The following is a 115,343-nucleotide window of genomic DNA, read 5'->3' as shown; positions in this document are numbered from 1 at the left end:
TCTCGAGCATCCCGTTCGAGGCGTTCCCCGGCGTCGAGTCGGCCACTCCCATCGTCAAGCCATACAAACTCGCCGGCCGTGAGTTGCATCCAAAGACCTCGGCATTCGAATTGGCTCCGGGGGTACAGATTGGCGGCGATGAACTCGTCTTGATGGCCGGCCCGTGCAGCGTCGAGCCCGGCGACGTGATGTTGAAGTCCGCCATCGGGGTCAAGGCCGCCGGCGCAAAGGTCCTCCGCGGAGGTGCGTTCAAGCCTCGCACCTCGCCCTACGATTTCCAAGGGCTCGGCGAGGAGGGACTGAAGCTGCTGGCGGAAGCACGCAAGGAAACCGGCCTCGCCATCATCACGGAAGTGATGGACACCCGCGACGTCGAACTCGTGTATCGATACGCCGACATCTTCCAGATCGGTGCGCGTAACATGCAGAACTTCAACCTGCTCAAGGAAGTCGGGAAGACGGACAAGCCCGTCGTGCTGAAACGCGGTATCGCCGCCACGATCAAAGAGTGGTTTATGTGCGCGGAGTACATCCTTGCCCAGGGCAACGAGCGCGTGATTCTGTGCGAGCGCGGTATTCGCAGCTACGATCCCTCGACGCGCAATCTATTCGACGCGACCGCCGTGGCGATTGCAAAGGCAGAGACCCACCTGCCGGTGATCGTCGATCCCAGCCACGCCGCCGGCACATGGCAGTGGGTTGAGCCCATCTCTCGGGCCGCGGTTGCGATCGGCGCCGATGGATTGATCATCGAATCGCATCCCAACCCCGAGCGCGCTCTTTCCGATGGCGCCCAGAGCCTGCGGCTGGAGAAACTGGCGGACGTGGCCAAGAACCTGAAGCCCCTCGCGCAAGCTATCGGACGAAGCTTCTGATCCTCCAAGTCGGCAGGCAAATGCTCGAGCCGCTCCGACCATCGAAGAACCCGATCCTGCGACGCGAAGCGCGCCTGCTGTGGCACGACTTGCTGCGCCAGCCGATGTTCTGGGTCGTGGTACTTGCGGCTTTCGGACATCTCGGGTTCAGCGTGCTGCTGCTGCTCGGCTTCTCCGAGAGGTTTGATGCGTACTCTCAGTACTATCTGCAGTTCACATTCTTCCATTCCATCGTTTATTTCGCTCCACCCTTCTTCATCTTCTTTGCGTGGAGGCGCTGGCGTCGATCGACTCGATTCGAGGAGATGTACCTGACCGGGGCCTCGGCTGCAGATCTGTTTTGGGCGTTTGTTTTGACCCGCTGCGGTTTGTTGTTTGGACTGATCGCGCTGTTCTACATCCCGATGCTACCCTGGGAAAACTGGTGGCTGCTGCGTTTCGAAGAAGGCGACGTAGTCTCATTGACGGACGACTCCTGGACCCGCCTGCACTTCCTCATCACCTGGCTGTACTTCATTTCCGCGATCTTCTTTGGCGTCATTGGTGGAATCTGGATCCAGGAACGTCGCCACGGCCGAGCGGGGCACAATTCGCTCCGGGACTCTTTCGCCAGCAACCTGTTCCTGGATCTGATCGCCTATTTTGTGGTCCTGAAAGCGCTGCCAAACGCGAGCTTCAGCGATCTCATTTCTTGGCCCGACTTCCTTGCCGTTCTTCTGGAACTCCACGCAACGCCGTGGTTTGGACCGCCCTACGCGGCACTCAAGATCATCCTTACGCTTCTGATGGCCCGAACCGTGATCAAGGGCCTTGGTCCTCGGGAACCGTGACGAGTAGAGGGGGGCAACAAGAGGCCAGGCTTTCTCCGCTTGCTTACAGGGTGCCGTTCCGCGTTTCAATGCAGGGACGCCGCCAATCGCCCGAGAGGTCAACCGCATGACTGCACCGAAGCTGCCACCATTCGCTCCCGTCGGGGCTCTGCTGATCTCCGGACTCGGATTGATCGGCGGATCGGTCGCGTTGGCGGCGCGACGCGTTGGGTTTGCGGATCGCATCATTGCAGTCGGTCGAAATGAAGAACGGCTGCGCGCCGCCAAGGACGCCGGCGTCATCGATGAATGGTCGACCGACGAAGCGACCGCCTTACCACAGGCACACTGGATCGTACTCTGCAAACCCGTCGAGCTCATTGTTGACGAAGTCGAACACGTCCTGTCCGTCGCGCGTCCCGGAGCAATCGTCACCGACGCCGGCAGCACAAAAGAATCGATCGTCTCTCGCGCCGAAACGCATCATCACCACCACGACGCGCAATTTGTCGGCAGTCATCCGATGGCTGGTTCCGACAAGAGCGGTTGGGAGAATGCGCGCGCCGATCTGTTCGACGGCGCGACGTCCTTTGTGACGCTGACAAAGAAGACGCATCGTCGCGCCGCGGTCCGCACGGGGCTATTCTGGGAAGCGCTCGGTTCGCGCGTTGTCTATGCCTCGCCCCAACGCCACGACCAGATTGTCGCGCTGATCAGTCACGTTCCACACCTCGTGGCCGTTGCGCTTATCGATCAACTGCACCGCAGCGGAGAGGACCCGAATCTCCTGCGCCTGTTGGCCGGAACGGGACTGCGCGACACCACTCGAATAGCGCAAGGCAACCCCGAGATGTGGGAGCAGATCTGCACACAGAATGCACTCTCGATCGCCGAGATGCTCGATCGCGTCGGCGGCCGATTGCACGACCTTGCACGGCTCCTGCGCGAGCACGACACCATCGGCCTCCGCAATTGCCTGCATCGCACGCGCGACCTGCGCAAACAAATTGGCGACACCCCACCGAAGGGCTAGACCACGTCTTCCTGAATCCGCTCCACTTCTTCTCGAAGTGCGTAGACCCAATCCTCGTTCCACCTGTGTTGCGTCAGTTCGTCCAGATTCACATCGGCCCCTTCGCCCCACCACAAGGGTGCGAGGTTTTCAATCTCACCGATCATGTATTCCATTTCTGGTCGGAACTTGGAAAGCGTACGAAGCAGGAGGCCAAGTAAAGCAATGGTCAATGCAAACAAGATGGCAGGATGGGGAACTGCGATTGAGAACGGAATCGTCACAAGCGCAATGAGCACCAACGGCCATGCCAATCGGAGGAAGTCGCGAACTGCGCGGCGATGAGCCAACTCGGGGGCATTTGTCAAGGCATGAGCCCGAAATGCCAACGCGGATGACATGAGCGCAACAGAACCGCTTATGAAGGCGACGAACATGCCGAAAGCATACACGATAAGGGGGAAGTTCGGTATGGTCCTGACAGTCGGGGGGAGGCGCAGTAAGTACTTGATGATCCAATTCACCATCGGAATCAGCATCAGCGCGATCCAAACGGCGTTTGCCACAAACCCGGTCAAGGCAGTCGGCACGGTGACTTGTGCTTCCAGATACTGTCGCGGGCTAATCGACGATGCAGACAGATTGGCGGGAGCAAACAGCGAGGCGCGCTCGTGCAAGATCTTGCCTAAGCACCGCTGAACCAGAATGCTATTGATGAAGACCGCAATGATGCCGCCGGAGAACCCTATTGTCAGAAGACTCAGTATCCCCTTTGGGCTGAGACCCACAGCCATGAATGCAAGAGGGAGAAGCACACAGAGAAATCCGAAGGTCGAGAGGATGCGGTAAGTTTTCTGGTTGAAGAGTGCTTTGCTTAGGGAGCGATCCATCAAGAGTGGGTTCTTGAGCGAGATCAAATTCCCCAACACGATGGCCACGTAATTGAAACCAACCCGATATGTCCACGGCCAGTGGGCGAGACCCTGACGTAGTTCGTTGTACTCTTCTGGTTTCATAGACCTTTCCCACTTTCAACTCGCGCTTCGGCATTCAGGCGCAGCATTTTACCATGCAGCGGCCGTGTCCAATCGCCGAGCCATTTCCTCTTCGTCAGGTCATCCAGATTTACGTCTGCGCCTTCGCTCCACCACAACGGGGCGAGGTTATCGAGTTCCCGAAACAGCTCCTTTATCATGCGTCGCAGACGCAGAAAGACGAGAACCCCTGTAGTGCAGAGGGGGACAATGAAAAAGAGATCCAGCAAGTCGCTTTGAAAGAGGAGTCCGAGAACGACAGCAAGCATGGCCAGGATGACCAGAGGGAGGCAGATGCTCATCATGTCCGCAACAGCTCTGCGATTCGCCAACTCGATATCATCCGTCAAAGCGTGTGCTCGGAAGGCAATTGCGCCAGCGACAAGAGAGAAGTGACCGGCAAGGAGAACAGGAGCGCACAGTAGTCCAAGACTTGCGCTCAGGGCATCGGAACTGAGCATGCCGGAAGATGTAGTTCCGGAGATGATTTCGTAGGGCGCAGAAATGACGTACCCGATCAAATACAGAGCTTGGAGTGAGAAGGCGACAAAGAGGCTCAGCGAAGCAGGGATCAGGACATGTACAACCACGAACTCGCTCGCAGAAATCGCTGACCCCGACAGGCTTGCGCGAGAAAGGAATGCCGAGCGAGATCGAAGAGCTCTTCCCTGAACCCATATTACTACCAGAGCATTCAGCATCACGATCAAGACACCCATCGCCATTGGAACGACGGAGTCAATTCCCCGGGCCCCGCGGAATAGCCCTGCCTGAATGGGCAGGGCCGAAGCCAACAGCATGAGTGAATAGACAATCGTGAGAATGAGATACTCCCTACGGGAGGCCAACTGCCTGCTGATAGCAGGTTCCGTCAGCAGCGCATTGTCGAGCGGCAGGGGCATCCCCTCGAACTGGATGATGAAGGATATGCCCCATCGATACCGAAGTGGCCAATGCCGGAGCTTTGCCTTCAGCTCTTTCAGCTCCGAGGGCAAGATCATGATTCGCCCTCCCAGGCTCCCTGCCGTTCGACAAGCCGCGCCGCTTCGGCTCGCAGCGGCCGCGCCCAATCGCCGAGCCACTTCCCCTTCGTCAACTCATCCATATTCACGTCAGCCCCCTCGCCCCACCACAAAGGGGCGAGGCTTTCGAGTTCGCGAATCGCCCGCAGAATCCGCCGCTCCTGGACGTAGACACTGAACATGATGCAGGCGAAAGCCACGAAGAATAAGAATGCGAATCGCAGTTCTCCATTTGCCAAGAGAGCAAATGCGGAGGCGAGAAACGCGGGAATCCACAGCAAGTGCCCTTTGAGATAGTCGGCGGTCATCCGTTTCTCGGCCAGATCTCGATCTGCCGTCAGAACTCGCGCTTTCATTGCAGTGGCAGTGGCGATCATTGTTGTGTGGCCAATCAGGGCCATCACACCTGCGAGGAAAACATAGAGGAAGTAAACGAGATCTGAAGAGATTCCGCCACGCCAAGTTCCGGTGAGGAAGAAATCGACCAGGAGTTTTCCGAGCATCGCGACGAATAGCGGTGTTGCCAGTGCGAGGACCAGGACACGCGCGACCGCCGCAGAAACAAGGACGTGGGCCTCGACGTAATCCTTAGCGGCGATCCCGGTCTGGGCAATGGCGGCAGGGGATGTTAGCGGTTGTGTCGTTGCAAGAAGCCGACACTCAATGCGTTGCACGATAATCGCGAAGAGCAGGTTCGCAAGGAAGAGCCCCGATGTAGCCGTGATCGCCACGAAGTTGAACCCGCCGGGCAGACCGCAGATCTCCAGAACTGCAATTCCAATGAGCAGAACCAGAAGACAAGCAAACCAGAGTTGGCGATAGTACACAACTCGTACAAACACACGAGACAGCGCGGGATCAATGAAGAGAGGATTGCACCACGGACTGAGCGTCCCCGGAATCAGGCCTTTGTTTCCCCCGCTCAGGTGCTTCAAGCCATACCGCACAATGAAGGGGCAGTGATCGATACTGCCTGATTGGATTTCGGATTCTCGCCGCATGTTCATGTTTCCCCAATCTGGGAACTGGCGTTCTCGCGTAGAATCTTCTCCCGCAGCGGCCCAGTCCAATCACTCACCCATTTCTTACCGGTTATTTCTCTCCAGTCTTCCTCCGCGTCTCTCTCCCACCAGAATGGGGCGAGGTCGATGAGGTCCTGAAACCAATCTCCACATGTGATGGGATAAAGAACGATGAGAAGAACGAGTGGAATTGGGAACAGGAGCCCAATCAGAGGCGTTGGCAGTTGAAGCGCGTAGACAAATACGCACAATATACCAAATACTGGAAGAGGCGGAATCACTAGTAGCAGGGAATCCCAACCCATTCGCAGCAGGGCGAGAGACGTTGATCGCGTCAGGACCCGTGCGCGGAATGCAATCATGCCACCCTGCAGGGTAAACGGTACGATCAGAACAAGGGCGATCAGGCTACCGAGCAGGGCGCTGCTCCCCCAGATTGTAAGCCACCCGAGGATCATGATGAGAATGATTGCCCCAGGGAGCAGGATTGCCGCGATCAGATTGATAGCCGTGGGCAACAGGATCGTTGCTACGACATTGTCTTGAGCATCGAGTGTGCAATCGATTGGGATGTGTGGCGGCCACAAGTCAGAACTCCGGTTCGCGATCCGGAATACAGCAGCCTGAACAGCAATGACGGAGGTGCCAACGATCAGAAGGCCAAGCAGGAGACTCGCCGGAAGAAAGTGTTCTTTGGCTAGGCCCCCATGGAACGATGAAGCGAGCGAGGCGCAGGCAAGAGACCCCATAAGGATGCCGAACCACACAAGCCAGATGAAGCCGGGAGCGCGCCTCTTGATCTGGAAGAGGAGGCGTCGATCTGTCAGGAGCTTGCTCGCTGAAGGCTCCATTGTTCTTTGGACAATTAGTTGCCCCGCCCCATCCAGCAGTCGCAAACCCACCCTAATCGGAAGGGAACAATGCGCGAATGCCGTGGCTCGGCGTCGGCTCGTCAGCCCATCCTCGTCCCAGCCATAGGGCTCCACTGTGCGGGGATGCGCGAATTCAATCCCCCGCATCCAATCCCACAGCCGCGCGCGGTTTGCTTCCGGTTCCATCTCCATGCCAGCCAGGAACCACCAGTTCGAAGAATGATGGACAGTCTGTCTGAACGTGGCGAGTGCTCGATTTCGACATGCAGTTGACCCGGCAATGAGGAGCCGAATGGCTGTCACGACGACGATGCCGAAGGCGAACACATACGCCAGGAAAATGGCATCAAAGACCCCGACAAGGGATGAGAGCGCAATGGGGAGAATCGCCCATCTCCCCATATCTGCCATCATCCGAATGCGCGCCCACCAGTAACCGCGCGTGAGCAGTCGCGCACGGATGGCGTACGTTGCCCCGGCGAACATCATGGAGAAACCGATCGGAATCTTGAGGAAGAGAGTCAGGGGGATTGTCAGGAGAGCAAGTATGAACTCCGATCTCCCTCCGGAATGGAGTAGATAGAATACGAGCGCTCCGCATAGCCCAAGCGAGTAGAGGAGATAGGTCACGAATTGCAGCGCCATCGGGCGGGCGATCATGCCGAGGACCATTTCGCGCGGAGTCATGCGTGTGACGGCGATCTCATCGACGGGCACCGACCAGCGCAGTCGGAACCACTGTCGCATAACCATGATCTGCATCAGAACGGCAGCACCAAACGGCGCCAAGACCGCGTCGGCCAAGACGAATCGCATACACTCGCTGAAGATACCAAGCCTGGCCAACAACGTAAAAAGAATGACTTCCGCAACCAGAAAGGCAATCCATGGCAGCCACGCCGCTCCATGATCCGCAATGCGATCATGGCGCGGCCCATAGTTATGAATGACGAGCGGATTCTCTTGGATCGCGGCGAATTCATCACTCCAACCCTTCCGGCGGAGCGAGAGCAGCCACAGGCCAAAGCGAATATCGGGCGGGATGCGGTACTCTCGGCTGTCGCTGTCGGTCCGCATCCCATCCCTCTCAGTATTCGGCGTACAACCCGCCCGTTTCTTCCATCCAGTCGGCGATCTTGTCGCATGCACGGGGCACATCGTTGTCGGACATGTCGACGACGAACGTGCGGAGCTTAGACTCCGAAACCATCTTGCGCATCAACTCCTGCTCCTCAACGAAAAGGTCGAGGTCGTCGTACTGCGAAGGGTTTCCGCTGACCTTCAGGCGCTCCTCACGTGCCGCCGCGAAGGACTCAGGCGTGCGCGTGCAATATACCAATCGGAAATCGAGAGCCGCGAGCCTGTCTTCGAGCCAGCCGAAGTCGTAGTCTTTCCCGCGCGTCTTGAACTGGAACATCCGCGTGGACAGATGGAAGCGATCGACGATCCAGGAGTAGTAGCACTGGAGTTCAAACAACCGCATCCACGTGCGGTATGTCTCCATCGCGCGCTCTTCCTCTTCCGGATTGAAATTGATCAACCCCCGCCCCCACGGGAAGTTGGTAAACGCGCACCACTCGCCACTGATGACAGGCGAGTGATAGCGGTATTTGCGAGGACCGACGATTCGCGGATGCTCGTTCAGCGTGAACGCGATTTCGGTCTTGAATGTCAGGCGTGTGCCTTCGAGGATGATCTTCGGACAGAGCTTTCCTGCCATGATTACTTCCCCCGTTCGTGTGAGATTGCTACCGCCGGCGAATGTGCAGAAGACCCGATACGAGCAGTGTGAAGGGCTCCCACCAGCGAGGAGGTCGATACGGAACCCAATCCGGATCTTCAGGGTTGCGGATCCACCATTTGTCGGACTCCCTCAGCGTCCACATTCCGACCTCCACCGCATGATTCACAATCATGCGTGGCAGCAGTATTAGTATCACGATCGCCACTGCCGTAGGAGGCACAATCAAGATCGGGAGCAAGAAGAAGAATATCAGATAAAGCGTTGAAAGCGATATCAGGAGCAGTGCCGGCACAAATGCCCATGTGAGAAGCCAATCCGTGATCAACCGTAGTGTTCGTTGTGGCCTGCGAATCATCAGAGACGCACGCATCCCCGCGGCAGCGCCGCCCGCGATGGAGGCCTGAAGAAGAAAGAATCGCAACAATCCACCGATGATGCAGCAGAATGAGAAGATCGTTAACCGCATCCCGATCAGGCTGTTTGGAAACCCGATCGCGAGAAGGATGCAGATCATCGCGCCGCCGATCATCCAGGCGATGGTTGCGACGAAGTTCCCGAGCGAATGCAGCGAACTTGCGCGGAACAAGATCCCGTGAGCGTACTCGTCGGGCTTCATTGTTGTCAGCGCCATGTTGTCGATACCGATACGGCGGCGAAAGGTCTCGAACTGGCTGTCGGTGGCGGCGGCCGCGAGCAGACCCATCAATCCCGGAAAGATCAAAACCTGAGCAGCGAGAAGAGCGAAATACAGGTTCGGCCGCAATGCCATGCCGGCGCGATATGCCACGTAGAGGTCTCCCATGGTGATGATCACCCAGGGTGCGATGCGGAGCAGATCTCCATGCCAGCGAGATGCACGAATGGACTCCTGCACCAGGGCCGATTGCTCCGGCTGATCGGGCCAGAGAAACGAAAACCGGAGTGGCTTTGAAACGTAAGTGCTGCCCCAGCGGAGGTGCTTCGGGAGGGGACTCATGGCCTGTCTGACGTGATCACCGGGCCGGCGCTCGGATCTTGCAGGCTGTCGCGGATCGGACGCGCCTCGGTCGGCATCAGTTCCTCGGCCTCTCCCCAGTAGTTGCCGCGCGCCATGACAGTCTGCGGCGTCTCGTTGATGATCCCGTAACTACCGGACTGCGGCCACAGAAGATTCGCACCACGGCTCTGAAACGGACCGCCACCGAGATCGGCCGTGCCTCCGCGTACGATGATGCCGGCCGTGTTTTGGAGGATACGCTCGTTTTCAAGTTTCAGATTTCCCGCCTCGACCAGAACGCCCACGCCGCTGCCGGAGATCAGCGCGCGATTACGATCTTCCTTCACGACCAACGCACCGCTGGCGGAGGAGAGGCGGATCCCAACGCTGTTCTGCCGGAAGCGACTCGCGCCCGTGCCGAGGAAATTCCCCAGCGTCACCGACGTCGGATTGTCGTGGTCCGGCGCCAGGTGAATCCCCGAGTCGTAGCCTTCGATGTTCGCCGCTGTGACTAAGAATGTCTCCGGCGAATGGCCACGGGAATCGAACAGAATGCCATCTTCCTGACGGTCGATGGCATTGTATGCGCTGCCGAGGCGCAGGCGAATCTCCTTCGCGGAACCGCTCGTCCACGTTCCTCGAACTGCCAGCCCGGGGCGGACGTTCTCGGCTGACAGATCGCTGATTTCGATCGCACCCAAGGCAGTGGAACTGAAATCGATTCCCTCGGCATGAATCGAAGGATTGAGCTTCGGCCGAAGTTCGACATTGGAGAGAGCTGCGCTCTCGAAGGTCCCAGCAATACGGACTCCAGCCTCAGAGAAGCCATGAATCTCTAACCCCGCTGCGTCGAAGTTTGTGGCTGGGGAGGGCGACTCCACGAGCAGGCCAGTGCCGGCGAGTTGATGCACCGTGGTGTCCCGCAATGTGGCACTGCCGACGATATGCAAAGCGGCGCCATCGGTACTGCCGGTCTCGATGGAGAGCCCCTCTGCCGAAAGCGCAATGCCCTCATCGCCACTCCACTCGATTGCAGTCTGGCTGGTCTGCGAGCCAATGGATACGTTATGCAGGAACATCGCACGATTCTTCGCGACAAGCGGTTGGGCATTCAGGTCAAGCAGGCGCATTCGCACATTGCGCATCTCGATCGAGCCTCTCCCCGGAGCCGCAACAACGCCGGCCGCGGGGAAGCCATCGATGTCCACATCCTGCAACTTCAGTTCGCCTCCACGCCAACTGATCGCCGTCTCCGGCCCGTCAGGTGCGAAGGAAATGGCGACGCCTTCCAATGAGAGTTGTGCCGCGTTGGAATCGATTGTGGCGTCTGCGCCTTCACGGGCTACGAGGCGGGTCTGATCCGCGCCTTTGCCCCGAATCGTCAGCCTCGACGGCATGCGCTCCAGCGGCGGATACTCACCAGGGCCGAGCAGGACCGTGCGAACGCGGGCGGCGCGGGCTTCAACTTCTTCGCGCGAACGATACACGGAACTTCCGTACCCCAACGTCCGGCGATCGGCCGTTGAGTCCCAATGAATCGTTGAGCCTTTGAAGTCTCTGCGAATCTCAAAATAAACCTCGCCGTTGCCCGCTTCTCCGATCGGATTGTCCACGTCCCCGTCATCGATCAGATCATCGATGGCAACATGTCCGAGATACTCGAGTCGATTCTGGAACCAGCGATTCCCAAACGCCGTAACGGAGTTCGAACCCTCGTTGCGAATGGCGAACGCCGTCGGCGCCGGAACGCGCAGCACGTTCGCCCCGTTCTCCACCTGTGTTCCCAGGTCGACGCCATCCGCTTCCTTGGCGATCAGGATGCCGAGCGCATTATCCAGCACCTTGCTGGTGCGCAGAACCAATTCGGCCCTGCTTCCAACACTGATGCCGACTTCACGATTTGAAGCAACTGTGGCGCTGACTCTCGCAGTGGCGCCGTCTGTCACGGAAACGCCGGTGCGGTTATCGGAAATGCTGCCACCGTTCAGAATCACCTTCGATTCTTCGGCGAGCAGGCCTGTGTCGCACTGCTCGATATGGAGATTGGACGACGCCAGCGAAGGCCCCCGAAGTTCCACTCCTACATTCCACTTCTCGATGGAGGCATTTGCGAGTTTTACCACCGAATCGTCACCAAGCAGACGCATACCCGCGCCGTTTCCGCGGCCTGAAATCTGGATACGATTTGCATTTAATGTACCGAAGTCCACCGTCTCGACGAATGCACTCTCACCCTCAGGGAGGAAGATATCGTCAGCGGAAACATCTGCGATCTTGATCGTTGATTGTCCGACCAGTTGAACTGCACTTGCGCGGAACGATCCGCCGATTACCGTACGATGCAACTCCACCGGAGCGTAATCTGATTGGACAGACAGAGCGGATTCGAATGAATCGGTGATGAAGCAATCTTCAATCGCTAGCGGTGCCGTCAGATCGTCGGCCGTGATGGCGCTTCCGCCGCCGACGAATTGTGCTTCGATGCGCCCAATCGTGTTGCCATTCAGGTGCAGGAACGAAACTCCATCCTGCGGCAGGGCGATGAACTCGGAATCGGTAACGAGGAGTTCTGCGCCGTCCGTTCCACTCACGGTCACTCCCTGCGGAGTGTGGAAGAACGTGCATCCCTCCAGGCGAACGATCGAATCTTTGGCAGCGATTGCTGGTGATCCCGCCAAGCCGGCGAAGCGGCAGCCGTCAAATTCGGCCTCACTGCCGGCAGCAAACTGGAACGCCGAAGCCTGTCGATCTTCTTCGCTGCTCCAGAAGACGATTCCGATGAACTGCGCATCTCCCGAGATCTTCCACCCGGCGGGAGGCACCTGCCAGGTCGTCTCGCCACCTGTGGACTTGTACCTGGCGGCCGGGAGTTGCCCTGTCGGAGGCGTGTATTCGCCCGGGGCGAGCAGGACGTTGTCGCCGGACTGAATCTGAGCCAGAAGGTCTGGGAGGGTTTCGGGGGAGGCCTGCAAGTCTTTTGCAGAGGCCCCGGCAGTGCTGAGAAGAAGGGGGAGAAGTAGTATCGACAGCCGACGCGCCGACCGCATCACCATGCCGTCTCCGTCGAGTCGTCGATATCGGGGGGCGTCTGGTGCCCCAGGCCGAGCAATTCCGTCACGCCGGCATGCACCAGCGAGCGGCGGGGGATTGATGCCACGTTGACCGTTCGGAGTTGAATTCCTTGGCGTTTGCATTCCAGGTATAGCCGCACCAGATGGCCGATGGCCATGGAGTCGATGAAATCCACACGCCGGAAGTCGAGCAGCACCTGGCGGCGTTGGGATTCCTTCCAGGTTCCCACCTGAAACATCAATTCCGCCAGAAACGACTCCAGCGGTTCACGAACATCGATCAAGTCTTCCACGACGGGGCCTCCGATTTCAACAGGCGACTCCTATGGCGGGGGCATGACAGCATCAAGGAAAAACAGAAGCCCACCCAACGACTTCGCTTTGACAAGCCAACTGCCTCCGGCCAACCTATCAGCATCATGCGAAAGAAGAAAATCGTCAAGCGCCTGATCATCCTTGTCGTCCTGGCCTCAGTTGGGGCGTTCGTCTACTTTTTCTACCTGCAGGGCGCCAGCGAGCAAGATCTGCGCAATCTGGAGTCCAATATCCGCGCCGGGGCGGCCAACCTCCAGTACCAGGTCGGCGCGTCCCTGGATACGCCGAGTGGCCCCAGCGGCTCCGCCGTCCAGCAGGCAAAGGCCTGCCGGGCGAACCTGCGCCGGATCGAATCGGCAAAGCGGGCTCTGGCTTCCCAAGGGATGTTCGCCACGGGCGAGGTGTCGATCGATGCGGTGCGAAAAGAACTTGGAGGGCGGATGCCGTCATGCCCCTCAGGCGGCCAGTATCGGCTCGGATCGCTGGAGCAACTCCCGACCTGCTCCATCGGCGGCGGACCGACGGCCGACACGGCCGACGATCATATTCTGAGAAACTACTGAGACAACACTATCACATCGCGTAGGGCGAGCGCTGGCCCATAACGAGGCCTTTCGGGATGATCATCCCGCGCAGGGCTTCGAAGAACGCCAGCGACTCCTTCTTCTGTGTTCCTTCGACGTCCAGTAGAATCTCCTCCCAGTACATCCAGTCCGGCCAGAGCGATTCGTTGCTGAACTCACCTTCCCCCATCCAGCGAAACAGCGTCACTTCGTCTCGATTGTGGAATTCCAGAATCACCGTGTAGCAGTCAATCGAGTCCGCCGCCGTGAAGCTGGCGAACGGGTGCATATTCTCGTAGCGATAGTGGACTTCTTTCACTTGATCGAAGGGGATCTCGCGTGTCTTCGCGAACACCCAGAAAAAGACGCGGCGAAACGTAACGACGCGGCGTTGGGGATCGGCGCGCAGCGACTTCAAGCACAGGCCGAGGGAGATTATCGAGAAAATCGTCGAGGTCCGGGCGACCAGCACGTTATTCTCGACCGTGACCTTCGGTCCGGTCGACAGGAAGGGGATCTGCAGAGCCATCATTGGCCTCCGGTGGGGGAGCTTGACGCCACCTTCGCTCACAACGGCATGGACGTAAAGGGCGAATAAGGGCGATGGCTCCCAGCCCGAGGCAAAGAGAACCCCCGGGACCTTGCGGCCCCGGGGGAGGATGACTTGTCGATTGTTGCAGCCGGGAATCAGCTCCAGGACTGCAGCGTCTTCATGTAATTGGCGCGTTCATAGGCGGTTGGGTCCGGGCACGAATGCTGGCTCAGAGCGCCCTTCATCTGCTCGACCGATTCGTACTCGTTCTCTTCCATCCATTCCTCCATGCCCGCGATGAGCTTGCCGAGCACTGCCGGGCCGTTCCTCAGGACGGCGGAGACGACCTGTGCGCAATCTGCGCCGGCCATCATCGCCTTGATGACGTCTTCCGATTGATGAATGCCGGTCGTCAGCGCCATGCTGACCTTGATGCGCGTGTACAGAATGGCAATCCAGCGAAGCGGCAGGCGCAACTCGTGCGAGTTGCTCAGAACGAGGTTCGGAATCACCGACATCGTTTCCAGATCGAAGTCCGGCTGGTAGAAGCGGTTGAACAACACCAGGCCGTCCACGCCTTCGTCTTCAAGGCGCTTGGCAAAGTTCGCGAAGGAACTGAACTGCGGTCCCAGCTTCATTGCCACCGGGATCTTCACGTTCCGCTTCACTTCATCGAGGACATCGAGGTAACGCTTCTCGACCGTCTGTGGTGTCAAATCCGTCTCAGTCGGAAGGTGGTAGATGTTCAGTTCCAGACCATCGACTCCGGTCTCTTCGATCTTCTTTGCGTACTCGATCCATCCGCCGACGGACACGCCGTTCAGGCTGCCGAAAACGGGGATGTCGAGTGCATCCTTCGCGCGGCGCAGGTTCTCGAGGTAATCGTCCGGGGTCACCAGGTAGTCGTCGGCTTCCGGGAAGAACGTGATTGCCTCGGCGAAGCTGTCTGCTCCGCGTTCCATGTGCTTGATCATCTCCAGCTCTTCGTGGCGAATCTGCTCCTCGAAGATGGAGTGTGCGACGACGGCCGCGGCTCCGTTGTCCTCAACAGCGCGCAGCACGTCGATCTGATCGGAAAGGGGCGAGGCTCCCAGAACCACCGGGTTCTTCAGCTCGATCCCCATGTATTTCGTACTCAGGTCCATTTCATTTCCCTTTCATTGACGTCATGACTGTGAGGCTTAGTTGTCGCTTCCATTGCCGCCGTTGTCGGACGATCCCGGGGCAGAATAGGTCAGGCCGGCCATCTGCTCGTAGAGCTCCCAACGGCTGCGGGCGTCTTCTTGTGCCAGCTTCATCAGCTTGTCCGCCTGCTCCGGAGCAGCGTTCATCAGCATCTTGAAGCGGGTCTGCTTATCGGCGAAGTCGCGATAGGAGATCTTCGGCGCCTTCGACTCCAACTTCAGAGGGTTCTGCCCCTGCAGCACGTTGTCCGGGTTGTAGCGCATCAGCGGCCAGTGGCCGGCGTTCACGGCGTCCTTGTGCAGGTCCGTTGCCGTCCGCATGTTGATACCGTGTGCGATACAGTGCGAGTAGGCCAGGATCAGCGACGGGCCCTCATAGGCCTCCGCCTCCAGGATCGCACGAACCGTCTGGACATCGCTGGCGCCGTAAGCGACGCGAGCCACGTAGACGTTGCCGTAGGACATCGCGATCAGGCCGAGGTCCTTCTTGGCCTGCGGCTTGCCGCTCATCGCGAACTTAGCGACGGCGCCTCGCGGCGTGGCCTTCGAGGCCTGGCCACCGGTGTTCGAGTACACTTCGGTATCGAGCACGAGCACGTTGACGTTCCGGCCGCTGGCCAGGACGTGATCCAGGCCGCCGAAGCCGATGTCGTATGCCCAGCCGTCGCCGCCCATGATCCAGATGCTCTTGCGCACCAGGTAATCGGCGATGGTAAGCAGGCGCTGTGCGTCGGGCGACTTGTCGCCTTCCAACTGCTTCTTCAGGATTTCAACGCGGGCACGCTGCTCGCGGATACCCTTCTCGTCCTTCATGTCTGCGCCGACGAGTTCCTTCGCCAGCTCATCGCCGACCGTGGTCGAGAGTTTCAGAACCAGCTCGCGGGCGTACTCGGCCAGCTTCTCAACAGTCAGCGAGAAGCCGAAGCCGAACTCGGCGTTGTCTTCGAACAGTGAGTTCGACCAGGCGGGGCCGCGTCCGTCCTTGTTCGCTCCCCACGGCGTCGTGGGCAGATTGCCGCCGTAGATCGACGAGCAGCCGGTCGCATTCGCGACGAGCATGCGATCGCCGAACAACTGTGACACGAGCTTGACGTACGGCGTCTCGCCGCAGCCCGGGCAGGCGCCGGAGAATTCGAACAGCGGATCCAGCATCTGGGCGCCCTTGACCGTATCGAGACGAAGCTCGGTGCGATCCGGCTCGGGCAGGTTTGTGAAGAACTCCCAGTTGGCTGCTTCCTGCTCGCGCAGCGGTTCCTGCGCGGCCATGTTGATCGCCTTGTGCTTCGGGTTGCTGCGATCGAAGGCGGGGCAGACGTAAACGCACGCGGCGCAACCGGTACAATCTTCCGGAGCCACCTGAATCGTGAAGGCCATGTCCTTGAACTCTTTGCCCTTACCCGAGGTCGACTTGAAGCTCTCGGGGGCGCCTTCGAGCGCCTTCGGGTCGCACGCCTTCGTCTGGATCGCAGCATGCGGGCAGACCATTGCGCACTTGCCGCACTGGATGCAGACGTCCGGATCCCAGACGGGAATCTCGAGGGCGATGTTGCGCTTCTCCCAACGTGCCGAGCCAATCGGCCACGTGCCATCGTTCGGCAGGTCGCCGGTCTTCAGATCGTCGCCGCGGCCGGCCATGATCTCAGCGGTCACTTCGCGCAGGAACTTCGGTGCCTTCTCCGAGATCATCGGCGGGCGGCCAAAGCTGCTGCTGACTTCGCTCGGGACCTTCACCTCGTGCAGGTTGGCGAGGGTCATATCCACGGCCTTCCAGTTCAGCTCAACGATCTGCTTGCTCTTGCGGCCGTAGGTCTTGTCGATCGCCTGCTTGATCTTGGCGATGGCCTCTTCGCGGGGCAGAATGCCCGAAATTGCGAAGAAGCACGTCTGCATGATCGTGTTGATGCGCTGGCCCATGCCCGCATCGCGAGCAACCGAGTAGGCATCGATCACGTAGAACTTCAGTTGCTTGTCGATGATCTGCTTTTGCAGTTCGCGGGGCAGGTGATTCCAAACGTCATCCGCACTGTGGATGCTGTTCAGCAGGAACGTCGCGCCCTTTGCAGCGCCCTTCAGCATGTCGATCTTCTCGACGAAAGGCCACTGGTGGCAGGCGACGAAGCTGGCGGAATTGATCAGGTACGTCGACTTGATCTTCCGCGGGCCGAAACGAAGGTGCGACACCGTCATCGAACCGGACTTCTTCGAGTCGTACACGAAGTAGCCCTGGATGTTGTTGTCGGTTTCTTCGCCGATAATCTTGATCGAGTTCTTGTTGGCGCCCACCGTGCCGTCGGCACCCAGGCCGTAGAACAGCGCGCGAACCACGTCCGGACGTTCGGTATGGAATTCCGGATCCCAAGGAAGCGAAGTGTTCGTCAGGTCGTCGATGATGCCGACCGTGAAGTGGTTCTTCGGCTTCTTGGCGGTCAGCGTGTCGAAGACGCCCGCGACCATAGCCGGCGTGAATTCCTTCGAACCCAGACCGTATCGCCCGCCGACGATGGCCGGCACACTTGCGAAGATCGGGCTGTCGCTCGCGGCGTCCTCTGCGAACGCCGTCACCATATCCTGGTACAGCGGCTCGCCTGTGGCGCCGGGCTCCTTCGTGCGATCGAGGGCGGCGATGGCCTTCACCGTCTTCGGGAGCGCGCCGAGGAAGTGCTTGATCGAGAATGGACGGTACAGGCGAACCTTCAGCACGCCGACCTTCTCGCCCTTCTCCACCATGTAATCGACGGCCTCGTCGGCGGTTTCCGCGCCGGAGCCCATCAAAACAATAACGCGCTCCGCATCGGGAGCGCCGTGATAATCAAAAAGCTTGTACTGGCGGCCTGTCAGTTTCGCGAACTCGTCCATTGTTTCCTGTACGAGATCCGGGCAGGCATCGTAGAACGCGTTTACTGTTTCGCGGCCCTGGAAGAACACATCGGGGTTCTGGGCCGTGCCGCGCAACACCGGATGATCCGGGCACAGAGCGCGCTCGCGATGAGCCTTGATCAGCTCATCGTCCATCATTGACAGGCAATCCTCATTGGTCAGCGCTTCGACTTTCTGAAGCTCATGGCTGGTCCGGAAACCGTCGAACGCATGAATGAAGGGGAGGCGGCACTTCAGCGTGGCTGAGTGCGCGATCAGCGCCTGATCCATCACTTCCTGGATGCTGTTGGAGAACAGCATGGCCCATCCCGTCGAGCGGGTCGCCATCACGTCGGTGTGATCCCCGAAGATGGACAGAGAGTTGGTTGCGACCGCGCGGGCGGCGATGTGGAAGACCCCGGGCGTCAATTCGCCGGCGATCTTGTACATGTTCGGAATCATCAGCAGAAGACCCTGGCTGGCCGTAAACGTCGTGGCCAGGGCCCCGGCCTGAAGCGCGCCGTGGATCGCACCGGATGCGCCGCCTTCGCTCTGCAGTTCGCTGACGATCGGCACCGTACCCCATGCGTTGGGGGTGCCGTCCGCCATCCATTGGTCGGCCCATTCTCCCATCGGCGACGAGGGTGTGATCGGATAGATCGCAATCACGTCGCTCACCTTGTAGGCTACGTGTGCCGCAGCCTGATTCCCATCGAGAATTGCTGTTTCACGTTTCATTTAGCTTGAGACCTCTCAGAAAAAAGACAAGAGTTATCCTCTTTGTCGCAACGCTAGGGAACAGCCCCCCGCGGTGCAAGTGGGAAAACCAACTATTTAGCCCCCTTCGGTCCAAGTCTCAAAGCGGGTCAAAACGAAACGACACGGCCCATTGGACCGTGCCTATTCCGTCATGTTTATGTATGAGAATAAAGGAGTTGGGGCGCGATTAGGTCGACTCTTCTTCGTCTCGCTCCATCCGATCCGGAGCTGAGATCGCCAGCAGCATCAGGCCGTTACGCAGAACCTGTCGAACCGCTTCCGCAAGGGCCAGACGCGCACGGGTTCTCTCCGGCTCTTCGGCCACAATGATCCGGAATCGGTCGTCCTGGCGCGCTGCCGACCAGTAGCGATTCCACTTCTCGGCCATTTCCAGCAGGTACGCCGGGATGTGATGGGGTTCCCGATCCCGGGCGGAGCGGCCGACGACTTCGGGGAATTGCAGCAGGTGCAGCAGGATCGCCCGCTCATAATCCGAATCCAGGCAGGCAGAGAGATTCTCGTCCGCCTCGGCCGGGGCGAAGCCCGCCTCTGCGGCCTTGCCCAGCAACGTGCAGATGCGCGCGTGGGCATACTGGACCTTGAAGACCGGATTGCGATCGCTGTGTTCCTTGGCCAGATCGAGGTCGAAGTTGATCTCCGAGCCCGCCGAGCGCTCCAGCAGGAAGTAGCGCGCCACGTCCGCGCCCACGTCATTGACGAGATCGATCGCGTTGATGACGTTTCCGCTGCGCTTGCCCATATCGAGGCGCTCGCCCGCGCGGACCAGGAACACCAGTCGCAGAAGGATGATCTCCAGCTTCTCAGGATCGTGCCCGAGGCACTGGATGCCGGCCTTCAGGCGCGGGCCGTAGCCGACGTGATCGCTGCCGAACACGTTAATGTAGTGATCGAAGGAGCGTTTGAACTTCTCGTGATGGTAGGCGAGGTCGGGAACCAGATAGGTCAGGGTCTCGTCCGACTTCACCAGAACGCGGTCCTTATCGTCGCCGTGGTGCTCCGTGCGCAGCCAAAGCGCCCCGTCCTCCTCGTACGTCTCACCCTGCTCCTTCAGCGTCTCCAGCGCCTCGGCGACCTTGCCGGCCTCGTACAGCGCCTTCTCGCTGACATACTCGTCAAAGAACACCTCCAGGATGGCCAGGTGGTTCTTGATCATGTCCAGACAGCGATTCTTGGCGTAATCGGCGCGATCCGCGGGCTCCATCTCCCACACACCCTCGGCGCCCTTTTCCTCGATCAGGTCGTGCGCGAACTCCAGCAGATACTCGCCCGGATACATGTTCTCGCCCAACTCGGCCTCTTCGCCGAGCGCCTCGCGCAGACGCACATCGAACGTCGCGGCGAGCGTCGCGATCTGGTTCCCGCCGTCGTTGATGTAGTATTCCTTCGTCACATCGTAGCCGCCCGAGCGCAGGATGCGCGAGATCGCCTCGCCCAGCACCGCGTGGCGCAAGTGACCAATGTGCATGGGGCCGGTCGGGTTGGCGCTGACGAACTCGATCAGGATGCGCTCTCCGCCGCCCACGTTTTTGTCGCCGTAGTTCTCCGCATCGGTCCGGACCTGATTCAGCAGCTCGTTGTAGGCCGCATCCGATAGGCGCAGATTGATGAAGCCAGGCTTTGCCACCTCGGCGGACGCCACGAGCACGTGCTCGACCACGTCGTGAGCGATTTCCTCGGCGATCTGCATCGGGTTTCGCCGCATCGGCTTGCTGAGCATCAGCGCCACATTGGTCGCCAGGTCGCCGTGCTCGGGCTGGCGGGGGAGCGACAGGCCGTAGCTCTCTCGCGCCGGAGCGTCCACGCCGGCGCCCTTGCAGCGCCCGTCTACGATCTCAAACAGAAACTCATTGATGCGGTCCAGAACAGTCATCGCCATCGGCGGCAAACTCCTTTCGATCAAAACGCGGCGGAAGTGGACCAGCCCAGCCCCCAAGCGTCAAGGGCGGCGAGTCCCGGGGCTTCTTGAATATATCCATTCGAGTCCCGTATTGACTATGCAGAGTTCTGAGTTGCCCACGAGTCTGTCCTGAACTCAGGCTGTCCTTATCCAGCCCGGATACCGGAAAATCACCTGTGACGTTCGATCCTCAATCCGATCCCATCTTTCAACGCCTGATTAGGCGCGAGCGTTGGAGGCGGAAACTCCTCCGACTCGGGATTCCGGTAGGTACATTCATCGTTGTGTTTGTAATCGTCTCATCGAGTCGGATGAATCGGCGGCTGATCGATTGGGCTCTTGACATCCTGATCCCAATAGTCATTTGGGGAATCTTGTGTCTACCGTTCGCTTTGCGGGGAAGGAGGATGCATAGGGAGGCAGCCGAGGCCACGACGCAACTTCGGGGAATTCTGGCAAGGGCACCGACAGCCGAAGGGACTGTCCCAGGATTGGGAGACGCACTTCTCGGCATGCGATTGTGGTGGCATGAGCCGTACGTGACTCCATTCGAGCGGTGGTTCAAGCGCCCGAAGTACTTCCAGGCCCCTAGCGACTCGAATCTAAACGGCTTGGCAGTGACTTGGTTTATGAGGCAGACTGGTCGCGCTGTGGAGTTCCGAGAATTTCTGGAGTGCCTTCTCTACGCGTACGATACATTCCATCCACTTGATCATCAGGAGCCGGAACCTGAATCTCCTCAGCCAGCGACAATGAGCGAGTTTGCCCTGAAGACGCATCGTCTTGCACTTGTGTGGAGGAGCGTGATCCTATCCGCCTCCACAGTTAGCCCTGGAAACGCCCACCTGTATTTGGAGTTGTCGAATGTGGACGAAGGGCAAACTCGCGGGAAGTGGGAGGAATGTGAAATGGGGAAAACGAAGATCAGAATGAAGACCGGATCCCGAATCTTCCTCAATACAGAGTCCAAGAGGCGTGCCGAGCTTCGTGCGGAGGAAGAGGCCGGACTCAATATCGAGTGGCCAAGAGTGGCACCACTTCGTGCCGTCGCGGGCGGCGAGCAACCAATTGAAGACATGCTGACTGCCCCTGAAGCGATTTCTCTTCGCGATGATCTGCTGCTGGCCTTCGATCTCTACCCATGGCTGACCAGAGAACGCCACGCACAGGCATACCTCGAGGAGGACAGCAAGCGCGCGCTCCTAGCGCTTGAGTATCAGCCTGGATCCCATTTGAAGGTCAGTCTCGTCAGTCGATAGAAGCGCATCCCCGTCCGCAAAATCATTTGCCAAGCGTCCAGTCTTCGACTTACAAAGAGAGGTTCTGGAGGAATGCACAATGGCATCCCGCGAGACATTGCTGAAAACAGCCCGTTTGAAGGTCGATGTCCCGATGCCGGCGGATCTTCGGGCCTGGTTCGGCGACGTCGATATCTACCTGTTCGATCAGTTCATGAAGGGCCGTTTCACCCCGGACATGCGCGTTCTGGATGCCGGATGTGGGCCCGGACGGAATCTTGTCTATCTGATGCGCGCAGGGTTCGACTGCTATGGGGTGGATGGATCCCCCGGGGCCATCGACGAGGCCCGACTGCTCGCCGCGGACCTGGCACCAAGTCTCCCGCCGGAGAATTTCCGGAACGAACCGATCGAGGAAATGTCCTTCGACAGCGGCACCTTCGACGCCGTGATCTGCAATGCGGTTCTTCATTTTTCGCGGGACGAAGAGCACTTCCGCAAGAAGCTCGACCAGATCGATCGCGTTACAAAGATCGGTGGGATCATCTTTGCCCGTCTGATGTCGACGATCGGCATCGAGCACAGTCTCCGCCACATCGATGGGTTGCGATACCAGTTGCCCAACCGCAGCGAGGCCTTCCTGGTCGATGAGGAGTGTTTGTTGGCTGAGACGGGACGTTTAAACGGCCAGTTGATCGAGCCCCTCAAGACGGTCAACGTTCAGAATCAGCGATGCATGACAACGTGGGTCTTCCGCAAGGGGCCGATGCCTTAAGGCCCCCCTTTCATTCACCGCCCTCTTTGAAGTCCAACGAAATGGAATTCACGCAATAGCGCAGCCCTGTTGGTTGCGGGCCGTCGTTGAACACGTGACCGAGGTGCGACTTGCATCGGCTGCAGACGATCTCGGTACGGTGCATGCCGAGCGTATTGTCCACCCGCTCCTCGACGTTTTCCTCACCGATCGGTTCGTAGAACGACGGCCATCCGCTGCCGGAATCGTACTTGGCGTTTGTCGTGAACAGCGGCTGGCCACACGCGGCACAACTGAACGCTCCGTCGCCATCGACATGGACGTACTTGCCCTGGAAGGCGCGCTCGGTGCCCTTCTCGCGCAGCACCCGGTACTCCTCCGGCGTCAGGCGTTCTCGCCATTCCGCTTCCGTCTGGGGTAGATTCTGGTCTTCGTTCATCACAGCCTCCTTCGCGATGGTTGTCTCTGATTCAATCTGGCGGGATGCAGAACTGCTTCGGCTCTCGCAAGCCAGCAGGATGATGGAAATGCAGATCAAAACGGGTATTCGCCACATGGTTCTTCTCCTCTGGGGGGAAGAATAGCGGCTTCCATGCCTTCAACTGGGAAGCGTGCGGACCGCGGCTGCCACGGCGGCGCGTTCCGTTACGCCGGCCATCACATCCGCGTGCGGAGATCGCAGCGTCAGGCGAATCAGTTGCGGAGGCGCCATCGTTCGTCCTCCTCCATTCGCGTCGGAGACGCCGATTCCGCGAGAGACATTCAACACGCAATCGTCGCCAATGTCGTAGACGCCACAGGTGTACTTCAGCCCATAGCGACTCGGCACGACGATCGGCCCGATCAGTGGAAACGCCAATTGCCCGCCATGGTTGTGACCGCTCAGGACGAGGTTTGCGCCATTGCGGGCGGCCCCAGGTGCGTTGTCCGGCGTGTGGCTGAGCAGAATGACCGCCTCGCCTGTTCCGCGGCGGACCAGCTCACGCCAGTCGCTTCGCGTCTTTCCCCACGGCGCATCCGTGCCTGCAAAGATCAGTCGGCGGCCATTGCGTTCCAGTGTCCATCGCCGATTGTGCATCCACCGAATGGCGTGGCGCGCGCAATGCTCTCTAACGCGGTCCGGTCGCGTCCAGTAATCGTGGTTTCCCATCACGCAGAGCGTCGCCAACTGCCCACGAATTCGCGCGTGGAATTCCACAGCGGCAGGGATGAAGCGCTGCATCGAGATGAAGTCGCCTGTGAAGACCACCACATCGCCGTGCAGGAGATTCGCCTGCTGCGCGACCGCATCGAAGTAGGCATCCCGACCGAAGCGCGGTTCGTAGTGTACGTCGCTGACTTGCACGATCGTCAGCCCATCGAAGGCCGGTGCGAGGCAAGGCACCTCAATCTCGCGATCGATGACTTCCAGATCGAACGTCGTCTCGATCGGACGTAGATAGAAGGGGAGCTTGGTAGGTGCGTGTGGGATGGAAGGCATCGTCGTGCGATCTTCGATGTGATGACGGGAAGCTGGCGGCGCGATTCGATCCGTCGTCCATCGCCCCAATCGCCACAAGCCGTACAACCAGACGATTCCAAACCCGCCAAACAGCCAATGAGAGGCCGGCACCGTCGGGTGCCAGGATAATGCACTCTGGACGGTCTCGGTCCTCCAGAACGCGATCAGCAGCGCTGTCGGGATCCCCACAATCGCGACGCCCCAGACCTTGAACCAGAGTGTTTTGCGCGGGGTGTCGCGGATCGTGATCAGATAGCGATTGAACCCCTGGAGCCAGACGTGACCCAGAGCGGCAACGACAAGGAGAAATGTGAACAGTTGAAGCATTCTTACGACCGTATATTCCGCTCAAGATCGGCAATCTACACCGACATACTCACCCTGCACACAGCATGCCGAGCGGGGCCAGAAAAAAGCCCGGCCGCCCCGTCGGTCTTGCTTGCTCCCTGGCGCGATGACTTCGATAATCGCAGCACTATGAAGATCTGGCCACTTGTAATCGTCCACGTCCCAAGCACCGCCACTCGCGAGCAGTGGGAACTCTTCTGCGCCGATGCCCTTGAAGCCGGTTGTACCGGTTTCGAGGAACGCGACAGCGACGGCGATGGTTTGCCGGAATCGATGGTGCTATTCTTCCCCTGCCGCAAGACCAAGATGCCGTTCGAGGGCGAAGAGCCCGGCGAGGCGGAGATCGAAGGCGCGCAATTGGCCGAGAAGGTTCTCTGTGCCGAAGCGCAGGTCTCTCCGCATTGGCGCCGGATCGTCAGTGAGATCGCGCGCAAGTGGCTGCCGGAGGAAGGGCTATCCGTGCATGCCGAAGCCCTGCCGGATCAGAAGTGGGGCCAGTCCTGGGTCGAGTTCTATAAAACCACGCGCGCCAGCGACCGGATCTTCGTCGGGCCGCCACGCAACGAGAAGCTTCCCGAGGACGCGCCGAGCAACGCCATTCGCGTGCAGATCGAGTACGACCAGGTCTTTGGGACCGGTACGCATGAAACCACACGTCTGTGCCTGCGTCTCATCGAGGCGAAGGCCGATCGATTCCAGACTCTTTTGGATATCGGGACCGGAACCGGCGTCTTGTGCTTCGCCGCCATTAAGCTCGGATACGAATACGCCATCGGCCTGGATTCCGATTCGCTGGCGAAAGAGAACTTCCAGCGCAACGCGAAGCTGAACGACTGCGAAGAAGAGACACACTTCATCCTGGGCGATTCCGTCCAGGCTGCCGTCGGCGGCGCACTGCTTGCCGGCCGCTCGATCCCGGAACTCGTCGTCTGCAACATGCTCAGCGACGCGTTCGATCCGCTGCTGCTCTCCCTGCGCAAGCTGCGCCGCCCCATGATCCTCTCGGGCTACCTGCTCTCCGAACTGGAGATCCTCCACGAGCGGTTCGCCCAGACCGGATGGCGCCTGATCGAAGAGCACAACATCGAAGAGTGGGGCGCCTGTTTCCTGGAGCCGGACGCCGGCTTCCAGATCTGACCAGCGACGCAAAACGTACACTCGCGAGCAATCTTCCGTACCGGAACGCATCCGGACGGTTTGTCTGTACTCGAGCTCGAGCTACTCAAGTCCCGCAAGTTCAGTTTTCTTCGTAGACTCTGAAATGTCGGCAAGCCCTTTGCCTACGATATTCCCATCAAGCAAAGCTCAACCAAGGAGCCCGGACGTGTGCGCCTATCTTGATCCGTTGCCCCCTTCCCAATGGGATCGCCGCAAAGCCCGTCATTTGCTCAATCGCGCCGGATTCGGCATTCCACCTCGCGTCGTGGATTCACTGGCCGACCAATCGATTGACGAGGCAATCGATGCATTCATCAGTTTCGAGCAATTCGAGGACGAGTTCGAAGAGCCGACCGATCTGCCCGACCCAGTGACGCGCGATGAATTTCGAATGTACCGCGGCATGTCGGAAGACGAACGCCGCAATGCGCGCCGCGAACGTATGCGCGACGAGCGCCAGGCGATGGAGCGCCTGAAGATCTGGTGGCTCGAGCGCATGCGGCACTCGAAGCGGCCGCTCGTCGAGAAGATGGCGCTCTTCTGGCACGGGCACTTCGCCACGAGCGCGGAGAAGGTCAAGTCGTCACGATTCAACTATGAATTGAACCAGGTCTTTCGCCAACGCGGTCTCGGCAATTTCCGCCACCTGGTCAGCGCCGTGGGGCAAACGCCGGCAATGCTTGAGTTTCTCGACAACCGCCAGAACCGAAAGGGACATGCGAACGAGAATTGGGCGCGTGAGTTGATGGAGCTCTTCACGCTCGGCGAAGGACACTACACCGAGGAAGACATCAAGGAAGCCGCCCGAGCGTTCACCGGCTACACGCATCTGCAGGGCGAGTTCGTCTACAACGAACGCCAGCACGACGATGGCGTAAAGACGGTGCTGGGTCAGACCGGAAAACTGAACGCCGACGACGTGCTCGACATCCTGTTCGAGCAGCCTGCGCTTGCGCCGTTCATCTGCAGAAAGATTTGGGAGTACTTCGTTTACGAGAATCCTGATGAGAAACTGATTGAAGAGCTCTCGATTGCATTCCGCGCATCAAAATACGAACTGCGGCCACTGATGCGAACGATCTTCCGTTCGCAGGAATTCTACTCCGCCAAGGCAATCGGCAGCCAGATCAAGAGCCCCGCGCAGTTCGTCGTGATGCTTGTCGAGCAACTCAACATCCAGCCACGCCGTGGCCGATTGCTGACCCTTGCGATGGCCGCGATGGAGCAGAATCTCTTCTATCCACCGAATGTGAAGGGATGGCCGGGCGGGCGCCATTGGATCAATGCGAACACGATCCTCGTGCGCTACAACGCAGCGGGATATGCCGTGACGGGCCAGGCCCCGGATGCCGCGCCGCGCCAATTACTTGATGAGACCAACGAGCAATTCGAACGTCGCCGCCGCTTCTTCGAGCGTGCTGCACGACGAGCGCCTTTCGACGTCGCGGACTTCTTCGCATCCTGGAAGAGCGCACCGATCGGTGTCGTCCTGGACGACCTGGGAGACTACTTCCTCGGTAGGTCGCTCGACGCGAAGCAGCGAGCGGAATTGCTCCAGGTCATTTCATCCGGCGGCAACGAAACGACGCTGCTGTCCACGAAATACACCGACGAAGACCACCTGCGCGCTGCCGTGCACCTTCTGTTGTCCATGGCCGAATACCAACTCTGCTGATCACGAGGAGTCCGAGAATGTCCAATTTCGTATTCACCCGCCGCGAATTCCTTCGTTCCAGCGCTATCGCTGCCATGGGCATGGCGATTCCTTCGTTTCTCGCACGTTCCGCTCTCTCCGCCCAGACGGCATCGCCCGCATTTGCCCCGGCAAAGGACGACACCATCCTTGTGGTGCTTCAACTCGGCGGTGGAAACGATGGCCTGAACACCGTCGTTCCGTTTGGCGACGATGCCTATCGCAAGGCGCGCCGCCGAATTGGTGTGGAGACGAGCAAGATCCTGCAGCTGAACGATGAGTTGGGTCTTCATCCGTCGCTCGCGCCTTTGAAGGAACTCTACGATGGCGGCGAACTCGCCGTCGTGAATGGCGTTGGCTATCCGAATCCGAACCGATCGCACTTCCGCTCCATGGAGATCTGGCAGACGGCTTCAGATTCGGATCGCTTCTTGAACTCGGGTTGGATCGGGCGCTACTTCGACAATTGCTGCAACGGCACGGCTCGCCCCGAATCGGCGATTCACGTTGGTCCGGAACGTCCCCAGGCGTTCGGCGGAAAGATGGGTGTGGGCGTCTCATTCACCGATCCCGAGCGCTTCGAGTGGCAGGAAAGCCTGCACGCTGACGACCAGACGTTCCGTCATCTCAACAAGGTGGGGGAGAGTAATGATGGCGATTCAACGCTCGATTTCCTGCGCCACACGACCGCGAACGCCGTGCTCGGATCGGACAGCATTCAGCGTGCGCTTGGCCGATCCGAGAGTCGCGCGACCTACCCGCAGAGCCGCATTGGGAACGCACTTCGCACTGTGTCGAGCCTGATCCATGGTGGTCTTGGCACGCGAATCTACTGCGTTTCGCACACCGGGTTTGATACGCACGCGAATCAGGCCGGGCAACATGAGCGCCTTCTGGGTCAGTTCGCCGAAGCGCTGAACGCCTTCCAGGCCGATCTGCGCGCAGGTGGCCTGGATGAGCGGGTTGTCACGATGTGCTTCTCTGAATTCGGGCGCCGAGTTGAGGAAAACGCCAGCGGGGGCACGGACCACGGCACGGCCGGGCCGATGTTCATCGCGGGTTCGCGCATTCAACCCGGTCTGCACGGAATATACCCAAGCCTGACCGATCTCGATGAAGGCGATCTGAAGCACACCGTCGATTTCCGAGATGTCTACGCCACCATCCTCGAAGGCTGGCTCCGCACGGATTCGAAGCTAGTGCTTGGCAGAGAATTCAATCAGCTTGGCGTTTTGCAGAAGGTTGCGACGTGATTCACGCTAGCTTCAGGAAGAGCAGCCTGGTCACACCGTACGTGCGATCGTCATCAATTGCCCATCCGTCGGGAAGGGTGAATTCCTCGCTGCGCTCGACTTCGTGAACAACGAGCGCATCGGGCGCGAGTAGATTGCTTTGCCCCAGAGCCTCAAGTGCTCTCCATCCAGCCCCGGAATGATAAGGTGGCATGATGAAGACGAGCGAAAATCCCTCTGCAACGCCTGGAACAGCCTGGATCGCACCGGGCAGGCGACGTGCGATTACCGTTGTGCAGTCCTCATAGCGCAGCTTCTGGATGTTGCGGCGGACAATATCAGCGGCCTTTGGGGAGGCCTCAACGAATGAGACGGAAGAGGCCCCGCGGCTCAGGGCCTCGAGCCCCATCGCGCCCGAGCCTGCAAACAGATCGAGCACTCGCGCGCCCCGCAAATCCCACTGGATGATGCTGAAGAGCGACTCTCGGACGCGGCCACGCAGAGGGCGCGTCGCATCGCCCTCCAGCGTGAACAGCTTCGTGCCGCGGCGTTCGCCGCCGATGATTCTCAGCACGACTCCTTCTCCAACCGCTTGATATCCTGTGTCTCTTCCCCGGACTTCTCGAGTTCCTCGAGAATCTGATTCTGCAACGCCCACAGAGCATTCGGCGGTTCTTCGCCAGCGGAGTAGTCGTGAAAGAGCTTCGCCCGCGCGCGCACCTTGGCGAAAGGCATTGGAAGTTCCGTTCGGTCCCAGCTCTTGAAGCGAACGGCCGGCGCGCTAAGCATCACGACAGTGTAGAGGCGCGCCTCTGACTGCTTGGCAAGCGTCAGGATGCCGGGCCGAGGAACGGCGCGCGGGCCGCGCGGGCCATCCACGGCGATCAGCCCGACCAGGCCTTCGCGAACGACTTTGATTAGTTCAATCAAACCCGCAGCACCGCGAGATTTCGAGCTTCCCGAGACCGTCGTGGCGCCAAAACGCGAGATGACATCTCCGAGCAACTGGCCATCGCGGCTTGGACTGACCATCGTCGCTGATGGAATGCGCCGCTTCCCCATCTTCAGGTGCGTGCCGAGGAACTGCAGTTGATGACCATGCAGGACCGCGATCACGCGGCTGGGATGCTTGGGCCGAATTTCCTCGATGAAGTCGGGCGTCTCCCATTCGATCCGCCACGTCCACATCCATGCTTTGACCGGCAGTACGGCGATCGGCAGGACTACATGCTGCAGGAGCCAGAACTTGGTAGCCCGCCAGCGTCTGTTCTTCTTCTTACCCATCGATCGAATGCTCCCAAACGAACGGCGCCGCCCAGATAACTGGGCGGCGGCCGGTAGGTGCAAGGGGTTGTTCTCGCGTTCCGGTTACTTCGGGAAGTTGTAGGAGTGCACAGCCTCGTGCGGGCGCGGGATGACGTTGACGGAAACCAGATCGCCCACGCGGCGCGCCTCGGCGGCGCCGGCGTCCACAGAGGCCTTCACCGCAGCGACATCGCCCTGGAAGATCGTCGTGACCAGAGCTGCGCCGACCTTCTGCCATCCGAGCGGAGTCACGCGAGCGGCTTTCACGCCGGCATCGCTGGCGGCGACCATCGCGGCAAAACCCTTCGTTTCGACGAAGCCAAGCGCATCGCCATCGCCGGAGCCCGCAGGGCCCTGCTTCGGAGCATTCTTCTCGGCCGGGCCGATCGGCAGAACGTTGTTCAGCATCATGTGGGGCGACGGAATGACGTGAGCGGCAACGAGCTTCGACAGACGGCTGGCAGCTGCCGCACCAGCGTCAACGGAGGCACGGACCGCAGCCACATCGCCGCGCAGTAGAACGATCGCGTAGCCGCTGCCGATCCAGAGGCGATCGGAGATCACCGAGTTGGCAGCCTTGACCGCCGCGTCGGCCGCTTCGGTCAGCGCCGTGTAGCCGATCATTTCGATCATGCCAAGTGCGCGCATTCCGGGGTCGAGTTCTTTCAACTTGTCCGCGCCGATGATAAACTTGGTGGCGAACTCGTGCAGGTTCGGAATCACGTTGCTGGTCAACAGCTCGCCGACGCGACGGGCGGCAGCGGTCCCGGCATCGACCGAGGCCTTCACGGCACCGACATCGCCGGTTACCAGCGTTGTCACGAAGCCGCCTCCGATGTCGACGCGGCGGACATAATCCACCGACGCGGCCTTGTTCATGGCGTCGGTTGCTTCGACGCAGCCGGTAAATCCTTTTGTTTCAACGAATCCATAGGCGCGGGGCATGGGTCACTATTCCTTGTGGGGCGTTCTTCCGGTTTCCTGACGGGTCATCCACCTGCCGGGGTACGCCACCCCAGAATAGGAAGATAACCTTGTCGAATAACCTGATCGGCGGCGGTGGCATCAACCATTTTGTGAGTTCCACGCCGCGCTCCGACAGGCCGTCGGCCGTCGGAATCTGCATGTATAGCACGACCGGTTGCTGGGATGCCAAGACGTTTCCGCCCCGAGACGACAAGAAGTTCTTCACAGATCTGCTGCGGAACAGGAAATGAAGTGAAACAGGAGGAAGAGCCGATTTCCATGGGATGGTCGGAAGTCAGGAGAACAATTCGAAGACTCAACGCGTTTCACTGCTCGAAACGGCGCGGATTAAACTTGCCTCTGTTGACCTTCGCGTCTGAACCAATGGGTTGATCGGCCTGCGCCCGCAGACATTACCCGTTCCCAGCACCTTTCAGGAGTTCCACGTTCATGGCGCCTTCCACCACGACGCGCGAGAAGAAGAAAGCCACCACGACGGCTCCCACTGTCGTCTCACTTCCGATCGAACCGCTCGCGACCGACGCAACCACATCCGGCCAGTTTGCTTTTCGTCCTCCGACCAAGACCCGCACGTTCATGGGTCTTGATATCGGCACCACAAAAATCTGCGCGATCATCGGCGAGATCGATCCGAAGGGGAAGACCACGATCCGCGGCCTTGCAAGTACACCGAGCCAAGGTCTTCGCCGCGGCGTGGTCGTTGATCTCGACGAAACCGTCAATTCGATCCGAACCGCGATCCGCAAGGCCGAAGAAATCGCCCAGGTTGCGGTGCGCGACGTCCTCGTCGGTATCGCCGGCGGACACATCCAGTCACATCAGACGAGCGCCGTCGTGACTGTTGCGAATCCGGAGCGTGGCGTGAATCGCGCCGACATCCGTCGAGCCGTCGACAAGGCAATTGCCAACATCGTTCCCCTCGAGCGCGAAATCATCCACATTATCCCGCAACGCTTCATCATGGACGACGGCCCCGTCGCGAACCCCGAAGGATTCGCCTCGCGCAAGCTGAAGGCCGAAGTGCTGACTGTGACGGCCGCCGTGACCAGCGCGCAGAACATCGTGCGCGCCGTAAAGCAGGCTCGCTATCGCGTCGGCGGCATCTACCTCGAGCCACTCGCCTCCTCTCTGGCCGTTCTCACCCCCGAGGAGCGCGATCTGGGCGTCGTGCTTGTCGATATCGGCGGTGGCACGGCCGACATTGCGATCTGGGCAAACGGAGCCGTGCGCTACACGAGCGTGGTCTCTTACGGCGGCGACGCGGTGACGGAAGACATCCGGCGCGGGCTGAAGGTCAGTTGCTACGACGCAGAGAATCTGAAGAAGCGCTACGGCACCTGCCTGCGCCACACCGTGAACCCCGAGGAGAAAATCGAGGTCCCCGTCGCACTGACCGGCAAGAAACAGGAGATCAACCGCCAGTTCCTCGCAGAGATCATCGAGAGCCGCGTGCAGGAGATCCTCATGCAGGTGCGCGAGGAGTGCGAGAAGTCGCCTTACTACGAGAAGGCCTTCGGCGGAATCGTTCTGACCGGTGGCGCGTCGCTCCAGGAGGGCACCGATGTCCTTGCAGAGAAGATCTTCGAGCGCCCCTGCAAGATCGGACGCCCGTGTGGTCTCTCCGGGCTGTCGAGTCTGGCGAACTCGCCCATCTATTCGACCGGCGTCGGCCTGATCTTCTATGGCCTCCAGCACGAGCACGACACGTCCTTCGTCTCGGAGGACAACATGTTCCACCGATTGATCCGATTCTTCAAGAAGGCGATCGACTGGTACTGAGGACACCGCCGTCGCGCGGCTGAACATCGTGAAAAGAAAAAGGCGCGGAGATCAGATCTCCGCGCTTCCTTTTTCTACTGCACTTGCAAGCTTACAGCCAGCTTCCCGGTCCTGCTTACTTCTTGGCTGTACGTTTTCTGGCGGTCTTCTTGGCTGCTCTCTTCGGTGCAGCCTTCTTGACGCGCTTCGTGGCCTTCTTAGCGGTCTTCTTTGCTGCGGCCTTCTTGACTCGCTTTGTGGCCTTCTTCGCGGTCTTCTTTGCGGCCTTCTTCACGCGCTTGGTGGCCTTCTTTGCGGCCTTCTTCACGCGCTTGGCGGCTTTCTTGGCGGTTTTCTTTGGGGCTGCCTTCTTGACGCGCTTTGTAGCCTTCTTTGCGGTCTTCTTGGCGGCCTTCTTCACGCGCTTGGCAGCTTTTTTCGCAGTCTTCTTAGCGGCCTTCTTAGCGGTGGCCTTCTTGGCGGCCGGCTTCTTCGCCGACTTCTTGATGGTGCGCTTCTTCGCGGTCTTCTTGGCAGCCTTCTTCACGCGCTTCTTCGCTGTCTTCTTGGCGGCGGCCTTCTTCACGCGCTTGGCAGCTTTCTTCGCAGTTTTCTTAGCGGCCTTTTTTGCGGTCTTCTTGGCAGCCTTCTTCGCGGTCTTCTTGGCGGCGGCCTTCTTGACGCGCTTGGCGCCCTTCTTAGCGGCGACCTTCTTCACGCGTTTTGTTGCCTTCTTGGCGGTGGGTTTCTTTGCCGCCTTTTTCGCGACTGTTTTTTTGGCGGCTTTCTTCGCGGATGCCTTCTTAGCCATTGGAACTTTCACCTCACTACTGGAATTTGGGTTTTTGTGCGGAGCAGGCTATGCTGTTTTTCTCCACACCCGCGGGAAGCTCTCCGATTAATGCTTCTATTGAATGCCATGGTCTTGATGACGGCTGAAACGTGTCAACAACAAACGACCGAACCTGTGGAAAAAACGACAAGTTTTCCACAGGATCGCAGGCTTTGAGAACAATGTGTGCGCTTGCGATTCAATTCGCGGCAACAACACGTTCCCAAACAAGCAGGTAAGGTGAGTTTGGATACTCGCTGCGAAGGCTTTCGATCGCATCGTTCGATTCGTTTGTTTGTCCCAAGACACGATGTGCGACTGCACGGAAGAAGTACAAGTCATCCCACGCCGCGGCCTTTACGCTCGCTGGCAGATGGCCATCGATTTGATCGATTTTCTCCAGTGCATCGCGCGCCGTTGCTTCATCGATCGTACCTGCTTCGAACTGATCCGCGTGCTTCATCAATTCGTAGTACGCCGACAAAGCGAATCGTCGCTCTACCTCTCCCATACGTTCCTCAAGAGCAGCTTGAGACGCTTCATCCAGGCCTTCCAAATCGATGCTTTGTGCCAATTTCATGGCCTCCGAGTAATCCTCGGAGTCGATCGCGGCCCAGAGGCGCTCGATCCGCTGTTTCCGCACCTGCTCCTTCAGTTGTGCCTTCAATTGCAGGGCTTTCCTGGCAATTTCCTCTGTCGCGGCACCCGCATCAAACTGCGAGAGCATGGCCAGGGCCTGCTCATCCCGCCCCGCTTCTGCTTCTTCCACTGCGGACTCGTAGGAGAGGCGCTGCTCCAGTCGCGAGATCAATTGCTGGCGGGTCTGAAGCTCTCCCTCCTGATCCAAGAGCATCGCGAGAGCGCGTGTGTCTTCCAGAAGCAATTGGATCACTGACGGGGCGCTTTGGGCGGCCAACTCTTCATCGATCTTCTCCAGCATTGCCCTGAATCGCCGCCGACCCTTTTCTGTGAAACTCCGCAGAGCCTTTTCACCAACCTCAGACGCCGGGAACATCACCTTCAACTCGTCCGCATACTGTTCGAGCTGATCCAGGTTTTCGGCGCTGAAATCCGCTTCTGCAGCGCTTGCGACCTGCTCCTCGAGGGCAGCGCGAATCAGACTTCGGTAGTTCGAAATTGTGTGCATGACGCTTGGCGGGGGAGAGAGACTCTCGATCTCCGCAATCACATCCATCGCCCCATCGTAATGCCCTTGCGCCAGGTTGTGCGTCACCAGTTGCAAGCGTTCGTCGATCGCCTGCTGAATCGACGACTCCAGTAGCAGTGCCGAACTCTCCAGATCGTCATTCGACAGCGGACGGGCCATGATCGAAATCAATCGATCGCTTTCGACGAAGTTGCGGTCGGCAAACTGGCGCCAGGCTTCATCCAGGAGTCGTTCTTCGCGCGACGGCCAGAGCGAGATCGCTACGATCGCGACCGCAAACGCCATGATCATCCCCGCCGCGACTAGTGCTGCGCGTACCCGGCGCGCCAGGGGCAAGGTGCGCTTCAGGGCACCAATCGCGCCGAGGTACTCGTGCGCTCGACGTAATGAAATGTCAGACGCCAGGACCTCATCCCACTGTGTGCGCGCTTCCTCGGGGCGCTCGAGCCGGGCATACAGCGTTCCCAGCAGCAGACGGGCCTCGGTGAAGGTGTTGTCCAATTGCAGGGCGCTGTCCAACTCCGAGATCGCCTCGATCAAACGACCGCGCTCGGCGTGCTCCAGGGCCTGATTGTAGTGATTCTTGGCGCGATTGACGATCAGCCGCAGCATGGACAAGTCCTTGCTGCAGTGATAGCATTTCTCGCGATCGTCGCGATTGATCGTGTCGCAGTACGGACAACGCATAAGCGCAAAAATCTCCCGGGCCGGCCGATCAGAACTGCCTGGCCGTGTTTCCCTCCAGCGAGGTTGGGGACATCCCCGCAAGGCGGTCAAGTCCAACAGTGCAAACGATCAGCACTCAGGTTACTGATTATCGCGAGTTGCCAGCCAACTGATGGGCGACTCTTCATCCGATGTATCGCCATGCTCCTTGACCCCAGTACACATGTGGATGATCCTCTTAATTCGCAATGCGAAGATTCGGGGAAGGGGAAATCTACCGTGTCGGAGCGCGTCCAGCAATCGATCGATTTGCTCACGGTTCCTGAGTATCGCGCTCTCTATCTGCGCGATGATAATCCATATCCTCAACGGCTCAATATCGGCCTGACGGCGCGGTGCCCGCTCAAGTGCATCCAGTGCCACCAGTCCATGCCGGGCTATTCGCCGACGATTGAGCTGGACGATCGATCCTGGCAACAGCTCAAGGATATGATTCCCCATGCAACCGAGATCACAGTCGCGGGCGCAGGCGAGCCTCTGCTCTACAAGGACTTCGAAGAGGTCATTCAATACATCTGCGACTGCGGCTGCAAGATCGAGCTCTACTCGTCGCTCAGCGCCTGGCGTCCTTCGTACGCTGAAACAATCGCCCGATGCGTGAATGTGTTGTATTGCAGCATCGATGCGGCAACTAGCCAGACCTACGACAATATCCGCCAGGGCGGGAATTTCGACCACGTGAAGGACCGCGTCCGGGCCATCGCAGGCGAGCGCGACCGCCAGCATCCGGAGGGCGGCTGGCTAAAGATTCATCTCGCGTTCATGCCGATGCTGCCGAACGCGGAGGAACTGCCCATGCTGCCCGAACTCGCGGCGGAACTCGGGGCCGACGCGATCTTCTTCCAGCCGATGTTCGATCTCGATGAACTGCACATCTGTATGATGGAGGCCGATCGCATTGATCGCCTTCGCCGCCTCATGGATGAATGCCGGGCGAATTGCGACCGATTCGGAATCGAGTTCGTCAATTCGGTTCCGTTTATGGATGAGTGTGAGGTTGCGACAACGAAACCCGATTTTACCCCGAGGAAAGACGATACGGCCGGCGAATCGATGGAAGCCTTCAGTTGGAAGTCCGCCGATGAGGGCATGATCCTCGATTGTACGGCCTCCCACTACCAGATCATGATCACCTCCGATGGCGAGGTTCGCCCCTGCTGGCAGCGCTATAACGTCATGGGGAACATTCGGGAGGAGGATTTTGCCGTTATCTGGAATGGCGGCAAGTTCCTGGATTTTCGGAGAGGAATGCACACTCCCGGTGAGAGCCCTTGCCCCGGGTGCGCATCGCACAAGTGGATTCCCGCGCCGCGCTCGGAGAATCTCCCAAACCCGCTGCTGCCCGAACACATGCACGACCAGCACTTCATCCAGGGCTTCTGGGGAATGGAAAACCCTACAGGGGACTCCAGCTACCGCTGGACGAAGAAGGAATTCCACCTCTTCTTTGCACGCACGGGCAAGGGGGCGGCATCTCTTCAGTTGGCCGGTAGACTGCCCGAAGAGAACTTCCATTCGGACGATGTGGATTCACTCACCATTTTGATAGCTGGAACCGCGACACCGATCAAGTTCAAGGAGGCGGGTTACTTCGCGATTGAAGTCCCGGTGCCGTCGGATGGTGGCCATGTTGTCGCTGTCCAGGTCACATGTCGGCGTTCGTTTCGTCCGCGGGTCAGGTATGGCGTTGCCGATACTCGCGAACTTGGGATCCTGTTCTTGCAGGCAGGTCTGAAGGAAACCCCTCTCTCCATTCCCTCGGTGCGGAGAGCAAAACGGAGACTGAAGGGGCTTGTGGCAAGGTGGTTGGGCAAATCCGGCCGTGCCACGGCTACGTGGCAATTCTCCGCCCATAGAAGACGTGATCGCACTCGCGACCGTCGATTTCCGCGGCGCCGGGCAGCGTTCCCCAGCACTCGAAGCCGAATTGCTCCAGAAGACCGATCGTTGCCGGGTTGATGCTGAGCAGCAGGGCGATCACCGTGCGGTACCCAAGCGCCCCTGCTTCATCCAGTGCTGTCTTCATCATCGCGCGACCGATCCCGCGCCGGCGGTGGGACTCGTGCACGTAGTAGCTGACCTCGACTGTATACCGGAGCGCCTTGCGGCCGTTTCGCCACGCGCTGAGCGAGCACCAGCCGGCCACGCACCCATCCTCGGCCTCAGCTACCCAAATCGGATAGCGATCCGGCGTGTGCTCCTCGAACCACGCGCGGCGTTCCTCCACCGTCAACGGATCCAGATCGCCCGTCGCATAGCGCAAGGCGATTGCCTGATTGTAGATCTCTACAATCGCGGGGAGGTCTTCGATGCGTGCGTATCGAATCTTCATTCTCGAAACACAAAGGCCCTCTCCTGCATCGGAAAGGGCCTTCGCGATCCTTTGTCCAGAGGATCAGAACCAGGCCTTCTGGCCGATCTGGTATTCCTGGATGAATTGCTCGTCGGTTTTCGTCAGGTAGATGATACCCTCGATGATTCCGATGATGCCGCCGAGTCCACATGTCACGATCGCGATCGCGATTCTGATAATGCCGCCTTTGGTGTCGCCCAAGAGGAATCGATGAATCGCAAGACCGTTCAGGACGATCGCGAGGACGCCGCACAATATGCGTTTGCTCTCCTGGTCAGCCATAGTCCGGACCTCCACAGTGAATTGTATTGTTCGAACGCTAAAAAGGTGTCGGATGACCCTCATCTGGCGCAACTCGATTTCTCGGATTCCGCTCCAATGCGTATGCACAACTGTTCTGAGAATTGAATACTTCTCGGCTTCAGACGTAGAAGATACCAGGACATTCGAAGGAGTCTTATCATGGAACGCCGCCCAACTGAACACGAACGGAATTTAATGAAAGACCATCAGGAGCGAGTGACCGGCGGCGCTCCCGGGGCTCCGACTGTCCTTGTTGCCATGGGAGAGGGGCCATGGGGGCTCTCCCATGAAGAGCGCATGAAGCGCCTCGATGAGCAGGAATCAGAGATCCGTCGCAACCGGTCTGCAGGTGACGATGAAGACAGCGTCGATCTGGGGCTGTTTGGATTCTGAATAGCGGGCACCTGCCAGCACTTCTCAACATGATTGGGCTGAACGTACTCCTGCACACTTCCCCTTTGGCCTTCGCGCCTACCTCTCGACATTTCCATCACTGGCACCCTCCTTGCAGATTGCATGAGTAGCATTGGCGAGACTGTCCTGCTATGCCGAAGCGATTCCATCGTGGTAATCGCTTTCAAGGCAGTATTCTATCATGGATCGACTTTCTACTCGACGGCTCCTGCAAGTCCTCTTTCCGATCGCCTTCTTGGCGCTGCTGACTTCTTGCGCGAAGTACCAACCAAAGCCATTGCAGCAATCCACGGAGCTCGGATCATCAATGGATCCGGATCGCGTCCAAGAAGGGGCGAAAACTCTTCAGCACCCAATACTCCACCCGATCGAGTTGAATCCCGAGCAGGGACTCACGCCGGATGGCGCCGCGCTTTTGGCCGTCCTCCTGAACCCAGAGTTGCGGGCAATTCGTGACAGAAGGGCTCTGGCAGATGCGCAATTATTGCAGGCCGGGATCCTGCCAAATCCGAATCTCTCGGTCAGTGTCGAGGAGCCCGTCGCCGGTGTGACCGCTGGATCCGTGACGGCTTTTGGGCTTGGCCTCGATTGGGACGCGACTTCCCTCATTACGCGATCGGCGAAGATCAATCGAGCCACGGCACATCGGGACGCCGTGGAGTTCGACATCGCATGGCAGGAATGGCAGGTCGCCGAGCACGCGAAGTCGTTGGCCTATCAACTCGTAACGCTGCAATCCGTCGTGGATCAGCAGCGGATCATTGTGGGCGATCTTCAACGAAACCTGTCCTTCGTGCAGAAGGGAATAGAACGAGGGGTTCTCACCCAATCGGATTTGTCCTTCCGACAGGATACCATGCAGAAAGCTGAAGCCGAACTTGCCGATCTCGAAGGACAAGCGGACGAAGCTCGCCTGAAGCTCAATAGCACTCTGGGGCTGCTGGCCGACTCACCGATCGCCTTGAAAAAGAGCACTGAAATGCCGAAGGCCATCGACCTGGCTAACAGCGATCAGCTCTTCGAGGGCCTGGAGGATCGGCGGCTGGATCTGGTGGCCCTTCGCCGCGGATACGATAGCCAGGAGGAGGCCGTCCGCACTGCGGTGCTGAATCAGTTTCCGAAGATCAGCATTGGTCCGACGTTTTCGCGCGACACTGGGAACGTGGTCACGGCTGGGATTGGCCTCTCGATTTCCCTGCCTTTCTTCGATCGAAACCAGGGACAGATCGCGATCGAGCGGGCAACTCGACAGCAGCTCTTCGACGCATACCAGTCCCGGGTTTTTGAAGCGCGCTCCGACACCGAACTCCTCCTTTCGCACATCAAAAGCCTGAAGCGTCAACTTGACGTGGCGCATTCGACTGAAGAGCTCTTGCACCGGCGGATCGCAAGGCTGGAACGAGCTCTCAAGGAGGAGCGAACCAGCGCACTAGCTCTCGATGATGCCCAAACCGAGCTGGCCCGACATCGCAAGGCAATGACGATCCTGGAAGGGCAGATCGCTCACGAAATCGTCGCGCTGGAACTCACGACTGGCTTCTACGAAATCCCGAGAGGGGAGCAAACTCTCCTCCAGAAAGCGAGCGTTCAAAAGTGAGCACGAGACAACGGAATGAGCGATTGCCGGTTCTCGCGATCGTGTGCGTGGCGGGCGCGGCGCTGATCTTCTATTATCTCGTTTATGGAGGGGGCATCCCCGGTTCCTTCCAGAAGAAGTCCCCAGAAACTTCGGGAGAGGCGGCGAAATCTCTTCCTGTTCCCAGTGTGATCGCTACCGATCAGCCTCAGAGACGCGAGTTTCAGCGGACTGCCTCCTGGTTTGGCCAGGTGGAAGCTCCGTACAGCACACACTTGCGTGCCCCCGTTGACGGGCAGATCACGACGCTCGCCGTTGCCGACCAGCAGGAGGTCCAAACAGGCGATCGGATCGCTATGCTTGGCGGGCCAATGATTGAGTCGCATGAGAAGCTTCTGCAGGTCGACATCGATTCTCAGAAGGAACAACTGAAGCTGGCAGAACAGTCCGTGCAGCGCATCGAAGAGAACGTCAAAGAACAACTCGCCACGAATGACCAACTCCTCTCTGCCCGCGAGGCGAAGCAGGCGATCCAGGGGAAACTTCAGAAGATGCATGCCTCCCTCGACGCGTTTCGACAGCAGTTGGTGATTGATGCGCCCGCTTCGGGGGTCTTTGTGAATCGCCAGGCAAGTCAGGGCGAACTTGTCCGAGCGGGTGATCCGATCGGCGACATCCAAGATACTCACCGATTGAGAATCGTGGCAAGAATCTCACTACCGGACGGTTTTGAGCTGGAAGGTGCGAGCGTTAGCATCGCCGATGCGAGGGAGGACTTCCGCGCAGCGGAGTTTCAGATCACTCCCACTACGACCCCCAGTGGCGCGATGGTCCTCTGGATCACAGGCCCGGAAGTGAATGCCCGACTGCGGCCAGGTCAAAGCGTGAACGGGGTCATTGCTGAAGCAGCAAAGAAGGACGAATTGGCCGTTCCGGAAACCGCAGTGATCTACGGTGAAGACGAAAAGCCTGTCTGCTTCGTTTCGAAGGCAGACGGATACGAGAAGCGGACGATCAAGACCGGCCTGACGCAGGACGGATGGATCGAAGTGATCTCCGGAATTTCCGCGGACGACATGATCGTCACAAAAGGTGCATTCGAGCTGTATTACAAGAGCTTCGCAGAAGAATATAAGCCCAAGGACTGATGAGATGCGCTCGTTTCTGCGACTGGTCATCGACAATCCAGTGTTGGTGCTGTTGCTTGCCGTTGTCGCGGTCTGGTCCGGCTGCTTTGCGTTTCTTCACCTGCCTGTTGGTCTCTTTCCCGGGCTGGATGTACCAGTTGTAAACGTCATTTCGCATGATCCCGGTGCTTCCTCGGGGAGCACGGAAATGCTGGTGACTCGGCCAATTGAGGAACGCTTGCGAACGGTTCCGGGCGTCCGCAGGGTTTCTTCCAATTCAATTCAGGGCATCTCGCAGATTTCGGTCGAATTCGAGTGGGGAACCCATCTCGTCGATGCACGGCAACTCGTTCAGGCCGAGATTTCATCTGTTCAATCGACCCTGCCGGACGGTGTCGCTCCCCGCCTGGAAAACATCGGTACGACCCTCGAAGAGATCGCCGGATGTGTGATCTACGGAGACGATCCGGTCGCTCTGCGGATCGCGGCACGCACAGATCTCTCAAGTCGGCTGGCGGCCGTCCCGGGAGTCTCGCGGGTCGAGGTCATCGGCGGCGCCGATCCGGCCTTTGTCGTGTCGCTTCGTCTGCCCGACTTGGCGAGGAAGCATTTGATGGTCAGCGATGTCGCCTCTGCGCTGGCGGAATTCAATACATCATCGGCGCTGGACTTCCTGGACCGCGGCACAACGGAATACTTCATTCGCGGCGAGAGCCGTCTTCAGACAGTCGAGGATGTCGAAACTGTCCCGATCCTCAGCGACGGACCTCATCCGGTACTCCTCCGCGACATTGCGACAGTGAGGGCGAGCACGGTTCCACGGCATTACAGTGTCCACGGAAATGCCGTACCTGCCGTTGCCTTCATCGTGAGCAAGAGCCCTTCCGCCAGCACCATCGCGGTGGTGCGTGGAGTCGACAAAGAACTGGAGCAGCTTCACTCGGTATTGCCTCCCGGTGCCACGATTCAGAAGTTCTACGACCAGGCCGACATCGTCTCGGAGGCGCGCGATTCTCTCTTCCATGACCTGCTGATTGGGGCATGGCTCGCCGCGCTGATCCTCCTCCTTTTCATGGGGACGCTTCGAGCGACGGTGATTGTCGTGTTGACGATCCCGATCGCACTGCTGACGACCCTCGCCTTCATGCGCGCATTCGGGCAAACCTTGAACGTGATCACGCTGTCGGCCCTGACGCTGGCCGTCGGAATGGTAGTCGATGATGCGATCGTTGTTGCCGAAAGCGTTGTTCGTCACCTGCAGGCTGGGACTGACAGCCGGACTGCAAGTCTGGAGGGAGCCGCAGAGATCGCCGGACCCGACGCCTCGGGGACCCTGACGACTGTTGCGGCATTTGCTCCGCTGCTCTTCCTGGGAGGTCTGGCCGGCCTGTTCGTCCGTCCGTTCGGGCTCGCCGTCAGTATCGCTTTGCTGGCATCGCTGGCGACATCGCTGACGATTGTCCCGGCGATGTTCGCGCGGTTCGGTAAACTTGGGACGAGGCGGACGCCCGGCGGCTGGTTACTCAAGAAGATCGATGGATTGCTGCAGGCGATCCTGCGAATCGCCATGCGAGTCCCATGGCTGACAGTCATCGTTGCGCTTGCACTGCTGGGACTCGGAGGCCTGGCGGCGAGGCTTGGCCCGATGAACGTCCTTCCTCCCATCGATGAAGGAGCGATCCTGATCGAGTATATCATGCCGCCGGGCGTTTCCCTCGAAGAGAGCGACCGCATAGGCGGCATCCTGGAGCGCGGGGCCTTGGCCGAACCCGGCGTGGTCACAGTCTATCGCCGCACCGGATCGCCTGAACGAGGTTTCCAGATCGAAGGCGTCAACCGAGGCGAGTTGACCATCAAACTCGCGCCCCGGACGGTTCGTTCCCGCACGCTCAGCGATGTGATGGAGAGCCTCCGCCGCAAGTACGGCAAGATCCCGGGCGTCACCTTTCTCTTCCACCAGCCGACCCAGGAGAAGATGGATGAAAGCCTCAGCGGACTTCCCGCGGTCTTCGGAGTGACGATCTTCGGAACAGACCTGGATCAACTGACGCAATTGAGCACGCGCGTTGAGCAGATCATGTCGGAGGACGGGCAACTTGCGAACATCATCAACAATGCGAAGTTCAAGACCCCGCAAATCACGATACTGCCGAAGCAGGCAAGCATCGCCCGATATGGGCTGAAACCCGGCGACATATTCAACACCGTCCGCGCCGCCCGGCATGGTGTCTCGGCCACGACAATCACAGATCAACGCAAGCAGACCGAGGTCATCCTGCAATTCGAGAAACCGGAAGGCGAAACCCTCGATTGGCTGGAAAATCTGAGCATCCCCACTCCTTCTGGTGACCTGGTCCCTCTTCAGGACGTTGCCGAGATTCGAGTCGATCGGTTGCCCGCTGCGATCGCCCACCTGAATGGTCAGCGCGAAATTACGATCCTGGCCGAAATCAATGGAAGCATCCCGAGCGCCGTCGATCGCTTGCGGAGCAAATTCGCAGACCTTTCTTTGCCGCCTGGATACAGCATCGCGTTCACGGGACAGTATCAGGTGCTTCTGCAGACCATCCGGGACTTCGCGTTGATCGGTCTCGCTGCAGTTACCTTGATCTTCCTGATCATGGCGCTGCAGTTCCGATCCTGGATTCAGCCCTTCATTATTCTGGTCACGATTCCCTTCGCACTCGTCGGCGCCATCATTCTCCTCGCCGCGACGAGTGCGGCCCTCGATATCTCTGCTGGGATGGGAGCCCTGACGCTCGTTGGGATTGCCGTGAACAATGCCATCGTACTGCTGGACTATTCCAATCAACTCGTCGCGAATGGAACACCGGTCAGAGAGTCCCTCCGCACCGCAGCATCCGTGCGACTTCGGCCGATCCTGATCACCGCTCTGACAACGATCTTCGCACTTCTGCCTGTCGCCGTGAACCCATCGATCGGTTCCCGAATCTTCCAACCGTTCGCAATCACCGTGGTCGGCGGGCTCCTCTCAGCTACGCTTGCAACGCTGATTCTTGTTCCGGTCTTGCAAGGAATCGGCTCCCCCAAGGATGCCTGACAGCCGGTCAGGTGGGAATAGACAGAAGTCTCGTGTACCCGATCAGATCGCATTACGGACAGGAAAGAGCCGCCGAATTGACCATGCCGGCGGTTCTTTCCAACTCATTGATTTGAGGGAATTTGGTGGAGCGAGAGACGGGATTCGAACCCGCGACCCTCAGCTTGGAAGGCTGACGCTCTAGCCAACTGAGCTACTCTCGCTCAAAGCGGGGGGTTGTATAGGGCGCGCGGGTGGCCCGAGTCAACTGGAAGGCGAGCGGTTTCTGCATTTCCTCGCACCTCGCCAGACTGGATTAGGAGTTGCCGCCATTGTCTGGGCGCCGGGAGACTCGATTCAGTCTCAACTGCTCGGAGCCCCTCCTCTTCTCCTATGCCTGAGTCATCTCCGCAATCCCCAGGACGTCTGATTCTGTTTGTTGCCCTGGCGGTGGCGGGGCTCTTCATTCTCGGATTCCTCTCCACATTGCCGGCCCGGCTGGGAGACCCCGTGCCGATCAGCACGGTCGAGCCACAACCCGTGGTTGGGGCTCTTCGCGTGGCCAGGGGCGAGGTTCTGTACTGGGACTACACGGCCGGTCCGCCGGTGATTCCGTTGACATACGGTGCTCTGACGTACCTTCTGCCCGGCTACGTCTCGCGCATTGTCGGTATCACCAATCCGCAGGGCGTTCTGCTCGTGGGCCGCTGGCTGACTTTCCTGGCGGGACTCTGCGCCTTGGGATTTGCGGTCCTCCTGGCGCATCAGCGCAAGGTTCCATGGAAGTTCGCCCTTTGGGTGGCGGTTCCGCTGTACACGTTCCCCTACGCGGCGGAGTGGCTCGTGAAGTTCACACCGGACAGCTTCGCGCTAGCTGCGAGTCTTGGCGGGTGGGCTCTGGTCGGTCCTCCGGACCGTGACGAGGACCGTGCATTCTATCTGCGTCTCGTGGGAGCGATCATCCTTTGGATCGCCGTCGCTCATCTGAAGATGATCGTTCTCATCGGCCCGATTGGATTCGCGGTCGAGAGCATCGTCGCTGCTCGTCGGCGATCCGTGCGCTCACTCGTTCCGCTTGCCGCTGCCGGAGCCGCCGTAGTGTTGGGCGTTGTCCTTTCGGCGGTGGCGGCGAACGCACTGACCGACGGAATGTGGAAGCTCCACGTGATCGATTCGGTGAAGGGCTGCGCCTTCAACTTGCGTTTCGCTCTCACCAGTCTTCTCGCCTTTGGGCCTCCCGAATTGTTTGGCAGAGGCGCAACTCCCTTGCTCGGAGGCGCAGCCGTCTTTCTGGCGATGATGTTTTGGGCTGGATTGGGTGTGCGGCGCCAGCCACTCTATGCCGTGCCGCTGGCGTTGTTCCTGGTGAATGTCGCCTTCATGGCCAAGCAGGGTGCGAACATGAACTACTTGCTGGGGGCGATCGTCGCGTGGAGCATCGCGGCCGTCGTCGATCTTGCGAATCGGGAGCCCAAGGGGCTGCGTCGTATCGAAGTCGCCGTCAGCATATGTGGCCTTGCTCTGGTGGCGTTGAATCTCCCCGCAGCCCCACGCGTGTCTCGTGAACTGACACCCGCGACCGAAGAGGAATACCGACGCGCCGACATCTATCGCGAACGATTCGGCGATGATAGAGTGCTCGTGGCAGAATCGGTTTACGGCATTACGCGCGATGCGCCGATCCCGTGGGCGGACAACTATCATGCGTCATTACTTCTGGAAGACGGCTCGCATGCGCTCGATCCCGTCCTGGACAAAATCAAGGCCGGCGAATACGACGTGGTGATCACTGGCCCCGTCGTCCGTGGGACATACCATCGAATCCCCGTCTACCCCCAGGCGATCTTCGATGCGCTGTCGCAATCCTACGCGAAGATGCCTCTCGACCCTTCCGAAGCGAGAATTCTGAGTTTCTGGATTCCGTTGCGTGCTGTTGAGGGCGCTTCCTCTCCCCAGAGAGTCCCCGCCCAGTAATCACAGCGATTCCGGATCGCTTTTCAATGCATGGCGTGCGCTTGGGATCAGGCGCAGGTACTCGTCCAGCGATTCGCCTTCGGGGTGTTCTGTGATCAACTTGTAGATTTTCCCGACGGGATAGTATGGCAACTCCGGCCACACGAGCGCGGCACGGGTGGGATCGTTTGTCGCCTGAAGCTCATCGAATTTCCATTCACCCTCGAACAGCCCACGGCCGACTTCGCCGACGAAAAAACCCATCTGAACGAGCGTTTCCTCGTGCAATCCGAACAGGAAGAATTGCGACCGCAAGAACCGCTCGGCCTCGCGCACCCCCTGCAGCGAGTTCGGAAGAACGATTCTAAATCGCTCCTTCCAGAATGCGCGGAAGTCTCTTGCAGTCTGTGTGGCAGTGGTTATTGGGGTCTCGGAGAGAAGCTCTTCTGCAATTCGCTCGGTCGTCCTCGCCGGGCCCGATCGATACGCTTCAAAGGACCGTTCCTTCTCGATGCGCTGGGGGAGCGTTTCGAAGAAGCGCGCGATGCTCAGTTGTTCGCCCAGTTCCCACTTCTTCTCCGCGATGGCCAAGGGCACAGCGGCGACGCCATCGATCTTCTCTGGCCGGCGCAGAACGAGGCCGAGTAGGGGATCCTCTTCCCACTCTCCGCCATGGCGCGCGCGAATGGCCTCGCCAATGAATGCTGCACAGTCAGAGACCAGTTGGTTCGGAATGTCGTCACTGCTGCGGCGCGCGATCTCAATGGCCTTCTCCACCACCTCCACGGCCCGGGGAGCGAGAGCGACCTCTTGGCCCGTCTGGTCGGCAGCCCACTCCGCGAATCGGTCTGCGCCGTGGCGGATCAACTGATCCAGATCGGCGACCTTCTCGGGATCGGCCAGGCGTCGCCCGCCGAGCAATGTCTTGATCAAGCGAAATGGCATCGGTCTCTCCAGCACTGATGCTTTGCAAGAAAAAGGCCGCCGAGAGCAGAGCGCTTCGGCGGCCGGATCATTCAGTTCGGAAGGGGACGTTAGGCAGTCGCTACACCGTAGAAGCTCAGGATCGCGTCGGCGACCTCTTCGATGTGGTGCTTCTTCAAGCCCGGCGTGATGGGCAGCGCCACGGCGCGGCGGCACAGGTCCTCCGCGATCGGGAACGCGCCTTCCTGGTAGCCGAGGTATTGGAAAGCGGGCTGGCGATGAACCGGCTCGGGGCAGAGCACGCTGCATCCAATGCCCTTCTCTTTCAGATTCTCGACCAGTTTGTCGCGGTCCGGAACGAGGATCGTGTACGCGTTGTACACGTGGTCCCCATTATCCGTGAAGTACGGCACCTGGACCGGGCTGCCCATGAACTTGCGATTGTAGAGGCGTGCATTCTCGATGCACTCCATGTTGTTCTCGTCCAGATCGAGGAGCTTTTGCTGCAGCAGCGCCGCCTGGATCGAATCCAGCCGCGTGTTGTAGCCGATGAACTCGTGCTCGCCACCGGGCAAACGACCGTGGTCGCGCAGCTTGCGCAGCAGCGTCGCGCGATCATCGTCGTTCATCGCGATCGCGCCGCCATCGCCTGCCCCGCTCAGCGGAGCATTCGGATGGAAGGAGTACACCGAAGCCGCGCCGTAGGTTCCAATCCGGCGGTTGCCCAGGCGGGCGCCGGTGGCCTGGCGGACATCTTCGACGACCGAGACGCTGTAGGTGCGAGCGATCGTCACGATGCGCTCGATCTCTGCAGCCTGGCCAAACAGGTGGACGGGGATGATGGCCTTCGTCCGCTGAGTGATCGTTGCAAGGGTCTTGTCGGGATCCAGCGTGAAGGAGTCCGGGCGGACATCCACAAAAACAGGGGTCGCTCCCACGCGGGCGACGGCCTCGGCGGGGGAGGAGAATCCAAAAGCGGGGCAAATCACCTCGTCCCCGGCTCCCACGTTCAGAGAGCGGAGGGCGAGAACCAATGCGTCGGTGCCCGAGCCGACGCCGATCATGTGTCGAACTCCAATAAACTTCGCAAACGTGTCCTCGAATTTCTGGACCGCGGGTCCGAGGACGAATTGACCGGTAGTAAACAGTTCCTTCAGATCTTGAAGGAAGTCATCCATCACAGCGTCGTTGCTGGATGACAAGTCCATGAAGGGTACGGCCATGGCAAAATCCTTCCATGCAGCCACGGCGCCAAAGGCGTCTGGCCGCGAGAATGATCGCCGATACTGGGAGCGAGGCGACCCGCACGTCAATCCCAAGCATTGGGGGAGTTCGCCTTTCGATGCTCTTTTTTTGCAGCGCTTTGAGGGAATCTCGACCTCTTGATATGAACACCTGTCTTTGCGTCGCGCCCGACTCGATGCTGGATCGCGAAACCGACATCCCTGCCAGCAATTGGCACTTGCCATCGGGTGCTTCCGCCCCCCAGTCTTCCATCGAATTGCAGTATGTTCTCATAGGAAAGGAACAACCCCATGAAACGCATTCTCCCGTGGATGGCCGCCCTGGCCCTTCTCGCGGTTCCGTCAATGACCCTGGCCCAGGACGAAGCGAATGCCGCCGCCGCAGCCGAAGCAACGGCTGGCTGGTCCGAAGGTGAAACGCCCGAAATCGGCACCCAGTTTCCTCAGTTCCAAGGCTACACCTACGATGGGAATCTCGTCTCCCTGAAAGACTACCGTGGAAAGGTCGTCCTGATCGACTTCTGGGCAACCTGGTGCGCTCCCTGCCGCGCGGAACTCCCGAATGTGCGCGACGTCTATGCGAAGTACCACGACAAGGGCTTCGATATCGTCGCGATCAGTCTGGACGTCAAAGAGGGCGGGAAGCTCCCGGAGTTTTATGCAAACAAAGAGACAGCCTTACCGTGGCCATCCATCTACGATGGCAAGGGCTGGGACTCCGAACTGGCCAATCGTTTTGGCGTGAAGGCAATCCCCGCGACCTTCGTTCTCGACAAGGACGGCACCATCGTTGCCACGGATGCGCGCGGCGCAAAGCTCTGGCGCGAAGTCGGTACACGGGTTGATCCCGGCGGCGAACTGCCACCGGACCTCGCCACCGAGATCGAAAACTACATGAAGACCGATGACGCGGCCGAGCGCGCCAAGATTGCCAAGATCGTCGAGCCGTGGGTCGCGCGCTTCCAGGCCGAGATCAACGCTGTTGTCTGGCCTCTGGTCGACGAGGAAGACATCGATCGCGACGGCGCCGCGTACGCCTTCAGCCTGATGAAGCCGACGATCGACGAAGGCAAGGACTTCATGGCCCTGGATACGGCGGCTCTTGCCGGTTATTTCGCGGGCGAGTTCAAGCAGGCGGCCGAGATTCAGGACAATGGTCTGAACACCTATCTGAAGCGCGCCCAGAAGTCGAATCCGGACAAGTCGATGGACGAGATTCGCGCGGCGCTCTTCACGCAGGCTCCCGACCTTGGCGCGCGCCTCGCGCTCTACAAGGCTACGATCGGCGAAGTCAAAGAGGCTCGCAAGATCATGGAAGCCGTCGATAGCGCTCCCGAGAAGGCTCGTGCCGGTGCGATGAAGTACATCCTGATGGCCAACGCGGCCTTGAACGCCGCGGAGAACGCAAAGCCCTCCGAGAAGTAACACTCGTCGTACCAGCATTCGTAGTACCGACAAATCTCCGCCCCGGGCTCAAATCGACTGGACGCCCGGGGCGGTTCGTCGCAGATTGGGCTTAGAAATCAGTCGATCGCCTTCAACACCTTCCCTTGTAGAGAGGGGTTTGTCTCATGAGCAAGATACATCAAGCGCTGCAGAGTCTGACGTCCTTCCCGAATCGCCGGTTGAATCGTCAGTTCCTGATCGATGTGGCCGAGGAAATCCTGAAGGGCGAGGCCAGCACTGGTGCCATCGCCGGTTTTCTGACGGCTCTTCGCATGGCCGGCGAAACAGGCAAAGAAATCGAAGCCTTCGTTGGCGTGATGCTTGAGAATGCGAAACCCTTCCCGACGATCGGGGGCGATACGCCGATAGTAGATACCTGTGGGACCGGTGGCGATCACCACAATACGTTCAACATTTCAACGACGGCCGCTCTGCTTCTGGCAGCATCCGGTATCCGCGTGGCTAAGCACGGCAACCGTTCAGCCTCCTCCAAGTGCGGAAGCGCGGACGTTCTCGAAGAACTCGGCATCCCGATCGAAGTTGAGCCGGAGGAATCGGTGCGCTCTCTCGAAGAGAACAACTTCTGTTTCCTCTATGCACGCTCGTATCACCCGGCGATGCGCCACGCTGCACCCGCGCGCAAGGAACTCCGCATTCGAACGCTGTTCAACCTGTGCGGCCCACTGGCGAATCCCGCGAAACCCACTCACCAGTTGGTCGGCGTGCCTGCGCGTGAACTGATTGAGCCTGTTGCAGAGGCGCTCCAACTCCTCGGGTGCAAGTCCGCTCTCGTTGTGCACGGCGCGGACGGGATGGATGAGATTTCCCTCTCGCAGGTCACGGAAGGCATTCATCTCGATCACCACGGTCGCTTCCATCCCTGGCATGTTTCTCCGAGCGACCTCGGATTGAAGCCCTGCGAAGTCTCTGAACTCGTCGGAGGCGATGCTCGAAAGAATGCCGCCATCATGCGCGAAGTGCTCGAAGGCACAGAGGGGCCGCACGCGGACGTCGTGAACCTCAACGTGGCAGCGGTGCTCTGGCTGATCGGCGAAGAACTCGACATCCATCAGGGACTGGCCCACGCGCGCGCCGTGCAACGCTCCGGCGTCGGTGCGAAGCTGCTCGATAAGCTCGCGACCAAGGGATAGCCGATGGACATTCTGAATCGCATCCTCGAGGTCAAACGCGCCGAGGTCCGTGCGCTGAAGGAATCCGGCGCGGCGGACGCTCTGCGCGAAGCCGCCGAGGCCGTTTCCGATCCGCCCAGTTTCTACGATGCGCTCGCCGCAGAGCCCGCCCCGCGATTGATCGCCGAGGTCAAGAAGGCCTCGCCGAGCAAGGGCATCATTCGCGAGGACTTCAACCCCGTGCAGATTGCCCGCCAGTACGCCGAGGGCGGCGCTTCTGCTTTGTCCGTGCTGACCGACCGACAGTTCTTCCAAGGCGATCTCTCGTTCCTCCGACACATTCGCGAAGCCGTCGAATTGGCTCTGCTGCGCAAGGACTTCATTATCGACGAGATTCAGATTGCCGAGGCGCGCGCTAACGGCGCCAGCGCCATTCTGCTTATTGCGGCGGCGCTTTCTCCCGAGGACCTGGCCGCACTTCATCGCTCCGCCAACGAGTGGGGCCTTGATGTGCTCCTTGAAGTGCATGATGCCGCCGATATCGCCAAGATCGAAGCCGGCAACTGCCCCGCACGTATCGTCGGGATCAATAACCGCAACCTCCGCACATTCGTCACGGATCTCGCCGTGACCGAGGAACTCGCCCGCGACCTGCGCGAGCGCTATCTGCTCGTCAGCGAAAGCGGGATTTTTACTCCCGAGGACGTTGAGCGAGTCCGCCAGGCAGGCGCTCGCGCTGTCCTGGTGGGGGAGAGTCTGATGCGCCAGCCCGACCCCGGCGTCGCGGCGCGTGAACTTCTTCAGGCACCGAAAGGCTCCGAACAATGATCACCTTATTCGCCATCTGTGCCCTCATCGGCGCGTACCTGTTGGGGGCTCTTCCCACGGGACTGCTGCTCTGTCGCTGGATCGCCGGCGTCGACATCCGGGAACACGGTTCGGGGAATATTGGTTTTACAAACGCCGCGCGCGTCCTCGGCTGGTGGGCGGCTGTGCCCGTGCTGGTGATCGACGTGCTGAAGGCCTATGCCGCCCCCGCGTGGTTCCCCCTGATGGTTGAGCACCCGCCGTTCCCGCACTTCGCCATCGCGCTCGGGGTCGCCGCGCTGCTGGGCAATCTTGTCAACGTGTTCATTGGATTCAAAGGCGGCAAGGGCGTGGCGGCCAGCCTCGGCGTGTTCCTCGCTCTGGCACCCATCGCAACGCTGGCAGCCTTGGGGACGTTCCTCCTCATGGTGGCCATCTTCCGGTACGTTTCCCTCGGTTCCGTCTCGGCCGCCGCGGTTCTCCCGATCGTTACATTCGTCGTGCACGGCTGGAGCCTGATCTTCGTGATTACGCTCTTGCTTGGGCTGACCGTCATCATCCGCCACCAGTCCAACATCCGCAAGCTCTTGCGAGGCGAAGAGGACAAGGTCACCGAGAACCCCGACCCGATCCGCAAGTAACCGGACCGTACCACCCAAGAAAGTCTGTCATGAACTCATTCTTCGGCTGACGCCGCGGCCTCTGATTTGGTCGTTGGGACCCGTCCAATTCAAGGAGGGTCCATCGTGGCGATCAAGCGCGCGCTCGTGTCGGTCAGTAACAAGTCGGATCTGACGGAATTCGTGAAGCGGCTTGAGGGCGCCGGCGTCGAGATTGTCTCAACCGGCGGGACCGCCAAGATGATCCGTGATGCGGGCGTTCCCGTCGACGATATCCAGGCCGTCACCGGCTGGCCGGAAATGCTGCACGGCCGCGTCAAGACACTGCATCCCGCCGTCCATGGCGGAATCCTCGCGCGCCGCAGCTCGCCCGAGCACATGAATTCCCTGCGCGAGCACAACATCGATCCGATCGATCTTGTCGTCGTGAACCTCTACCCCTTCATCGAAGTCACCCAGCATTCCGGCGTGAACCTCACCGATGCCATCGAGCAGATCGACATCGGCGGCGTGGCGCTGCTTCGTGCGGCGGCAAAGAACTTCGCAGCGGTGACGGCCATTTGCGACCCGGCAGATTACGCGATCGTGGCCGAGGAAATCGAGGCCCACGGCGAGACGACTCCCGAGACGCGAAAGCGCCTGGCCGCCAAGGTTTTCCAGCACACTTCGACGTACGATGCAGCGATCGCGAACTTCCTGAATGGGCACGATTGCGATGATGAGGAGCTGGAAGAGCTGCCTTCCGAACTGACCATTTCCGTTCCTCGTTCTCAGGTGTTGCGCTATGGAGAAAACCCGCACCAGCGTGCCGCCTTCTATCGCGATCCGGCAGACGATGAAACTAGCATCGCATCCGCCCGCCAGCTTCACGGCAAGGAACTGTCCTACAACAACATCCTCGATGCCGAAGGCGCGCTCGAGGCAGTCCGGGACTTCACCGATCTTGCATCGGCTGCGGCAGTTGTTGTGAAGCACGGGAACCCTTGCGGCATCGCTGTCGGCGAGTCCGGCCTGGATGCCTACGACGCTGCCCGCGCAACCGACCCGGAATCCGCATTCGGCGGAATCATCGCGATGTCCGTTGAGGTCGACGTTCATTTAGCGAAGCGCATCGCCGAGACATTCAACGAAGTCGTGATCGCGCCATCCTATGACGATGAGGCGCTGGCGGTCCTAACCAAGAAGAAAAACCTTCGCTTGCTTGCGACCGGCAAGTTCACGCCAAAACGCCAGAAACTCCTCCCGCGCGGAATCGTCGGTGGTCTATTGCTGATGGATCGCGACCTGGGCACGGTGAAGCACCGCGACCTCCGTGTCGTCACCGATGCCACCCCGACCGATGAAGACCTGGACGGATTGCTCTTCGCCTGGCGCTGCGTGAAGTGGGTCAAGTCGAACGCTATCGTGTTCGCCTCCCGCACGGCGACGATCGGAATCGGCGCCGGCCAGATGTCTCGTGTCGACTCGGCGCGATTCGCCGCTCTCAAGGCCCACGCCCCGTTGGACGATAGCTATTTGGCCTCCGACGCGTTCTTCCCCTTCCGCGATTCCATCGACAGCGCCGCCGCCCAGGGCGTGCGGGCCATCATCCAGCCCGGCGGCTCCATTCGCGACGAGGAAGTCATCGCCGCCTGCAACGAGCACGGCATTCCCATGGTCTTTACCGGGATGCGCCACTTCCGACACTGACGGCTCGGCTGCCCCCCGAGCCTTTGAGTCCGGACAGCCGGCTCCCGTTTTTCCCGTTGCCCAAAGAGCCCCACACCCCCGAGCCTGCGTTGTGAATTCACGCCGAGGAGAACGGCTGCATGAACCCGTTGTCGGACTATCGCAAAGAAATCGACGAGATCGATCGCGAACTCGTTCGCCTGCTCGATCGACGCGCAGCGATTGCGCGCGAAGTGGGTCAGGCCAAGGCCGGCGCCGGCCGCCAGACATTTGACCCGGGGCGCCAGCGCGAAGTTCTCGAGCGCGCCCTCGATCGCAGCGACGGAGGCTTCCCGCGCGTTGGGCTTTCGACAGTCATGCGCGAAGTCCTCAGCGCCTGTCTGAATCTGCAGAAGCCCCTGCGCGTTGCTTACCTGGGGCCGGCCGCGACGTTTGCCCACCAGGCTGCCATTCGCGAGTTCGGCAGTGCTGTCGATTTCGAAGCGAATGACAAGATCCGCGACATCTTCCAGGCCGTGCACCAGGGCTGGGTCGACTACGGAGTCGTTCCTGTCGAGAACAGCACCGGTGGCATGGTTCACGACACGCTTGACGGGTTCATGGACTTCGATTGCCGAATCTGCCACGAAGTCTTGCTGCCGATCAGACACTGCCTGCTCTCCAACACAGCGCTGGAAGACGTGAAGAAGATTTACTCGCATCCGCAGACATTCGCACAGTGCGGCACTTGGCTGCGCGAGCACCTTCCAAAGGTCGAACTTATTGAAATGCCGAGCACCGTTGCTGGCATGAAGAAGGTGCGCACGGTCAAACACGCCGCCGCAATTGGCAGCGATCTGGCCGCCGATCAGTACGGACTGCGCATTCTGGCCGCCGGCATCGAGGACAATCAGGACAACACGACGCGATTCCTGATCATCGCAAAGGAAGACACGCCGCCGTGCGGCGACGACAAGACGTCGCTGATGTTCTCCGTAAAGGACAAGCCCGGCGCGCTGTTCACATTGCTGAAGCCCCTGGCCGATCGCGGCATCAACATGTCCAAGATCGAATCGCGCCCGACCAAGAAGAAGGCGTGGGAGTACGTCTTCTTTGTCGACATACTCGGCCATCGGACTCAGTCGGACATCATCGAAGCGATTGCCAGCCTGGAGCCGAACTGCCACATGATGCGAATCCTCGGTAGCTATCCGCGCCAGGCATCGCCGCGTGAACTTTCCGCCCAGCAGAAGGAGCAGTTGAAGTGAGTTCCCTGGAAGGGCTCGACATCGCTGCCGAGTTCCCGATCACGCGCAATTCGATCTACCTCAGTCACTCTGCCATTTCGCCGCTGCCGGCGCGCACGGCAGCAGCAATTCAGCGATATGCCAAGGAGGCTTCCGAGCAGGGACTTGTTGCTCTTCCGCGCTGGATTGCGCGATTGGGAATGGCTCGATCCGAAGCTGCCATGATGTTGCGCGCCGACGAAGCGGAGATCGGTTTCGTCAAGAGCACCACCCACGGCCTGATGATTGTTGCTAACAGCCTTCATTGGCTGAAGGGCCAGACCATCATCGTCGAAGAGCACACATTTCCTGCCAATTGGTACGTCTGGAAGGGCCTGGAGGAACGTGCAGGCGTGCAGGTCGTCACGTGGCCGGAGCGCAATTTCCGCTACGAGATGGAGGACTTGGCACGTCTACTTTCTGAACACGATGTCGCGATGGTGTCGCTCACGGCAGCTTCCTACTCGACCGGATTCCGTCACGACCTGGCTGCAATCGGCAAACTCCTTCGCGAGTCTGGTGTCTTGTTTTGCGTCGATGCGATTCAGCAGTTGGGAGCGTTCCCGATCGATGCAAACGAGTGCTGCATCGATTTCCTGGCGGCCGACAGCCACAAGTGGCTTCTCGGGCCCGAAGGCGCCGGCATTGTTTACGTGAATGCCCATCGCCTGGACATGTTCAACGACACCTTTGTTGGCTGGCTCGGGCGCGAAGGGTTCGAGGACTACGACGCGCGTGATCTGCCGCCGGACCCCACGGCACGTCGTTTTGAAGAAGGCGCACCCAACCAGGTCGGCGTGCAGGGAATGGGCGCCTCGTTGACGATCCTGAATGAAGTCGGCATCGACGTTGTTGCCCAACGCATTCGAGCGAATTGCCGCGTGCTGCAGGATGGATTGCGGGACTTGCGATGGAAGCTGATCTCTCCGGCCGACGAAGAGCACGCCAGCGGAATCGTCGCCTTCGAGCACGCGGAAAAGGACCCGAGCGCAATTGTCAGGGCCCTTGCGGAGAAGAAGATCGTCTGTTCCGCGCGCCGTGGGTTTCTTCGGATGGCGCCTCACTTCTACCAGACGCCGGAAGAAATGCAGCGTGTCGTCGACGCTGTTCGCGAAACTGGCTGATACGAAAATGCCCCCGGAGTGATTTCACTCCAGGGGCCGTGTTTGTTTCCACGATTGATGCCGGGCCTATTCGTCCAGGTCGACATTCCAGTAGGCGACATCGACGAATTTCTGCCACAACGGCCGTTCCACACCCTTCATTGAATGACGGATGATCGACAGCCAGTGCGGGCGCTTGGGCGGCCGGATCAGCTTCATCGGCGCGTACTCCAGCAGCTTGTTACCCTTCTTCGCGTTGCAGCGCTGGCACGCCAGGACGACGTTCTCCCACTCCGATTTTCCGCCCTTCGACTTCGGCAGAACGTGATCGATCGTCAACTCCTCGCGCGGGGGCTTCCTGCCGCAGTACTGGCAGGTGAAGTGATCGCGCACGTATATATTGCGACGATTGAACTTCACCATCCGAGGCGGCAGACGATTGTACCGGGTCAGCAGGATCACCTCCGGAACCATCAGACGCAGGCTCGGCGAATGAATGAACCGGCTGCCTTCGCTTTCCACATGAGACGAAAGCGCCGCCCACGTGGAGAAGTTGTAGGTTTGATACTCCTCGGTGACCACTCGCGCCAGGTCCTGCACCAATAACGAGATGGCCCGCTGCACAGAGCAGACGTGGATGGCCATCCAGTTGCGATTCAGGACCAGCACTCCGCCGGATACCATGGTTTTGCCCTTTCCGGTATGCAACCCGCTGACGGAAATTCCGCGAGGAAAAAACCGTCTAAGATTGACCCAGTAGTTTTGTCGAAAACGCTACGCTGTCTAGGGAAAACCTCGATCCAGTGGATAAAAATTCGTCAGGAGAGCATTTCCGCAGTGTTTTGGCGGTCCGAAACTCGCATCCCACAGCCCACTGCAGTCCTTCTTCTCAGGGTTTGACTCCCCGCCTGTTGGACGCGTAAATCTTCACCCGAGCGGCTGAACCGGGCCGCCCCCCTAAAGGGATGGAACACGCCATGAATCTCGTTGTGAACGGCGATAACCGCGAAACAACAGCTCAGTTTGTCACCGAGCTGATTCACGAACTCGACCTGCAGCCCAAGCACGTGGCTGTCATGATCAATCGCAAGATCGTCAAGCGTCACACCTTCGATCAGCAGGAACTCCACGAGGGCGACCAGGTCGAGATACTCTCCATTATCGGAGGAGGATGACTTCTGATGAATGAACTGACCGCAGTCCCTGACTTCAAAGATGAACCGCTTGTCGTCGGGAAGTACAAACTCAAGTCCCGCCTGATCGTTGGGACCGGCAAGTACGAGAATTTCGATGTGATGCAGCAGGCCCACGTTGCCTCCGGGGCAGACATGGTGACCGTCGCTTTGCGTCGCGTGGATCTCAAGAATCCTCAAAACAACCTCCTGAACTATATCGATACAAAGAAGATGACGCTGCTTCCGAACACCGCCGGGTGCTACTCGGTCGAGGAAGTCATCCAGGTCGCCGAACTGATTCGCGAACTGGAACTGGGCGATCTGATCAAGGTGGAAGTGATCGGCGATCAGAAGACGCTGATGCCGGATCCGATCGGTACGCTGGAAGCCACAAAGCGTCTTACCGAGATGGGCTTCACCTGCATGGCTTACTGCTCGGACGACATCATTCTGGCCCGTCGCCTCGAAGAAGCCGGCGCCGCGGCCGTCATGCCGCTCGGCTCGCCCATCGGCAGCGGCCGGGGCGTTCTGAATCCCGCGAATATTCGCCTGATCAAGGAGTTCGCCAACGTGCCGATCATCGTCGACGCGGGTGTTGGTTGTGCGTCGGATTGCTCGCTGACGATGGAGATGGGTGTGGATGGTCTGCTGGTGAACACCGGCATCGCAAAGGCCGCCGACCCGGTCGCTATGGCCCACGCGTTCCGCCTTGCCACGATCGCCGGCCGCATGTCCTTTACCGCCGGCCGCATGGACAAGCGCCTCTACGCCAGCGCCAGCACGCCGCTGAAAGACTTCTGATCGGCGCGTGCACACTCGCAGATAGAAAACGCCCCCCGGCCTTCGCAGCCGGGGGGCGTTGCATTCTGGTCTGTTCGGCGCAGCTTACTCCATCATCATCCAGCCGGGCTTTGCGCTCAATTCGATCGGAGCCTGGGGCACGCTGCCTGCCAGCACGCCGTAAACACGGATGCCTTCGCGGCCGTCGTGACAAATCTGCCAGTCGGCCAGAACGTCGCCGCCGCAGGATGAGTCGAATGGCAGATCGCCGCTTCCCGACGCAAAGATATCGCCATTGTCCAAGCCATCAAATTGGCCGATGGCCACGTCTGTGCCGTACCGGAAGTTGGCAACCGTCCCGCGGAATTGGCTGATCTGATAGCCGAGCTCACCTTCGAGGATTGAAGTCGCCGGCAGAGCCCCCGACCGGTAGACGAACACCGCACCAGCCGCAGTTCCATCCGGCGTGTTCTTGCCCGGCGCTCCCACGAGCAGCTCGATACCCGGGGCGATATCGTATGCGCCAACGGCCAGCGACCAGCCGAAGAACTCCTGGGACTGGCCGGTGCCGAAGATGCTTATGTCTGAATCGAATGGCATCTCCAGCGTATCGCCGGCGTACTGGCTGGGATTGCTGATGTGGTAGACGCCGCCCAGGTTTGTGCGCGTACCGACCTGGAGCTGTGGAGCGCTGGCGATCAGATCGTCGACCCCGTCGTTATCCAGATCGCCGACCGCAACGGCGCCGCCAAGGCCCGCGAAATTCAAAGTCATTTCGACCGTGAGGTACGGTGGGCTGACGGACATATCGATGCTGGCGGGACGGCCGCCGGAGAACTCCAGGACGACCACACGTCCATTGGCATTCACCGGAATCGGCCAGCGTGGGGCGCCGATCACCAACTCGGGGAAGTTATCGCCATTGAAATCGCCGGCCGTGATCGCCGAGCCGAAGCGCTCATCCGCGACATTCGAGAAGATACGCGTCTTCGGATTCGGGACGCTGTCAATCGTCGCGCGAGACCAGTCCAGCACGGGTCGACCATAGATGATGTCGACTGTACCGCCTGTGGCAGCGCGGGGGGTCCCGATCAGGATGTCATCGAACCCATCGTTGTCGAGGTCGGCGAACTCGACGACCTCGCCGAAGCGAGCGCCCAGGTAGCGGCCTTTGATTTCCACCGCATTGGCGTTAAAGATCTCGTCCTCAACATACGTCAGGCCGCCCAGGTCAGCACGACCCAGGATCAGGTAGACGGTGCCGAGATCGGGATCGCCGAGGGGATGCGGCGCACCGATGAGGATGTCCGCGAAATTGTCGTTATTGAAGTCGCCCGTCGCGACCGAAGAGCCAAAGAACTCGCCGCCGCGCTCGGGGAAGATCTGCACGCCACTGGGGATGCGGCCGAGCGAATCCGCGAACGTCACGGCGGAGTACTGGGGCGTCACCACGGCGTCGGGGCGCGACGTCAGATCGTAGTAGACGCCGCCGTCATCGCTGGCAGGCGGCAGGCCGAGGTAGTCTCCGCCAAAACGGATGTAAATCATACCCGAGTCGACGGTCAACAGGCCGCCCGCGCGGGGCGCACCCATCACGCAGTCCTCCAGCCCGTCTCCGTCCACATCGCCCATGGCGATGGGGGAGATTTCACCGGGATTTCTGCGGTTTTCGGCGATCTGCACACTGCGCGCGGCCGGGACGTCGATCACGATTTCCTGGGCCTGAACGGTGGCTGCGGCCACCAGAAGCGCGGGGATTATGAACGATTTGCATGAAGCAGGCATGCGACAAGGCTCCGGAAGATACAGAACATAGCGGTCCAGATTACTCACAGAGTGTGGAGCGCCCCGGTCGCATCGTCAATCAAGAAGCCCGGGTTTTTCCTGCCCCCCACGGGGCGGCGGCTGGCAACTTCGCGGCCTTTTTTGCCCATGTTCGCTTTGGGCCTTTCCCCGCGGGCCATCCCCGGGGCAGACTCCCCGGGCTGATCGACGCCCTGAAAGGTCCCAAACTTGACACCCAAGCTCAACCCAGCCGATCCCGCGGAAACTCGTCGCGGCGTGATGTATGGCCTCCTGGCGTACGGGGGCTGGGGGTTTGTGACGATCTACTTTAAGGCAGTCGCCCACATCCCGGCCTTGGAGGTCCTGGCCCATCGGGCTCTCTGGTCCTTCATCCTGTTGATCGCAATCGTTCTCGTCCTTGGCGAGGCTCGAACCATCCTCCGCGTGTTCCGCGACTGGCGGACGCTGCTGGCGCTCGTGGCGACGGCGACGCTGGTCTCGATCAATTGGCTGACATTTATCTGGTCCGTGGCCCACGAGCGCGTCATCCAGGCCGCCCTCGGCTACTTCATGAACCCTCTGGTGAACGTGTTGCTGGGGGCGCTCTTCCTTGGCGAGCGGCTCCGCCGCTGGCAGGTCGTCAGCCTCTTCTGCGCCCTGGCCGGGATACTAGCGATGACGACGCTCGTCGGGACCGTCCCATGGGTCTCCTTCATTCTCGCCTTCTCGTTTGGCCTCTACGGCTTGATTCGTAAGGTCGCCCGGATTGGTGCCCTCGGCGGTCTGACTGTAGAGACACTCCTGATGTTGCCCATTGCTGTCGGATACGTCGGGTGGCTGATGGCGACCCACGAGAGCCATTTCGCTGCCGGCAATGGGTCGGACACAATCCTCCTCGTCGCCGCGGGGATCGTCACCGCAGTGCCGCTGCTCTGGTTTGCAGGCGCCGCCCGTCGCTTGAAGTACACCACGGTCGGATTCATCCAGTACATCGCCCCGAGTCTTCAGTTCCTCCTTGGGTGGCTCCTCTACAAAGAGCCCTTCGGGACGATGAAGTTCATCAGCTTCCTTCTGATCTGGCTCGGGCTGGCGATCTTCACCTGGGACGCTCTGCGCCGCACGAGGCGCCGCTAGGCGATTTCCTCCTCAGCATCCCTTGGGCTTCGCCCGAGCAGGATCATCAGCACACCGACCACGGCGGCCAGGATTGCCAGGTCGATGGCGACCGCGAGCGCGTACGCAACGATCCCAACGACGATCAGCGTGATTCCGACTCGCCGACGCGAGGTCACGACCTTCTTTCCGGCGGCAAGCGCGCTGACCAACAACGCCACGAACGCCGTGGCCAGCAGGAAGTCGTTTCGCTTTCCAGTCGATTGGCGGGAGGCGTATTCGAACTGAATTGCGCCCGTGCCCTGGATCTGGCGGAAGACGAACACGTCGCCTTCGCGTGGGAAGTCCACCTGCGCCGCCTCAACCCTAGGGGCGACGGTTGGCGCTTGTATCGCCTGGTTTCTGATCTCTCCGGCCAGTTGCTGGACAGCCACATCCTCATCCGCTTGCATCAATCGCTGCACGTTGCTGTAGAGTTGGATCTGGGCTTCGTTCGCACGCTGCAGATTTTGCGCGCGCTCTTGCTGCAGCTTCATGCCGAGATCGACTTCCTTGCCTTTCTTGGCGACGCCGCGACGATCGTACGCTTCCGACGTGCTCATCGCATAATTGTACTGGCTCGTGGCCTTGGATTGCACAGACTTCAGGCTGCTCAGAGCCTTCTCCAGCGTTTCGCCCTCCGACCGCAGCGCGACCTCGGAGAGATTCTCCGCCCGGCGCGCCTGGCGAAGCGCTTCGTCCACTTCCAGATCGACGAGGTCGACGCGGTTCAGGGAGCCTTCGAACTGCTTGAACTTGTAGGTCGTCGGCATCATCAGGATCATGGCCGACTGCAGCACTGGTACGCCGCCCAACACTTCGGGCAGCTTCTGTTCGCGCTTACCACTGCTTTCGAGCGAATCGGTCTTTGCCGCGTAGGCAACGCGGGCATTGAGTTCCGGATCCAGAATCCCAGTGCGGATCAAAGGAATGAGCAGGACATCCCGACCAGCTTCTTTCCCAAACGTTGGGCTGACTGTCTTGCCCGCGACACGAACTTCGTAAACGGAGATCTCGTCGCGCGAGTACGGCAGGGCAACGCGGAGGAATTGCTCCGACTGGTTCTGAAGGACGAGTTCCAGTTCGTGGCGCTCGAATCCATCCTGAGTCACGATTGTGCGCTGGCGCAGTACTTCGACCACCGCGCGCAGCGTTTCACCTTGTGCATGGCGAACGATTTTGAACGTCGGCCGGGTCTGATCCAGCTCATAGACCTGGTCGGATGGGAGCGGTCGCATGCTGCTCGGCCACTGGACCGCCGTTGGTTCGATGCTTCGCGCTCCGGCGCGGTCGGTCGGATTGAGTTCGCCTTCGAATTCCCGACGCAACAGCAGCAGCGCCCGTGAGCCGGACTGATCCGCAGGAAGAAGAACTGTCGGCACCACCTCACTGCCGGCGGCCGTATCCGCCGACTGGTACAATTGAACATTCAATTGGACCTGCCTGGAGTAGGGGGCGTCCAACTCCGCGATCACGCGAACACGACCATTGCCTTCATCCTGCGTGCGGAAGCTGCGTATTGGTCCATCGACTTGCAGGCGTGAAGCGGCAGCCGCATTCGATTCCGGAAGCGCAAGAACCGCCTCTACCTGTCGCATCCGACCCCGGCGGGGTTCCGCCCGCAGCACTGCTGACAGACTTTGGACGCCGTCGGACACTGTGACCTGATTGAAGATCGTCACCAGCGCCGCCGCATCGATACGCGTCAGTTCAAACGTCATTTCGGCCGGTCGCGCCAACTCGTAGGCACGCAGGCGCAGGTTTGGACCCCTGCGCGAGACCGGCGGCATCGCGTTCTGTTGCATCTGCATCTGCGGCTCTTGCGGCCCCGGTGCGAAGGGATCCCATTCAGAGCCGAAGTACTTCGCCAACAGACCCGTGTGCAGTGGATTTGGCGGCTCGGCCGTGGCGCCGGCCAAATCGACTTCCTTTAGTTCCACATCGGGAGAAAGAACGATGGCGATATTCTGCTTCACGTCGCCTTCCGATGCGATGCGCAGCGGCTGCACGTGTAGCGTGCTTGCCGTTCCCTCGAGCGGAATGGAAGCCAGAAATTGGATCGTTGTCGGATTCTCGACGGCAGGGGAGAGGAAAACCTGCAGCCTGCCGTTATTCCAGATCCAGTCGGTGTACTGGTCGCCACTCAGTTCCTCCACGCGCGTTTCAGGAGGAAGTTCAAGCGAAAGCGTGCGGATAGCTGTCCCGCGTGGTTGAATCTGCAGGGTGGCAGCGTGGCGCAATCGACCTTCCTCAGGCACGAAGAGCTCCGTTACATTCGCATCGAAGACTTCCGGGAGGCGCGCGAGTTTGATCGTCGCATTCCAGTCGGATGCAGTCGTGCGATACTGTTGTGTCGAGAACCCGGAGCGCGCTCCCCGCGCAGCCTGGCGATCGAGCCCAACGGGGCTCATCTCCCGAATCTCGATTCCGCCATCGAAGTTGAACCGGACAATATGCCGGGACGTTGTTCCGCCCCCGACTCCGATACCGCCAACCCTCCAATCTCCCTGGGGGGCAGGCAATACAGACTGCAGCACGATGTTCGCTTCGCGCGTCTCGCGCAGCCGAATCCTCAAGATATCCCCATCGATGACAGCCGATTCCACTGCCGGCCCGGCAACATCCATGATGCGCAGAGGACCGACATTCAGGGACACTTCGCCGGGCAAAGTACCCGCATCCGACGTCGCGCTTAATCGCAGCAGTTGCCAGGCCTGCGCGTAGGCAAGATGTTGCCACGTGATGTCCGTTTCGATTTCCGCACGCCAGTCGCTCGCTTGCTCGCGGACGCTGGGGCCGCCTTCCGCCGACCAGGCGATCGTCTGCGGTCCTTCGGATGCAGAGCCACGCAGGAGAGACGTCTCTCCCTTGCGTTCGATGATGACTGGATGCGAGGAGTCCGCCGTGGCATTTGCAAAGGGAATCGAGATCTGCCAGAAACCCGTCCCTGACGCAGGCGCCTGAAATTCAAGGCGTCCGCTTGTGCCTTGCGAATCACACGGGGCCTCGAAACTCGCCTCCACGATGCCGGTCCAGTGCGGGGGAAGAAGCAGCATCGGCTTCTCATCCTCCATCTGCAACGTTGCCCCGGGAGGTGTGGATTGCAGTTCCGAGAAGGCGAGTTGATCGAATGCAACCGGCGTCAGTGAAGGTCCGTCGCCCGTGTTGAGGGCATGCAGTGTCAACGTGCCCTCGACGACCGAGCGCTCCGGCAGCCAAGTGCCAACCAGCTTCCAGGATGCGATGAATGCCGGGGGATGTTTGTCGGGAAGCGACTCCGTCGAAGCATGTGCGGCATTCCACAGTTCTTCGAACATCACACGATCGACGAAGACATTGGGATTCTCTCCGGGCTGCGGGAGTCCTTCATCGTATGGCGCGATCAGGCGAACGGGCTCCTCCGCGTGCGTCCCCTGCAACGGGGCTAGCGCAAGCAGAAGCGCGCCAACGGCGACGGCCTTCGCTTTGGGTGCATGTCCCGTGTAGTGGATCACCCGTGCCAGCAATGGAGCCAGCAGAGAGAACAATGCACCCTGGAGCGCTGCATTGTAGAACGCCACCCATGGTGTGGCCACAATCAGCGGGCCGAAGAACGCCACGGCCAGTGTGAGAACGATGGCATGCAGGTAGTACTGGCGAGCAGCGATCCACACTGCGCCGAGAGCAAGCGCCACGAGCAACCAAACGGCAAAGCGCAGGCGCTGGAAGGAATGCTGATCCAACAAGCGGACACGCATCGACGCATCGCCGGTCAGCCCCTCAAACTGGCGCTGATAACCGCCTTCGGGAATCTCGATCGCGAGAGAAAGCAACCCGGCCTGGCGTGCGTCTGTCGCAGTAGTTGCAATGGCACCATCGCGACTGCGGGAACCGTCCTGCCCGAAGAGGTATGTTAAGTTGGAAGCGCCAGGACTGGCACCCGGAGACCCCTCGCCTTGCAATACTAACGCATCCTGGAATCGCAAGCGATTCTGTTCAGCATCTGTACTGAAATCAAACGTGTCCTCCGTCATCTTATCGGTCATGATAACCGTCGGAATCTCATCGACACTGGGACCGCTAGCGCTCGAGCTTGCTCCGAACGGGCTCGCCGCTCCGCTGTCTACCCGGTTGACATCAATGCCTGCCATTGCCTCCTCGGCTTCGCGCAACTCTCTGTCGGCGAATTCGGCAGGCGTGCTAAACGGATCGGAGTAATAGTTCGACTGCACCCGCTGTTCCTCTTGCTGGCTAATGGAATCACCCTCAAAACCCCAACGGTATTCCTCGGTGGGAGCAGGACTTCGCTCAGCTGACTTGACTCTGCTGACGACAGTGCGCCCGTCTCTATCGACGTGAGTCTGAATGTCGATGACATTCCCAGCAGACTGTTGTGCTTGCTGATGTCTGCCGTACGAGGGATTCCAATTCGATTCGGCGATACGAATGATGTCGCCCGCGCTAACCGTGCCGTTCGTCGGATCGTACTGCAATTGTGCGCGATCGTCGCGATTGTCAGGACCGACGCTGTAGACGAGCCAGAAGGAATTCGGCGGCTGTTGCGGCAAAACCATGCCGGCCTGCACGGCACTTCGCACAGCCTCGAAGCCTTGCAGGTACTTCAGTGACTCGCCCGGCTTGAGGTTGTATGGGTCGACAAAGGACGACGTCATGTACTTGACCGGCCCCTGCCAGAGAATCTCGGAATTGTACGGATATCCGTTGTTGTCGACGAAGTAGCTCTCGATCGCAGTTGCCATCGAGCGGGCGTCGGACTTTACGCGCGAAACCTTGGAGCGTACTTGCGCCTCCATGAAATTCGGGACGGAAATCGCTGCCAAAATCGCAACGATTGCGCCGATTATAAGCCACTCGATCAAACGCACCCCACATCCGGAGGCCGAAACGGCCGGCTCCTTCGGCTCGCGATTCTGCCGAGCTTCGCGGAACTTCCGAACGGCAATCACACCGACGAATACGAACAACGCCAGAATCGCCATCGAGATAATCAGAGATACTCTCGAAGCATTCAGGAAAACGAGCCGCGAAGGGTAGTACGCCTTTCGAAGGAACGTAACGAACGGCTCGCGCACATTGATCAAGTCGACGAAACTGCCCTGGAAGCTCAGGTACTCGAACCCGTACGGCAGGTTGAGTTGCCATGTCGTCTTGTTGACCGGCACGGGCAGTGATGGCGCCGCCAGGTCGAGGTTCGACGCCGCATCCAACGGCTGGCCGGGCTGGCGATACAGAATAGAGATTTGCACGTCGCTCCCCGAGGTGCGCCGTGTGGGCAACGGAACCAGCAGAACGCTCGTTCCATCTGCTCGATTGCGCCGCGCGGGGCGCTCGCCCTTGCGATTGACGAGCACCGACCAGACTTGCGCATCCAGTGGGAGATCGACTTCGAGGAACTGCTGCTCCGCCATTGGCAGCAGGCGGTACTCGGCAAGCGTCAATCTCTCGCCATACTCCGAGACCGTCGTCTGCAGATTGGCCTCGCGAACAAGGCCCGACAGCAACTCCTCAGGCTGGAACTTCTCCGTTTCGATGCGAAGAGAATACGGCGGCTCCACATAGCGATAGGCGGCCAGAATACGATTGCCTTCTTGCCACGGATTGTCGGGGACCTCGGCGAGATCCGTCTCCGCGAGGTTCTTCGCCTCGGCCGTCAACTTCAGCGCTTCCGACGCCTCCAGCAGAATAAAGCCCTGCTGATAGGTGGCATCAACGACGCGTATCTCGGGGGCGTCCACGGACGCATCCGTTGACGAGCGATCCACCGCCCATTCGAACGTCGCTGCGAACTGGCCCAAGACACTATGGCGAGTGGTCAGCGTGAAGAGCTCGCCTTCAGGAACAGTCTCGCGCACGGTTTCACGGATTTCGGGTCCATCGACTTTCACTGCGGAACTGATACCCTTCGGCAGGATTACCTGAAAGCGATCCTGCGGCGCGTAGCGCACGTCGTATTTTACCTGCGTACGCACAAACGTGCGATCTTCCTGGATGGAGAGTGCAGTCACCACTGTGGCGCGGGTCTCGGAACTGCGTCCGCGAATCTCCAGAGAACCTTTTGGATGCGAACCTGTTGCTCGCATCGCGAGATCGACTCGAGGATACGGCAGTTCCCCCTGCTGAGTCTGAACTCTGGCTATTTCAAGAGCGACTGTCTGATTCCAGGCATCGGACAATTCGCCGACGGGGATGACAGTCAGGTCCTCGAGTGACGTCGGTTGAAGTTCCAATGTCTCGTCGCTCTCGACACCGAGCTCATAAGTCGAAGGGCGCTCGCCTTCCAGCGAGAGGTACGGAAACTCCATCTGGTTCGTCGTTCCAGGCGCGCCCCACGAACCCGCGTGGTGCAACTTGACCTGAATGTACTTCGGAGCGGTGGCAAATTCCCATTTGATGGTCCAATGTCCATCGGCTCGACGCTGGGTGTAATACTGTTCGTAGAAATGCCCCTGCTGACTTCCGCCGACTTCTGTGACAATCCAGTCGGGATGACATCGGAAGAGCAGTTCCTGGCGATCGGACGAGATGCCGGAGATCGTGAAGACCGAATTCGCCTCGTTGCGATCGATGCGCACGAGCCCAATCACCTGCGGCGGCGTGTCCACGTGTTTCGGCAGCAGCGCGACTTGCAGTTCGGGCAGCGCTCCCCAACAGGAATACAGACGATCGCCGGCTGTGCCCTGCATGAACGAAAGCTGCGGAACGTCCTGAGTTAGAGACGGAATCCAATCATCCGATCCTCTCATCCTGACCGTCGAAGTGACCTCCTCACCGATCGATGGGAACGGTGGCAGGGTGTAGGCATCACCGGTCATGGAAGCGCTGTACCGAAGCGTCACGCGCAACTCGTCCGTCGCGCTCAAAGCACGCAGAGTAACGTGAATATTGCCCATCCTGGCGGCTCTCGCAGGCCCGGATGTGGACATCTCCAGTAGTTCCAGTCCCTGCGGTAATTCGAATTCGAGGTCGGCGCCTTCTTCGAACTGCGAGGCGAAGCTCACTTCATCGACAACTTCGAGTCCGGATCCAATGGCCCGCACAGTGCGATCAATATGCTGTAGAATCGCATCGGCCTCGCGCAGCGGAGGGCGCCGCTGAGGGAAGAGCATCAAGTCTTCATCGGGCAGCGGGGAAACGACCAGGACGTCGCCTTCCTCGCGCGAAGGTGCATCGGATTCGATCGCGCGCCAGTGCTCCGATGTTTTGATCGAGATGCGCGTCGGCGAATGGAAAGCTCCAATCGCAACCATCGCATCCGGCGAATCGGCATTGAAGGAGTACTGAGCTTCGACATGCAGCGCTCCTGCGCCTGGACCCCGTGCGATCAGGTAGGTTGCGCGATCGATGCCGACGAGAAATGCCGGCGGATCGTTCGGTGTGCCCTGAGCTGTCCAGGGCACTTTTCCATTGTCGATGCGGACGGCGGCCCAACCCTCCCAAGGCGCATCGAACGCAATCTCGCCTTGCAGCAGCAGATCGCGATCAAGCTCTCCCGCAAGTTCGATCGACTTGCAGGTCAGTGCCTTCTCAGGTGGCCTGGCGGCTTGGCGGCGATTGGCTTCACCGATCAGAGCAAGGACCTGATCTAATGGAAGGAACACGCCTTCTGCGGTGTATCCGGGTGCGCGCCCGAGATCCTCGCGCGGCACGAAGAAGACTTCGACCGGCGGGGTTTCCTTGGCCGGGGCGGGCGGCGCCAGCAGTCCCAGCGCCGCCGCGATCAGAATGAGGAGTGCGATGCGGTTCATGGCTCGCCTCACTTCGCTTCGGGATCGTCTGTCGGTTCGCCAGGCTTCTTCTGATCCTCCTTTGCCGGTGGAGGAGGCGCCGGTTCCTCCTTCGGCTCTTCCTTGTCATCTGCCTTGGGCTTCGGCGGTGGCCAGTCAGACATCAGGCTTTCATCGAAGCGAATTGTCGGCTCTGGCTTGGGGCGATTCCTGATCTCCTGCGCAGCGACGCGCGCTTTCCCCACAAACAGGAGGACGATTCCGAGGGCCAGCGCTGCGAGCGATGCCGCCAGAGCCGTCGCAAACAGCCTGCCCCACAGGCCATCTGTCAGGCTTGCGAGAATGAAAGCGACAACAACTGCCGCCGCCCCGATTGAGAGACGCTTGCTTCCCCCCATCGCCACCATCAGACCAAGGAACACAACGATACCGATGACCAGTTGCAGGATCACAAGGCTCTTGCGCTTCCAATAGTCGACCTCGATGGTCCCGACCCCGCTCAACTTACTGAATTGGAACTGCGCTCCTTCCTTCACGATCGCGATGTCCAGCGCAGCGCCCTGCAGGCGGGCCTGTCGCTCCGCGTCTGTCTCCTGGGCATCGTAGTTCATCTGCGGATGCGAGACTCGCGGATTCAGCGAAGGCCGCGCAACTCCCCCTGCGATTCCAGCCGGAAGATCGTTCAACAGCGCTTCCGTCGCCGGCTCGATCCACGGCGTTGTGCCGCCTTCATTCAGTCGCATCGTCCCGCCGAAATTCACGTAGCGATAGTCGCGCGGCAGGAAGAGCCGCCACGTTGTTCGAAGCACCGGGATGTTCAGTGGTTCGGGTGGATCGAAGCGCAGCGTACCGCTCCGCCCGAGGTCATTGCCTTCCAGCGTCTGGTGCATGATCAGCCGCACGCGGAACGCAGAATCCTTCGATTCGGACTTTGTGAGCTCAATCAAGCTGGCGCCATCGGCTTCGCGAATTGCCGGGCGCACGGACGCTCCCCGCACGGACGCCGACCAGATCTCGACGCCCTTCGGCAGCTTCAACTCCAGGTATTGCTCGCGATTGTTTTGCACTTCCAGATAGACCTCGTGAACAATCTTCTCTTGCTCGTTCACGACGGAATCGATGTGCATGCGGCGGATGAGTGCACCCAGAACGCTCTCCAATTCATGCCGAATCAGTTCGAGCTTCAGGTCTACTTCCCTGGGCTCGAAATACCGGAATCCGAGGAACGCATTCGCAAGCGAAGCGGGCAGTTCCTTCACGTCGCGTACTTCCAGCCCTTCGGACACGGACGCACGCACCTCAAGGTTCTCACCGCGCGCCACGGCAACATGTCCGGTTTCGCGAGCCACGCCCGCCACGCATACGATGGGGACGGAGACATTCACCGGCTTGCCGGATTCGGCGCCTTCCAGCGGGACATCGAAGGAGGCACGCAGTGTGTAACCACCCAGCACGCGCCGCTGCAGCCGAACCGTCCATGTTGTCAACTCATCGTTCGGCCCTGGTGTGGAGCGTACCTTCTCTTTGATATCCGCGCCCGTGATGCGGACATCTTCGCCGGCCGATGTCGGAACCAGCAGTTGGAATTCATCCGTCGCGGAGAACTCCACAGTGTAGTTCATCGTCGCATCGATTCGCATCAGTGACGGCATAATGGAAACAAGGTTCTCTGTCTCGCACGTCAACCGCGTGCGCTGACGTTCGATTGCCACCAGGCCCTGGAATGTGGGGGAGAAGTAACGATAGCCCAAGACAGATACGAGGTCGCTTGATCGCAGATTACTCAGCTTGCCCTGCAGCAAGCGCACATCCGTCGGCTCGAGTCCCTTCGCTTCAACCTCCGTTGCCTTCAGTGCAAGTGGCGCCGCCAGTACAATGTCTCCAAGATCTTCCTCCGCATTCACGATGCGAATCGGCTGGAGTTGGACACGCCCTTCCACTGAAGGACGAGAGCGCTGCAGTCGCAGTTCCACGTCGACCGCCTGGCGTTGCTCGCCACGGAAGTTGACCTCAACGCGGCCGTCCGACGCGCGGAATCCGGCAACCAGGTCAGGCGGCCCGGCCTCGCGAAGTTCGTAGTCCTTCGGAATCTCAAGCGTAACGCCGAATATGCCGCGCGCTTGCACGGCGATGTGGTGCCGCGACTTGATGCGCACCATGTCGTTTGTCACTTCGTAGAGGACAATAGATTCGGCCCGCAGGCGGGCGGGAATTTCCTGGCGCGTCAGTGCAAGTTCCCAACCGGGCTGGGCGTACTGGAACGCGCGTGCAGCCAGCGAGGACGATCCCGCCTGCACCGCAGAGATCGCATCCAGACCGCTGGTGCGATCCGGCCACAGGTAGAGGCCCTCGGTCGGAACGACGACAATAGTGCCGCTCTCCCGCGCAGCGTTCATGCAGCGGATTTCCGGAATCACGAGGCGAGCGTTGTCGTCGCTCATCTGCGCATCCAGTGCGATCTCGAAGTTTTCCGTCATCGGCCGGACAAGCTCGATGCTCATTTCACCATTCGCATTCGGCTCCGACCAACTCTTCAGGTACGACCCCGAGACGCCCAGCAAGCGCACCTCCGGTGGCACGCGCAGCGCCATCGACTGCGCCTCGCCGCTCAGCACATCGACCGACAAGCGCACGCGAATCTGAACATCGCGCGGCGAAACCTGCAGAACAAGCTTCTGATCGACAGAAAGGCGCGTTTCGGCAGCGGCGCCCTCTTCTTTCGCCCGCGGGCGGTATGCCAGTACAACGCGATCCCCCGATCCAGCCGAGGCCAGGATCATCGACTCGCCTTGCGGCGCTTCGCCCAATCGCGCTGGCAATCCGTCGGAAATCTCTACCAGCAGCACGCTTTCCGGCACATGTAACTCGATGGAACTGGCCGCCGCCCGCGGTGTCGTAAACCTCAAGTGCTTCTCCACCCCCTGGGTTTCGAGTTGCGTCGCGAGACGCAGGTTCAGAACACGCTCGCCCTCGCCGCGAACCGTCAGCACAAGGCCGCCACCCGATTCCGGCGGAGCGAGCGATGCAGGCGGGCCTTCCACGGTTGCGGACTCGATCGCGGCGCCAGTGAAAGGAAGCGGAACGACGAGGAAGTCGTCGCCCCGCGCCAGGACCTCGATTCGCAACTCCACGTCGAACGCCGCCACATCATCCACGACGTGACCGACGTAGCGCGCACTGGAGATCGCCGCGACGGGCTCGAACTCCGGCGAATCGCTCTTTGGGCCATCCGCGCCTTTCAGACGAAGGAACTCCGCATAGGGTACCAGCACCGACTGGTCGCTGGAGAAACGGGGGCCCTCCATTTTATCATACGGGACAAAAACAAACCCCGCCGGCGTGGGCGAGGGGTCCGGCTGCTGAGCATGGGCGACAGCGGCCGCCAGTACGAGAATCACAACGGCAAGACGGCAGAGAGTCCTCACGGCAACGACCTCCGGTAAGATGGCAGGAAAAACGAATGAGTGCAGCAGAATCCCACCCCAATCCTTCACTCCCAATGCCTGGATAGCGCACAGAAATACAGGCGTCAACGAACATAACGGTCTGGCAGTCCGCGATTCTGTGTTCTATTCCGGCAATGTAGGAACTTCGACAACTGCTCTCGGCGAATGGTTCCCGACAATACCAGGAATTTCCGACAAACGTCCGAGTCCCTTGACAATCGGGCCCGTTGCCCTCTGCGTAGAGCGAACGCTCCCACTGCTCCCGTTGACCCACCATGACCGCCACGCCCCCAGCCAAGACCTCATCCGCCTCCACCCACCAGGCACTGCTCGGCACCCTGAAGGACATTTGGGGATACGACGAGTTCCGCCCTCTGCAGGACCAGGCCATGACGGCCGTCATGCAGAAGCGCGACTCCCTTGTCGTGCTCCCGACGGGAGGCGGGAAATCGCTGTGTTTTCAGGCGCCTGCGCTGCGCCGCCCGGGAATGGCGCTGATCATTTCTCCGCTGATTTCGCTCATGCGCGACCAGGTCATGCAACTCCACCGCAGCGGCGTCGAAGCCGGCTGCCTGCACAGCGGCCAGCCCCAGGAAGAGGCTTGGGAGGTCCGCCAGGCGCTGGCCGAAGCCCGCCTGAAGCTCCTCTATCTTTCCCCGGAACGCGTCGCGCTCGACGACCTGCGGCAATTACTCGGTCCGTCCGAAGTCTCTTTCATCGCGATCGACGAGGCCCATTGCATCAGCATGTGGGGACATGATTTCCGGCCGGAGTACCGACAGTTTCGTGAGTTGCGCGAGGTTTTCCCCGAAGCAGACATGCACGGCTACACGGCGACCGCCACGCGCGAAGTCAGCCAGGATATTGTCGATCAACTTGGCCTGCGCGACCCTCTCGTTCTGCGCGGGTCATTCGACCGGCCGAACATTCACTACACAGCGATGCCTCGAAAGCGCGCCGTGGACAAGTTGATCGAAGTCGTTCGCCGTCACCCCGGGCAGCCGGGGATCATCTACTGCATTTCGCGCAAGGAAACCGATCGCGTTGCAGACCAGTTGAGTCAGAAGGGCTTCGATGCCTTGCCTTACCACGCCGGAAAGGACTCCGAGGAACGCATCGCCGCCCAGGAGTCCTTCATCAACGATCGGACAGACATCATTGTCGCGACCACGGCGTTCGGCATGGGAATCAACAAGCCCGACGTGCGGTTTGTCGTGCACATGGGCATGCCGAAATCGCTGGAGAATTTCCAGCAGGAGAGCGGTCGCGCCGGGCGTGACGGCCTTCCGGCAGAAAGCGTCGTCCTGCACTCCTACCAGGACGTCATGACCTGGAAACTCGTCATGAGCGAGGCGCCGCCCGAAATGCAGCGCATCGCCAACGCGCACCTGGACAAGATGTATGCGTGGTGCAATGCCACGGAGTGTCGCCGCAGTCTCTTGCTGAAGCACTTCGACGAACGTTATCCTGCCGACAATTGCCGGCATTGCGATCATTGTTCCGGCGGGTTCGTTCCCGTGCCGGACAGCCATACCGTGGCGCAGAAGATCCTCTCCTGCGTCAAGCGCCTCGACGAAGCGCACAACGCCGCCTACACGACAGATGTCCTCCGCGGATCGAAACGTCGCGCCATTCTGGATGCAGAACACGACAAGCTCAGCACCCACGGCCTGCTGCACGGAGAGAGCAGGGAAGCCGTCGAAGACTGGATCGAGCAACTGCGCGCCAATGAGTTTCTCGCGGCGGGAGAGGGCGGCGCTCTGTCCGTGACAAGACGCGGGTGGGAGATCCTCCGAAACCGCAAGATCGCGATCCTGATGGATCGGACCTCGAAGCCTGCCAAGGGCCCAGAGGCATCCGGAGATCTGACCTCCGATCAGCAGCAGGAATTCGAACGCCTCCGCGCCGTGCGAAAGGAACTGGCCGCGCGCGACAAGGTTCCGCCGTACATGGTGCTTGGTGACCGATCGCTGCACGAAATCGTGAAGCGCAGGCCGAAGAACCTCATCGAGTTCTCGCGGATCCACGGCGTCGGGAAACGGAAGCTCAATGACTATGCGGAGCCCTTCCTGGATGCCCTCTGGCAGCGCCAGAGCCGTCCTCGGTTCCACCGCAGCGAAGCGGAAATCGCCGCGAAAAAGCCCGACGCCTACGAACTCTTCGACCTCAATGTGCCACTCGAAGCCGTAGCCCGGCAGCTTGGTCTGGAGAACCGGGAAATCGAGCGGCACCTGACCTCGTACATCCGCGATCGAGGGCTGACCGATGCCACACTGTGGGTGCCGACCGATCTTGCCGAGGAAATCGAGGCCGAACTGGAGGAGTCGCCCGACGGCCGACTCGCCCCCATCAAGAAAGCCCTGAATCACCGCGCCACTTACTTGCAGTTGCGCATCGTCCAGGCTTGCCTCCGGAATCGTGGATGACGGAACCGTTTTGACCGGCCCCGGGATTTTGTTTGCCCAGTAGGAGCCCCCGGGGGAGATTGAACCGAACTGGGGTATTGGGGTATCCCACACTCGAAGGGAATTGCACATGGCGCGCCCAAGTTCAAAGGAGCGTATTCTGAAAGCCGCCGAGACAATCGTGGCTCGGGACGGCGCTGCGCACCTGACGCTCGATGCCGTGGCCGCCGAAGCAGGCATCAGCAAGGGCGGGCTGCTTTATCACTTCAAGACTAAGCAGGCCCTGATCGCCGCAATTCTCGACGCTCATTGCAAGGCGGCCATCGCTGCCCACGAAGCCGAAGTCAAGCGCCTTGGCCCCAACATGAAGTCCGAGCTGGAAGCTTACCTCCAAGCGACGCAGGCCTCCGAAAAGGACCCGCTCTACGATCGCCAGATCGGCGTCGCGATCATCGCTGCCATCGCCAATGAACCCGAAATCGCCCGAGCCGCATCCGACCGATTCGACGACCTCGAGAATCGTCTGTGGGGCAAACGGGAGAACTTCAACGCCGACGCTGCCATTATCTGGCTCGCCGCGCACGGACTGAAGTTCTTCCACCTCGTCGACCACGAACCCTTCACCCCCGAGCAGCGCAAAGCCATCCTGGATCGCATGCTCCACCTCGCCCGCGAACAGGGGGAGAAGTCCTCCTGAGTCACCATTGACAATTCTACTGATCGCCGTTGCAGTGTATGCGGTTTGCAGTATTCTGGAACCGAGACGGTATTGCGTGGGCGATCTTCGATTCGCCTCATCCCATCCAGACCCGAAACGAAAGAGAACCACCAACGAAAAAAAGCCCCCAAGAGCAGGGGGTTTCCTTCAATTCAGTCGCTGCAAGTGCAGCAATTTCTACAAAAAAATCTGGCGGAGAGGGCGGGATTCGATAATAACACCCCCGAAAACGCAGAGAATGCTGGTATTACTGTGCTTCCAGAATCTCGCATTTCTCAAAGTCCTCAGAATCCACATCTGTTTCGACGAATTCCGGCACAAATTCTGGCACAACTGGATTGAGGCCAATCCCGACCAGATCCAATCACTCCTTATTAGAGTTCTGGCGCACCTGCTCTGGGAGCAGGGGGGCGCGAGTTCGAGTCTCGCCACCCCGACTACCTTTATTTCCACACAACTCAAAAGTCCACGACCCGCCCTAAAGGCAGGAGCGGACCTGTGCGTGTGCAACAGGTGCTAATTGCACCTCAATCCGGCCCTGTCGACCTCTTTTCAATGGGGTTAAGTGCTGGGGGCGCCGTGACATAGCAACAGGCACGCTTTGCATGTCTACAATTGAACATGGAGCCTCTCACTTCGGAGGTCCAAGTCGGTTGGTTCGCAAAGTCGGCAGGCCAACGATCAGCGCTGCAGCCTGCGATGTCGGAAGTCTTATGAGGGATTGTGTAATTGATTGCCGAATCCCGATCGACTAGCTGTCTTCTCAGACGTTTGCTTTCTATTCCGCCAATCTCAGGCAGGAGTATTTCATGAATATGCTCTTCTCAAGAGATCGCAAAACTTCATTCGTAGCGTTTGCGCTCGCGTGCGTTCGTTCCTCCCATTTCATTCCGCCGTTCTTGTTCCTGATGTTGATCGTCGCCGCGAGTCTGGGCGCGGAACCTGTCTTCATCGAGAAGGCAGGCCCTCCGAGGGAGGTGGAAGGCGGCGTGCTATTCACCTTCGAGGCTCCGGAGGCTGCGAACGTTTTTCTGGCCGGGCAATTCAACAACTGGACAGGATACGAATCCAATGATTCGACTGGATCCATGGAGCAGGCTGCTCCGAATGGTGTCTGGTATAAAGTCGCACAAATCCCCTCGGGACGAACGGAGTACAAATTCGTGATCACGCGAAAGGACGGCGGGATGGAATGGACCGCGGATCCGTTCGTTCCTGGCACGGGCGATCATGGAAACTCCATCTATGATCCGGAAAATCCGCCGGAGACGCTGGAGGCGCTAATCTCATGTTCGGCCGCGCGCATTTCGATGGTCGAATCCAAGAGCCAACTCATGATCGCATTCTTGAACGAGCGCGGAACCGTGAGCCGAAACCTGCTCATTCCACCCATCGTCATGGATGGAGTTCCCCAAAAGGATCTAGTGATCGATTCCTCGCAACCGGGGCGGTTGGCGAATGGGACGATTGTGCTCACGGTCGAATGCGCCGGTGCTCGTTCAGTCTCTCTGACTTATGAAGCAGAAGATGGCGGGCTTCATGAATGGGATCTCGGCGTGCCGGGCAACGATTCCTACTACGGGGGTGGCGAACGATTCAATTCGATCAACCAGAAGGGCTACATCCTTCCGATGCGCAGCATGGATCACCCCGGAGAGAAGGGAGCCGTTTCCTACAAGCCCGTCCCATTCATCATGAACTCCTCCGGCTTCGGCGTGTGGGTGGATAGCTTCACGCCCGGAACATTCGACTTGAATGCAACTGAGCGTTCCACCTGTCACCTGAACTACACCGAGTACAAACTGCGCGTGGTCTTCATCGCGGGACCGGATCTGAGCGATACGCTGAAGGAGTACACCGCGCTAACCGGTCGCCCGCCAGTCCCTCCAGTCTGGTCTTTCGCTCCGTGGAAGAGCCGCAATGTGCATAATGACCGCGAGGAAGTGCTTGAGGATGTGGAGAAGTATCGACAGTACGATCTTCCCGGTTCAGTGTTGGTGATCGACAGTCCCTGGGAGCGCGGCTACAACGACTTCGTGCTGAACGACGAGCAGTTCACAGATCCCCGCGCCATGTTCGATCGGGTGGAAGAACTCGGTTTCTACACATGCCTGTGGCTGACGCCATTTGTGAACAGCGAAAACGTCCAGGACATGCACGGAATCGCGAAGGGGCCTTCAAGCAATTTCCAGGAGGCGGCGGACGAAGGCTTCCTGGTGAAGAACTCCGATGGCGAGGTCATGATCTCTGATTGGTGGAAGGGAAAGGGCGGGCTTGTGGACTTCACGAATCCTGAGGCCGTTCAGTGGTGGTTCGAGCAACTGGACAAAACAAAGAAGTGGGGTGTGAAGGCTTGGAAGTGCGACGATGGCGAAGGCACATTCGTCCTGGATGCCGTATTGCACGACGGATCGACACCGGCAGAGATGAAGGGACGCTTTGGGTATCTCTATCTCGAAACCATGCAGAAGTACATCGATGAACGGATGGATGGCGACGGCGTTCTCTTTGCACGTCCGGGATTTGCCGGGACGCAGAAATTCCCCTACTGCTGGGCGGGCGATAATCACGCAGGCTGGGATTTTGAGAATGGTCTGCCGGGTGTGATCCGAGCTGGCCAGACAGCAGCTCTCTCTGGGATTTCGCTGTGGGGACATGACATTTCCGGCTACCACGGCACGCAAACGCCGGAGCTCTTCAATCGCTGGACGCAGTTCGGGTGCTTCTCGCCATTGATGCAACTTCACATGACATCGAATCTCGGCCCATGGAGTTTCGGCGAAGAGTCCCTCGACATCTATCGCCAGTACGCCAAGTTGCACACACAGCTCTTCCCGTACATCTATGCGGCCGCGAAAGAATCGCATGAGACTGGTATGCCAATCATCCGCCCAATGGTCCTGGCATTCCAGAGCGATCCGATTGCCAGTCGCGAGGACTTCCAATACCTGTTCGGGCCTTCAATTCTCGTTGCGCCAATCTACCAACCTGGAACTCACCGCAGCGTCTATATCCCGCGAGGGACGTGGATAGACTGGTGGACGGGCGAGAGAATCGCCGGCGGGAGGTACATCGAGGCCTACGCGCCGATGGATCGGATTCCGCTCTACGTCGCCGCGGGCTCAGTGATTCCGATGCTCCCGGCCGATGTCGACACCCTTGTTCCGGCATCTTCCAAGTTGTCCGATGATGTTGTGACGATGGATGATCGCCGCATCCTGCAGATCTGGCCCGGCGCCCCTTCTGTTGCAACAACGGAGGGAATCAGCGTGGAAGCCGCGAGTCCTGTGGAACAGAGAATCGATCTGACCATCTCTGTCTCTCAATCCCGGCCACTTGAGGTTCACCTCATGCACCAGAGACTCACGATGGAACAGGGAGCAACGAATGCCCCGGATTCTGTACGTTGGGACGACGGCGTTCAGGCCACTGTGTTGCGGTGGAAATCTCTCGCTGGAGAAGCGCAACTGCGGTTGAGCCGGAACTGAATCACTCTCTCGGGATGTCGATCCGATGTCGGGATCGCCACTGGCGAGGAGATTCGCCCATCTCGCGATGAAAGACGCTGCAGAAGTACGTTGCGCGACGGAAACCGGTCGCCTCCGCGATCTCCTTCAGCATCATCGGAGTCTCAACCATCAGGCGCATGGCGGCTTTCAGTCTCTGGTCACGAACCAGGTCCGTTATCGTCGAGTCGAGACTGGTTCGGAACTTCTTCTCCAGCAGGCTGCGTGAAACGCCTGCGGCGCGCGCAATCTGATCGACGGAGAAAGAATCCGCCAGGTTCTCGCGGATGAAACTCAACGCGCGCGCCAAGGCGTCATCGTCGATGGCAATGATGTCCGTTGACATGCGCGTGATCACCTCGCGGGGCGGCACTACAATCTGGACTGGTCCCAGCTGTTCTCCCTGAATGGCGCGATCGAGCAACGCCGCCGCTTCCCACCCCACTCTCGCATTGTTTTGCGCGACGCTGGAGAGTGAAGGAAGAAGAGATTCGCACACCACAACATTGTTGTCTACACCCAGGATCGCAACATCCTGAGGAACAGAGACACCAAGATCGTGACAGGCCTCAAGGACATGGAGGGCTCGACCATCGTCGGCGCCCATGATTCCGATCGGTTTCGGCAGAGACTTGATCCACTCCTCCAACTCCCGGGCCGTGACGGCATCCTGGTCACCCTCGGCGTCCTTCTCGTCGCGAAAGAAATAGCACGTCGTTGCCCTCTCCATCACCGCAGATTCGAAGCCGCGATGCCGTTGAACTTCCCAAGGCTCTTTCGTGGAACCGACGAAGGCGAAATTGACAAAGCCTCTCTCCAGAAGATGCTTGCCGCCGATTCGGCCAATCTCTTCGTCGTCCGTTATAACGGTCGGAGCGCTTCCCCCAGGGTTGTTGGTAATACTGACCGCAGGTAGACCTGTCTCGCGAATAGCCTCGAGTCGTCCGGGATCGCGCGTGGAGAAGATGATGCCCGAAGCGCCTAGCCCTATCAACTCATCGTAGCTCTTGTAGCGATGCACCAGCGAAAACGTGCGCACGTTGTAGAGCAACTTCCAGGTCGTATTCTTCCGGGCATAGTCGATGATGCCGTGGAAGACTCCGATCCGGTAGGTCTCTGTGAACGACGTTCCGGCGATATCCAGTGCTACAAGGGGCGCGTTCAAACTTCTCGCTCGCTTCGCTCAAGACTTGTTCCGATCATTCAGGAACCATGGCATCTCGTTGCAGAGCACCTTGAGTCAAGCGAATTCAAGCTTGATGGAAACAGTCCGATGACGCCGGTTACCAGACGAGTCGCCAGGCCCCGCCAGAATACGAAGTCGCTTCGATTCTGACTCGTCCGCCTTCGACTATTCCTGCACTCGTTGCCCCCAGACCATTCAAAGCAAGCGCCTCGATTCCAACCGGGTGCCCCCAGGCTTCGGGAATATCTACAATCATGGGTGGCTGCTCATCCGTTTTACGTTGTAGTGCAACGATGACGACTTCTTCCGGCGAAATGCGTGCGAATACGATGTGTTCCTCGCCGGATTGCAGCAACTGATAGTCTCCACGCCGGAGGGCGATACTTTCCTGCCGAGCATGAAGAAGCGCTCGGACCGTCTGATACGTGTCCTGGTTATTCCTATCCCACGCTTCGGGTGGCAGGAACATGCGTCGGCTGTCCGGTCGGCCGGATCCCGTCATTCCAATCTCGTCGCCGTAGTACATCATCGGGCCACCGGGTACGGTTAGAAGAAAAGAGAATGCCAGCTTGAGTTTCTCGTAAGACTGCGAATCATCAACGTGTGCCGGATTTGTGAAAGAGTCTTCCTCGGCCTCGTGCTTTTTCCCGGGCAAACTGTCGTACTCCGCTTTGCTCATGAAACGAGGTACATCGTGATTGCCGATGAAAGGACTCATGATCGCGGAAACCGGATAATCATCGACGCTCTCCTGCAAACTTCCAGCCAAATCGCTCATGCTCGAAGTTTCCCATGCCAGAGCGCTTTCGATGGACCAGAAGAGCGGGAAATCGAACTGCCCGTCCAACAAGCGGGGACCGATGAAGTGGTTGATGGTGGATCGCGACGAGACGGTCTCACCAACCTGGTAGATGCGCTTCTTGGCGGGTTCCGCAATCTGTTCATTCAACTTCCGTGTCGTCGTTTCCCAGAAGACATTTGGAACATGCTTCACCGCGTCGTGGCGGAATCCATCGGCGTTGGTTTCTTCCAACCACCAGACTGCCGTATTGGTCATGTAGTCAGTAGCCTCGGAGGATTTATCGTAAGCGATGTCCGGAAGGAAGTCATCGAACCAGGTGGTGAACGGATGGGTATCGTACTGGCGAATATTCAATGTTCCATCCGGCAGTTCGAGTTTCGAGAACCAATCGGGATGCTCCCTCACCATGGGATTATCTTCGTGCAGATGATTGCTGACGAAGTCGATAATGACCGCCATATCGTGCTGGTGTGCATCATCCACCATTGCACGGAATTCTTCCACCGTGCCCCATCGCGGCTCGACATTCCGCATATCCGTGGGCCAGTAGCCGTGATATCCGGTCAGCTTCCGGTGCGGCGGCTTGGAATCCTTGAAGGCAATATCCGGCTGAACATATGGCGGCGAAATCCAGAGCGTCGTTGCTCCGAGATCATCGAAGTATCCGCTGTCGATCATCTGCCGAACGCCAGCGATGTCGCCACCCGCGAAGTTATTCAACGGATGAACCTCAGGATCGTCGACTGGGTCGTCGTTTGATGGATTCCCGTTCTTGAAACGATCCAGGACCACGTAGTAGATAGTCTCATCCTTCGGCGACCGCGGTGCATCAGCGAAGTCGAAGGGCGCTGCCTTCGATCCCGTCCGCCCAGTCGTATCCCTGGCCACGACTGATACAGATTGCTGAGAGCTCCATTTATCCTCTGGGACTTTCAAACTGACCAGGCCCGTCTCGGCAGCCACGTCGATCTCATCAGCCAAGAGCGGGACGTTGTTTACAAAGACATCGACGCCGTCGGCTGCCAGCCGAGCATCATCCGTCAATTGAACGTAGAAGCCGCCCTGTGGGCCTATTCCGGGCGCCCCTGCGGGAAGAACAAAGATCGGCAATGGGGAATTGTCGGCGCGCCGTTCACCGCCAACAACCAGAAGCGAATTCTCATGTCCTCCATCCATCACGGTGTTCGGGTTCGCAGGATCGAGAAGCCAGTTCCCATCCACAACAAACTTGTAGGAGCACTTCCCCGGCGGGATCGAGACAACGGTCTCCCAGATTCCATCCCCCTCATCGTCCGAGAGAGGGTTGGCCGATGAATTCCATCCGTTGAACTGGCCGGCGATCGAAACGCTCTTCGGGCGCGTTCCCTCTTCCGCCTGAAACGTGATTCGGCGAGACGGCAAACTCTCTGCGCTGACGGGGAAGCCTACCGGCCACTTCATCCCATCGGAAGTTGTCAGGAGCAAATGGACGACGCCTTGCTGCACGATATCCGGAAGAGACTCGACCTGGAGAATCGTTCCCCGTTTCACAGAGGCCGAGATGCCCGCGCCTCCTTCGACGCCAAGAATCCGGATGTCCGTGATCTCTCCCCTCACACATCCATCGAGTTCGACCTCCTCGGGGACGCCATTGACGATTCTTGTCTCGGACAAGATACGCGGAGAATAGGCGAGAGGCCAGATAGGCTGGCCCGAGACTGAGCCACCGCCGCGAACCGCCAGCTTCTCTGCCGGTGGCTGCGTGGCACAGCCCGACAACAGGATTCCCGAAATGGCAAGACAAACGAAACCGGTTGAATGGGCGATTCTCATGAGCTTCTCCCGAGAAAGATGGTCCTGAGCGACGAGGAAGCCTTCAGGCCCCTCCGGCGATCACCCTGCGTCGCCGGCATCGTAGACTCAATTACGTAAATCCGCAGATAAGTAGCACGATTCCACATGCTCAGCCAGGAGAGAGAAATCCCCCGACGCCGCGCAGACCCGGGGGATTGTCTCTCCTGCCTTGGAAAGAGATTAATCCTGAGAGAGAATAATCGCTGTGTATTTCCCAATTCCGATATTGCCGTTGTATCCGAACCCATCCTTCCCGCCGGAATTGGCGACCGTGTCGTACGCATAGAAGTTATCGAACGGTCCATAGTGATTCCAGTCGCTGTTGAAACGCACCTTCCACGTTCCCCCGCGCGGGAATCCAATATTGTAGCTCGAGAAGGACCTATTCGAGAAGTTCGCCACGACGATGACATCATCACCGGGCCCGCCGGCATCGTAACGGTGGTAGGCAATGACTTTCGCGCTGTTGTTCACATGGAAGACATTCACATTGTTTCCCTGCAATCCCTTCGTCGTGCTGTACCAGTCTCGCCGCAGGCGGATCAGATCGCGGTAGAGGTCGTGGATCCCGTTGAAGGTTGTCGCGCGAGTCCAGTCGATCGGATCGGTGTCCTGGAAGTAGCGATCCTCGAGCAACTCCTGCCCTTCGAAGATCATCGGAATACCGGGAGAGGTCATCACAATCGCAGCGCCCAATGTCGAGCGCTTCTGCGACGCCCAGCTATCTGCGTTGCCTGGCCAGATTTCCTCCGGCACACGCGACTTGCCATTCGCCACCTCATCATGGCTCTCGGTGTAAATCACGCGCTGAACATGATCGCCGTTGTACTTGTGGGTGATCGCGTCTCGCACCGAGTACATGTCGCGGTCGCTGTCGTTCGTCGTAATGATCGCAGCGCGAATCGGATGCACGAACCCCGCGTCCCACTGCGAGTCAAACCCTGCCCCGCCCGCACCTGTCGCCTTCGTGACCCACTCGTTATTCTGGAGGTCCTCCGCGATCGAGATCTTCCATGATTGGCTCTGATCGATCTTGTCGTTGCACCACTGCATAAGATTCCAGCCGTCGCCTACGTCGATGTTGGTCGTCGAGTCCCACCGCAATCCATCGCAGTGCATGTCCTCCAGCCAGTAGAGCGCGTTGTCCTTGATGTACTTGCGCACCTGATAGCGCCCATAGTCCGGCCGCGTATCGCCCCAGGGTGTGCTCTTCTTCCAATCCGAGTAGAAATAGATCCCACCATTGCCGTAGCTTGGCCCGTCGAAGCACCACATATCAAGATCGCTCGGTCCCCAATGATTGTGCACCAGATCGATGATGACACCCATGTCGCGCTGGTGCGCCTGCTCGACGAAATTCCGCATGTCGTCCACAGTCCCGTATGCGCTCTCCGGAGCGAATGGGAACGCGGGATTGTATCCCCAGGAGAAGTCGCCGGCGAACTCGCCAACCGGCATGACTTCGATCATGTTGACGCCCAGATCGTGCAGGTAATCCAACTTTTGCGTCGCACTGTTCCAAGTCCCCGGCGCGCCACCTGGGTTGTCGTTGAACGTGCCGATGTGCAGTTCGTAAATGACCTGCTTGTGGAAGGGAGGAGTCGAGAAACTGCTCCAGTCGCATTCCGGATCCACGATGATACCCTTGCCCACCGAGTTCTCCACCTGGAGCGCACGCGGGTCTGTTCGATACAGTGTCTGATCCTCGTAGCGGATCACGTACTCGTAGTCATCGCCCGGGACTGCATCGACCACGTCCGCCGACCACAGGCCATCCGACGAGGACGTCTCGAATGCCAACGGATTGGCGTCCTTATCATATCCATTGAAGCTCCCCATCACCGATACAGAGTCTGCGTTGGGAGCCCAGACTCGGAATGTCGTTCCACCACTGTATGGAATCGCTCCCATCCCGGCGTATGCGGACAGCACCACCGGAGTTGGGCTCGGCGTGGGCGAAGGCGTCGGAGTCGGCGAAGGACTCGGGGATGGCGATGGCGAGGGCGTTGGCGTAGGACTTGGCGTCGGCGATGGGCTCGGCGTCGGGGTGGGGATCGAGAAACTGTAATCGTTCCCGTTATTGCTGTCGTAGATCACGCCGCCCCAGTCATCGTAACCACGAAAGTAGTACTGAACAGTGGCACCGGGAGGAAACGCCTGGGCTGGCGAGTACTTCCAGCGTGAATCGCCATTGGGCGAACCATCCCAGGACATGCTGTACCGTGTATAGGCCTGATCGTTGATCTTGATGCCCACTTGAGCATGCAGCCCATAGTAATTCTGATTCATCAAGACCGTGAATTCCCCGGGGTTCCCCCCATCGTGGCGCACATATCCGCCATAAACACCAATCCAAGTCGGAAAAGCGTTGGCTCCGCTGGTGAGTAGAATGAACGCAACAGCGGAAAATGCCGCAGCAGCAAATGGGTATCGAGTACACGTTCTCTTCATGGCTGGAAATCCTTTCGCTTGTCGGAGACTTGGCCCATTCTATCCCACCCAAGCGAAAGAATCTCAATTACGAAAACCCGCAGAAGACTTTCGATTTTGGACCGCTCCAGGGAATACGTCCCGAATCGCCAGGATGCCCGCGATTGAACCACTGATCGAAGACCTGAAACCGAGTCTCTGGGGAGAGTGCCGAACAAACACGACTGGACCTCTTGTTCTCTGATGATAGTAATGACAGCAACAATCTTGGGAGGCAGGGATGATCGAGCACCAGGTGCGAGGACGCATGGCGTTCTCCGTGCCGTTCTTCATTGATTGCCAGCCAATCTGCGGGTGCAGCTCTCGTTGTTCTCGCGTTACCTTGAAATAGCGAGGGCGCATGAGGCGTCGTTCTTTCGCGCACCGCAAGAGTCAGTTGCTCGCCCTTATGGAGGATACTATGTCACTCTCTCGTTTCGTCACTGGCGGAATCAGCCTATGCATTGCTCTCCTTGCTTCAGCCGTCCCGGCAAGCCCACGGACAACGCCTTCATCGAATCCTTCAATGGACAACTGAGAAAGGAGTGCTTGAATGTCCACTGGTTCTTGTCGCGGGGCGATGCGCACGAGAAGGTGGATGCCTGGCGCAAGGACTACGACGAAGTGCGGCCGCATGGTTCCCTCGGGAGCCATGCCCCGGCGGAAGTCGGCCGGATCGATAATGGCACTTCCGAAAACGCAGAGAATGCTGGTACTACTGTGCTTCCAGAATCTCGCATTTCTCAAAATTCTCAGAATCCACATTAGTTTCGACAAATTCTGGTACAGATGAATGATGATGGATGAAGTGCGTTTCTTTTCCCTCCGAATAGGTTTCGGAGCTGCCTGCGAAGTTCATTTGGGAGTTGGAGCGAGATTTAGGATCTTACGACGGGCTGACTCTCTCGAGCCCACCGATTAGTATAGGAAGAGACCCTCGCCCCGAATCGCAGGTGGTTCCGGCGTGCGTTCCCAGCAGGAACCAAGCTTGTGAAGGAACATCTGTTTGAGCACGGCGCCTGATCCCTGAGCCGTCAGCGACAGCGACTGCTCTCCGGCTCTGGGCGGTACTGCGATCGTCATGTAGCGGTGCCCGTCATTGCCGAAGATCTCTACCGATCCAACATCGACAAGGATCTGCAAGCGCAACGAATCGCCAAGAGGTGTTGAGCCATCCATGTGGCGACTGGATGTATGCGCTCCATCCGGCGTGCAACTGAGAGTCCGTGTAGAAATGTTGTAGGTGACTTCGGCTGTTCCGAGGTCGAAGGTCAGCGAACTGGCACTACCCCATTCGAAACTCGCATCGATCATGTAGGCTTCGCCCCACGTGTTCGGAATAGCATTGGAGCCGCCAAGGGGTACATTAGTCCACTCGCGTGTTTCTTCGATGAGTTCGGCAATCTCTTCAACAGGATTTGCGTAGATCCATGGTGAGCCGCTCGGGTCTGTGCGCAGGCTCAGCTCCACGGGGAAGGTGAGCATTTTGTTGAAGGGCATCCCGGGAAAGTCACGTGCACTGTTATCATTGGCCATCAAGATCTTCCTGCCATCCGGCATGTTGCTGAAGATCTGCGAAGCGGCCATGATGAAATTGCTATCCGTTGCCCCCGGCATCCAGAAGGGACCGTTTGCGGGCGTGAATGACTCGCCGTTGAATTGGCCAATGTAGTAGTGGCCGTCGCCCGCCCAGAGAATCCATCGCATGTCCGTCTCGTCTCCATCCAACGGGAGTTGAAAGAGCATCGGCACCTCGATCACTCCATCGAAGATGAACTCGGACGTCTTCGTCCACTCGATCAGATCGAGAGATGAGAAATAGGCGAACGTGCTGGGATTATTGCGCAACCAGAGCAACATGATCCACTTCTGATCGGGTTCGTACCAGAAGACATAAGGGTCGCGATTATCGCCGGGCGGCTGATTCAGCAAGACGGGATTGTTGCGGTACTTGATGTGTGTCCGATTGCGATCAAGGCTGTAGGCGAAGCTCTGGGTGAAGTTCTGTCCCGCCGACATGATGTTGTTGTTCCCATAACCCGCGGCATTCGTGTAGAAGCTCACAATGGCATCTTCGCCCAGACCTGAGGTGTTCGCAGTATCCACGACAGCGGATCCCGACCAGATTTGGCCAAGCGCATCGCCGTTGATCGCAGTGGGGAGTTCAAGCCAATGCACCAGGTTCGTGCTGACGGCATGTCCCCACACCTGGTTGCCGACCCTGAGCTGGAAGGGATTGTGCTGGTAAGAAAGATGGTATTCGCCGTTGAAGTGGACCATGCCATTGGTGTCATTCATGAAGCCGCGGCGTGCCGTGTAGTGATAGCGTGGGCGCAGTGGTTCTTCGTAAATGGGAGTGTCGGTGATGATTTCGTCCCTGAGAGGGAACTGGGAAACATCCTGCACGTTGGTGGCATCTACACGGAGAAGCGCCCGTTCGCCCATGTGAGCACTCATCTCGATGAATGCATAGAAGTCGTGATCTGTCGGCGTGCCCAGGTTGATCTTAAACTCCTCAACCGCCAGTCCATCGATCAAGAGATCAACGACTCTCTCGGGACGATCCAGGCGCACCGGGATATTGAGGTATTTCCTGTCGATGGCAAACAGGTCATTCAGAGGAGAGTTCGACAAGACGATGTGATCGATGTTGAGGTGCCCCCACGGGCCAGTAGCCGTATCGGTCAGTTGAATCTGGGCAGTCGCCCCCTGGAGATCGCGAAGATCCCACTCCAGCCAATCCATGCGATTGGTCTGGCTGCTGCCCGCAGCGTATTTCGCGACTTCTCCATCGATCAGCAGGTTGACGCGCGTCTGCCCGCCGTAGCCGCTCGCCTCAAGGTACGATCCACCACTGGTCAGGAACTTCAGATAATCGCGATTGATGAGGAATGGGGGGGAGGTCAGGACCCCTGTGGCTCCATCGCCACCGTACGAGGAACTGGCATAGCTCCCGCCCAGGAAGTTGCTTGCGGGCGCTCCCGTGGAGGGCGCACCTCCCCACGCAGTGCCGGTGGCCGACCAGCCATTCCAGTGGGACCATTCGAAGTCGGCCAGCACAATGTCCTCGCCGGGCTGGGGAGTCGGTGTCGGCGTCAGTGAGGGAGTCGGGGTTGGCAGAGGGGTCGTCAAATAATCCAAAATGTTCGCCGTGAACAATTCCAGATTGTCGCGGTGAAGGTTCTCTCCCGGATGATCCCACTCGAAGGCTCCTGTGCCGACGAGAAGGATGCGTCCCTGTTCGAGCGTGTATTCCCCGACTGTCACCAGGTAGCCCGACCATTCGGTGTCTGCCAGCCACCTGCCGTCAAAGCGGGTAGGATCGTTCCACCAGACAATATTGTTATCGACGGTCAGGTTACTTGACAGGACGAGAAATGTCTCAGGCAGGCCGTTGAAGATCGGGTGCGCAGGCTCCCTTTGGCGGAATCCCCATTCACCCGATGTTGTTGGATCTTGGATAACAAGGGAAGGAGGCGTGTCCTCGTAGCCCAGGGACAGGACATACTGGGGAGCGAACCCCGTGAGAAGCAGGCCGCCACCCGACTCGACGAAACCTTGGATTTGGCTAAGGACCGTGGCGTCATTTGCTGCCTCAGGCAAATCTGTGGAGGCATCCTCGTGCCACCAGGCGACATCCACATCGTCGAACGCCCCGGGATCGGCCGCGATCTCATCGAATGTCAGCAGCTGCGCCCCGCAGCTCCCGATGGCAAACTCGTAGGCCTTGAGCTGTTCGGAAGTCAGGTCGTCGAACGAAGAAACTGCGCCGAGAACGACTGCCCCCTCTGCTGGAGCGTCCTGCATCGCAGAGAGGCCAAGGATACCCACAAGAAGTGCGAAGAGAGAGGATTTCAGACCACGCGAACGGGACATCGATTTTGCCTTCTTCAGGGGAGGCTAAGGGGGCCTTCTAAAGACCAGTGACAGGGCCTCCTTACACCAGTCAAGCGCAAAGGGGAGCCCATTATGTTCTCCGATTTTGCATGTCGTGGCTGCATGAGAAGCCCACCTTTAGTTGCGATCAGTACAATCAGGGGATCCCCGCCACCTGGCCTGCAGAGTCCACCAAGCCACTTGACAGGTGTCTGGCTCTCGCGCCATGTTCAACCAACCCGGGGGCATTCGTGCTTCAGTGCTGAGAGGCGGAGTGGATGACATTCATGAGGGGTATACGAACCCTGGCAGCCCTGATGGCGTTCTCTCTGTTGCTGAATGGTTGCGCCCGATCCGACTTGGTCTTGGACGATTTCGAGCGCGACAGTTTCCTGCCATGGATTCCTCTCGGCACTGCATTTGCCCTGGGGCCGGCAGGCGGAGCGATTGGCGATCAGCGACCGGTCGCCTCATTTCATGGAAGCCGACTTGTCAACACATTCAGCTATGGCGATGGGGCCACCGGATACTTGATCTCACCCGAATTCACGATCGAGCGGAAGTACATCAACTTCCTCATTGGAGGAGGAAACATCCCGGGAAGCGCTTGTCTGGAATTGTACATCGGAGGTGAGAAAGTCGCCAGTGCAACCGGGACGGCTTCACATGGTGGAGACAGCGAACATCTCCGCTGGGTTTCGTGGAATGTTATGCCCTATATTGGCCGTTCTGCTCGAATCGTTGTTGTCGACCAGGCAACCGATGCATGGGGGCACCTCGCCGTTGACTACATTGTGCAGAGCGATCGGAGAGCGATGAAAACTACTGACAACCCCAAAGTTCAAGAAGCCTGGAACAGTGTCCTGGGAGCAGTCTCCTGGGCAGAAGAGGATCCCCGCCGTCCGACATATCACTTCCGACCACCAGCGCTCTGGATGAACGATCCGAATGCGCCACTTCTCTACGAAGGCTGGTATCACCTGTTCTATCAACACAACCCCTTTGGGGATCGTTGGGATACAATGTACTGGGGGCATGCGCGCAGTCGAGACATGGTGACTTGGGAGCACCTGCCGGTGGCTCTCTGGCCGTCGATTGAGCTCGGTGAGGTTGGCGCCTGGTCCGGTTGTGCAGCTTTGGACGAGAAGGGCAAGCCAATGCTCTTCTACACAAGCATCAAGGCCAGCCCCTCGGCCCGTGATTACGCCGAGCAGTGGATCGTTCGACCCAGGGATGAAGATCTGATCGCCTGGGAAAAACCGCCAGCAAATCCCATCATGACACCGGCTATCAACGGCGACCAGATCATCTACGAATGGCGTGACCCTTTCATGTTTCGCCTTCGTGACAGGGCCTACATGGTTTTGGGCGGCAATATCCAGACTGCAGCCGATCAGTATCGTGGGGTGGTGGCGCTGTACGAAGGAGCGGATCCCACGCTCGGAAACTGGCAGTACCGAGGCATCCTGTACCAACATCCAACCGAGGCGAATATCGAGTGCCCGAATTTCTTTCCTTTGGGCGATCAGTTCGTCCTGGTGATGTCGCTGCCCGGATGGAGAGCAGAGTACACTGTCGGCACATTCAACGAGCAGTCCGGAACATTCGCTCCGAGGCACAGCGGGATGATCGATCACGGAGAATGGTATTATGCACCAACCTCGACGATCGATGCAGAAGGCCGGCGCGTGATGTGGGGCTGGGTGCGCGGATTCCCCGACGACAAGGGGTGGAATGGAGTGCAATCCTTGCCGCGCATTCTGACACTTGCGGAAGACGGTGGCCTTAACTTCGAACCCCTGCCCGCGTTACAGAAACTTCGCGGCAAGCACACGCGGATTGGGCCCATGAACGTGAATGACGGAACCACGGTTATTTCCCAGGTGCAGGGCGATACATTGGAGTTGCGCCTGACCATCGAGGCCGGGAGTGCGAACAGGTTTGGGCTCCTGGTTCGGACGAATGAGAACGGGGTCGGTGGCACAGCGATCGTCTGCGATGGGTCGGAAGTTCGTGTCGACGGCGACGAGAGGCTATACAGGCTGCAAGCCCCAGGCGCGCCGGTCGACCTGCGCGTGTTCCTCGACAGGTCCGTGATCGAGATCTTTGTGAACGGCCGAGCATGTTTCACGCGCGTGATCGACGTGCCTCCGGATCATCAGTCGATTGCCCTGTTCGCGGAAGGAGGGAAGGCTCGACTTTCACAATTCGACGCGTGGGCGATGTCGACGGCGTTTCCTGAGGAACGCGGCAACCTGGAGCAGTGGAGTTCCAATCGAGGCGACTGACGCTCTTTGGCTGCAGAGTCGCCTATCGAGCGAGGTTTCCACGTCCCCCAGTGACGCGCGGCAATTGGGCCGGGTGTCGGGATGGCTATGATTTACTTGACGCCTGTAAGGCTCTTGGGGCACCTTTCGTCACGACGATTGGAAGGAAAGTGGGAGTGACTCGCCCAGCGAAGGGGTGCCGACAACAATGATTACGATGGAAGACATTGCGAGAATCTGTGGCGTTTCGCGGCAGACGGTCCATGTGGCCTTGACGGGGAAACCGGGTGTCTCCGAGCCGACCCGGGAGCGCATTCTCGAGATTGTCAAGAAGTACAACTACCGCCCAAACCGAATGGCGACCACGCTTCTTCAGAAGAACACCAATCTGGTTGGCGTTACGATTCTGAACATCCGCAACCCGTTCTTCGCCGACTTGATTCAGGGAATCAACTCCGTGCTTCGCAAGGAAGGCCTGCACATCATCTTCTTTGAGACGCAGACAAAGGAGGCAGAGGAGGAAGCGATCGAGGATCTCCTCGCCTATCAAGTGGCCGGTTTGATCCTATCTCCCTTTCAAATGGAGGGGCGGCTGAGTCACTACGAATCGCTGCGGTTGCGCAAGACACCTTTCGTCTGCGTTGGTCCGATCCGTGGCTTCGAATCCCATTTCGTCGAAGTCGAGAATCGGGAGGTTGGCTATCTGGCCGCCGAGCACTGCATCGAGAAGGGGCACACAAACCTCTGCTATTTGGAGGGGCCGGAGAAGATTGTCTCGGCGGCCGAGCGTGCTGTGGGCTTCGTGCAGTGCCTGATGGAGAGTGGCGTGAACTTCAACAGCCAGTGCGTCGTGAAGGCGGGAGACACGACGCAACAGGGCTTCGAAGCCGGCCTGAAGGTGCTCGATGTCCCCTCACGGAAGCGCCCCACCGCCGTTGTCTGTTTCAACGACATGATTGCTCTCGGCGTTTACGAAGCAGCCCAGCACCTGGGGCTCAAGATCCCCGAAGATGTCAGCGTCGTGGGCTGCGACGACATCGAAATCGCCCGGCTGTTGAATCCGCCGATGACGACCATTGCGCTGCCCATCGCCGAAATGGGGCGTAGCGCTGCGGAGATCCTGGTGTCGCAACTGCAGGGTGCAGAATCGGAGGGGTACCTTGTGAAGCGCTTCCCGCCCGAGCTCGTCGCGCGAGATTCGGTACGCTCCCTGTAGCCCCCGTCTGTGTGACCGGAAAGGCGAGCATGGGAGAGGTTGGATCGCTCGAACTCACACAGCACTGAAATGAACACTTCGACATGTTCCAGGGCCGCGGACTGAAGGTTTTGTCATTCGGAAGGCGACATTTGCTCCTGTAAGGCGAAGTCTGAGCAGTTTTTCTGCGCGTGATTTTGCGTTCTCACGGACGTCGCATCTCCGAGAGAATTTCCAGGAATGTACCTCATAAAACCAATATTGATAGCTTTCTAAATGGAGTCTGGCGATCCGGGCGAGATGGGCTGGAGAGAGATTGAGTGGATCGACATGCCCTCGTCGTAGCGCTCCAAATAGCACTTGACAGGAGTAAGGTGGCTTGCCTAGACCATCAACAGCAACGTTGAAAGGGAACCAGCCTCAGTGGCGAACCGACTTCTTCAAACATCCCGAGATTTCCGCGAATCGGGCCGCTCGGCACCTGTGGTGGCGGTGGTTTTCGTCGTACTTGCCCTCTGTGTGGCAAATCTGGCGTCGGCGGCTGACCTGGCCCTCCTCGGCCGCCACGCCAGCTACGCCTCCCTGTCCGATGAGGAGCGGGCTGCCTATGACTGGGCGCTGACCTCTTTCGATGCCGAGTACCTTCATTTGGATGACATCGCCGCCGACCCGTCTATTCTCGGCGATTACAAGACGCTCTGGTGGCACTATGATGAGAGCGTGGTCCTGCCGGGGCAGGGGGCGACGGTTGCCGCGATCGCCGATTGGGTGAGTGCTGGCGGTCGGGTACTGCTCTCGGGATTCGCGACCCAGTACGTTGTCGACCTTGGGTTCGAGGACACCGAGCCGTCCGTATCAATCGAGCCCGGCGACTCCGGCCCCTGGGGATTTTCTCAGAAAACAGAAAGCGCGGTCTTCGACGGCCTGCCGGACGTGTTCGCCACGCTCGCACCAGGCCTCTCCGTGGACAACAAGATCGCCTGGTGGCCGGACTCATCTCAGTTCGATGGGATCTGGTTGGCAGATACGGAATGGCAGGGCGACATCGTTGCGGCCGGAGAATACCGTCCTGGCGACGGACGCGTGGTCGTGATTGGCACAGGCGCTTACGAGTTTGCCGTCGGTGGATGGAACAGCAAAATCGACGCGCTGCGAACGTTCACAATGAATACTCTGCGATCGCTGCGTTCCATTCCGAAGGGCGACTTGATGGCGCGCTTTACGATGGAAGATCTGAACGATCAGCAGCAGATCAAGGAATGGCGGACCGGCCAGGCGGCGGGCGTTCCCAACAACTTTGGCGATCCGGAATTCGCCCCCGGCCCATGGGGAGAGGGGCTTCGCGCGGATGGATACTCAACCTTCGCAGACTTCGGCCCTGGCGTTGTAAACCAGAATGTCAGCCAACTGACCGTGGAAGCCTGGGTCGCGGTGCGGGCGTTTCCTTACACTGCGCAAGATGCGGCCATTGTGAACCAGCAGGAGGCCCCGCGCGGCTTCTTTCTTGGCGTCGACCCTTGGGGTGTCTGGAACTTCTCGATCGGTGCGGACGGTAATTGGCACTCGGTTGTGGCGCCGGCTCCATTGCCGAAATTCCAATGGATTCATCTGGCGGGCACCTACGATCGCAATGTGGGGCTGAGGATTTACCTGAATGGCAGCCAGGTGGCCGAGAACAACTTCGTCGCGGGTGACCTGGAAGCTGCTTCGAACATCCCGTTTCAGATAGGTCGCCATAATCAGGGCGGCGCGCTCGGTATCTTCCCTCTCGGCATTTTCAACGGCCTGATTGACGAGGTGCGAGTCTACAATCGAGCCCTGGCGGCGGACGAAATACTGATTCACTATCAGGGCGGTTTCCCTCCGGCCGCCGAGATCATTGTCCCGGAAAGCCGTTTCTCCCATGACCCGACCCGGCCGGGCTGGCATGCTATTCCTCCCGCGGACTGGACCAACGAGCCTCACGGCATGCAGTACTATCGCGGCAACTACCATCTGTTCCACCAGAAGAACCCCAATGGCCCGTATTTCGGCAATCAGCACTGGGGGCATCTGATCAGTCCGGACTTCGCGAATTGGTACCCGGTGACGGATGCGATCTGGCCCGAGGGCGTGTACGATCGCAACGGCACATGGTCGGGCTCGACGACAATTCATAACAATGAACTGACTATCCTCTATACGAGCAACGATCAGGGCCAAACGCAGAGTGTCGCGACAAGTGGCGAAGACCTGGCCATTAACTTTCACAAGTGGGGGACGAATCCTGTCCTGCCGGCACTGCCTCCCGGTGCGCGGCCGGGGATTCTGGGCTTCCGCGATCCGTTCATCTGGCAGGATGGCGGGTGGTACTGGGTGATCATCGGATCCGGCTACGAAGACACGGGCGGAGAAGTGCACCTGTATCGCTCCCACGACTTGTTGAACTGGGAGTATCGGGGCATTATGTTCAGTCGACCGCCGGATGTTGTGAACCACATGTGGGAGATGCCAATGTTCGGGCGCTTTCCGAACGGCAAGTGGATCTTCCTGGTCAACGCCATCCCTGCTCCCGGTCACCCCGGTCCCGTGGATGTCGTTTACTGGATCGGCGATTGGGTGAATGAGAAGTTCGTTCCGGACGCAGAGTATGGAACTCCTCGGCGTCTCGATCTCGGCCCGGAGCATGTCCTGGCGCCATCGATTTCATACACGGACGACGGCAGGATCTACGCGATGGGCGTGATGATCGAAGATCGCACAAGCGAGGCACAACTCGCCGCGGGATATGCGAACCTGTTTACCATGCAGCGAATGTTGACGCTGGCAGACGGCAATCAATTGCGCCAGGCGCCGGCGCCGGAACTCGAGATGTTGCGAGGCGAACGACACAACTTCACGAATATCTTCGTCGAAGCCGGCGAGAGCGGATACCTCCCTGGAGTCGGCGGCGACATGGTTGAAATCCGCGCCCTGGTGGACCTGCAGGACGCGTCCGCCTTCGGGATCAAGGTACGCAAGTCGCCCAATGGCCAGGAGCAGACGCTGATCCAGTACAATGCTGTTGGTGGACTGTTCGTAAAGCGCGGGCTCTCGAGTACGAGCAACCAGGTTGGGAAGTGGGACGTCGTTGCACAGCACCTGCTGGAAGGAAACGAGAACCTGGAGCTGCGCATATTCATCGATCGCTCTACCATAGAGATCTTCGCGAACAGGCGGTCGGTGGTGACGACGCGGATCTATCCGCAGCGCACGGACAGCGTGGAGATGGACTTGTATTCGCAGGGTGGAACGTCCAAGGTGATCTCGTTGGATATCTGGCCGCTGGGCGAGAACCCGATTACACCGACACCTACGCCGCCCCCGAGTCCGACTGCCACTCCCGGAACAGCGAACGCGATCGGGTGGATGGGATACTAGCCCATAACGACAGGATCTGTTGGAAACGAAGAAACCTCGAATTCTCAATGAAGAACGGAGTGAAAGAGCATGAAGTTCAGCAAATCCAAGACAAAGAAGCGCGGCTTCACCTTGATCGAACTGCTCATCGTGGTGGCAATCATCGCAATTCTGGCTGCCATTGCGGTTCCCAACTTCCTGGAAGCGCAAACCCGATCGAAGGTCTCGCGCGCGAAAGCGGACATGCGCACTATTCGCACGGGACTGGAGTCCTACGCCGTCGATACGAATCACTACATCATCGACTACAATGCACTATCGGGAACTCCCGCGGACGACGAGTACACGACGTGGGTGACTCTCACAACGCCTATCTCCTACCTGACGTCTGTGCTCTTCACCCCCTTCCAGAGCAATCGTCCAGATCACGACAATAATCCCTATGGCGACAAGAACGTCTACGAGTACTGGGGCGATCCGTTCTTCCACGATCCGCCGGCAGGCGCGCGGGCTTCAGTTGTCGATCAATTGGGCTTCAAGTGGATCATGGGAAACCTGGGTCCAAACCTGGAGCGCGATTTTATCGGCGTCGACGCTGTGGACTATGTGGATTTGGAGCGCGGCGAAGCGCTCATCTATGATCCGACCAATGGAACGATTTCATCGGGCGATATTCTGTCCTCGAACAAGGAACCCTTTCACTGATTAATGAATCCGAATCGAGAAGAACGAATCGCAAACGTCGAGACGCTTTAGCAGGTGAACCCCAAACCATTTCACAGGAGTGATGAAATCGGGCCCATTAGCCCACCACCCAAAACCATTTGCATGGAGTATCAACAATGAAGAACTTCAACAAAGTAGCTGCCATTGCCGTTGCCGCCGGTCTCCTGACGGGTTCTGGGCTGGCAGCGGACATAAATGTCCCGGCCGACTTTTCGACCATCCAGGCCGCCATTGATGACGCGGGAACGGTGGATACCGACCGTATTCTCGTGGACGCGTCATCTTACTCGGCGAATGAAGCCGTCACGATCGACAAGAACCTGACACTTCTGTCGCAGAATGGCAAAGCCACGATTACGGGGACATCCCTGGATAGCGGCGTGACCGTTCAGGCGGCGGATGTGACGATCGAGAACTTCACGATCAGCGGCGCCGGCTTCCACGGTATCTCAATCGAGAGCGGCGGGGCCTTGGCCATCACGGATTGCAACGTGGACGGCAATGGTACATCTGGAAGCGGTGGTGGTTCCGGCCTGCACCAGACGGACATTGGTGCGGCGACCCTCGACCTGACCATCGCGAATTCGACTTTCAGTGGCAACTCGCACCGTGGTTGGACGTTCGACAGCCCCGGCACCATCAGTATCGATGCCAGCGGGGTGACGATCGACGGGAACACCAACGAAGGCGTCCTGCTGGGTAAACCCGGCGGACTGTCGGTCGACTTCCTGCTGACGAACTGCGACATCACGAACAATGGTGGAGCAGGCATGGTGGACTTCTTTGGGACGGGCACGATCACCGGCGGCTCGATTTCCACTAATGTTGGCCACGGGCTGTTTCTGGACGATAACGCCTCCGGACCTGCGGCGCGTGACTATACCATTGACGGGGTCACGATCATGGGGAACGGCGATCATGGCGTGATTCGGTTCGCCGCTGGCAACTTCATCGTGCAGAACTGCACGATCGACGGGAATGGCCGCGGGTTTGCCTTCAACAACGCCTACGGCCCCATCAGCGTCACGATGACCGGCGGTTCGGTGAGTGACAACGCCACCGTTGGCTTCCAGCCGGATGGCGGTGCAGGAAACCTGACGGCCAATGTGACGGGAACCGAGTTTCACGGCAATGGAGAGATGGGTCTCGGCATATTCGGCCAGGGAAACTACACATTCACCAATTGCTCGATTCAGAACAACAGTACAGAAGGTATCGCGCGTCTGTTCAATGACAACGGAACGTCGACGATTCTGAACCTCAATGGCTGCACGGTCGAAAGCAACCAGAAGGTTGGAATCCTGGTCATCGGCATGCCAATCGATGTGACGTTGACTGATACATCGGTGAGCTACAACAACGTGGCCGGAGACAGCGAAGGGAACATCCTGTTCGACGGCGATGGGGTGAGGAACCTGGTGGCCGAGCGCAGCACGTTCGTGCAAGGCAACGGAACCAAGGACAATATCGCCCTCGTCGGCGCTGGCACCCACGACTTCACAAACTGCCTGCTGGACGATGGCGCTTCGAGCGGCGGCCTGAAAGTCGTGAACATTGCCTCAGCAGATCTGATCGGTAATGCAGAAGCAACGTTGACTCATTGTACGTTAGTAGGCAGCGGTGAAACGGATGAAGCCGCTGTGACGGCCGAGGTGTTTGAGGGTGCTTTGAATCCCGCCAGCGTCACCATGCGCAACTGCATCGTGGCCGGCTGGGATATTGGTCTGAATGCCGTGAATGGCACGAATGCCAATGCGAGCATCGACAGCGACTACAATGTGCTCTACTGCAATTCGAACACCATCGGCTCCGGTGTATCGTCTGGCGCAAACGATAAACTGGGTCAGGACCCGCTGTTTGTGACCGATTCTTCGGGACCAGGTACTGGCGACTTCCATCTGCAGGCCGGTTCGCCGGCGATCGACGCTGGGGATACCCTCGGTGTCACGGATGATCTGGATGGAGCAGTGCGGCCCTCCGGATCTGCACCGGACATGGGCGCCTACGAGTACGGTGCCGTGGCAGGCGTTACCCAGTGGTCGCTGTACTAAGAGATTCTTCTTCGTCCACAGGGAAGGCGGCGAACGGCTCAATCTCCGTCGCCGCCCCTTCTCCAACATCGCACGTGAAATGAACACGACAAGCAAGGAGAGAGATAAATGAAATCAATACGCAAAGTGGCACTGACGTTGGGTCTCTTGACTGCAATGGTCTCGATCGGTTTCGCAGCCGATGTCTCCGGTGGTGGCGCTGCCCTCCAGACAGCAATCAATGCTGCTTCGGTGGGCGATACGTTGACGGTGATTGACGGCGGGACCTATAGCACGATTTCTGTCGACAAAAACCTGACAATTGAATCGGACCCCATTGGCGCCATCATCAGCGGCGGCGTGGATGGCGTGTCTGTTGTTGCGGGATGTACATCAATGACCCTGCGCGGTTTCACCGTTTCAGGCAACAGCGACAACGGCGTGAATGTGAATACGCCGGCGGATGTCTTCATCGAGAGTTGCGCTCTCGATGGCAACGGCGATGGTGGCAACGACTCCGGCCTTCAACTCTTCGGAGTAGGCACGTACACTGTTTCCGTGAGCGACAGCTCGCTCAATGGCAATACGCGCCGTGCTATCACCGTGGACACAGTTGGCGTCGAAGCGACCATCAACGTCACAAACTGCGAATTGAACTCGAATACTGAAGTTGGCGTGTTCTTTGGCGCGCCGGGAACGCCATTCGATCCTAAGTTGAATATATCCAATTCGTCGATTTCCGGCAACGGCGGCACGGGACTCTTCTACTTTGATGGTACTGTGACTGCGACCGATACGGATATCCAGAATAACTCCGGCGACGGCGTGATCATCATTGGCGAACAGTTCACGATGACAGGTGGAACCATCTCCGGCAACACGGGGGTCGGCCTGAAGCCTGACGGAACCGATTTGAGCACGTTGAACATCGATGGCGTGACGATCACCGGACAGCCAAACGACTCCGGCGTGGGTCTCTTCAGCCCCGTCAATGCGACGTTCCAGAATTGCACCATTTCCAGCAATAGCAACAAGGGCATTCACCGCATTTTCAACTACACCGCAGACAGCGTAATCAATGTCGAGAATTGCGACATTCTCAGCAACGGCACGGAAGGCATCTGGATCGAGCATGATGGCGGAACTGCTTTTGGATTTTCGACGACGTTGAACGTGTCCGATACTTTGTTCTACGACAATGCACCGGGCGGCGACTCGCAGCTTCGTGCGACAGGCCTTGATCCGGCTCTCATCACGGTCGACCGCAGCTATTTCGACTATGGCAGCAGCGCGGTTGGTCTCGTTGTCGTGGCAGGCAATGGCGCGGGCAGCGGCGACTTCACCAACACGATCTTCCGCGGTGGCTCAGGCGGTTTGGGTGTTATCCTGGCCGAGAACGGCTCTTTCAGTTTCGAGCACTGCACTTTTGCGGCCGACGATGGTTCTTCAGCTGCCGCGGTCTTCTCGGGCGGCGGTACAGATTCGACGTTCTTCATCCGCAACTGCATCTTCGATGGCATGGTGGACACGCTCGTCAACAACCGCGCGACGAATAGTTGGGACGTCGATTACTCACTCTTCAACTCAACGACTTCCGATATCGGCGGCAGTGAAACCGGGGCCGTTGGCGGTATCGGATCGAACTCCGTGTCGGCAACAAACCCGAACTTCTACGCCGACCCAACAGGTCTCGGCACCGGGGACTTCCACTTGAACGTGGGCTCTGCAGCCCTGAACGCCGGCGTGGATCTGGGTGTCGCAGACGACTATGAAGGTTCTGCCCGCCCCAATCCCACGGGCTCGACCCCGGATATGGGCGCTCTTGAGATGAGCGAACCGGATATCGATGCGATCTCACCACTGGTCTTTGGACAGGTCGTAACCGGAACTTCGTCGACCCTTACTCTCCAAGTTGATAATGTGGGGACGGAGACGTTGACGATTAGTGGCGCCACCATCAGCGGTGCCGACCAGGCCGTCTACTCTGTCGATTCCAGTGGTCTGCCTGTGGCAGTTCCCGCTGGTGGCAATACCTCCCTGGACGTGACCTTCGAACCCTCGGCTGCGCAGGTCTACAACGCGGCTCAACTCGACATCACGAGCGACGATCCGGATGAAAGTAGCTTCCCCGTTTCGCTTCAGGGTGAGGGCGTTGCGCCCCCGCCGGATCAGGACATTAACCTGACGGAATCGCTGCTTGACTACGGAACAATTACAGCCGGGGCGACGAGTGATTTGACGTTCAATATCGACAACGTCGGTGGTCAGGACCTGGAAGTGACCAGCATCTCGATTACCGGGACGGACGCCGGTGTGTACTCGCTCGTTTCTCCTCCGGGGACGCCCTTCACTCTGGCGCCGGCCGATCCGGCAGTCACGATCACGGTACGGTTTGCTCCCACCGGCGGTGCGACCGCATCGTACAATGACGCCAATGTCGAAGTCTCCAGCGACGATCCCGATGAGGGAACGGTTAGCGTGGACCTCGACGGCAGCGGCCAGGACTTCAGTGCCGTTGACGATTGGCGAATCCTGAACCTCGAGTAACAATCACCTGCGACAGAAGGTTGGGAAGAGGGCGAATCCCTCTTCCCAACCCTGCTGCCAAATCACCAACAACTGATACGACGCCCAAATCACTGAGAGACTTTGACTTTTCCGGAGACCATGGAAATGAGTGGGGAAATCTTGTGCCTGGGCGAGGTTTTGTGGGACGCATTGCCCTCCGGTTTATTCCTCGGCGGGGCGCCCTACAACGTCGCCAGTCATCTGCGCGAAGCCGGACAACAGGTTCGTTTCGCCAGTCGTGTGGGGGACGATGAACTGGGACGAGAGGTCCTGCGGCGTTTGACGCGCAGCGGCCTCGTCACGGACCTCGTGCAGGTCGACAAGCACCTTCCCACGGGATTCGTGATTGTGGATCTGGATTCAGGCGGGAGTCCCACATTCGACGTCGTTCAGCCTTCTGCCTGGGATGCAATCGAGGTCACACATGAATTGCAGAGCGCTGCGGCACAAGCGCGCGCGCTCGTTTTTGGCTCCTTGGCGCAACGATCGGAAGTTTCGCGAGCAACGATTCAGACGTTGATTCGGAAGGCGGATTACACAGTCTTCGATATCAATCTTCGTCCGCCCTTTGACGATTTGCATGTCGTAGCGGACTGCCTTCCATGCTCAAAGGTCGTGAAGATGAACGACCACGAACAGGCGCTACTGGGGAAGCACTTTGGATTCTCGGGCAGCAAAGAGGACCAGGCGCGCAATCTGGCGGAGCGATTCGGTATCGAGTCGGTCTGTGTGACGTGCGGAGCAGACGGTGCCTGTCTTCTGCACCAGGGCTCCTGGCTGTTCGACCCCGGTTTCCGAGTTCAAGTGGCCGATGCAGTCGGTGCCGGGGATTCCTTCCTGGCGACACTGTTGGCGGGACTTCTGGCGGGGGTGAAGCCGAGTGAAGCCTTGCGGCGCGCCAATGCCGTTGGGGCTTTCGTGGCCTCCCAGAACGGCGCGACGCCGCCCCATGATCGAGAGGCGATTGGAGACCTCATGGCTGTCCGCAAGGAACCCATTGGGAAGTAATTCTTGAGAGGCAAATGAATGATGCCAACCGCAATTGGACAAACAGATAAGAGGCGGCGCGACGCGACGCTCAGCCCTTTTGAGGATGCCCTGCTGCAATGGCAGTTTGAGGATCTGAAAGGCCGCACTCGAAATGGACAGGTTTCAGTCGAGCCCGTTGGCAATCTGGATCTCACGCTGGGCTCCGCAGTCTTCAAGAACGGCAGCCTCGTGACACAGGAAGGCCTCGATGCGATCGTCGCGGCAGAGGCGGAGCAGTTCTCCTTTGCCGTTCGGCTGACACTGCCCAAGGACATTGGGGAGTGCACAATTTTGTCTGCAGGAACCGATGCGACGGACCGACTGTTGCGCCTCTCCGTGGGCGATGGTGTCTCACCGCTCAACGTGATCGTCGAATGGGGAACGGAGTTGGAGCTATACTTCCTGCAGGTTCCATTCAATCTGCTCCAGGACCACGACGCGCACGATATCGTAGTGCGCTACACCGGCAATCGTTTGGACCTTTACGTGGACGGTCAATTGTTGCACCATCATGGCACCGCTTCGGGGCGTTTGCGCCGGCCAGCGGGACCGTTGGTAATTGGTGGTGAGTGGCAGGATGGCAAGGCCATACATCGTTTCTCCGGCAAGATCGTCCATGCGGTGTTCTGGGATCGTTCCATTACGGACGAGGAAATCGTCTGGCTCTCTGGAGGCTCGGAAACTGTGCTCCAACGCGCAAAGGACATTGCTCAAAGGCAGGCCGAAATGGAAGACGCGCTGGCGGCTCGTGCAGCGAGAGATCCACAGCGCCCGGCCTTCCATTTCCTTCCCCGTGCCCTGTGGATGAACGATCCGAACGGGATGTTCTACTGGAAGGGCGAGTTTCATCTCTTCTACCAGCACAATCCAAACGGCCCCTACTGGGGAACGATGCACTGGGGACATGCCGTATCGGAGGACCTTGTTTTTTGGCGCCATCTGCCCATCGCATTGGCTCCATCACCGGACGGGCCGGACCGGGATGGATGTTTCTCTGGATGCACGATTGAACACGACGGCCGACCGGCGTTGCTCTACACCGGCGTGTATCCCGAGTGCCAATGTCTGGTCTATGCCGATGAGTGTTTGCGTGAATTCAAGAAGGCAGATCAAAATCCTGTAGTCCCCGCACCACCGAAAGGCATCGCTGCCTGCGGATTCCGCGATCCCTGGGTGTGGAAGGAAGACGATGGACACTACTACATGATCGTCGGTTCAGGCGTCGAGGATCAGGGCGGCTTTCTGCCACTCTACCGGTCGCAAGATCTGCTTGAGTGGGAGTATTTGCATTCCCTCTTAACCGGCAGCGAGGGGCTGAGCCACACGGTTTGGGAATGCCCATCGTTCTTCCCGCTGGGCGATCGCTGGGTACTGCTGATCTCGCATGAGCCCTACGGCAATGTGCAGTACTTCGTCGGGCGATACGAGGACCATCATTTCTTCCCGGAAACACACGGCGAGATCGACGCGAAGGGAAGTTTTTACGCGCCGCACGTGCAACTGGATGGAAAAGGTCGTCGCGTGATGATGGCGTGGAGTCCAGAGGCCCGCAGCGATCGCTCTCAGTGGAAGGCGGGCTGGGCAAGCGTACAGACGCTTCCGCGCGTATTGACGCTGGGCGACGATGGCGAGCTACAGATCGAGCCCATTCCAGAACTGCGAGTATTGCGCGGTGATGAGTGGTCCTGTGATGACCTCTCCGTTCCGGATGGGGGGGCTAACCTGTTGCCGGAAGTCAAAGGCGACATGTTGGAGATCGAGGCGGAAATAGATTTGCGTGACGTGCGCGAGGTTGGCTTCCGCCTGCGCCAATCGCCCGATCGCGAGGAAGAAACTATCATCTTCTTTGACCAGGGTGAGAAAGCCCTCATCGTGAATCAGGAACGTTCCAGCCGAAACCCCGAGACGGACCGCAATAACAAGAAGGTTCCCGTAGTTTTGAAGGATGGAGAGACGTTGAGGCTTCGCATATTCGTGGATCGATCGATTATGGAGATCTACGCGAATTATCGCGCTTGTCTTACGACGCGCGTCTATCCGGAGCGGGACGACTCGGTGGGTGTGGACATGTATGCGGCCGGAGGAACAGCCGTGGTTAAGGCCCTTCGCGTTTGGAAAATGAAATCCATATGGACCAACATCTCATGACCAGAGCGATATCCTTCTACAGGAACCTACTATTCGTTCTCTTCGCCGGAGCCATGCTGCCGACGACAGCGACCGCAGGGACGTTGGCCCTCATCGGTCAGGTGAACGCGTTTGCCGACGTCGAATCGGAGGCTCACGAGGCCTACGAATGGGCCGGCGAGAATCTCGAAACGCGCTATATTTCTCTGAATGATTTGGCGAGGGAAGACGACGCGCTAGATGGCGCAACGGCGATCTGGTGGCACTATACGGCAGACACGAATCTTCCGTCTCAAGCCACGGTGCCTGAAACGATTCGGCGAGTCAGGGAATTCGTCGAGGATGGTGGAGGTGTCTTGTTGTCGGGGTTCGCGGCTCAATACGTCGTGAACCTTGGGATCGAAAACACACCTCCGACCAGCATCGAATCCGATTTCCAGACCAGCGGCGTCTGGGGCTTCCAGCCCCGGGTGGAGAACCATCCCGCCTTTAGGGATTTCGAAGGCCCTATTCATGTTTTGTCTGAGGGGCTTCGTGTGCAGAACAACATCTGCTGGTGGGACGATCCAGCACAGTTTCACGGTCGGTGGCTGGCAGATCTGGAATGGGACGGCGGAAAGGTCGCCATGGGCGAATACAGCGTCGGCTCGGGCAAGGTCATCGTCATTGGGGCCGGTGCCTTCGAGTGGCAAATCGATGGCCGTGAGAACCAGAACCGCAAGAACCTTGAGAAGCTGACGGAGAATACTCTCGTGTACCTTGGCGCCGAGGAAAATTCACGACCCGATCCTGCTGAATTAGTACGACATTTTGCCGAACGCAAAGTGCGCATTGGACTGCTTGGCGCCGCGATGCGCACTGACATGCTGACCGCCGAGGAGGGCGCTGCATACGATTGGGCGGCTGAGAATGCCGTTGCAGAATATGTCCCTTTCGCCGATCTCACGACACACCCAGTGAGCGACTTCGATGTGCTCTGGTGGCACGAAGCGGCGAACATTGAACTTTCCGAAGAGGCCCTGGAGCCAGATACAACTGCGTTGTTGCGAAACTACATCAAGGACGGTGGCGGACTGCTACTGACCGGCTTTGCCGTGCAATACGCGGTGCCGCTTGGGATCGAAGACACGCCGCCCACAACGGTTCTGCGCGATCCGTCGCGCAGTGACGGCTGGGGATTTCGTGCCTGGTGCGAAAGCCATCCTGTCTTTGCAAACCTGCCGAACCCGTTTCTGACAGTTGCAGATGGCACATCCGTCGACAACGTGCTGGCATGGTGGGATTCGCCGTCGGACTTCGACGGCATCTGGCTGGCTGACAACGAAAATACGATTAACAAAGTCGCTGCCGGTGAGTATCGACTCGGCCGCGGCAAGGTGATCGTTGTTGGCTCGGGAGCTTTCGACTGGCACACAGAATCGCCCAACTCCCAACGCAGTACGCTCGAGGTTTTCACCGCGAATTTGCTGGGCTATCTGGCCACACCGAATCCGCGGCCTATTGATGATCCATCGTTGTTGGCATGGTGGCGTTTCGATCGCGAAAGCAAGGATACTGTGCTCGACCTCGCAAGTGGCATGGTCGATCCGATTGCAAACAATTACGGTCGGCCCGAGTACCGCGCCGGCGCGGCGGGTGATGCACTCCTGCTCGACGGCTTCTCGACCTGGGTGGAGCGCGACGGTGGGTGCGCCCCTATGTTGACGGACTCTTTCACGATAGAGGCATGGATAGCAGCGAAGGTCTATCCTCCCGCCTTTGCGCCGTTCATCAATCAACACAATGCTGAAGCAGGTTACACGTTCGGCGTGACGAAGTTTGGCCAATGGGGATTCCGAATTAACATCGGTGGCATCTGGCATGCAATCTGGGCGCCGGAACTTCTGCCGAAAGATGAATGGGTACACGTGGCCGCCACCATGGACTCAGAGAGCGGCCTGGCCCTCTTCCTGAATGGGGAGGAAGTGGAGCGCTCGGTCGTTCTGAACGCGCCCATTCACCGTGCCGAAGACGCAGATCTCCTGATCGGCCGCGACAATGAAACGCCATTCGTCGTCGACCTGTTTCCAATGGGTGTCTTTAACGGTCTGATCGATGAAGTGAAAATCTACGACCGCGCCATGGATCCTGCCGAGATAGCTGCAGAATTCGCAAATGGCAATCCGCCCGCTCAGCCGGACCTGACCGTCCGCCCGGATCGATTCGAAGCGGATCATCTCCGTCCTCAGTTTCATGTCATGCCCGCATCCGACTGGACCAACGAGCCCCACGGTCTTGTCCAGATGGATGATGGGAAGTACCACCTCTTCTATCAGAACAATCCGAGTGGACCCTACTGGGCCTTTATTCACTGGGGGCACATGGCGAGCGACGATCTGGTTCACTGGGAGGAATATCCTATCGCATTGGCACCTCAGCCTGGCATGAGCCAGGAAGGCGCCTGGTCCGGCGATGCCGTGAACGACCACGGTGTCTTGTCACTGATCTACACCGCGGTGGATGGCTCCAGGGCGCGAATTGGCTTGGCTCGTGGCGATGAAGAGGCTCGCCACTTCAAGCCCTCGCCCGACAATCCGATCATCTCCAGTCGTCCCCCCGGCGCATTCATGGACTTCCGCGATCCGTATGTGTGGAAGGAAGACGCTACGTGGTATTGCGTCGTCGGTGCAGGCGTGCCGGATGTTGGCGGAACAGCTCTGCTCTATGAGTCGGAGAATCTCCTCGACTGGAAGTACTTGGGGCCGTTGATGATCGGCAAGCGTGCCGAGTCCGGTTTCTTTTGGGAAATGCCGGTCGTCGTAGACCTGGGGGAGAAGTACTTCTTTGGTGTCACTGAAATGCCGGGCCGTAACTCATATTGGCTGGGAGAATGGAAGAATCAGAAGTTCATCCCGGAGAAGACGGAGCCCACACGACTGGAGATCATCAATCACTACCTCAGTCCGGCCGTCACGACCGACGATCGAGGCCGCACAATCGCGATCGGAATTGTTCCGGAGCAGCGCAGTTCCGAGGACCAGTTGGCTGCAGGTTGGGCGCACCTCTATGGACTGCCACGAGTGTGGTCATTGGACGAGCGCGGACGTCTGTTGCAACAACCCCTCGATGAACTTCAGCAACTCCGAGGCGAGCCCACTAAACTGCGCGATGTGCCCGTGAGTTCGCCGGAGACGGACGTGCTGGACGGTATAGGCGGACGCGCTTTGGAACTGCTGCTCGAGGTAGATCGTGGGAACGCGGAGCAATTCGGCCTGGCACTGATGCGCTCGCCCGGCGGTGAAGAAGAGACACGCCTGATCTATGACTACGGAGCAAAGAAGTTCATCCTCGACCGCACGCAATCAAGCTTCCAGAAGAACGTGGCGCGGGATGTTCAGGAGGGGCCATTTGCTTTGGACGAGGGTGAGCCCCTGCGGCTGCACATCTTCATCGACCATTCCGTGATCGAAGTCTTTGCGGCCAACGGACGCGGTGCATTCACCACGCGGGTGTATCCTGAACGCACTGATTCGATCGAAGTTGGCGCCTTCAGCACCGGCGGCACTGCCACGATAACGAAGCTCACAGCCTGGCCGATGAAGTCGATCTGGAGCGCGGGGAAGCAATGACCGAGGGCAAAGCCATCAAGACGCCGATCTTGGAGATTAACAATCTATCCGTCTCCTTCGACACAGAGGATGGCGTGGTGCACGCAGTGCGTGATGTCTCCTTCGAAATTCCACGCAATAAGACAGTAGCCCTACTGGGCGAGAGTGGCTGCGGAAAAAGCGTGACCGGTCTGTCGATTCTGCGGCTCGTGGATCCACCGGGCCGCATCGCCGGAGGAGAGATTCTCTTCCGCGCGGGGAAGCACTCTTGGGAAAACGAGCCCGTAGATCTCTTGAAGTTGGCGGCAGAGGGCGAGGAGATTCGATCCATTCGCGGCAACAAGATCGCCATGATCTTCCAAGAGCCGATGAGTTCTCTGACTCCAGTGTTCACAATTGGCAACCAGATCAGCGAGGCGATCCGCTTACACCAGGGCCTTGATAAGGTGAAGGCCAAGATGCTTGCCGTCGATCTCCTCAGCGAGGTCGGTATCCCCGCGCCGGATCGACGCTACGACGAATATCCCCATCAGCTCTCCGGTGGCATGTGTCAGCGTGCAATGATCGCCATGGCCTTGTCATGTAACCCGGCGCTGCTGATCGCAGACGAACCAACGACGGCTCTCGACGTAACGATTCAGGCGCAGGTACTCGATGTGCTGAGGTCCACTCAGGAGCTCTTTGGGATGTCGATTCTATTCATCACGCATGACATGGGAGTGGTGGCTGAAATCGCCGACGAGGTGGTCGTGATGTATCTCGGCAAGGTTGTCGAGAGCGGGCCTGTGAAGGAACTCTTCGACAATCCGAAGCATCCTTATACACAGGGACTCTTTGCCAGTGTTCCCCGGCCAGAATCGGATCCGAGCAGGCCGCTGGAACGTATCGCCGGCTCCGTCCCTGATCATCGCCATGTTCCAGAGGGCTGCCCCTTTCGCGGCCGTTGTCCCGAGGAAATGCACATCTGCAAGTATTCGCCAACACTGATGCCCCTGTCGGAGCAAACGCACAAGGTCAGTTGTTGGATTTATCAGGATGAAGAGACTCTCGATCCGAGTTTGCTGGAGAAGGAAAAGGCATGAGCGTGGAGACCAACCAAGACAAGGTGGTCCTGGAGACTCGCGACCTAAAGACGTTGTTTCCGATCCGGCGCGGATTATTCCGTCGCACGGTTGGACACATTCATGCCGTTGACGGTGTCAGTCTGAAGCTGCACGAGGGCGAAACGCTAGGGCTGGTGGGGGAGAGCGGCTGCGGAAAATCCACTTTCGTGCAAACCGTGCTCCGGTTGATCGAACCAACCGAGGGCGAAATCCTCGTGCGAGCGAATGGAACGCTGGGCAGTATCCTGCCTCTGGGGCAGGACGAGATGAAGCACGTGCGCCGGCAATTGCAGATCATCTTCCAAGACCCGTCTTCGTCCATGAACCCGCGTATGTCGGTTGGGGAAATCGTCGCGGAGCCACTGGTGATACACAATGAATTGAGGGGCCAGGCGCTGAAGGAACGCGTCGCGGAATTGCTCGAGACCGTCGGGCTGAATCCTCTGCAGGCGCGGAGATTTCCGCATTCGTTTTCGGGCGGACAGAAGCAACGCATCGGCATCGCACGGGCACTGGCATTGAACCCGCGAATCGTGATCGCAGACGAACCGGTTTCTGCCCTCGACGTTTCTGTGCAGTCGCAGATTCTGAATCTGCTCAAGGAACTGAAGAGGAAGCACAATCTCACGTACCTCTTCATCGCTCACAACCTGGATGTCGTGAAGTACATGAGCGATCGCGTGGCCGTCATGTACTTAGGCAGGATTGTCGAATTGGCCAAGTCCGAGAGAATCTACCTCAATCCGCAACATCCATACACCGAAAGTCTCCTCAGTGCCATCCCCGTGTCTCATCCGGATGCGCGCTTGGAAAGACCGGATCATCTGCAGGGCGATGTGCCCGATCCCGCCGCACCGCCGTCCGGTTGTCCTTTCCACACGCGCTGTGCCTACGCCAGAGAGAAATGTTCCAGCGAAGTTCCCCCGCTCCGGGAAGTGACGCCTAATCACATGGCTGCGTGTCACTTCAGCGAGGAACTGGAACTGCAAGGGAGGGGCTCGAAATGAGAGGCATCATCGTATTGCTGCTCATCCTCCCGCTATTCGCCTCTTGCACGGATTCCGGCCCGCAGGACGAGAATACCGTGTTGTACGAGGAGCTGAGCAAGGAGGCCAATCTCCGCCTGAAGGAATCCCCGGTGCTGAAGGCCAAGGTGCGCGCGGGTGATCTTCCGCCCTTGAGCGAACGGCTCCCCGAAAGTCCCATGATCGTTGAACCTGTGAACGAACCGGGACTCTACGGAGGCACCTGGCGGCACTACCACATCGCCCAGGACATGGTCACTGTTCGGCTGATCAACAACTACTACACACTGACGCGCTGGAACCCGGAAGTATCCGACATCATTCCGGGTCTTGCGGAGTCCTGGGAATTCAACGACGCGGGAAACGAAATCACGTTTCATCTTCGCAAGGGAGTGAAGTGGTCGGATGGCGACGACTTCAACAGCAAGGACATCCTGTTTTGGTGGGATCTGTGCAACGATGATCGTGTCGGCATCGTCCCGCCCGAGTGGGCCTTCTCTCGCGGCGAACAAATGGAAGTCTCGGCGCCCGATGAGTACACCGTGACGTTCAAGTACAAGGAGGCCTTCTACTTCCTGCCGATCATTATGGCTACCGGCTTTTGGGTCCCTGAAACCGTAATTCTCCCGTCACACTACTTGAAGAAGTTCCACCCGGACTTCTCCGACTACGAGGATTTTACCGAATTCAACCGCCGCAACAACGTGGTGGACAATGTGGAGCGCCCAACCCTCTCGCCTTGGATGTTGACGTTTGCCTCAAAGACAGGCGATCGCGTCGTGTTCGAGCGCAATCCGTATTACTGGGCCACCGATCCAGAGGGGCGCCAACTGCCCTACATCGACCGATTCGAATCTTTTCGCGTTCAGAACTCAGAGACCGGCGTGCTGATGATCATCGCCGGCGATATCGATGCCCAGTTCCGCCGGGTTGCACTTGGCGACTACGCGATGCTCAAGGAGTTTGCCGATCGCGGAGGCTACAGAGTCAACGCGTGGGAAGAGGGAACCGCCGCATGGCACGCCGTTTTTCCGAATCTATCGCCGCCGGATCCGGAGCGACGAGAGCTCTTTCGCGATAAGAACTTCCGTCGGGGTCTCGCCCTGGCTATCGATCGCGAAAAGATCAACCAGGTCATTTGGCACGGACTGTCCCGTCCACAGGCTGCCGCTATCACGGACGAATCCTGGCACTTCAATTCCCCCCGAGGTGAACGCGTTCGCCACGAATGGACAACCAACTGGTCTGCCTTCGAGCCAGAAGAAGCGAAGGAATATCTCGACGCCGCAGGACTGACCGAACGCGATGAAGACGGCTTCCGCATGCATAACGGCCGACCCTTCAGTCTGACGATTGATACATTCGACGATCCGATCGCCGTAGATGAGGCCGCACTGATCGCCGATGATTGGCGTGCCGTGGGAATCAACGTCATTGTGCGCCGTGCCATGTCCACCGACCTGTGGACTCGTATCACAAATGGCGACTACGACATGTACATGCAGCACAACTCCGAAATGGACCTCTTCACATTTCCCGGCTATGCATTCCCCACTGACGCAAAGACCTGGCACCCGCGCGTCGGCCGCTGGTACTCCACAGGAGGCAAGGAAGGCGAAGCCCCAGAGGGTTTCATGAAGGACCTGATCGAGTTGTATGAACAGGCCAAGACGGAACCGGATCTCCAGAAGCGCCACGGCCTGGTGCTCGATGCCATCGAGATTCAGCTCGAAGAAGGTCCATTCATGTTCGGCACCTCGGGACGGCAACCTGCCTTGGTCGTAACGAAGAACTACTTCAAGAACGTGCCCGATACCGGCATCCTCGGCCCTTGGGCAATCACCCAACCGGCATCGAAATTCCCGGAGCAATTCTACATCGACTTGTACCAGAAGCGTCAGGAGGAGGGCGAATAGATGGGTCACTTCATACTCCGCCGGCTCCTGGTTTTTGTGCCGATGCTGTTTGCGATTTCGCTGATCAGCTTCATCATCATCCAATTGCCGCCTGGCAGTTTCATTGAACAGAAGATTATCGAGCTCGAATCTCTCGGGGCCGATACAAGCTCGATGATCCAGGTTGAGCAACTCGAGCGCCGCTACGGCCTCGACAAGCCTGCACACATTCAGTACTTGCTCTGGATAAAGGGCATCGTCACCCGCGGTGACTTTGGTGAATCCTTCGCATACCAGCGCGAAGTGAACGAGCTGATCTGGAGCTATCTCGGTTTCACACTGCTTATTTCCGCGTGCAGTTTCCTCTTCGTGTACATCATTGCGGTGCCCCTGGGGATGTACGCCGCGATGAAGAAGTACAAAATCGAGGACAATGTGATCAGTTCCGTCAGTTTCATCGGCATGTCCCTGCCCGAGTTCCTTCTCGCGTTATTCCTGCTGGTATTCGGTGTGTTTGTTCTGGACTACAGCTTCATCGGCCTCTTCTCGCCCGAGTACCAGTTCAGTCCGTGGACGTGGGGGAAGTTCGTGGATCTGCTGAAGCACCTCCCGGTCCCCGCACTAATCGTCGCGGTGAACGGAACGGCTGGCTTGATGCGCATCATGCGCGGCAGCACCATCGATACTCTCGGTCAGCCCTACATTCGCACGGCCCGCGCAAAGGGCCTGAATCGAAAGGCGGTTATCGGAAAGCACGCCCTGCGCATGGCCGTGAATCCACTGATTTCGATCATCGGCATGAGCCTCCCAACGCTCCTTTCCGGTTCCGCAATCATCTCGATTGTCTTGAACTTGCCGACCGCCGGATACCTGCTTTACGAAGCCCTTCGCGTGCAGGACATGTATCTGGCCGGATCGCTGATCCTGATGCTCAGCGCCACGCTGCTCGTCGGAAACCTGCTGGCCGACATTGCCCTCGCTATCGTGGACCCGAGGATTCGTTATGAATAGGAGCACGCTGAAAACGAAAGTTCCGCAGGCGGCAAACCAGGCGGTCCTCGAAGAGAAAGAGGGCGTGGCCCCTCTGTCTCAATGGCAACTTGTCTGGAGGAGGTTTCGAAAATCGCGCCTCGGGTTTGTCGGCGGCCTGATTGTCGTATTGCTCTACGGTTCGGCCTTGTTCGCAGGCTTTCTCTCGCCATACAGCCCTCAGGAACCATACATCCACCGCGTGCATGTCCCCCCCCAACTCCCTCACATTGTGGAGAACGGCAGCCTGCATTGGCCATTCGTGTACGACTACAAAATGTCCTTCAGCGAAGACGGCCTTGAGCGTGAGTACGAACTGGACAAGTCGAAAAGCCACGCGATCAAGTTCTTCACCCGCGGAGCGACCTATGAGTTCTGGGGACTTGTCGAGACCGACCTTCATTTGTTTGGTGCGGAGGGTGCGGAGTGGTTTGTTCTCGGTACCGATCGTATGGGCCGCGACCTCTTCTCGCGCATCCTGTATGGCGGGCGAATCTCACTGACCATCGGTCTCGTCGGCGTTCTTATCAGCACCTTCCTTGGCACTGTCATCGGCACGATCTCCGGCTACCTGGGCGGACTGGTGGATGGCGCGATCCAGCGCTTCATCGAGCTCCTCATGGCCTTCCCGCCGATCCCCCTTTGGATGGCACTCGCGGCTGCCTTGCCGGCAGACTGGAGCCCGCTGATGATCTACTTCGGAATCGTCACGATCCTTTCGCTGATCGGTTGGGGAGGGCTGGCGCGCCAGATTCGCGGCCTTGTGCTTTCGTATCGCGAACGGGATTTCATCAAGGCTGCCCGCTCATTCGGCGCGAAGGATCGCTACGTCGTCTTCAAGCACCTCATTCCATCCTGCTACGGCTACCTGATCGTGATCGCCACGCTGGCGATCCCCGGGACGATCCTCGGCGAGACCGCTCTCAGTTTCCTTGGCCTCGGCATACGCTCGCCCATGACCAGTTGGGGCGTGCTCCTCGAAGAAGCCCAACACGTCCGAGTGCTTGTTCAGTTCCCATGGCTGCTCCTTCCGGCAGTGCCGGTTCTGCTCACCGTGGTATCCTTCAACATGCTCGGCGATGCCTTGCGCGACGCAATCGATCCGAGTGCATAGAGCGATTCTGTTACGTTCTGTCGAGAACGATTTTCCTGCCGTGAGCTGAAGATTCTCTCTTGGGCAGGTCGCCTGTGTTTTTATGCCCGGTCATGTCCCTGGCACGAACTCTCTCCAACTACGAATCCGCCTCGCTCTAGGAGCTACAGACAGCGATCGAATGTGCTCCAACCCAGCGCTCATCTGGTCGCATGATGGCGATCAAGGCGCTCCTCTGGGCCATCGAACGAGGCGCCGACAACTCGAAATATGCTCAATCAAGATATGAATTTAGAGCTGGGCTCAAGTTCCGGGAACCGGCGACACGGACAACGCTTCGTTCCAACTCGACGGCGCACTATTGCGGACAGCCATTGAGTTCAACTATGAGACTCAGACGATGGCATCCGTCCGGGTCCGATCCACCGATCCAATTGGACTCTACTTCGATAAGGCCATCGTCATCGCTATCACAGACAAGCAAATGGAGATCCGGATCGCGCACTGACGTTCAGCAGATGGGATGGAGAGATCATCGGCAATGCATCACTCTCAATCATCGGATGACTTGGGCATCCGCCAGTGAGGTTCGTATGCGTCCCATAGGCTTGGACGCCCATTCTCCACCACAATCCACAGCTCACCCACGGAAGGAGTTGGGGAAGGCGTTGGGATGGGCGTTGGTGTCGGAGAGGGAATCGTAACAGAGGCTTCGTTCGAGTACAATGAGTCACCGGATTCATTGAAGGTTCTCACGCGGTAGCGTACTGTCTCTCCCGAGTCTCCAGGATTGGAATCGATGAATGATGATTTATCCGTGACAGAGATTTGCTCAAATGACGCAGCGCCGATCGCACGCTCGATGCGGGTTCCGACGAATGGCGGTGAGGGAGAACTCCACGTCAGCGAAATCGTTGTCGCAGAATCCAGAGACGCGACAAGATCACTCGGCGCGTCAGGTAGGGGCTCCGTTTCGGTCACAAAGGAAAGCAGCGGACTGTCGGTGAAGTCGCCATGGCTGTCGGTCGCACGCACCATTGCGTGGTACTCCGTTCCATAGTTCAACTCCGAGGGCGAAGTGAAGATCAGCAATGTCTGGGTGGTCACTTCGACGGGCGGGTTCGAGGTACCGAAGAAGACAGTGAATTCCAGCGAGTCCCCAGGATCGGGATCCAATGCATTCCAGGAGAGGGAGGC

General features: G+C 58.9%; 74 protein-coding genes, 1 tRNA gene and 3 pseudogenes (2 of these 78 running past the window's edge). 45 read left to right on the top strand and 33 right to left on the bottom strand.

Translation table 11 applies throughout. The features are described from left to right. The 3 genes from aroF to KQI84_03275 all read left to right on the top strand — a co-directional run. On the top strand, positions 1-875 hold the 3' portion of the coding sequence (gene aroF, locus KQI84_03285) for a 3-deoxy-7-phosphoheptulonate synthase (GenBank protein MCB2153883.1). The gene continues 142 nt to the left of window position 1, outside the view; 875 of the gene's 1,017 nt are visible here — the last part of the coding sequence; the start codon falls outside the window, past its left edge; the stop codon is at positions 873-875. 20 nt (positions 876-895) lie between these two features. Next, positions 896-1,705, top strand: a complete 810-nt coding sequence (locus KQI84_03280; GenBank protein MCB2153882.1) for a hypothetical protein — start codon at positions 896-898, stop codon at positions 1,703-1,705. A gap of 106 nt (positions 1,706-1,811) precedes the next feature. After that, a complete protein-coding gene (locus tag KQI84_03275; GenBank protein MCB2153881.1) occupies positions 1,812-2,717 on the top strand; it encodes a prephenate dehydrogenase/arogenate dehydrogenase family protein in 906 nt (301 codons plus the stop codon). On the opposite strand, the gene KQI84_03270 is transcribed toward KQI84_03275, so the two are convergent. Genes KQI84_03270 through KQI84_03235 form a run of 8 tightly spaced genes read right to left on the bottom strand, consistent with a single transcriptional unit; the run spans position 2,714 to position 12,730 of the window. Continuing rightward, a complete protein-coding gene (locus tag KQI84_03270; protein MCB2153880.1) occupies positions 2,714-3,712 on the bottom strand; it encodes a hypothetical protein in 999 nt (332 codons plus the stop codon). The two genes, KQI84_03275 and KQI84_03270, sit on opposite strands and share 4 nt — an antisense overlap. After that, positions 3,709-4,731, bottom strand: a complete 1,023-nt coding sequence (locus KQI84_03265; GenBank protein ID MCB2153879.1) for a hypothetical protein — start codon at positions 4,729-4,731, stop codon at positions 3,709-3,711. The genes KQI84_03270 and KQI84_03265 overlap by 4 nt, the downstream gene beginning before the upstream one ends. Then, entirely contained in the window at positions 4,728-5,753 is a 1,026-nt protein-coding gene (locus KQI84_03260; GenBank protein ID MCB2153878.1) for a hypothetical protein, read from the bottom strand. Before KQI84_03260 ends, KQI84_03265 begins: the two co-directional genes overlap by 4 nt. Positions 5,754-5,755: 2 nt before the next feature. Beyond that, on the bottom strand, positions 5,756-7,723 hold the full coding sequence (locus tag KQI84_03255; GenBank protein ID MCB2153877.1) for a hypothetical protein: 1,968 nt from the start codon (positions 7,721-7,723) through the stop codon (positions 5,756-5,758). A gap of 10 nt (positions 7,724-7,733) precedes the next feature. Beyond that, positions 7,734-8,366, bottom strand: a complete 633-nt coding sequence (locus KQI84_03250; protein MCB2153876.1) for a hypothetical protein — start codon at positions 8,364-8,366, stop codon at positions 7,734-7,736. Between the two features lie 28 nt (positions 8,367-8,394). Further along, the gene (locus KQI84_03245; protein MCB2153875.1) at positions 8,395-9,366 is read right to left on the bottom strand and encodes a hypothetical protein; all 972 of its coding nucleotides are present in this window, start codon (positions 9,364-9,366) and stop codon (positions 8,395-8,397) included. Continuing rightward, positions 9,363-12,419, bottom strand: a complete 3,057-nt coding sequence (locus KQI84_03240) for a DUF1565 domain-containing protein (protein MCB2153874.1) — start codon at positions 12,417-12,419, stop codon at positions 9,363-9,365. The genes KQI84_03245 and KQI84_03240 overlap by 4 nt, the downstream gene beginning before the upstream one ends. Next, positions 12,413-12,730, bottom strand: coding sequence for an STAS domain-containing protein (locus tag KQI84_03235; protein ID MCB2153873.1), 318 nt, complete (start codon positions 12,728-12,730; stop codon positions 12,413-12,415). Before KQI84_03235 ends, KQI84_03240 begins: the two co-directional genes overlap by 7 nt. A 126-nt stretch (positions 12,731-12,856) precedes the next feature. Here KQI84_03235 and KQI84_03230 point away from each other — a divergent pair, with 126 nt between their 5' ends. Then, positions 12,857-13,315, top strand: coding sequence for a hypothetical protein (locus KQI84_03230; protein ID MCB2153872.1), 459 nt, complete (start codon positions 12,857-12,859; stop codon positions 13,313-13,315). 10 nt (positions 13,316-13,325) lie between these two features. On the opposite strand, the gene KQI84_03225 is transcribed toward KQI84_03230, so the two are convergent. The 4 genes from KQI84_03225 to argS all read right to left on the bottom strand — a co-directional run bounded on the left by KQI84_03225 (position 13,326) and on the right by argS (position 20,543). Continuing rightward, positions 13,326-13,844 carry a hypothetical protein gene (locus KQI84_03225; protein ID MCB2153871.1) on the bottom strand — a complete coding sequence of 173 codons (519 nt, stop codon included), beginning with the start codon at positions 13,842-13,844 and terminating at the stop codon, positions 13,326-13,328. A gap of 158 nt (positions 13,845-14,002) precedes the next feature. Continuing rightward, positions 14,003-14,992 (bottom strand): dihydroorotate dehydrogenase-like protein, encoded by a 990-nt coding sequence (locus tag KQI84_03220; GenBank protein ID MCB2153870.1) that lies wholly within the window; start codon positions 14,990-14,992, stop codon positions 14,003-14,005. A 36-nt stretch (positions 14,993-15,028) separates the two neighbouring features. After that, complete coding sequence (nifJ, locus tag KQI84_03215; protein ID MCB2153869.1) at positions 15,029-18,625, bottom strand: pyruvate:ferredoxin (flavodoxin) oxidoreductase; 3,597 nt, start codon at positions 18,623-18,625, stop codon at positions 15,029-15,031. Positions 18,626-18,833: 208 nt separating this feature from the next. After that, positions 18,834-20,543 (bottom strand): arginine--tRNA ligase, encoded by a 1,710-nt coding sequence (gene argS / locus KQI84_03210; GenBank protein MCB2153868.1) that lies wholly within the window; start codon positions 20,541-20,543, stop codon positions 18,834-18,836. Between the two features lie 950 nt (positions 20,544-21,493). Between argS and KQI84_03205 the strand changes: the two genes are divergently transcribed. Together KQI84_03205 and KQI84_03200 are read left to right on the top strand one after the other, a co-directional pair. Further along, entirely contained in the window at positions 21,494-21,823 is a 330-nt protein-coding gene (locus KQI84_03205; protein MCB2153867.1) for a hypothetical protein, read from the top strand. Positions 21,824-21,956: 133 nt separating this feature from the next. Next, positions 21,957-22,577, top strand: coding sequence for a class I SAM-dependent methyltransferase (locus KQI84_03200; GenBank protein MCB2153866.1), 621 nt, complete (start codon positions 21,957-21,959; stop codon positions 22,575-22,577). 10 nt (positions 22,578-22,587) lie between these two features. Here KQI84_03200 and msrB read toward each other — a convergent pair whose 3' ends face one another. Further along, entirely contained in the window at positions 22,588-22,995 is a 408-nt protein-coding gene (msrB, locus tag KQI84_03195; GenBank protein MCB2153865.1) for a peptide-methionine (R)-S-oxide reductase MsrB, read from the bottom strand. 159 nt (positions 22,996-23,154) lie between these two features. Continuing rightward, on the bottom strand, positions 23,155-24,384 hold the full coding sequence (locus tag KQI84_03190) for a metallophosphoesterase (GenBank protein MCB2153864.1): 1,230 nt from the start codon (positions 24,382-24,384) through the stop codon (positions 23,155-23,157). Between the two features lie 150 nt (positions 24,385-24,534). Here KQI84_03190 and KQI84_03185 point away from each other — a divergent pair, with 150 nt between their 5' ends. The 3 genes from KQI84_03185 to KQI84_03175 all read left to right on the top strand — a co-directional run bounded on the left by KQI84_03185 (position 24,535) and on the right by KQI84_03175 (position 28,509). Then, positions 24,535-25,542 (top strand): 50S ribosomal protein L11 methyltransferase, encoded by a 1,008-nt coding sequence (locus tag KQI84_03185; protein ID MCB2153863.1) that lies wholly within the window; start codon positions 24,535-24,537, stop codon positions 25,540-25,542. A gap of 187 nt (positions 25,543-25,729) precedes the next feature. Then, positions 25,730-27,238 (top strand): DUF1800 domain-containing protein, encoded by a 1,509-nt coding sequence (locus tag KQI84_03180; GenBank protein MCB2153862.1) that lies wholly within the window; start codon positions 25,730-25,732, stop codon positions 27,236-27,238. 17 nt (positions 27,239-27,255) lie between these two features. Further along, a complete protein-coding gene (locus KQI84_03175) occupies positions 27,256-28,509 on the top strand; it encodes a DUF1501 domain-containing protein (GenBank protein MCB2153861.1) in 1,254 nt (417 codons plus the stop codon). A gap of 1 nt (position 28,510) precedes the next feature. On the opposite strand, the gene rsmD is transcribed toward KQI84_03175, so the two are convergent. The 4 genes and pseudogenes from rsmD to KQI84_03155 form a co-directional block, all read right to left on the bottom strand. Continuing rightward, positions 28,511-29,062, bottom strand: a complete 552-nt coding sequence (gene rsmD, locus KQI84_03170; protein ID MCB2153860.1) for a 16S rRNA (guanine(966)-N(2))-methyltransferase RsmD — start codon at positions 29,060-29,062, stop codon at positions 28,511-28,513. Beyond that, complete coding sequence (locus tag KQI84_03165; GenBank protein ID MCB2153859.1) at positions 29,056-29,772, bottom strand: DUF374 domain-containing protein; 717 nt, start codon at positions 29,770-29,772, stop codon at positions 29,056-29,058. Before KQI84_03165 ends, rsmD begins: the two co-directional genes overlap by 7 nt. An 84-nt stretch (positions 29,773-29,856) precedes the next feature. After that, positions 29,857-30,441: a BMC domain-containing protein gene (locus tag KQI84_03160; GenBank protein ID MCB2153858.1), complete on the bottom strand. Its 585-nt coding sequence runs from the start codon at positions 30,439-30,441 to the stop codon at positions 29,857-29,859. Between the two features lie 66 nt (positions 30,442-30,507). Then, positions 30,508-30,738 (bottom strand): annotated as a pseudogene (locus KQI84_03155) (BMC domain-containing protein). 89 nt (positions 30,739-30,827) lie between these two features. On the opposite strand from KQI84_03155, the gene KQI84_03150 reads away from it, so the two are divergent. Together KQI84_03150 and ftsA are read left to right on the top strand one after the other, a co-directional pair. Further along, entirely contained in the window at positions 30,828-31,010 is a 183-nt protein-coding gene (locus KQI84_03150; GenBank protein MCB2153857.1) for a hypothetical protein, read from the top strand. Positions 31,011-31,209: 199 nt separating this feature from the next. Beyond that, positions 31,210-32,559, top strand: coding sequence for a cell division protein FtsA (gene ftsA / locus KQI84_03145; protein ID MCB2153856.1), 1,350 nt, complete (start codon positions 31,210-31,212; stop codon positions 32,557-32,559). Positions 32,560-32,674: 115 nt separating this feature from the next. Here the strand turns inward: ftsA and KQI84_03140 are convergent, their stop codons facing one another. After that, positions 32,675-33,349, bottom strand: a complete 675-nt coding sequence (locus KQI84_03140) for a hypothetical protein (protein ID MCB2153855.1) — start codon at positions 33,347-33,349, stop codon at positions 32,675-32,677. Between the two features lie 220 nt (positions 33,350-33,569). After that, the gene (locus tag KQI84_03135) at positions 33,570-35,225 is read right to left on the bottom strand and encodes a hypothetical protein (protein ID MCB2153854.1); all 1,656 of its coding nucleotides are present in this window, start codon (positions 35,223-35,225) and stop codon (positions 33,570-33,572) included. Between the two features lie 258 nt (positions 35,226-35,483). Here KQI84_03135 and KQI84_03130 point away from each other — a divergent pair, with 258 nt between their 5' ends. Further along, positions 35,484-37,223, top strand: coding sequence for a radical SAM protein (locus KQI84_03130; protein ID MCB2153853.1), 1,740 nt, complete (start codon positions 35,484-35,486; stop codon positions 37,221-37,223). Between the two features lie 436 nt (positions 37,224-37,659). Here KQI84_03130 and KQI84_03125 read toward each other — a convergent pair whose 3' ends face one another. Then, a complete protein-coding gene (locus KQI84_03125; protein MCB2153852.1) occupies positions 37,660-37,899 on the bottom strand; it encodes an NINE protein in 240 nt (79 codons plus the stop codon). Positions 37,900-38,079: 180 nt separating this feature from the next. Here KQI84_03125 and KQI84_03120 point away from each other — a divergent pair, with 180 nt between their 5' ends. The 4 genes from KQI84_03120 (at position 38,080) to KQI84_03105 (ending at position 44,098) form a co-directional block, all read left to right on the top strand. Then, complete coding sequence (locus tag KQI84_03120; protein ID MCB2153851.1) at positions 38,080-38,313, top strand: hypothetical protein; 234 nt, start codon at positions 38,080-38,082, stop codon at positions 38,311-38,313. 328 nt (positions 38,314-38,641) lie between these two features. After that, positions 38,642-39,931, top strand: coding sequence for a TolC family protein (locus KQI84_03115; protein MCB2153850.1), 1,290 nt, complete (start codon positions 38,642-38,644; stop codon positions 39,929-39,931). Then, complete coding sequence (locus tag KQI84_03110; GenBank protein ID MCB2153849.1) at positions 39,928-41,058, top strand: efflux RND transporter periplasmic adaptor subunit; 1,131 nt, start codon at positions 39,928-39,930, stop codon at positions 41,056-41,058. The genes KQI84_03115 and KQI84_03110 overlap by 4 nt, the downstream gene beginning before the upstream one ends. A gap of 4 nt (positions 41,059-41,062) precedes the next feature. Then, entirely contained in the window at positions 41,063-44,098 is a 3,036-nt protein-coding gene (locus tag KQI84_03105) for an efflux RND transporter permease subunit (GenBank protein MCB2153848.1), read from the top strand. A gap of 126 nt (positions 44,099-44,224) precedes the next feature. On the opposite strand, the gene KQI84_03100 is transcribed toward KQI84_03105, so the two are convergent. Beyond that, positions 44,225-44,301 (bottom strand) — tRNA-Gly (locus tag KQI84_03100). A 286-nt stretch (positions 44,302-44,587) separates the two neighbouring features. Here KQI84_03100 and KQI84_03095 point away from each other — a divergent pair. Beyond that, positions 44,588-46,051: a hypothetical protein gene (locus KQI84_03095; protein MCB2153847.1), complete on the top strand. Its 1,464-nt coding sequence runs from the start codon at positions 44,588-44,590 to the stop codon at positions 46,049-46,051. Here the strand turns inward: KQI84_03095 and KQI84_03090 are convergent, their stop codons facing one another. Together KQI84_03090 and KQI84_03085 are read right to left on the bottom strand one after the other, a co-directional pair. After that, positions 46,052-46,975 carry a hypothetical protein gene (locus tag KQI84_03090; GenBank protein MCB2153846.1) on the bottom strand — a complete coding sequence of 308 codons (924 nt, stop codon included), beginning with the start codon at positions 46,973-46,975 and terminating at the stop codon, positions 46,052-46,054. Between the two features lie 89 nt (positions 46,976-47,064). Further along, positions 47,065-48,177 carry a DegT/DnrJ/EryC1/StrS family aminotransferase gene (locus tag KQI84_03085; GenBank protein MCB2153845.1) on the bottom strand — a complete coding sequence of 371 codons (1,113 nt, stop codon included), beginning with the start codon at positions 48,175-48,177 and terminating at the stop codon, positions 47,065-47,067. A gap of 312 nt (positions 48,178-48,489) precedes the next feature. Here KQI84_03085 and KQI84_03080 point away from each other — a divergent pair, with 312 nt between their 5' ends. From KQI84_03080 to KQI84_03050, 7 genes are all read left to right on the top strand, one after another. Beyond that, complete coding sequence (locus KQI84_03080) at positions 48,490-49,623, top strand: TlpA family protein disulfide reductase (protein ID MCB2153844.1); 1,134 nt, start codon at positions 48,490-48,492, stop codon at positions 49,621-49,623. 146 nt (positions 49,624-49,769) lie between these two features. Further along, positions 49,770-50,795, top strand: a complete 1,026-nt coding sequence (gene trpD / locus KQI84_03075; protein MCB2153843.1) for an anthranilate phosphoribosyltransferase — start codon at positions 49,770-49,772, stop codon at positions 50,793-50,795. A 3-nt stretch (positions 50,796-50,798) separates the two neighbouring features. Continuing rightward, positions 50,799-51,602 (top strand): indole-3-glycerol phosphate synthase TrpC, encoded by an 804-nt coding sequence (trpC, locus tag KQI84_03070; protein MCB2153842.1) that lies wholly within the window; start codon positions 50,799-50,801, stop codon positions 51,600-51,602. Next, on the top strand, positions 51,599-52,222 hold the full coding sequence (gene plsY, locus KQI84_03065; GenBank protein MCB2153841.1) for a glycerol-3-phosphate 1-O-acyltransferase PlsY: 624 nt from the start codon (positions 51,599-51,601) through the stop codon (positions 52,220-52,222). Before trpC ends, plsY begins: the two co-directional genes overlap by 4 nt. Before the next feature lie 102 nt (positions 52,223-52,324). Next, entirely contained in the window at positions 52,325-53,890 is a 1,566-nt protein-coding gene (gene purH / locus KQI84_03060; GenBank protein MCB2153840.1) for a bifunctional phosphoribosylaminoimidazolecarboxamide formyltransferase/IMP cyclohydrolase, read from the top strand. A 119-nt stretch (positions 53,891-54,009) separates the two neighbouring features. Beyond that, complete coding sequence (gene pheA, locus KQI84_03055) at positions 54,010-55,116, top strand: prephenate dehydratase (protein MCB2153839.1); 1,107 nt, start codon at positions 54,010-54,012, stop codon at positions 55,114-55,116. After that, entirely contained in the window at positions 55,113-56,258 is a 1,146-nt protein-coding gene (locus tag KQI84_03050; protein ID MCB2153838.1) for an aminotransferase class V-fold PLP-dependent enzyme, read from the top strand. Before pheA ends, KQI84_03050 begins: the two co-directional genes overlap by 4 nt. Before the next feature lie 66 nt (positions 56,259-56,324). On the opposite strand, the gene KQI84_03045 is transcribed toward KQI84_03050, so the two are convergent. Further along, entirely contained in the window at positions 56,325-56,921 is a 597-nt protein-coding gene (locus KQI84_03045) for an HNH endonuclease (protein ID MCB2153837.1), read from the bottom strand. Between the two features lie 293 nt (positions 56,922-57,214). Between KQI84_03045 and thiS the strand changes: the two genes are divergently transcribed. Further along, a complete protein-coding gene (thiS, locus tag KQI84_03040; GenBank protein MCB2153836.1) occupies positions 57,215-57,412 on the top strand; it encodes a sulfur carrier protein ThiS in 198 nt (65 codons plus the stop codon). A 6-nt stretch (positions 57,413-57,418) separates the two neighbouring features. After that, complete coding sequence (locus tag KQI84_03035) at positions 57,419-58,213, top strand: thiazole synthase (protein MCB2153835.1); 795 nt, start codon at positions 57,419-57,421, stop codon at positions 58,211-58,213. Positions 58,214-58,297: 84 nt separating this feature from the next. On the opposite strand, the gene KQI84_03030 is transcribed toward KQI84_03035, so the two are convergent. Then, positions 58,298-59,977 (bottom strand): FG-GAP repeat protein, encoded by a 1,680-nt coding sequence (locus KQI84_03030; protein ID MCB2153834.1) that lies wholly within the window; start codon positions 59,975-59,977, stop codon positions 58,298-58,300. A gap of 279 nt (positions 59,978-60,256) precedes the next feature. Between KQI84_03030 and rarD the strand changes: the two genes are divergently transcribed. Further along, positions 60,257-61,111 (top strand): EamA family transporter RarD, encoded by an 855-nt coding sequence (gene rarD / locus KQI84_03025; protein MCB2153833.1) that lies wholly within the window; start codon positions 60,257-60,259, stop codon positions 61,109-61,111. Here the strand turns inward: rarD and KQI84_03020 are convergent. Both KQI84_03020 and KQI84_03015 read right to left on the bottom strand, forming a co-directional pair. Beyond that, positions 61,108-68,874 carry a prepilin-type N-terminal cleavage/methylation domain-containing protein gene (locus KQI84_03020; GenBank protein MCB2153832.1) on the bottom strand — a complete coding sequence of 2,589 codons (7,767 nt, stop codon included), beginning with the start codon at positions 68,872-68,874 and terminating at the stop codon, positions 61,108-61,110. The genes rarD and KQI84_03020 overlap by 4 nt on opposite strands. A gap of 8 nt (positions 68,875-68,882) precedes the next feature. After that, positions 68,883-72,278 (bottom strand): hypothetical protein, encoded by a 3,396-nt coding sequence (locus KQI84_03015; GenBank protein MCB2153831.1) that lies wholly within the window; start codon positions 72,276-72,278, stop codon positions 68,883-68,885. Between the two features lie 296 nt (positions 72,279-72,574). Here KQI84_03015 and KQI84_03010 point away from each other — a divergent pair, with 296 nt between their 5' ends. The 3 genes from KQI84_03010 (at position 72,575) to KQI84_03000 (ending at position 78,910) form a co-directional block, all read left to right on the top strand. After that, positions 72,575-74,725: a RecQ family ATP-dependent DNA helicase gene (locus KQI84_03010; GenBank protein MCB2153830.1), complete on the top strand. Its 2,151-nt coding sequence runs from the start codon at positions 72,575-72,577 to the stop codon at positions 74,723-74,725. A 109-nt stretch (positions 74,726-74,834) separates the two neighbouring features. Further along, entirely contained in the window at positions 74,835-75,401 is a 567-nt protein-coding gene (locus KQI84_03005) for a TetR/AcrR family transcriptional regulator (GenBank protein MCB2153829.1), read from the top strand. An 830-nt stretch (positions 75,402-76,231) separates the two neighbouring features. After that, a complete protein-coding gene (locus KQI84_03000; protein ID MCB2153828.1) occupies positions 76,232-78,910 on the top strand; it encodes a hypothetical protein in 2,679 nt (892 codons plus the stop codon). Position 78,911: 1 nt separating this feature from the next. On the opposite strand, the gene KQI84_02995 is transcribed toward KQI84_03000, so the two are convergent. From KQI84_02995 to KQI84_02985, 3 genes are all read right to left on the bottom strand, one after another. Then, the gene (locus KQI84_02995; protein ID MCB2153827.1) at positions 78,912-80,093 is read right to left on the bottom strand and encodes a DNA-binding transcriptional regulator; all 1,182 of its coding nucleotides are present in this window, start codon (positions 80,091-80,093) and stop codon (positions 78,912-78,914) included. Positions 80,094-80,211: 118 nt separating this feature from the next. Beyond that, a complete protein-coding gene (locus tag KQI84_02990) occupies positions 80,212-82,728 on the bottom strand; it encodes a hypothetical protein (protein MCB2153826.1) in 2,517 nt (838 codons plus the stop codon). 201 nt (positions 82,729-82,929) lie between these two features. Further along, complete coding sequence (locus tag KQI84_02985; protein ID MCB2153825.1) at positions 82,930-84,660, bottom strand: alpha amylase C-terminal domain-containing protein; 1,731 nt, start codon at positions 84,658-84,660, stop codon at positions 82,930-82,932. 1,035 nt (positions 84,661-85,695) lie between these two features. On the opposite strand from KQI84_02985, the pseudogene KQI84_02980 reads away from it, so the two are divergent. Next, positions 85,696-85,869: pseudogene (locus KQI84_02980) on the top strand (transposase). Between the two features lie 267 nt (positions 85,870-86,136). Here KQI84_02980 and KQI84_02975 read toward each other — a convergent pair. Then, a complete protein-coding gene (locus tag KQI84_02975) occupies positions 86,137-89,094 on the bottom strand; it encodes a DUF4960 domain-containing protein (protein ID MCB2153824.1) in 2,958 nt (985 codons plus the stop codon). Positions 89,095-89,381: 287 nt separating this feature from the next. On the opposite strand from KQI84_02975, the gene KQI84_02970 reads away from it, so the two are divergent. The 14 genes and pseudogenes from KQI84_02970 to KQI84_02905 all read left to right on the top strand — a co-directional run bounded on the left by KQI84_02970 (position 89,382) and on the right by KQI84_02905 (position 114,167). Further along, positions 89,382-91,382, top strand: coding sequence for a glycoside hydrolase family 32 protein (locus tag KQI84_02970; GenBank protein MCB2153823.1), 2,001 nt, complete (start codon positions 89,382-89,384; stop codon positions 91,380-91,382). A 187-nt stretch (positions 91,383-91,569) separates the two neighbouring features. Further along, complete coding sequence (locus KQI84_02965; protein ID MCB2153822.1) at positions 91,570-92,577, top strand: LacI family transcriptional regulator; 1,008 nt, start codon at positions 91,570-91,572, stop codon at positions 92,575-92,577. A 402-nt stretch (positions 92,578-92,979) separates the two neighbouring features. Next, positions 92,980-95,955, top strand: a complete 2,976-nt coding sequence (locus KQI84_02960) for a GH32 C-terminal domain-containing protein (protein MCB2153821.1) — start codon at positions 92,980-92,982, stop codon at positions 95,953-95,955. A 69-nt stretch (positions 95,956-96,024) separates the two neighbouring features. Continuing rightward, positions 96,025-96,132 (top strand): annotated as a pseudogene (locus KQI84_02955) (prepilin-type N-terminal cleavage/methylation domain-containing protein). A 644-nt stretch (positions 96,133-96,776) separates the two neighbouring features. Then, positions 96,777-98,711 (top strand): right-handed parallel beta-helix repeat-containing protein, encoded by a 1,935-nt coding sequence (locus KQI84_02950; protein MCB2153820.1) that lies wholly within the window; start codon positions 96,777-96,779, stop codon positions 98,709-98,711. Between the two features lie 108 nt (positions 98,712-98,819). Beyond that, positions 98,820-101,237, top strand: coding sequence for a choice-of-anchor D domain-containing protein (locus tag KQI84_02945; GenBank protein MCB2153819.1), 2,418 nt, complete (start codon positions 98,820-98,822; stop codon positions 101,235-101,237). A gap of 126 nt (positions 101,238-101,363) precedes the next feature. Beyond that, entirely contained in the window at positions 101,364-102,266 is a 903-nt protein-coding gene (locus KQI84_02940; GenBank protein ID MCB2153818.1) for a carbohydrate kinase, read from the top strand. Between the two features lie 18 nt (positions 102,267-102,284). Beyond that, positions 102,285-104,435 carry a GH32 C-terminal domain-containing protein gene (locus tag KQI84_02935; protein ID MCB2153817.1) on the top strand — a complete coding sequence of 717 codons (2,151 nt, stop codon included), beginning with the start codon at positions 102,285-102,287 and terminating at the stop codon, positions 104,433-104,435. Further along, entirely contained in the window at positions 104,432-108,022 is a 3,591-nt protein-coding gene (locus KQI84_02930; protein MCB2153816.1) for a DUF4960 domain-containing protein, read from the top strand. Before KQI84_02935 ends, KQI84_02930 begins: the two co-directional genes overlap by 4 nt. Next, on the top strand, positions 108,019-109,083 hold the full coding sequence (locus tag KQI84_02925; GenBank protein MCB2153815.1) for an ABC transporter ATP-binding protein: 1,065 nt from the start codon (positions 108,019-108,021) through the stop codon (positions 109,081-109,083). Before KQI84_02930 ends, KQI84_02925 begins: the two co-directional genes overlap by 4 nt. Further along, entirely contained in the window at positions 109,080-110,111 is a 1,032-nt protein-coding gene (locus KQI84_02920; protein ID MCB2153814.1) for an ATP-binding cassette domain-containing protein, read from the top strand. Before KQI84_02925 ends, KQI84_02920 begins: the two co-directional genes overlap by 4 nt. Beyond that, positions 110,108-112,045 (top strand): ABC transporter substrate-binding protein, encoded by a 1,938-nt coding sequence (locus tag KQI84_02915; protein ID MCB2153813.1) that lies wholly within the window; start codon positions 110,108-110,110, stop codon positions 112,043-112,045. Before KQI84_02920 ends, KQI84_02915 begins: the two co-directional genes overlap by 4 nt. Continuing rightward, positions 112,046-113,035 carry an ABC transporter permease gene (locus KQI84_02910; protein MCB2153812.1) on the top strand — a complete coding sequence of 330 codons (990 nt, stop codon included), beginning with the start codon at positions 112,046-112,048 and terminating at the stop codon, positions 113,033-113,035. After that, positions 113,028-114,167: an ABC transporter permease gene (locus KQI84_02905; GenBank protein MCB2153811.1), complete on the top strand. Its 1,140-nt coding sequence runs from the start codon at positions 113,028-113,030 to the stop codon at positions 114,165-114,167. Before KQI84_02910 ends, KQI84_02905 begins: the two co-directional genes overlap by 8 nt. 531 nt (positions 114,168-114,698) lie before the next feature. On the opposite strand, the gene KQI84_02900 is transcribed toward KQI84_02905, so the two are convergent. Next, positions 114,699-115,343, bottom strand: partial view of a hypothetical protein gene (locus KQI84_02900; protein MCB2153810.1) — the end only. It continues 7,092 nt past the right edge of the window; 645 of the gene's 7,737 nt are visible here — the last part of the coding sequence; its start codon lies off the right edge, out of view — the gene reads right to left on this strand; it ends in the stop codon at positions 114,699-114,701.

The sequence above is a fragment of the bacterium genome, assembly GCA_020444065.1.
In the GTDB taxonomy this organism is placed as follows: domain Bacteria; phylum Sumerlaeota; class Sumerlaeia; order SLMS01; family JAHLLQ01; genus JAHLLQ01.
Note: the sequence above shows the minus strand (reverse complement) of the source record. Positions and strands in the feature narration are given on the sequence as shown.

Bases quoted from the DNA above. Each gene is read 5' to 3' on its own strand.
- KQI84_03200 (MCB2153866.1), top strand. From the start codon at position 21,957: ATGCCGGCGGATCTTCGGGCCTGGTTCGGCGACGTCGATATCTACCTG.
- KQI84_03115 (MCB2153850.1), top strand. From the start codon at position 38,642: ATGGATCCGGATCGCGTCCAAGAAGGGGCGAAAACTCTTCAGCACCCA.
- KQI84_03140 (MCB2153855.1), bottom strand. From the start codon at position 33,349: ATGGCTAAGAAGGCATCCGCGAAGAAAGCCGCCAAAAAAACAGTCGCG.
- KQI84_03230 (MCB2153872.1), top strand. From the start codon at position 12,857: ATGCGAAAGAAGAAAATCGTCAAGCGCCTGATCATCCTTGTCGTCCTG.
- KQI84_02925 (MCB2153815.1), top strand. From the start codon at position 108,019: ATGACCGAGGGCAAAGCCATCAAGACGCCGATCTTGGAGATTAACAAT.
- msrB (MCB2153865.1), bottom strand. From the start codon at position 22,995: ATGAACGAAGACCAGAATCTACCCCAGACGGAAGCGGAATGGCGAGAA.
- KQI84_02950 (MCB2153820.1), top strand. From the start codon at position 96,777: ATGAAGAACTTCAACAAAGTAGCTGCCATTGCCGTTGCCGCCGGTCTC.
- KQI84_03205 (MCB2153867.1), top strand. From the start codon at position 21,494: ATGAAGACCGGATCCCGAATCTTCCTCAATACAGAGTCCAAGAGGCGT.
- KQI84_03010 (MCB2153830.1), top strand. From the start codon at position 72,575: ATGACCGCCACGCCCCCAGCCAAGACCTCATCCGCCTCCACCCACCAG.
- KQI84_02990 (MCB2153826.1), bottom strand. From the start codon at position 82,728: ATGAGAATCGCCCATTCAACCGGTTTCGTTTGTCTTGCCATTTCGGGA.
- KQI84_02970 (MCB2153823.1), top strand. From the start codon at position 89,382: ATGAGGGGTATACGAACCCTGGCAGCCCTGATGGCGTTCTCTCTGTTG.
- KQI84_03185 (MCB2153863.1), top strand. From the start codon at position 24,535: ATGAAGATCTGGCCACTTGTAATCGTCCACGTCCCAAGCACCGCCACT.
- KQI84_03240 (MCB2153874.1), bottom strand. From the start codon at position 12,419: ATGGTGATGCGGTCGGCGCGTCGGCTGTCGATACTACTTCTCCCCCTT.
- KQI84_03255 (MCB2153877.1), bottom strand. From the start codon at position 7,723: ATGCGGACCGACAGCGACAGCCGAGAGTACCGCATCCCGCCCGATATT.
- KQI84_02975 (MCB2153824.1), bottom strand. From the start codon at position 89,094: ATGTCCCGTTCGCGTGGTCTGAAATCCTCTCTCTTCGCACTTCTTGTG.
- KQI84_02945 (MCB2153819.1), top strand. From the start codon at position 98,820: ATGAAATCAATACGCAAAGTGGCACTGACGTTGGGTCTCTTGACTGCA.
- KQI84_03005 (MCB2153829.1), top strand. From the start codon at position 74,835: ATGGCGCGCCCAAGTTCAAAGGAGCGTATTCTGAAAGCCGCCGAGACA.
- KQI84_02915 (MCB2153813.1), top strand. From the start codon at position 110,108: ATGAGAGGCATCATCGTATTGCTGCTCATCCTCCCGCTATTCGCCTCT.
- KQI84_03280 (MCB2153882.1), top strand. From the start codon at position 896: ATGCTCGAGCCGCTCCGACCATCGAAGAACCCGATCCTGCGACGCGAA.
- KQI84_03225 (MCB2153871.1), bottom strand. From the start codon at position 13,844: ATGGCTCTGCAGATCCCCTTCCTGTCGACCGGACCGAAGGTCACGGTC.
- KQI84_03125 (MCB2153852.1), bottom strand. From the start codon at position 37,899: ATGGCTGACCAGGAGAGCAAACGCATATTGTGCGGCGTCCTCGCGATC.
- KQI84_03275 (MCB2153881.1), top strand. From the start codon at position 1,812: ATGACTGCACCGAAGCTGCCACCATTCGCTCCCGTCGGGGCTCTGCTG.
- KQI84_03190 (MCB2153864.1), bottom strand. From the start codon at position 24,384: ATGCTTCAACTGTTCACATTTCTCCTTGTCGTTGCCGCTCTGGGTCAC.
- trpD (MCB2153843.1), top strand. From the start codon at position 49,770: ATGAGCAAGATACATCAAGCGCTGCAGAGTCTGACGTCCTTCCCGAAT.
- KQI84_03000 (MCB2153828.1), top strand. From the start codon at position 76,232: ATGAATATGCTCTTCTCAAGAGATCGCAAAACTTCATTCGTAGCGTTT.
- KQI84_02935 (MCB2153817.1), top strand. From the start codon at position 102,285: ATGATGCCAACCGCAATTGGACAAACAGATAAGAGGCGGCGCGACGCG.
- KQI84_03160 (MCB2153858.1), bottom strand. From the start codon at position 30,441: ATGCGCGCACTTGGCATGATCGAAATGATCGGCTACACGGCGCTGACC.
- plsY (MCB2153841.1), top strand. From the start codon at position 51,599: ATGATCACCTTATTCGCCATCTGTGCCCTCATCGGCGCGTACCTGTTG.
- KQI84_03245 (MCB2153875.1), bottom strand. From the start codon at position 9,366: ATGAGTCCCCTCCCGAAGCACCTCCGCTGGGGCAGCACTTACGTTTCA.
- KQI84_03260 (MCB2153878.1), bottom strand. From the start codon at position 5,753: ATGCGGCGAGAATCCGAAATCCAATCAGGCAGTATCGATCACTGCCCC.
- thiS (MCB2153836.1), top strand. From the start codon at position 57,215: ATGAATCTCGTTGTGAACGGCGATAACCGCGAAACAACAGCTCAGTTT.
- KQI84_02905 (MCB2153811.1), top strand. From the start codon at position 113,028: ATGAATAGGAGCACGCTGAAAACGAAAGTTCCGCAGGCGGCAAACCAG.
- KQI84_03165 (MCB2153859.1), bottom strand. From the start codon at position 29,772: ATGGGTAAGAAGAAGAACAGACGCTGGCGGGCTACCAAGTTCTGGCTC.
- argS (MCB2153868.1), bottom strand. From the start codon at position 20,543: ATGGCGATGACTGTTCTGGACCGCATCAATGAGTTTCTGTTTGAGATC.
- rarD (MCB2153833.1), top strand. From the start codon at position 60,257: ATGTATGGCCTCCTGGCGTACGGGGGCTGGGGGTTTGTGACGATCTAC.
- KQI84_03265 (MCB2153879.1), bottom strand. From the start codon at position 4,731: ATGATCTTGCCCTCGGAGCTGAAAGAGCTGAAGGCAAAGCTCCGGCAT.
- trpC (MCB2153842.1), top strand. From the start codon at position 50,799: ATGGACATTCTGAATCGCATCCTCGAGGTCAAACGCGCCGAGGTCCGT.
- KQI84_03085 (MCB2153845.1), bottom strand. From the start codon at position 48,177: ATGGCCGTACCCTTCATGGACTTGTCATCCAGCAACGACGCTGTGATG.
- KQI84_02985 (MCB2153825.1), bottom strand. From the start codon at position 84,660: ATGGGAGCGATTCCATACAGTGGTGGAACGACATTCCGAGTCTGGGCT.
- KQI84_02910 (MCB2153812.1), top strand. From the start codon at position 112,046: ATGGGTCACTTCATACTCCGCCGGCTCCTGGTTTTTGTGCCGATGCTG.
- nifJ (MCB2153869.1), bottom strand. From the start codon at position 18,625: ATGAAACGTGAAACAGCAATTCTCGATGGGAATCAGGCTGCGGCACAC.
- KQI84_03090 (MCB2153846.1), bottom strand. From the start codon at position 46,975: ATGCCATTTCGCTTGATCAAGACATTGCTCGGCGGGCGACGCCTGGCC.
- KQI84_03135 (MCB2153854.1), bottom strand. From the start codon at position 35,225: ATGCGTTGTCCGTACTGCGACACGATCAATCGCGACGATCGCGAGAAA.
- KQI84_03020 (MCB2153832.1), bottom strand. From the start codon at position 68,874: ATGAACCGCATCGCACTCCTCATTCTGATCGCGGCGGCGCTGGGACTG.
- KQI84_03270 (MCB2153880.1), bottom strand. From the start codon at position 3,712: ATGAAACCAGAAGAGTACAACGAACTACGTCAGGGTCTCGCCCACTGG.
- ftsA (MCB2153856.1), top strand. From the start codon at position 31,210: ATGGCGCCTTCCACCACGACGCGCGAGAAGAAGAAAGCCACCACGACG.
- KQI84_03045 (MCB2153837.1), bottom strand. From the start codon at position 56,921: ATGGTATCCGGCGGAGTGCTGGTCCTGAATCGCAACTGGATGGCCATC.
- KQI84_03035 (MCB2153835.1), top strand. From the start codon at position 57,419: ATGAATGAACTGACCGCAGTCCCTGACTTCAAAGATGAACCGCTTGTC.
- KQI84_02940 (MCB2153818.1), top strand. From the start codon at position 101,364: ATGAGTGGGGAAATCTTGTGCCTGGGCGAGGTTTTGTGGGACGCATTG.
- KQI84_03120 (MCB2153851.1), top strand. From the start codon at position 38,080: ATGGAACGCCGCCCAACTGAACACGAACGGAATTTAATGAAAGACCAT.
- KQI84_02930 (MCB2153816.1), top strand. From the start codon at position 104,432: ATGACCAGAGCGATATCCTTCTACAGGAACCTACTATTCGTTCTCTTC.
- KQI84_03080 (MCB2153844.1), top strand. From the start codon at position 48,490: ATGAAACGCATTCTCCCGTGGATGGCCGCCCTGGCCCTTCTCGCGGTT.
- KQI84_03220 (MCB2153870.1), bottom strand. From the start codon at position 14,992: ATGGACCTGAGTACGAAATACATGGGGATCGAGCTGAAGAACCCGGTG.
- KQI84_02920 (MCB2153814.1), top strand. From the start codon at position 109,080: ATGAGCGTGGAGACCAACCAAGACAAGGTGGTCCTGGAGACTCGCGAC.
- KQI84_02965 (MCB2153822.1), top strand. From the start codon at position 91,570: ATGATTACGATGGAAGACATTGCGAGAATCTGTGGCGTTTCGCGGCAG.
- KQI84_03175 (MCB2153861.1), top strand. From the start codon at position 27,256: ATGTCCAATTTCGTATTCACCCGCCGCGAATTCCTTCGTTCCAGCGCT.
- KQI84_03250 (MCB2153876.1), bottom strand. From the start codon at position 8,366: ATGGCAGGAAAGCTCTGTCCGAAGATCATCCTCGAAGGCACACGCCTG.
- pheA (MCB2153839.1), top strand. From the start codon at position 54,010: ATGAACCCGTTGTCGGACTATCGCAAAGAAATCGACGAGATCGATCGC.
- KQI84_03105 (MCB2153848.1), top strand. From the start codon at position 41,063: ATGCGCTCGTTTCTGCGACTGGTCATCGACAATCCAGTGTTGGTGCTG.
- KQI84_03030 (MCB2153834.1), bottom strand. From the start codon at position 59,977: ATGCCTGCTTCATGCAAATCGTTCATAATCCCCGCGCTTCTGGTGGCC.